90 protein-coding genes, 6 tRNA genes and 2 pseudogenes (1 of these 98 only partly in view) are annotated in these 100,142 nt (G+C 67.5%); 35 read left to right on the top strand and 63 right to left on the bottom strand.

Features of this window, described 5'->3' with window-relative positions; translation table 11 throughout:
• The first annotated feature begins 110 nt into the window (after positions 1-110).
• The 3 genes from KVT32_RS13455 to KVT32_RS13445 all read left to right on the top strand — a co-directional run bounded on the left by KVT32_RS13455 (position 111) and on the right by KVT32_RS13445 (position 2,382).
• Positions 111-899 carry a heme ABC transporter ATP-binding protein gene (locus tag KVT32_RS13455; protein ID WP_152382356.1) on the top strand — a complete coding sequence of 263 codons (789 nt, stop codon included), beginning with the start codon at positions 111-113 and terminating at the stop codon, positions 897-899.
• Positions 900-976: 77 nt separating this feature from the next.
• Positions 977-1,459, top strand: coding sequence for a YajQ family cyclic di-GMP-binding protein (locus KVT32_RS13450; RefSeq protein WP_056326426.1), 483 nt, complete (start codon positions 977-979; stop codon positions 1,457-1,459).
• Positions 1,460-1,476: 17 nt separating this feature from the next.
• Positions 1,477-2,382, top strand: a complete 906-nt coding sequence (locus tag KVT32_RS13445; RefSeq protein ID WP_056326428.1) for a LysR family transcriptional regulator — start codon at positions 1,477-1,479, stop codon at positions 2,380-2,382.
• A 22-nt stretch (positions 2,383-2,404) separates the two neighbouring features.
• Here the strand turns inward: KVT32_RS13445 and KVT32_RS13440 are convergent, their stop codons facing one another.
• Complete coding sequence (locus KVT32_RS13440) at positions 2,405-3,850, bottom strand: AlkA N-terminal domain-containing protein (protein WP_152382355.1); 1,446 nt, start codon at positions 3,848-3,850, stop codon at positions 2,405-2,407.
• 55 nt (positions 3,851-3,905) lie between these two features.
• Here KVT32_RS13440 and KVT32_RS13435 point away from each other — a divergent pair, with 55 nt between their 5' ends.
• From KVT32_RS13435 to KVT32_RS13425, 3 genes are all read left to right on the top strand, one after another.
• Positions 3,906-4,319 (top strand): methylated-DNA--[protein]-cysteine S-methyltransferase, encoded by a 414-nt coding sequence (locus KVT32_RS13435; protein WP_371825584.1) that lies wholly within the window; start codon positions 3,906-3,908, stop codon positions 4,317-4,319.
• 85 nt (positions 4,320-4,404) lie between these two features.
• Positions 4,405-5,490, top strand: a complete 1,086-nt coding sequence (locus tag KVT32_RS13430; RefSeq protein ID WP_217618364.1) for a tartrate dehydrogenase — start codon at positions 4,405-4,407, stop codon at positions 5,488-5,490.
• Between the two features lie 96 nt (positions 5,491-5,586).
• Positions 5,587-6,567: a tripartite tricarboxylate transporter substrate binding protein gene (locus KVT32_RS13425; protein ID WP_056326439.1), complete on the top strand. Its 981-nt coding sequence runs from the start codon at positions 5,587-5,589 to the stop codon at positions 6,565-6,567.
• A 36-nt stretch (positions 6,568-6,603) separates the two neighbouring features.
• Here KVT32_RS13425 and KVT32_RS13420 read toward each other — a convergent pair whose 3' ends face one another.
• From KVT32_RS13420 to urtA, 7 genes are all read right to left on the bottom strand, one after another.
• Positions 6,604-7,122, bottom strand: a complete 519-nt coding sequence (locus KVT32_RS13420) for an undecaprenyl-diphosphatase (RefSeq protein WP_254636870.1) — start codon at positions 7,120-7,122, stop codon at positions 6,604-6,606.
• A 178-nt stretch (positions 7,123-7,300) separates the two neighbouring features.
• Positions 7,301-7,729: an arsenate reductase (glutaredoxin) gene (gene arsC / locus KVT32_RS13415; protein WP_063952080.1), complete on the bottom strand. Its 429-nt coding sequence runs from the start codon at positions 7,727-7,729 to the stop codon at positions 7,301-7,303.
• Positions 7,730-7,853: 124 nt separating this feature from the next.
• Positions 7,854-8,552, bottom strand: coding sequence for an urea ABC transporter ATP-binding subunit UrtE (gene urtE, locus KVT32_RS13410; protein WP_152382350.1), 699 nt, complete (start codon positions 8,550-8,552; stop codon positions 7,854-7,856).
• A gap of 2 nt (positions 8,553-8,554) precedes the next feature.
• On the bottom strand, positions 8,555-9,394 hold the full coding sequence (gene urtD, locus KVT32_RS13405) for an urea ABC transporter ATP-binding protein UrtD (RefSeq protein ID WP_062838708.1): 840 nt from the start codon (positions 9,392-9,394) through the stop codon (positions 8,555-8,557).
• A complete protein-coding gene (urtC, locus tag KVT32_RS13400) occupies positions 9,391-10,518 on the bottom strand; it encodes an urea ABC transporter permease subunit UrtC (RefSeq protein WP_217618362.1) in 1,128 nt (375 codons plus the stop codon). The genes urtD and urtC overlap by 4 nt, the downstream gene beginning before the upstream one ends.
• Positions 10,515-12,146: an urea ABC transporter permease subunit UrtB gene (gene urtB / locus KVT32_RS13395; RefSeq protein ID WP_217618361.1), complete on the bottom strand. Its 1,632-nt coding sequence runs from the start codon at positions 12,144-12,146 to the stop codon at positions 10,515-10,517. Before urtB ends, urtC begins: the two co-directional genes overlap by 4 nt.
• A gap of 25 nt (positions 12,147-12,171) precedes the next feature.
• Positions 12,172-13,425, bottom strand: a complete 1,254-nt coding sequence (gene urtA, locus KVT32_RS13390; protein ID WP_217618360.1) for an urea ABC transporter substrate-binding protein — start codon at positions 13,423-13,425, stop codon at positions 12,172-12,174.
• A gap of 369 nt (positions 13,426-13,794) precedes the next feature.
• Here urtA and atzF point away from each other — a divergent pair, with 369 nt between their 5' ends.
• The 3 genes from atzF to KVT32_RS13375 are packed head-to-tail and all read left to right on the top strand — an operon-like array spanning position 13,795 to position 20,024.
• Complete coding sequence (atzF, locus tag KVT32_RS13385) at positions 13,795-15,633, top strand: allophanate hydrolase (protein WP_152382346.1); 1,839 nt, start codon at positions 13,795-13,797, stop codon at positions 15,631-15,633.
• Positions 15,634-15,660: 27 nt separating this feature from the next.
• Complete coding sequence (uca, locus tag KVT32_RS13380) at positions 15,661-19,299, top strand: urea carboxylase (RefSeq protein ID WP_217618359.1); 3,639 nt, start codon at positions 15,661-15,663, stop codon at positions 19,297-19,299.
• A complete protein-coding gene (locus KVT32_RS13375) occupies positions 19,296-20,024 on the top strand; it encodes a GntR family transcriptional regulator (RefSeq protein ID WP_152385322.1) in 729 nt (242 codons plus the stop codon). The genes uca and KVT32_RS13375 overlap by 4 nt, the downstream gene beginning before the upstream one ends.
• A gap of 44 nt (positions 20,025-20,068) precedes the next feature.
• Here the strand turns inward: KVT32_RS13375 and KVT32_RS13370 are convergent, their stop codons facing one another.
• From KVT32_RS13370 to KVT32_RS13315, 12 genes are all read right to left on the bottom strand, one after another.
• Positions 20,069-20,884 carry an anti-sigma factor gene (locus KVT32_RS13370; RefSeq protein WP_175155149.1) on the bottom strand — a complete coding sequence of 272 codons (816 nt, stop codon included), beginning with the start codon at positions 20,882-20,884 and terminating at the stop codon, positions 20,069-20,071.
• Positions 20,881-21,411, bottom strand: a complete 531-nt coding sequence (locus tag KVT32_RS13365) for an RNA polymerase sigma factor (protein ID WP_062838788.1) — start codon at positions 21,409-21,411, stop codon at positions 20,881-20,883. The genes KVT32_RS13370 and KVT32_RS13365 overlap by 4 nt, the downstream gene beginning before the upstream one ends.
• 24 nt (positions 21,412-21,435) lie before the next feature.
• On the bottom strand, positions 21,436-21,804 hold the full coding sequence (locus KVT32_RS13360) for a hypothetical protein (RefSeq protein ID WP_056326478.1): 369 nt from the start codon (positions 21,802-21,804) through the stop codon (positions 21,436-21,438).
• Between the two features lie 104 nt (positions 21,805-21,908).
• Positions 21,909-22,373, bottom strand: a complete 465-nt coding sequence (locus tag KVT32_RS13355; protein WP_217618358.1) for a GNAT family N-acetyltransferase — start codon at positions 22,371-22,373, stop codon at positions 21,909-21,911.
• 97 nt (positions 22,374-22,470) lie between these two features.
• Positions 22,471-23,847: a DUF1501 domain-containing protein gene (locus tag KVT32_RS13350; RefSeq protein WP_217618357.1), complete on the bottom strand. Its 1,377-nt coding sequence runs from the start codon at positions 23,845-23,847 to the stop codon at positions 22,471-22,473.
• The gene (locus tag KVT32_RS13345) at positions 23,844-25,394 is read right to left on the bottom strand and encodes a DUF1800 family protein (RefSeq protein WP_217618356.1); all 1,551 of its coding nucleotides are present in this window, start codon (positions 25,392-25,394) and stop codon (positions 23,844-23,846) included. Before KVT32_RS13345 ends, KVT32_RS13350 begins: the two co-directional genes overlap by 4 nt.
• Before the next feature lie 119 nt (positions 25,395-25,513).
• Positions 25,514-26,218, bottom strand: coding sequence for an SDR family oxidoreductase (locus KVT32_RS13340; RefSeq protein WP_062838720.1), 705 nt, complete (start codon positions 26,216-26,218; stop codon positions 25,514-25,516).
• An 80-nt stretch (positions 26,219-26,298) separates the two neighbouring features.
• Positions 26,299-27,615, bottom strand: coding sequence for a sorbosone dehydrogenase family protein (locus KVT32_RS13335; protein ID WP_217618355.1), 1,317 nt, complete (start codon positions 27,613-27,615; stop codon positions 26,299-26,301).
• A 48-nt stretch (positions 27,616-27,663) separates the two neighbouring features.
• Positions 27,664-28,092 (bottom strand): universal stress protein, encoded by a 429-nt coding sequence (locus KVT32_RS13330; RefSeq protein WP_142053724.1) that lies wholly within the window; start codon positions 28,090-28,092, stop codon positions 27,664-27,666.
• 9 nt (positions 28,093-28,101) lie between these two features.
• Positions 28,102-28,527, bottom strand: coding sequence for a universal stress protein (locus KVT32_RS13325; protein ID WP_152382338.1), 426 nt, complete (start codon positions 28,525-28,527; stop codon positions 28,102-28,104).
• Positions 28,528-28,610: 83 nt separating this feature from the next.
• Positions 28,611-29,429, bottom strand: a complete 819-nt coding sequence (gene murI, locus KVT32_RS13320) for a glutamate racemase (RefSeq protein ID WP_217618354.1) — start codon at positions 29,427-29,429, stop codon at positions 28,611-28,613.
• Positions 29,430-29,520: 91 nt separating this feature from the next.
• Entirely contained in the window at positions 29,521-30,453 is a 933-nt protein-coding gene (locus KVT32_RS13315) for a LysR family transcriptional regulator (RefSeq protein ID WP_217618353.1), read from the bottom strand.
• 136 nt (positions 30,454-30,589) lie between these two features.
• Here KVT32_RS13315 and KVT32_RS13310 point away from each other — a divergent pair, with 136 nt between their 5' ends.
• The 3 genes from KVT32_RS13310 (at position 30,590) to KVT32_RS13300 (ending at position 32,442) form a co-directional block, all read left to right on the top strand.
• Positions 30,590-31,168 (top strand): chromate transporter, encoded by a 579-nt coding sequence (locus KVT32_RS13310; protein ID WP_217618352.1) that lies wholly within the window; start codon positions 30,590-30,592, stop codon positions 31,166-31,168.
• Positions 31,165-31,689: a chromate transporter gene (locus tag KVT32_RS13305; protein WP_056326514.1), complete on the top strand. Its 525-nt coding sequence runs from the start codon at positions 31,165-31,167 to the stop codon at positions 31,687-31,689. Before KVT32_RS13310 ends, KVT32_RS13305 begins: the two co-directional genes overlap by 4 nt.
• Before the next feature lie 69 nt (positions 31,690-31,758).
• Entirely contained in the window at positions 31,759-32,442 is a 684-nt protein-coding gene (locus tag KVT32_RS13300) for a DUF1345 domain-containing protein (RefSeq protein WP_152382334.1), read from the top strand.
• On the opposite strand, the gene KVT32_RS13295 is transcribed toward KVT32_RS13300, so the two are convergent.
• The gene (locus KVT32_RS13295; RefSeq protein WP_217618351.1) at positions 32,411-33,691 is read right to left on the bottom strand and encodes an MFS transporter; all 1,281 of its coding nucleotides are present in this window, start codon (positions 33,689-33,691) and stop codon (positions 32,411-32,413) included. The two genes, KVT32_RS13300 and KVT32_RS13295, sit on opposite strands and share 32 nt — an antisense overlap.
• Positions 33,692-33,743: 52 nt before the next feature.
• Positions 33,744-34,502: an SDR family oxidoreductase gene (locus KVT32_RS13290; protein ID WP_175155141.1), complete on the bottom strand. Its 759-nt coding sequence runs from the start codon at positions 34,500-34,502 to the stop codon at positions 33,744-33,746.
• Positions 34,503-34,767: 265 nt separating this feature from the next.
• Here KVT32_RS13290 and KVT32_RS13285 point away from each other — a divergent pair, with 265 nt between their 5' ends.
• The 3 genes from KVT32_RS13285 to KVT32_RS13275 all read left to right on the top strand — a co-directional run bounded on the left by KVT32_RS13285 (position 34,768) and on the right by KVT32_RS13275 (position 38,346).
• On the top strand, positions 34,768-35,724 hold the full coding sequence (locus tag KVT32_RS13285; RefSeq protein ID WP_217618350.1) for a GlxA family transcriptional regulator: 957 nt from the start codon (positions 34,768-34,770) through the stop codon (positions 35,722-35,724).
• A gap of 174 nt (positions 35,725-35,898) precedes the next feature.
• Positions 35,899-37,086, top strand: a complete 1,188-nt coding sequence (locus KVT32_RS13280; protein WP_254607086.1) for an MFS transporter — start codon at positions 35,899-35,901, stop codon at positions 37,084-37,086.
• A gap of 15 nt (positions 37,087-37,101) precedes the next feature.
• Positions 37,102-38,346, top strand: coding sequence for an arsenic transporter (locus tag KVT32_RS13275; protein ID WP_217618349.1), 1,245 nt, complete (start codon positions 37,102-37,104; stop codon positions 38,344-38,346).
• A gap of 23 nt (positions 38,347-38,369) precedes the next feature.
• On the opposite strand, the gene KVT32_RS13270 is transcribed toward KVT32_RS13275, so the two are convergent.
• The 10 genes from KVT32_RS13270 to KVT32_RS13225 all read right to left on the bottom strand — a co-directional run bounded on the left by KVT32_RS13270 (position 38,370) and on the right by KVT32_RS13225 (position 51,878).
• A complete protein-coding gene (locus KVT32_RS13270) occupies positions 38,370-40,844 on the bottom strand; it encodes a TonB-dependent siderophore receptor (RefSeq protein WP_217618348.1) in 2,475 nt (824 codons plus the stop codon).
• A gap of 151 nt (positions 40,845-40,995) precedes the next feature.
• A complete protein-coding gene (locus tag KVT32_RS13265) occupies positions 40,996-41,979 on the bottom strand; it encodes a FecR domain-containing protein (RefSeq protein WP_217618347.1) in 984 nt (327 codons plus the stop codon).
• Complete coding sequence (locus tag KVT32_RS13260) at positions 41,976-42,488, bottom strand: sigma-70 family RNA polymerase sigma factor (RefSeq protein WP_217618346.1); 513 nt, start codon at positions 42,486-42,488, stop codon at positions 41,976-41,978. The genes KVT32_RS13265 and KVT32_RS13260 overlap by 4 nt, the downstream gene beginning before the upstream one ends.
• A 189-nt stretch (positions 42,489-42,677) precedes the next feature.
• Positions 42,678-43,796, bottom strand: coding sequence for a class I SAM-dependent methyltransferase (locus tag KVT32_RS13255; RefSeq protein ID WP_217618345.1), 1,119 nt, complete (start codon positions 43,794-43,796; stop codon positions 42,678-42,680).
• 141 nt (positions 43,797-43,937) lie between these two features.
• On the bottom strand, positions 43,938-45,605 hold the full coding sequence (locus tag KVT32_RS13250) for an OFA family MFS transporter (RefSeq protein ID WP_056326541.1): 1,668 nt from the start codon (positions 45,603-45,605) through the stop codon (positions 43,938-43,940).
• Between the two features lie 128 nt (positions 45,606-45,733).
• Positions 45,734-45,991, bottom strand: a complete 258-nt coding sequence (locus tag KVT32_RS13245; protein ID WP_056326544.1) for a formate dehydrogenase subunit delta — start codon at positions 45,989-45,991, stop codon at positions 45,734-45,736.
• 18 nt (positions 45,992-46,009) lie between these two features.
• On the bottom strand, positions 46,010-46,831 hold the full coding sequence (gene fdhD / locus KVT32_RS13240) for a formate dehydrogenase accessory sulfurtransferase FdhD (RefSeq protein WP_152382324.1): 822 nt from the start codon (positions 46,829-46,831) through the stop codon (positions 46,010-46,012).
• A gap of 22 nt (positions 46,832-46,853) precedes the next feature.
• Positions 46,854-49,730, bottom strand: coding sequence for a formate dehydrogenase subunit alpha (fdhF, locus tag KVT32_RS13235; protein WP_152382323.1), 2,877 nt, complete (start codon positions 49,728-49,730; stop codon positions 46,854-46,856).
• Between the two features lie 13 nt (positions 49,731-49,743).
• Entirely contained in the window at positions 49,744-51,324 is a 1,581-nt protein-coding gene (locus tag KVT32_RS13230) for an NADH-quinone oxidoreductase subunit NuoF (RefSeq protein ID WP_152382322.1), read from the bottom strand.
• Positions 51,321-51,878 carry a formate dehydrogenase subunit gamma gene (locus KVT32_RS13225; RefSeq protein WP_152382321.1) on the bottom strand — a complete coding sequence of 186 codons (558 nt, stop codon included), beginning with the start codon at positions 51,876-51,878 and terminating at the stop codon, positions 51,321-51,323. Before KVT32_RS13225 ends, KVT32_RS13230 begins: the two co-directional genes overlap by 4 nt.
• A gap of 158 nt (positions 51,879-52,036) precedes the next feature.
• Here KVT32_RS13225 and KVT32_RS13220 point away from each other — a divergent pair, with 158 nt between their 5' ends.
• From KVT32_RS13220 to mobA, 3 genes are read left to right on the top strand one after another with little or no spacing between them, the layout of a single operon-like run.
• Positions 52,037-53,146, top strand: coding sequence for a substrate-binding domain-containing protein (locus KVT32_RS13220; RefSeq protein WP_062838739.1), 1,110 nt, complete (start codon positions 52,037-52,039; stop codon positions 53,144-53,146).
• Between the two features lie 7 nt (positions 53,147-53,153).
• Positions 53,154-54,257 (top strand): GTP 3',8-cyclase MoaA, encoded by a 1,104-nt coding sequence (gene moaA, locus KVT32_RS13215; protein WP_217618344.1) that lies wholly within the window; start codon positions 53,154-53,156, stop codon positions 54,255-54,257.
• Positions 54,250-54,891, top strand: a complete 642-nt coding sequence (gene mobA, locus KVT32_RS13210; RefSeq protein ID WP_279990832.1) for a molybdenum cofactor guanylyltransferase MobA — start codon at positions 54,250-54,252, stop codon at positions 54,889-54,891. The genes moaA and mobA overlap by 8 nt, the downstream gene beginning before the upstream one ends.
• Here mobA and glp read toward each other — a convergent pair.
• The 5 genes from glp to moaC are packed head-to-tail and all read right to left on the bottom strand — an operon-like array spanning position 54,876 to position 57,810.
• Entirely contained in the window at positions 54,876-56,081 is a 1,206-nt protein-coding gene (gene glp, locus KVT32_RS13205; RefSeq protein WP_217618343.1) for a gephyrin-like molybdotransferase Glp, read from the bottom strand. The genes mobA and glp overlap by 16 nt on opposite strands.
• Before the next feature lie 3 nt (positions 56,082-56,084).
• Entirely contained in the window at positions 56,085-56,606 is a 522-nt protein-coding gene (gene moaB / locus KVT32_RS13200; protein ID WP_152382318.1) for a molybdenum cofactor biosynthesis protein B, read from the bottom strand.
• A complete protein-coding gene (locus tag KVT32_RS13195) occupies positions 56,603-57,085 on the bottom strand; it encodes a molybdenum cofactor biosynthesis protein MoaE (RefSeq protein WP_152382317.1) in 483 nt (160 codons plus the stop codon). Before KVT32_RS13195 ends, moaB begins: the two co-directional genes overlap by 4 nt.
• Positions 57,086-57,089: 4 nt before the next feature.
• On the bottom strand, positions 57,090-57,341 hold the full coding sequence (locus KVT32_RS13190; RefSeq protein ID WP_056326580.1) for a MoaD/ThiS family protein: 252 nt from the start codon (positions 57,339-57,341) through the stop codon (positions 57,090-57,092).
• Positions 57,322-57,810, bottom strand: a complete 489-nt coding sequence (gene moaC / locus KVT32_RS13185; protein WP_056326583.1) for a cyclic pyranopterin monophosphate synthase MoaC — start codon at positions 57,808-57,810, stop codon at positions 57,322-57,324. Before moaC ends, KVT32_RS13190 begins: the two co-directional genes overlap by 20 nt.
• Before the next feature lie 166 nt (positions 57,811-57,976).
• Between moaC and KVT32_RS13180 the strand changes: the two genes are divergently transcribed.
• Together KVT32_RS13180 and KVT32_RS13175 are read left to right on the top strand one after the other, a co-directional pair.
• Complete coding sequence (locus KVT32_RS13180; protein WP_217618342.1) at positions 57,977-61,591, top strand: DUF748 domain-containing protein; 3,615 nt, start codon at positions 57,977-57,979, stop codon at positions 61,589-61,591.
• Between the two features lie 69 nt (positions 61,592-61,660).
• Positions 61,661-62,539 carry a dienelactone hydrolase family protein gene (locus tag KVT32_RS13175; protein ID WP_217618341.1) on the top strand — a complete coding sequence of 293 codons (879 nt, stop codon included), beginning with the start codon at positions 61,661-61,663 and terminating at the stop codon, positions 62,537-62,539.
• A 30-nt stretch (positions 62,540-62,569) separates the two neighbouring features.
• Here KVT32_RS13175 and KVT32_RS13170 read toward each other — a convergent pair whose 3' ends face one another.
• Entirely contained in the window at positions 62,570-62,992 is a 423-nt protein-coding gene (locus tag KVT32_RS13170; RefSeq protein WP_217618340.1) for a hypothetical protein, read from the bottom strand.
• A 251-nt stretch (positions 62,993-63,243) separates the two neighbouring features.
• Here KVT32_RS13170 and KVT32_RS13165 point away from each other — a divergent pair, with 251 nt between their 5' ends.
• Together KVT32_RS13165 and KVT32_RS13160 are read left to right on the top strand one after the other, a co-directional pair.
• On the top strand, positions 63,244-63,747 hold the full coding sequence (locus tag KVT32_RS13165) for a peroxiredoxin (RefSeq protein ID WP_056326595.1): 504 nt from the start codon (positions 63,244-63,246) through the stop codon (positions 63,745-63,747).
• 65 nt (positions 63,748-63,812) lie between these two features.
• Positions 63,813-65,309, top strand: a pseudogene (locus KVT32_RS13160) (MFS transporter); the annotation flags it as partial.
• Between the two features lie 7 nt (positions 65,310-65,316).
• Here KVT32_RS13160 and KVT32_RS13155 read toward each other — a convergent pair.
• From KVT32_RS13155 to KVT32_RS13115, 9 genes are all read right to left on the bottom strand, one after another.
• A complete protein-coding gene (locus tag KVT32_RS13155; protein ID WP_217618367.1) occupies positions 65,317-66,192 on the bottom strand; it encodes a DMT family transporter in 876 nt (291 codons plus the stop codon).
• On the bottom strand, positions 66,189-67,208 hold the full coding sequence (bioB, locus tag KVT32_RS13150; protein ID WP_217618339.1) for a biotin synthase BioB: 1,020 nt from the start codon (positions 67,206-67,208) through the stop codon (positions 66,189-66,191). The genes KVT32_RS13155 and bioB overlap by 4 nt, the downstream gene beginning before the upstream one ends.
• Before the next feature lie 255 nt (positions 67,209-67,463).
• Positions 67,464-68,957: a helix-turn-helix transcriptional regulator gene (locus KVT32_RS13145; RefSeq protein ID WP_062838791.1), complete on the bottom strand. Its 1,494-nt coding sequence runs from the start codon at positions 68,955-68,957 to the stop codon at positions 67,464-67,466.
• A gap of 221 nt (positions 68,958-69,178) precedes the next feature.
• Positions 69,179-69,255, bottom strand: a tRNA-Asp gene (locus tag KVT32_RS13140).
• Between the two features lie 80 nt (positions 69,256-69,335).
• Positions 69,336-69,411: transfer RNA gene (locus KVT32_RS13135), tRNA-Glu, on the bottom strand.
• A 33-nt stretch (positions 69,412-69,444) separates the two neighbouring features.
• Positions 69,445-69,520 (bottom strand) — tRNA-Ala (locus tag KVT32_RS13130).
• A gap of 104 nt (positions 69,521-69,624) precedes the next feature.
• Positions 69,625-69,701 (bottom strand) — tRNA-Asp (locus KVT32_RS13125).
• A 64-nt stretch (positions 69,702-69,765) separates the two neighbouring features.
• Positions 69,766-69,841 (bottom strand) — tRNA-Glu (locus KVT32_RS13120).
• Positions 69,842-69,873: 32 nt separating this feature from the next.
• A tRNA-Ala gene (locus KVT32_RS13115) sits at positions 69,874-69,949 on the bottom strand.
• A 446-nt stretch (positions 69,950-70,395) separates the two neighbouring features.
• Between KVT32_RS13115 and KVT32_RS13110 the strand changes: the two genes are divergently transcribed.
• Positions 70,396-71,403, top strand: a complete 1,008-nt coding sequence (locus tag KVT32_RS13110) for an aldo/keto reductase (RefSeq protein WP_217618366.1) — start codon at positions 70,396-70,398, stop codon at positions 71,401-71,403.
• A 7-nt stretch (positions 71,404-71,410) separates the two neighbouring features.
• Here KVT32_RS13110 and lnt read toward each other — a convergent pair whose 3' ends face one another.
• The 5 genes from lnt to miaB all read right to left on the bottom strand — a co-directional run bounded on the left by lnt (position 71,411) and on the right by miaB (position 77,021).
• Entirely contained in the window at positions 71,411-73,039 is a 1,629-nt protein-coding gene (gene lnt / locus KVT32_RS13105) for an apolipoprotein N-acyltransferase (RefSeq protein ID WP_217618338.1), read from the bottom strand.
• A complete protein-coding gene (locus KVT32_RS13100; protein WP_056326602.1) occupies positions 73,036-73,926 on the bottom strand; it encodes an HlyC/CorC family transporter in 891 nt (296 codons plus the stop codon). The genes lnt and KVT32_RS13100 overlap by 4 nt, the downstream gene beginning before the upstream one ends.
• Positions 73,927-74,081: 155 nt before the next feature.
• Complete coding sequence (gene ybeY, locus KVT32_RS13095) at positions 74,082-74,555, bottom strand: rRNA maturation RNase YbeY (protein ID WP_217618337.1); 474 nt, start codon at positions 74,553-74,555, stop codon at positions 74,082-74,084.
• Complete coding sequence (locus KVT32_RS13090) at positions 74,545-75,570, bottom strand: PhoH family protein (RefSeq protein WP_142053768.1); 1,026 nt, start codon at positions 75,568-75,570, stop codon at positions 74,545-74,547. Before KVT32_RS13090 ends, ybeY begins: the two co-directional genes overlap by 11 nt.
• Positions 75,567-77,021 carry a tRNA (N6-isopentenyl adenosine(37)-C2)-methylthiotransferase MiaB gene (gene miaB, locus KVT32_RS13085; RefSeq protein WP_217618336.1) on the bottom strand — a complete coding sequence of 485 codons (1,455 nt, stop codon included), beginning with the start codon at positions 77,019-77,021 and terminating at the stop codon, positions 75,567-75,569. The genes KVT32_RS13090 and miaB overlap by 4 nt, the downstream gene beginning before the upstream one ends.
• Before the next feature lie 171 nt (positions 77,022-77,192).
• Between miaB and KVT32_RS13080 the strand changes: the two genes are divergently transcribed.
• Positions 77,193-77,960 (top strand): phosphatase PAP2 family protein, encoded by a 768-nt coding sequence (locus KVT32_RS13080; RefSeq protein WP_152382309.1) that lies wholly within the window; start codon positions 77,193-77,195, stop codon positions 77,958-77,960.
• A 109-nt stretch (positions 77,961-78,069) separates the two neighbouring features.
• Here the strand turns inward: KVT32_RS13080 and KVT32_RS13075 are convergent, their stop codons facing one another.
• From KVT32_RS13075 to queA, 8 genes are all read right to left on the bottom strand, one after another.
• Complete coding sequence (locus KVT32_RS13075; protein ID WP_152385318.1) at positions 78,070-78,747, bottom strand: VOC family protein; 678 nt, start codon at positions 78,745-78,747, stop codon at positions 78,070-78,072.
• A 50-nt stretch (positions 78,748-78,797) separates the two neighbouring features.
• Complete coding sequence (locus KVT32_RS13070; RefSeq protein ID WP_056326611.1) at positions 78,798-79,115, bottom strand: helix-turn-helix domain-containing protein; 318 nt, start codon at positions 79,113-79,115, stop codon at positions 78,798-78,800.
• Positions 79,112-79,480: a type II toxin-antitoxin system RelE/ParE family toxin gene (locus KVT32_RS13065; protein ID WP_152382308.1), complete on the bottom strand. Its 369-nt coding sequence runs from the start codon at positions 79,478-79,480 to the stop codon at positions 79,112-79,114. The genes KVT32_RS13070 and KVT32_RS13065 overlap by 4 nt, the downstream gene beginning before the upstream one ends.
• A gap of 160 nt (positions 79,481-79,640) precedes the next feature.
• On the bottom strand, positions 79,641-80,576 hold the full coding sequence (secF, locus tag KVT32_RS13060; RefSeq protein WP_056326612.1) for a protein translocase subunit SecF: 936 nt from the start codon (positions 80,574-80,576) through the stop codon (positions 79,641-79,643).
• A gap of 54 nt (positions 80,577-80,630) precedes the next feature.
• A complete protein-coding gene (gene secD, locus KVT32_RS13055; protein WP_152382307.1) occupies positions 80,631-82,511 on the bottom strand; it encodes a protein translocase subunit SecD in 1,881 nt (626 codons plus the stop codon).
• A gap of 108 nt (positions 82,512-82,619) precedes the next feature.
• Positions 82,620-82,964 (bottom strand): preprotein translocase subunit YajC, encoded by a 345-nt coding sequence (yajC, locus tag KVT32_RS13050; protein ID WP_042794815.1) that lies wholly within the window; start codon positions 82,962-82,964, stop codon positions 82,620-82,622.
• Between the two features lie 232 nt (positions 82,965-83,196).
• Positions 83,197-84,333, bottom strand: a complete 1,137-nt coding sequence (gene tgt / locus KVT32_RS13045) for a tRNA guanosine(34) transglycosylase Tgt (RefSeq protein ID WP_062838759.1) — start codon at positions 84,331-84,333, stop codon at positions 83,197-83,199.
• Positions 84,330-85,388: a tRNA preQ1(34) S-adenosylmethionine ribosyltransferase-isomerase QueA gene (gene queA / locus KVT32_RS13040; protein WP_193725317.1), complete on the bottom strand. Its 1,059-nt coding sequence runs from the start codon at positions 85,386-85,388 to the stop codon at positions 84,330-84,332. The genes tgt and queA overlap by 4 nt, the downstream gene beginning before the upstream one ends.
• A gap of 203 nt (positions 85,389-85,591) precedes the next feature.
• Here queA and dacB point away from each other — a divergent pair, with 203 nt between their 5' ends.
• Positions 85,592-87,040: a D-alanyl-D-alanine carboxypeptidase/D-alanyl-D-alanine-endopeptidase gene (dacB, locus tag KVT32_RS13035; RefSeq protein WP_217618335.1), complete on the top strand. Its 1,449-nt coding sequence runs from the start codon at positions 85,592-85,594 to the stop codon at positions 87,038-87,040.
• Positions 87,041-87,162: 122 nt separating this feature from the next.
• Entirely contained in the window at positions 87,163-87,798 is a 636-nt protein-coding gene (gene upp, locus KVT32_RS13030) for a uracil phosphoribosyltransferase (protein WP_056326620.1), read from the top strand.
• Between the two features lie 79 nt (positions 87,799-87,877).
• Here upp and cysG read toward each other — a convergent pair whose 3' ends face one another.
• Entirely contained in the window at positions 87,878-89,287 is a 1,410-nt protein-coding gene (gene cysG, locus KVT32_RS13025; protein ID WP_217618334.1) for a siroheme synthase CysG, read from the bottom strand.
• 115 nt (positions 89,288-89,402) lie between these two features.
• Entirely contained in the window at positions 89,403-89,984 is a 582-nt protein-coding gene (locus KVT32_RS13020) for an ANTAR domain-containing response regulator (RefSeq protein WP_056326624.1), read from the bottom strand.
• 405 nt (positions 89,985-90,389) lie between these two features.
• Between KVT32_RS13020 and KVT32_RS13015 the strand changes: the two genes are divergently transcribed.
• The 9 genes and pseudogenes from KVT32_RS13015 to KVT32_RS12975 all read left to right on the top strand — a co-directional run bounded on the left by KVT32_RS13015 (position 90,390) and on the right by KVT32_RS12975 (position 99,469).
• Positions 90,390-91,688, top strand: coding sequence for a CmpA/NrtA family ABC transporter substrate-binding protein (locus KVT32_RS13015; protein ID WP_217618333.1), 1,299 nt, complete (start codon positions 90,390-90,392; stop codon positions 91,686-91,688).
• A 26-nt stretch (positions 91,689-91,714) separates the two neighbouring features.
• Entirely contained in the window at positions 91,715-92,545 is an 831-nt protein-coding gene (ntrB, locus tag KVT32_RS13010) for a nitrate ABC transporter permease (protein ID WP_217618332.1), read from the top strand.
• A 4-nt stretch (positions 92,546-92,549) separates the two neighbouring features.
• Positions 92,550-93,431, top strand: coding sequence for an ABC transporter ATP-binding protein (locus KVT32_RS13005; RefSeq protein ID WP_217618331.1), 882 nt, complete (start codon positions 92,550-92,552; stop codon positions 93,429-93,431).
• A gap of 10 nt (positions 93,432-93,441) precedes the next feature.
• Positions 93,442-94,644: pseudogene (locus KVT32_RS13000) on the top strand (NAD(P)/FAD-dependent oxidoreductase); the annotation flags it as partial.
• A gap of 21 nt (positions 94,645-94,665) precedes the next feature.
• A complete protein-coding gene (locus KVT32_RS12995; RefSeq protein WP_217618329.1) occupies positions 94,666-97,383 on the top strand; it encodes a nitrate reductase in 2,718 nt (905 codons plus the stop codon).
• A gap of 108 nt (positions 97,384-97,491) precedes the next feature.
• Positions 97,492-98,217, top strand: coding sequence for a hypothetical protein (locus tag KVT32_RS12990; protein ID WP_175155314.1), 726 nt, complete (start codon positions 97,492-97,494; stop codon positions 98,215-98,217).
• A gap of 83 nt (positions 98,218-98,300) precedes the next feature.
• Entirely contained in the window at positions 98,301-98,618 is a 318-nt protein-coding gene (locus tag KVT32_RS12985; protein WP_056326638.1) for a YqjD family protein, read from the top strand.
• A gap of 68 nt (positions 98,619-98,686) precedes the next feature.
• On the top strand, positions 98,687-99,103 hold the full coding sequence (locus KVT32_RS12980) for a phage holin family protein (protein WP_217618328.1): 417 nt from the start codon (positions 98,687-98,689) through the stop codon (positions 99,101-99,103).
• A gap of 3 nt (positions 99,104-99,106) precedes the next feature.
• Positions 99,107-99,469, top strand: a complete 363-nt coding sequence (locus KVT32_RS12975) for a hypothetical protein (protein ID WP_217618327.1) — start codon at positions 99,107-99,109, stop codon at positions 99,467-99,469.
• Positions 99,470-99,536: 67 nt separating this feature from the next.
• Here KVT32_RS12975 and KVT32_RS12970 read toward each other — a convergent pair whose 3' ends face one another.
• Positions 99,537-100,142 carry the final stretch of a UbiD family decarboxylase gene (locus tag KVT32_RS12970; protein WP_217618326.1) on the bottom strand. It continues 939 nt past the right edge of the window, so only the last 606 of its 1,545 coding nucleotides appear in the window; its start codon lies off the right edge, out of view; its stop codon occupies positions 99,537-99,539.

The raw sequence follows: 100,142 nt of genomic DNA, 5'->3' as shown, positions 1-100,142 counted from the left end.
TCCGAATAGATTTGAGCAAAGCCCAATTTACGCCAACACAAACCCGCTTGCAAAAATCGGGCTGACCATAGATTTTTCTTGTGGCTGCTGGCGCGCGGCCGGAGGCATGGATGATGCTCGCGGCCGATGAGTTGGTGCTGACGCGCGGGGCCAGCCGCATCCTGGACAAGGTGTCGCTGGCGGTGCGGCCCGGCGAAGTGGTGGGCCTGCTGGGCGCCAACGGCGCGGGCAAGTCGACGCTGCTGGGGGCAATGTCGTCCGAACTGGCGCCCGATTCGGGCACGGTCCGGCTGGGCGATGCCGACGTGCGGCGGCTGGCGCACCGCCAGCAGGCCCGCTTGCGCGCGGTGCTGCCGCAAAAGCCCGGGCTCAGTTTCGATCTGGACGTGCGCGAGGTGGTGGGGATGGGCGCCTATCCGTTTCCGGAGCTGTCGCCCGCGCAGGTGGACGCGCTGGTGGAGCAGGCGCTGGGCTGGGCCGACGTGGCGCATCTGTGCGCGCGCCGTTACCCCGAGCTGTCCGGCGGCGAGCAGCAGCGCGTGCAATTCGCCCGGGTGCTGGTGCAGTGCAAGGCGGCGCGCGGGCAGGGCGAACCGCGCTATCTGCTGCTGGACGAGCCCACCGCCAGCCTGGACCCCAAGCACCAGGGCGATCTACTGCGCGTGGCGGCGGGTCTGGCCCACGATGGCGATACGGGGGTACTGGTGATCCTGCACGACATGAATCTGGCGGCGCGCTGGTGCGACCGCCTGTTGCTGCTGTGCGGCGGCCGCGCCATTGCGGCGGGCACGCCGGCGCAGGTGCTGACCCCGCGGAACCTGTTCCTGGCCTACGGTATCGACGCCCACGTCATGCCGCATCCCTTGCAACCCGAGCGCCTGCTGGTGGTGATGGCATGACGGCGTGACGCCGCGCGCGAGGCCGGTAAAATGGCGGGCATTGCATTTTTCCGCCAATTTTCACAGGATCCCGTGTCATGCCCACTTTTGACGTCGTCTCCGAAGTCGACAAACACGAACTGGCCAACGCCGTCGACCAGGCCAACCGCGAACTGGCCACGCGCTTCGATTTCAAGGGCACGGACGCCAAGTTCGAACTCGAAGGCTTCGTCGTGACCCAGGTCGCGTCCAGCGCGTTCCAGCTCAAGCAGATGCTGGACATCCTGCGCGGCCGCCTGTCTGCGCGCGGCATCGACGTGCGCTGCCTGGATGTGGCCGACCCGCTCGAAAACCTGGGCGGCGCCCGCCAGAAGGTCACGATCAAGCAGGGTATCGAGCAGCCCGTGGCCAAGAAGCTCATTGCCGCCATCAAGAACGCCAAGCTCAAGGTCGAATCGCAGATCAATGGCGACAAGCTGCGCATCTCCGGCAAGAAGCGTGACGACCTGCAGACCGCCATCGCGCTGCTGAAAAAGACCGACGTCGACCTGCCGCTGCAGTTCGAGAACTTCCGCGACTGAGCGGCCGGTCCACACCGATGGGCCATTCCGGCGAGCTGCTTCTTGTCGTGGAACTTGCGCGCGCGGGCGGCATGTCGGCCGCGGCGCGCGAGCTTGACGTCACGCCCGCCGCGGTCAGCAAGCGCCTCGCGCAGATCGAGGCGCGGCTGGGCGTGCGGCTGTTCAACCGCAGCACGCGGCGCCTGAGCCTTACCGCAGAGGGCGAGGTCTACCTGGAAAACGCCCGCCGCATCCTGGGCGAAATCGACGATCTGGATGCGCTCATCGCCAGCCGGCAGGCCGCGCCGCGCGGGCTGCTCAAGGTCAATGCGCCGCTCGGTTTCGGGCGCAGTTACATCGCGCCCGCCATCGCGGAATTCGCGCAGAAATACCCCGAAGTCTCGCTGCAATTGCAGCTGACCGACCGGCCCGCCGACTTTGTGCGCGAGGCCTTCGACGTTGCCGTGCGCTTCGGCGATCTACCCGACACCAGCCTGATCGCCCGCAAGATCGCGCCCAACCGCCGCCTGGTCTGCGCGTCGCCCGGCTACCTGAAAAAACACGGCACGCCGGCCACGCCGCACGACCTGGCGCGGCATCAGTGCATCGTGCTGCGCCAGAACGAGGCGGCCTATGGCCTGTGGCGGTTCACCCGCGGCCGGCGCAGCGAAACCGTGAAGGTGCGCGGCAATCTCAGCAGCAACGACGGCGAGGTCACGCTGACTTGGGGGCTGGCGGGCCTGGGCATCCTGCAACGCGCCGAATGGGATCTGGCCCGCTACCTGCGCAGCGGCCGTCTGGTGCAGGTGCTGGAAGACTATGCGCTGCCGCAGGCCGACATCTACGCGGTGTTCCCCGAACGGCATCACCTGTCCGCGAAGGTGCGCGTGTTCGTGGACTTTCTGGTGGCGTATTTTGGCGAAGGCTCGGAGGGGCGTTGGTGAAGGCCGGCCGCCCGAGCGGTGGTCAGGCCGTCCAAAGGTGCTGCGCCGCATAGGCGCGCCACGGCCGCCAGGCCTCGGACCGCGCCAGCAGCTGTGCGGGCGTGTAGGGCCGGGATTCCAGCTTTTCCAGTGCGCGGATCAGGCCGATGTCTGCATGCGGAAACGCATCCGGTTCGCGCAATTGCCGTAGCGCAATGTACTGCGCCGTCCATTCCCCCACGCCGCGTATGGTGCGCAGCCGCCGCACCGCGTCTTCCAGATCGACCGCGGCGTCAAAGAGATGCGGGTCCGCGACGGCGGCTGCGGCCACCGCCGACAATGTCGCCGCGCGGCTGCGCGGCATGCCCAGCGATGCCAGCTCGGCGGCGGCCACCGTTGCGGGCTCGGGGAACACATGGGTCAGCGCACTGTCCGGTTGCGTCAGCGGCGCGCCGTGCGCCGCCACCAGCTTGCCGGCCAGCCGGATGGCCGCGGCCACCGTGATCTGTTGGCCCAGCACCGCGCGCATGGCGAGTTCAAACCCGTCCCACGCGCCCGGCACGCGCAAGCCCGGCCGCGCGTGCATCAGCCCCGTCATGACCGGATCGGCGGCAAACTGCGCGGCAATGGCCGTGGGGTCGCTGGCCAGATCAAAGACGCGGCGCAGGCGCGCAATGATCGCGGGCAGCGATTGCAGGCGGGGAAAGCGCACCGTCACGTGCAGCGCGTCGCCGGCGCCCGGCCGGACCGTGACCGTGCCCTGCGCGCCGTCCAGGCTGATGGTGCGCGCATAGGTGTCGCCGGTCACGGATTCCACCCCGGGGATCGCGCGCAGCCGCAGGAAGGCCAGCATGGCGTCCCAGTCGTAGGGGGGGCGATAACGCAGCAACAGCTTGATTTCTCCGTCCCGTCCGGCAGGCACTTCCGGCTTGCCTGAACGCCGCAATTCGCCGGGCGCGCGGCCGAACAGGTCCAGGAACACCTCGTTGAAGCGGCGGATGCTGCCGAAACCGGCAGCGAACGCGATCTCGGCCATGGGAAGCTGCGTTTCGTGGATGAGCTGCTTGGCCAGCAGCACGCGGCGCGTCTGTGCGAACGCGACGGGCGAGGCCCCCAGATGCTGGCGGAATTGGCGGCGCAACTGCCGTTCGCCGATGCCCAGGCGCTGCGCCAGCACATCGACGCCGGCCTCGTCCAGCGCGCCCAGTTCGATGCGCTGCAGCGCGCGCGTCACGCTGGCCGGCAGTTCGTGGCCAGGGCCCAGTTCGGGCGCCGTTTCCGGACGGCAGCGCAGGCACGGGTGGAAACCCGCCTCTTGCGCGGCCGCGGCGGTCGAGAAGAACGTGACGTTCTTGGACAGGGGCGTGCGCGCCGGACAGACCGGCCGGCAGTAGATGCGCGTGGTTTTAACGGCCGTGAAGAAGCGGCCGTCGTAGCGGGCGTCGCGCACCTGGATGGCGCTGTAGCAGGCATCGTGGTTCAGGTTCATGAGGCGATGCTAACGCCGCCGGGCGGACAAGATCTAGCGGATTTCGGACGGGGATGTGAATGTCACACAGCTGTCCGAAAACCGCCAGCGCACGGTCCGCGCGTTGCGAGCGTATTTCGACGGCGATGTGGACGCCATCTCGGCGCTTCCGGTCGCCTTTGGCGGCACGCCGTTCCAGCAGCAGGTCTGGCACGCGCTGCGCGGCATCGACGGCGGCTGCACCATCAGCTACGGCACGCTTGCGGCGCGGATCGCGCGGCCCACGGCGGTGCGCGCGGTCGGGCTGGCCAATGGCGCCAATCCGGTGGACATCGTGATTCCGTGTCACCGCGTGATCGGCGCCAACGCCGCGCTGACCGGGTACGGCGGCGGCCTGGCCCGCAAGCGCTGGCTGCTGGCGCACGAGGCGGACTGGCGCAGCGCGCAGCCGCCGTCGTCGGCCCACCCCGCATTTTCAACTTCAGGTTGAAAATGTTGTGAATCTGGGCGCGTGCGCCTCGCGTCGCGCTCGGTACAGTGCCAGCAGCATTCACCCCGCACGGAGCGCTGGCACCATGAAGATCTATCGCATTGCAACCATCCCCGGCGACGGCATCGGCAAGGAAGTGATTCCTGCCGGCCAGCGCGTCATGCAGGAACTGGCGGCCCAGGGCGGGCTGCGTTTCGAGTTCCAGGATTTCGACTGGGGCGGAGACTATTACCGCAAGCATGGCGTCATGATGCCGGCCGATGGGCTGGACGCGCTGCGCGACAAAGACGCGATCCTGTTCGGCTCGGCGGGCGACCCCGACATCGCCGATCACATCACGCTGTGGGGCCTGCGCCTGAAGATCTGCCAGGGCTTTGACCAGTACGCGAACGTGCGTCCCACGCGCATCCTGCCGGGCATCGACGCGCCGCTCAAGCGCTGCACGCCCGAACAGCTGAACTGGGTGATCGTGCGCGAGAACTCCGAAGGCGAATACTCCGGCGTGGGCGGCCGCGTGCATCAGGGCCATCCCATCGAGGCTGCGACCGACGTGTCGATCATGACGCGCGCCGGCGTCGAGCGCATCCTGCGCTTTGCGTTCAAGCTGGCGCAGTCGCGCCCGCGCAAGCTGTTGACCGTCGTCACCAAGTCCAACGCGCAGCGCCATGCCATGGTGATGTGGGACGAGATCGCCGTGCAGGTCAGCCGCGAGTTTCCGGACGTGACCTGGGACAAGGAGCTGGTCGATGCGGCCACCGCGCGCATGGTCAACCGACCTGCGTCGCTGGACACCATCGTTGCCACCAACCTGCACGCCGACATCCTGAGCGACCTGGCGGCGGCGCTGGCCGGCAGCCTGGGCATCGCGCCCACGGGCAACATCGATCCCGAGCGGCGCTATCCGTCGATGTTCGAACCCATCCACGGCTCGGCCTTCGACATCATGGGCAAGGGCCTGGCCAATCCGGTCGGAACCTTCTGGTCGGTGGTGATGCTGCTGGAGCACCTGGGCGAAACCGAAGCGGCTGCACGGCTGATGCAGGCCATCGAAAGCGTCACCGCCGATCCCGCGCTGCACACCGGCGACCTGGGCGGCCGCGCGACGACCGAGCAGGTGACCAAGGCGGTCTGCAAAAAGCTGTCCGAATCGGCACAGGCCAAGGCGGCGTAGCGGGATTCCGGGTGCAGGTACGAGGACATCAGATCCGACGCCCGCACCGGGCAACACAACAACAAGCGAAGCTCATTCGTAGTCAGGAGACAACTCATGCAAAAGAAAGCGATGACGGCGCGCGCCTTGGCGTTCGCCTGCCTGATCGGCGTTTCATTCGCGGGCGGCGCGCAGGCGCAGTCCTATCCGACGCGCCCGGTGAACCTCGTCGTGCCGTTTCCGGCCGGCGGCACGACGGATGTGCTGGCGCGCGCACTGGGGCAGGAGCTAGCCAAAAGTCTGGGTCAGCCGGTGGTGGTGGAGAACAAGCCGGGGGCGGGGTCGACGCTGGGCGCCGACTACGTGGCCAAGGCCGCGCCGGACGGCTACACGCTGCTGATGGGCGCGGTGCATCACACCATCGCCACCAGCGTGTACAAGAACCTGAACTACGACTTCCAGAAGGACTTCGCACCGGTCACCACCGTGGCGCTCGTGCCGAATGTGCTGGTCGTCAATCCCAAACTGCCGGCCAAGGACGTGGCTTCGCTGCTGAAGCTGGCGCAGGCCTCGCCCGGCAAGCTGACCTACGGGTCCAACGGCATGGGCACGGGCCAGCACCTGATCGGCGCGCAATTCGAGCGCGCGGGCAACGTGCAGCTGTTGCATGTGCCGTACAAGGGCAGCGGGCCGCTGACGACCGACCTGCTGGGCGGACAGATCGACATGTCGTTCGACACCATCACCCCGGTACTTGCGCACATCCAGAGCGGCAAGCTGCGCGCGCTGGCCGTGACCACCAACCAGCGTTCGGCCGCCCTGCCGGACGTGCCGACAATGGAAGAGGCGGGCTTGAAGCCGTTCAACATGGGCACGTGGTTCGGCGTGCTGGCGCCCGCGGCGGCGCCCAAGGACGTGGTAGACCGGCTCAATGCCGAGATGGTGAAGATCATCCATTCGCCGGACTTCACGCGGCGCATGGCCGAGATCGGCGCGGTGCCGATCGGCGACACGCCCGCCGAAATGAAGGCGCGCATCGGCGCCGACACCACCAATTACGCGAAGCTGGTCAAGGAAGCCAAGGTCGCGATCAATTAAGCGGCAGGGGGGCCGCGACGGCTGTCGCGGCCCCCGTTACCCCCGGATCCATCCGCGCGCAATCGGCAGGGCCAGCACCTTGCGGTACACCACCTGCGCCACGCCCGTCAGCGGTTCGCCCGCGCGTTGCCACACCGGCACCGTGATGGCCGCCGCCAGGGGCGCCAGCAGCATCCCGCCCACGATATCCAGCGGGAAATGCACACCCAGATACACGCGCGACGTCCCCACCAGCAAGGCGCCCGCCAACGCGAGCCAGCCCCATCCCGCCCAGCGCCGGTCCAGGATCAGCGCGAAGGCGAAGGCGGCGATGATGATCGTGTGATTGCTGGGGAACGACGATGTGGGCTTGTGGGCGAAGAAGACGTGGCCCAGGCCGATCACGAAGGGACGCGGATGCGGCCATAGCGCGCCGCACACGTAGCTGAGCCCCAGGGCCACGGCGACGCTGGCCAGCGCCTTGAGCATCAGGCTGCGCTGGGCTTGTCTGCCCCACAGCCACACGGCGGCCATGACGCCCGGAACCAGCAGGATGAGCTTGTTTGCCAAAAGCATAGCGGCGTGGATCCGCCACGCGGGCGTGGCGGGGTCGGCATTGATCGAAAGAAAAAGGGACTGATTGAGGCTTTCCAGGAAGTCCATGACACGTCATCGCGGCGTAATAATTCGGTTGCCGCGATGGTAATGACCGTACCCGTCAGTTCCCTTGCAAAGCGCTTCGATGCGGCCGTTTTTACTTCTGGATGCGATTGCCTTGCGCGTCGATGACGGGCTCGCCGCTTTCCTTGGCGAACGCGCCTTGTTGCGGGGACGGAAGAATGTCCAACACCCCTTCGCACGGCCGGCACAGCTTGGCGCCCAGCGGCGTCGACACGAAGGGGCGGTTCAAAAGAATGGGATGCTGTTCGATCGCATCGAGCAGCGCGTCATCCGACAGCGACGTGTCGTCCAGACCCAGTTCCGCATACGGCGTGCCCTTTTCGCGCAGCGCATCTCGCACGCTGATGCCAGCCTGCTTGAACAGCGCCTTGAGCGTGTCGCGCGAAGGCGGCGTTTCCAGGTACAGCACGACCTGCGGCTCGATGCCTGCGTTGCGGATCAGGCCCAGCGTGTTGCGCGAGGTGCCGCACTTGGGGTTGTGGTAGATGGTGACGTCGGACATGAGAGCTCCTGTTCGGGTGTTGCGTAATGCCAATGCGCGATGCCAATGCGTGATGCAAATGCGCACTGGCAGACCCGGAGCATAGTCCATCCGCGGCGCCAAACGATGAGCGCCGCGACGCCCCTCAAACCGATAGATGCCGCCGCACGTCCTCGCCGTCGATCGTGTCGCGCCCGCCGCGGGCCACCACCTCGCCGCGCGACAGCACCACGAACTGGTCGGCCAATTCGCGCGCGAAGTCGAAATACTGTTCGCACAGCAGGATCGCGATGTCGCCGCGCTGGCGCAGCATGTGGATAACGCGCGCGATGTCCTTGATGATGGATGGCTGGATGCCTTCCGTGGGCTCGTCCAGGATGATGAGCTTGGGCTCGGCCACCAGCGCCCGCGCGATGGCCAGCTGCTGCTGTTGCCCGCCCGACAGGTCGCCGCCCCGCCGCGACAGCATGCTTTTCAGCACGGGAAACAGCTCGAAGATTTCTTCCTTGATGCGGCGGGCCCGGGCCGCGGGCTTGGTCGCCATGCCCATCAGGATGTTCTCTTCCACCGTCAGCCGCGCAAAGATGTCGCGGCCCTGCGGCACATACGCCATGCCGCGCGCGGCGCGCTGGTGCGGCGCCAGGCGGGTAATGTCGGCGCCGTCGAACGTGATGCCGCCGCGCGCCACGGGCAGCACGCCCATCACGCACTTGAGCAGTGTCGTCTTGCCCACGCCATTGCGGCCCAGCAGCGCCAGGCATTCGCCTTGGCGCACCGCCAGCGACACGCCGCGCAGGGTGTGGCTGCCGCCGTAGTATTGGTCGATCGTGCTTACGTCCAGCATTTTCAGCGCCCCAGATAGACTTCGATCACGCGCGGGTCGGCCTGCACGCGGCTCATCGGCCCCTCGGCCAGCACGGACCCTTCGTGCAGCACGGTGACCTTGCCGTCGCCGGCGATCTGGTTGACGAAGTCCATGTCGTGTTCCACCACCATCAGGGAATGGCGGCCCCGCAGTTCGTTCAAGAGTTCGCCGGTGCGTTCGGTTTCGGCGTCGGTCATGCCCGCCACGGGTTCGTCCAGCAGCAGCAGCTGCGGTTCCTGCATCAGCAGCATGCCGATCTCCAGCCACTGCTTCTGCCCGTGCGACAGCAGGCCCGCGGGGCGCCAGACCTCGGGCCGCAGCCGGATCAGGTCCAGTGTCTCGCCGATCCGGTCGGCCTGTTCGCTGGTCAGCCGCGAGAACAGGGTGGGGCGCACGCGCTTGTCCGTCTTCATGGCCAGCTCCAGGTTCTCGAACACGGTGTGCTGCTCGAACACCGTGGGGCGCTGGAACTTGCGGCCGATGCCGGCGTGCGCGATCTGCGCCTCGCTCAGCGTGGTCAGGTCGATGCTCTGGCCAAAATAGGCCGTGCCGGACGTGGGCCGGGTCTTGCCGGTGATCACGTCCATCATCGTGGTCTTGCCCGCGCCATTGGGACCGATGATGCAGCGCAGCTCGCCCACGCCGATGTCCAGCGTCAGGTCGTTCAGCGCCTTGAAGCCGTCGAAGCTGACCGTGATGCCTTCCAGGTACAGGATCGCGCCGTGGCTGGTGTCCAGGCCCTTGGGGCTGACGCGGCCGTAGCCGGCGTCGCCGCTGGGGCCGCCGTCCAGCATGGCCGATTCGGTGTGCGTGGTGGTCATGCCTTCTTCTCCTGGATGCGGGCCGCGATGCGGCGGGCAAGACCGACGATGCCGGTGGGCAGGAACAGGGTCACCAGCACGAAGATGAGACCCAGCGCGTACAACCAATATTCCGGCAGCACGCTGGTGAACCAGGTCTTCAGTCCGTTGACGGCGCCCGCGCCGATGATGGGACCGATCAGCGTGCCGCGTCCGCCCGTGGCCACCCAGATCACCATTTCGATGGAGTTCTCGGTGGACATTTCGCCCGGGTTGATGATGCCCACCTGCGGCACGTACAGCGCGCCCGCGATGCCGCACAGCACGGCCGACAGCGTCCACACGAACAGCTTGAAGCCCAGCGGGTCGTAGCCGATGAACCGCACGCGGCTCTCGGCGTCGCGCACGGCGGTCAGCACGCGCCCCAGCTTGCTTTGCGTGACCGCGCGCGCCAGGATCAGCGCGCCGGCCAGCGCGGCAAGCGTCACCCAGTAAAGCGTGGCGCGCGTGCCCGGCGCGGTGATGTCAAAGCCCAGGATGCGCTTGAAGTCGGTAAAGCCGTTGTTGCCGCCAAAGCCCGTGTCGTTGCGAAAGAACAGCAGCATCGCGGCAAAGGTCAGCGCCTGCGTGATGATCGAGAAGTACACGCCCTTGATGCGCGAACGGAACGCAAAGTAGCCGAACACGAACGCCAGCACGCCGGGCACCAGCACCACCAGCAGCATCGCGTACCAGAAGTGCTCGGTGAAGGACCAATACCAGGGGTAGGTCTTCCAGTCCAGGAACACCATGAAGTCGGGCAGGTCGCTCTGGTAGACGCCGTCGCGGCCGATGGCGCGCATCAGGTACATGCCGTGCGCATAGCCGCCCAGCGCGAAGAACAGGCCATGACCCAGCGACAGAATGCCCGCATAGCCCCACACCAGGTCCAGCGCCAGCGCCGCCATGGCGTAGCACATGAACTTGCCCAGCAACGCCACGGCATAGGCCGACACGTGCAGCGTATGGCCCGGCGGAAACCACAGATTCATCAGCGGCAGGAGGGCCAGCAGGACAACACCCGCAGCCAGCGCGGCCCACACCCGGCTCGAGAAGAGCGGGCGGCGCGCCAGCAGGTTCAGGTCGGTCAGCGCGGTCTGTTTCATTCGACGCTCCGGCCCTTGGGGGCGAACAGGCCTTGCGGCCGCTTTTGGACGAACAGCACGATGAGCACCAGGATGGTGATCTTGGCCATGACAGCTCCCGCGTAAGGCTCCAGGAATTTATTCACGCCGCCCAGGCCCAGCGCGGCGATGACCGTGCCGGCCAGCTGGCCCACGCCGCCCAGCACCACCACCATGAACGAGTCCACGATGTAGCCGCGGCCCAGGTCGGGCCCCACGTTGCCCAGCTGCGAGAGCGCCACGCCCGCCAGCCCGGCGATGCCCGAGCCCAGGCCGAAGGCCAGCATGTCGATGCGGCCGGTCGGCACGCCCACGCAGTCAGCCATCCGCCGGTTCTGCGTGATGGCGCGCACAAAGAGGCCCAGCCGCGTGTGGTTCAAGAGCGCCCACACCAGAAAGACCACAAAGAATGCGAAGCCGATGATGACGATCCGGTTGTACGTCAGCACCAGCCCGCCCAGCACGGTCACGCCGCCCGACATCCAGCTGGGATTGCCGACCTCCACGTTCTGCGCGCCGAAGAGCGACCGCACGCCCTGCATCAGCATCAGACTGATGCCCCAGGTGGCCAGCAGCGTCTCCAGCGGACGGCCATACAGCCAGCGGATCACGGTGCGCTCCAGCGCCATGCCAACCAGCGCCGTCACGACGAACGCGAGCGGCAGTGCGGCCACCACATACCAGTCCAGCCAGCCCGGCAGCCACGCGCGAAAGAGCGTCTGCACCACATACGTCACGTAGGCGCCGATCATCAGCAGCTCGCCGTGCGCCATGTTGATGACGCCCATCAGGCCGAAGGTGATGGCAAGACCCAGCGCCGCCAGCAGCAGCACGCTGCCCAGGCTGACGCCGTAAAACAGATTGCCCGCCCATTCGATCGTGGCCAGGTGCCGGTCGATCTGCTTGACCGCGTTGGCCGCCGCCTCGCGCACGCCGGCATCGGGTTCTGCGTACGTGCCATCGCGCTCCTGCGTCAGGGCGGCCAGCGTGGGCCGGAACGCGGCGTTCTGGGTGTCGCCCAGCACTTGCACGGCGTGGCGGCGCTTGGCGGGGTCTTCGCTTTTCTGTTCCAGATTGGCCTGCGCGATCAGCAGCGCAGCGCGCACGGCCTCGTTCTTTTCCGCCGCCAGCGCCTTTTCCAGCATGGGCAGGCGCGCGGGGTCACCCGTCTGCTGCAGCCGCCGGGCCGCGGCGAGCCGTTCGTTGGCGTCGTCGGAGAACAGACGCGATCCCGCCAACGCGGCCTCGATGGCGCGGCGCAGGCGATTATTGATGGAAATCGTGCCCGCATCCGCAGGCAGGTCCACGGCCGTGCCCGTGGACGGATCGGTGGCGCGCGTGCCGCTCGTGCCGATCAGCACGCGGCCGTCGGCGGTGGCGTAGAGCTGGTCGCTACCCAGCGCCTGCAGCACCGCCGCGGCGCCCGGATCGGGCAGTTGGCCCAGCGCGGCAATCGCTTGCAGCCTGGCGTCGGTGTCGTCGCCGGCCAGCGGCGCAAGCAGGGCGGGGTCCACGCCGGCGGCGGCCGCGGGTGCGGCCAGCGCCGGCACGGCCAGCAGCCATGCCAGAAGGAAACGACGCAAGAAGTGTGCGATTGCCGCGATGCGCATGGCTGCCTTTTCCTTGATGTTGAGACTACAGGCCTTGCTTGCCTTCGTTGCCCGGGATGTACGGGCTCCACGGCTGGGCACGGATCGGGCCCTTGCTCTTCCAGACCACGCTGAACTGGCCGTCCGCCTTGATCTCACCGATGTAGACGGGCTTGTGCAGGTGGTGGTTGGTCTTGTCCATCTCGATGGTGTAGCCGTCCGGCGCGTTGAACTTCTGGCCGCCCATCGCCGCGATCACCTTGTCGACGTCGGTCGTCTTGGCCTGTTCGACGGCCTGCTTCCACATGTGGATGCCGATGTAGGTGGCTTCCATCGGATCGTTCGTCACGACGGTGTTGGCGTTGGGCAGGTTCTTGGCCTTGGCGTAGGCCTTCCACTTGGCAATGAACGCGTCGTTGACGGGGTTCTTGACGGACTGGAAGTAGTTCCAGGCGGCCAGGTGGCCGACCAGCGGCTTGGTGTCCACGCCGCGCAATTCCTCTTCGCCCACCGAGAACGCGACGACCGGCACATCTGTGGCCTTCAGCCCCGCGTTGCCCAGTTCCTTGTAGAAGGGCACGTTCGAGTCGCCGTTGATCGTGGAGATGACCGCGGTCTTGCCGCCGGTGGCGAACTTCTTGATGTTGGCGACGATGGTCTGGTAGTCGGAATGGCCGAACGGGGTGTAGACCTCGTCGATGTCGCTGTCCTTCACGCCCTTGGAATGCAGGAAGGCGCGCAGGATCTTGTTGGTGGTGCGGGGGTAGACGTAGTCGGTGCCCAGCAGCACGAAGCGCTTGGCGCCGCCGCCGTCTTCGCTCATCACGTATTCGACGGCGGGAATGGCTTGCTGGTTGGGCGCGGCGCCCGTGTAGAACACGTTCTTTTCCAGCTCTTCGCCTTCGTATTGCACGGGGTAGAACAGCAGGCCGTTCAGTTCCTTGAACACCGGCAGCACCGACTTGCGCGATACCGAGGTCCAGCAGCCGAAGACCACGGCCACCTTGTCCTGCGACAGGAGCTGGCGCGACTTCTCGGCGAACAGCGGCCAGTTCGACGCGGGGTCGACGACCACGGCTTCGAGCTTCTTGCCCATCACGCCGCCGTTGGCGTTGATCTCGTCGATGGTCATCAGGGCCACGTCCTTGAGCGACGTTTCCGAGATGGCCATGGTGCCCGAGAGCGAATGCAGGATGCCGACCTTGATGGTGTCCTCGGCGGCGTGAACCTGCGGCATCCATCCGGTCATGGCCAACAGGCTCACGGCGGTCAGTTGCTTAAGGGCTAGTCTGCGTTTCATGGTGACTCCTGGATGGAATAGGCCGGCCGGGCCGGCGAGAACGTTCAGAAAAAGCAGTCGCACAGGAGTCAAAAGCAAAACGTGTGCCAAGTGCCGGCAACGCTGCACGCTGCTGTATGAAGGGGGTGGGTTTACGCGAAGGCGCGTGGCGGCCGGGGCGCGGCGCGCGTGCGTTCAGAACGGTGCCGTCTGCACAAAAGAGGTGCGCGATGCGCCCGATCCCGGTGCGGCGCACGGGCCGATGCGGGGACCGGCATCGGCGGCTTGCGTGCGGTCTGGCCGCGCGTCAGAGGGAAAGCGCCGCGCGCCGCCAACATGGCACGCAGATTGCTTGGGAATCCGTACTTGTATACAAGAAAGGATTCCAGCATGAATGCCGCAGCAACGCAGAAGCAACCCGCCGGTTGGACCATCGCGCAATGGCAGGCCGCCTATCGCGGCGGGGCGCAGCCCGAGGCGCTGTTGGCCAGCTACGCCGCCGAGCCCTGCGATAACACAGACAAGGACAACGCCTGGATCCGGCGCGTGGACCGCGTCCAGCTCGATGAGCAGCTCGACGGCCTGCGTCTCTTGCTGGCCGCGGCGGGCGGCGACATCTCGCGCCTGCCGCTGTATGGCGTGCCGTTTGCCATCAAGGACAACATCGATGCGGCGGGCTGGCCCACCACCGCGGCGTGCCCCGCGTTCGCCTACACGCCGCAAGAAGACGCGACCGTCGTGCGCCGCCTGCGCGCAGCCGGCGCCATCCTTATCGGCAAGACCAATCTGGACCAGTTTGCGACCGGCCTGGTGGGAACGCGCTCGCCGCACGGCGCCGTGGCCAACACGTTCAATCCCGATTACGTAAGCGGCGGCTCCAGTTCCGGCTCCGCGTCGGTGGTCGCGCGCGGCATCGCGGCGTTCTCGTTGGGCACGGATACGGCGGGCTCGGGCCGCGTGCCGGCGGGCTTCAACAATATCGTCGGGCTCAAGCCCACCAAGGGCTGGCTCAGCACCGCGGGCGTGGTGCCGGCGTGCCGCACGCTGGACTGCGTGTCGATCTTCGCGCTGACCGTGGACGACGCCGACAAGGTTGCGCAGGTGGCCGGCGGGTATGACGACGCCGATCCCTATTCGCGCAGCGTGCCGGCGGGCGCGGCGCGCCCGTGGCCCAAGGCGCCGCGGCTGGCCGTGCCGGCGTCGCTGGAATTCTTTGGCGACACGCAAGCCGCCGCCGTGTTCGACGACGCCGTGCGCGCGCTGCGCGCCGATGGCGCCCAGGTCGAAGCCATCGACTTCGCGCCGTTCAGCGAACTGGCGGCATTGCTGTACCAGGGACCGTGGGTGGCCGAGCGCTTTGCCGCGGTCCAGGCGTTGTGGAACGAGAACCCCGACGCCATCAATCCGGTCGTGCGCGGCATCGTCGAGCAGGCCGCGAACTACAGCGCGCTGGACGCGTTCAAGGCCGAGTACCGCCGCGCCGAGCTGACCCGCCAGATTCACCGCGCGCTCGAAGGCTTTGACGCGCTGGTCGTGCCGACCTCGCCTTCTATCTACACGATCGCCCAGCTGGAAGCGGACCCCGTCACGCTCAATTCCCGCCTGGGTGTCTATACCAACTTCGCCAACCTGGCCGACCTGTCCGCGCTGGCGGTGCCCGCCGGCATGCGCGCCGATGGCCTGCCCTCGGGCATCACGCTGATCGGATTGGCGTGGCAGGACCGCGCGCTGGCGCAGTTCGGCAGGCAATGGCAGGCGCGCCGCGGACTGCCGCTGGGCGCGACGGGCGCGCCGCTGCCCGCGCTGGCGGCCGATGGCGCGCCGTCCGCGGACACCGTGCGCGTCGCGGTGGTGGGCGCCCACCTGACCGGCATGCCGCTGAATCATCAGCTCACCTCGCGCCACGCGGTGTTCGTGGAGAAGACCGCAACGGCCGGCGACTACCGGCTCTTCGCGCTGGCCAACACCACGCCGCCCAAGCCGGGCCTGGTGAAGATGGACAGCGGCGCCGCCATCGAAGTCGAGCTGTGGGACGTGCCCGTGACGGCCTTCGGCGCGTTCGTGGCCGAGATTCCCGCGCCGCTGGGCATCGGCACGCTGGAGCTGGCCGACGGGCGCCTGGTCAAGGGCTTCATCTGCGAACCGCGCGGCCTGGACGGGGCGCGGGACATCACCGAATTCGGCGGCTGGCGTGCCTACCTGGCCAGCCTGAACGCCGCCACCCGATAACCCCGCCTCATCCCAGGGAGTCGCATCGTGTTCGATACCGTTCTGATTGCAAACCGCGGCGAGATCGCCGTCCGCGCCATCCGCACCCTCAAGCGGCTGGGCATCCGCAGCGTGGCCGTCTATTCCGACCCGGACCGCAATGCCGCGCATGTGCGCGAGGCCGACGTGGCCGTGGCGCTGGGCGGCGAGAAGGCCGCCGACAGCTACCTGCGCATGGACCTGTTGCTGGAAGCGGCGCGCGCGCACGGCGCGCAGGCGATCTACCCCGGCTACGGCTTTCTGTCCGAGAGCGCCGACTTCGCCGAAGCCTGCGAGGCCGCCGGCATTGCCTTTGTCGGCCCCACGCCGCTGCAGATTCGCGAGTTCGGCCTGAAACACCGATCGCGCGAACTGGCGGCTGACGCGGGCGTGCCGATGACGCCGGGCACCGGACTCCTGTCCAGCCTGGGCGAGGCGCTGTCGCAGGCCGAACGCATCGGCTATCCGGTCATGCTGAAAAGCACGGCGGGCGGCGGCGGCATCGGCCTGTCGCGCTGCGAGAACGAGGCGGAACTGACCGTCGCGTTCGACAGCGTGCAGCGCATGGGCGAACACTTCTTTCGCGACGGCGGCGCGTTCATCGAACGCTATGTGGACAACGCGCGGCATGTGGAGGTGCAGATCTTTGGCGACGGCGCGGGCCGCGTGCTGGCGCTGGGCGAACGCGACTGCTCGGTGCAGCGCCGCAACCAGAAGGTCATCGAGGAAACCCCGGCGCCGTTGCTGCCTGCCGCCACGCGCGCCGCGCTGCTGGATGCCGCCGTCAAGCTGGGTGAATCCGTGAACTACCGCTCCGCCGGCACGGTGGAGTTCATCTACGATCCGGCGCGCGACAGCTTCTACTTCCTGGAGGTCAACACGCGGCTGCAGGTCGAGCACCCGGTGACCGAGGCCGTGACCGGTCTGGACCTGGTGGAGTGCATGCTGCGCGTTGCCGCGGGCGAGCCGCTGGATTACGCCGCCATGTCGCGCGCCCCGCAAGGCGCGTCGATTGAAGTGCGCCTGTACGCCGAGGATCCGCTGCGCCAGTTCCAGCCATCGCCCGGCGTGCTGACCGACGTGTCGTTCCCGGACGGCGTGCGGGTCGATGGCTGGGTCGAGACCGGCACCGACGTGCCCGCGTTCTACGACCCGATGCTGGCCAAGCTGATCGTGCATGCGGAAACGCGCGAGGCCGCGCTGGACAAGCTGGCCGACGCGCTGGCGCGCACGCGCCTGCACGGCATTGCGACCAACCTGGATTACCTGCGCCAGATCGTGGCCGATGCGCGCTTTCGCGCCGGCCAGCTGTCCACGCGGTTTCTGGAAGGCTTTGCGTACCGCCCCGCGGCCATCGAGGTCCTGGAAGCCGGCACCTACACCAGCGTGCAGGACTATCCCGGCCGCGCGGGCTACTGGGACATCGGCGTGCCGCCCTCCGGTCCCATGGACGATTACGCGTTTCGCGTGGCCAACCGCATCGTCGGCAACGCGCCGGACGCAGCCGGCATCGAGACCACGCTGATCGGCCCGACGCTGCGCTTTCACGGCGATGCCGTCGTGGCGCTGACGGGCGCGGCGTGCGCGGCCACGCTGGATGGCGAGCCGGTGCCGATGTGGCAGCCCATCTTTGTCACTTCCGGACAGGTGCTGGCCACCGGCCGCGCGCTGTCCGGCTGCCGCAGCTACCTGGCGGTGCGCAACGGGCTGGACGTGCCGGTGTATTTGGGCAGCCGGTCCACCTTTGCGCTGGGCCAGTTTGGCGGCCATGCCGGCCGCACGCTGCGCGTGGGCGACATGCTGCCCGTCGTGCGTCCCGAACTGGCGGGCGCCACGGCCGCGCCGCCCGAGACGCTGCCGCAGGCCGCACCCGCCGCGCTGATCCCCGAATACGGCAACACCTGGGAGATCGGCGTGCTGTACGGCCCGCATGGCGCGCCCGACTTCTTTCAGCCCGACGCCATCGACGCCTTCTTTGCGGCCGACTGGGAGGTGCACTACAACTCCAATCGCCTGGGCGTGCGGCTGATCGGTCCCAAGCCCACGTGGGCGCGGGAAAACGGCGGCGAGGCCGGCCTGCATCCGTCCAACATCCACGATTGCGAGTACGCAATCGGCAGCATCAATTTCACCGGCGACAGTCCCGTCATCCTGACGCGCGACGGCCCCAGCCTGGGCGGCTTCGTGTGTCCCGTCACCATCGCGCGTGCCGAGCTGTGGAAGGTGGGGCAGGTCAAGCCCGGCGACCGCATCCGCTTCGTGCGCATCGATTACCCGCAGGCCGTGGCGCTGGAAGCCGCGCAGGACCGCCGCATCGCCGAACTGGCGCCCGCGGCGCCCGCCGCGACCGAGCCCGCGCCCGTGCCGGCGACGGTCTCGGAGACCATCATCGCCGCGCTGCCCGCCGACGGGGCGCGCCCGTCGGTGTCTTACCGGCAGGCCGGCGACGGCTATCTGCTGCTGGAGTACGGCGACAACGTGCTGGACCTGGCGCTTCGCATGCGCATCCACCTGCTGATGGAGGCGCTGAGTGCGGATCCGGTTGATGGCGTGCTGGAGCTGTCGCCCGGCGTGCGCTCGCTGCAGATCCGCTACGACAGCCGCGTCATCCTGCAGGGCGCGCTGATTGCGAAGCTGCTGGAGATCGAACAAGGGCTGGCCGACGTGGCGACCCTGAAGGTCCCCACGCGCGTCGTGTACCTGCCGATGGCCTTCGAGGATTCCGCCACGCTGGGCGCGGTGCAGCGCTATCAGGAAACGGTGCGCGCCAGCGCGCCCTGGCTGCCGAACAACGTCGATTTCATCCAGCGCATCAACGGGCTGGACGCGCGCGACGAGGTGCGCCGCATCGTCTTTGACGCCAGCTATCTGATCATGGGCCTGGGCGACGTGTATCTGGGCGCGCCGTGCGCGGTGCCCATCGACCCGCGTCACCGGCTGCTGACGTCCAAGTACAACCCCGCGCGCACCTTCACCGCCGAAGGCACGGTGGGCATCGGCGGGGTGTACATGTGCATCTACGGCATGGACTCGCCCGGGGGCTATCAACTCGTGGGCCGCACGCTGCCCATCTGGAACAAGTTCCTGAAGAACCCGGTGTTCCAGGACGGCAAGCCGTGGCTGCTGCGGTTCTTCGACCAGGTGCGCTTCTATCCCGTCACCGAGGCGGAACTGGATGTCCTGCGCGAGGACTTCCGTGAAGGCCGTGCCACCGTCCGCATCGAGGAGGAAGTGTTCGACTTCGCCGCGCACCGGCGCTTCCTGGCCGAGCAGGCGGACAGCATCGCCGCCTTCCAGGCGCGCCAGAAGACGGCGTTCGATGCCGAAGTTGCGCTCTGGAAGACCGAGGACGTGGCGGCCGAACCGCCTGCCGCCGAACCCGAGGCCGAGACCGTGCTGCGCGACGGCGAGCGGCTGGTCAGCGCCGACATGTGCGGCAACATCTGGAAGATTCCGGTCCAGGTGGGGCAGAGCGTGTCGGCCGGCGACACGCTGGTGGTGGTCGAGGCCATGAAGATGGAGCTGTCCGTCATCGCGCCGGCGTCGGGCACGGTGTCCGCCATCCGCTGCGTGCCCGGCAAGCCCGTCAACGCGGGCGATCCGCTGGTCGTGATCACCGAAGACGCCACGTGCGTCGTGACCGGATGATGCGGCTGGAAGCCGTCCAGGCCGGCCCAGCCCTCCGCCCCGCGCCGGCGCTTGCCGGCTCGCTGGCCGATCAGGTCTACCAGCGCATCAAGGACGACCTGTTCGGCTTTCGGATGCTGCCCGGCGAACGCTTCACCGAGGCCGACCTGGTGGCGCGCCTGGGCGTGAGCCGCACGCCGGTTCGGCTGGGCCTGGCGCGGCTGGAACGCGAAGGCTTCGTGCTGGCCCGGCCGCGCAGCGGGTGGCAGGTGCGGCCGTTCGACTTCGAACGTTTCGAGGCGCTGTACGACGTGCGCGTGGTGCTGGAGCAGGCGGCGGTGGAAAAGCTGTGCGCCCGCGAGCACATGGATCCGGCCGGCATCCTGGGCGCGCTGACGGACGTCTGGCTGGTGCCGCCGCCGCAGCGCATCCTGGACGGCCGGCTGGTGGCGCAGCTGGATGAAGCCTTCCACTGCTCGCTGGTGGCCGCGGCAGGCAATCCGGAGATGGCGCAGATCCACCGCGACGTCACGGAAAAGATCCGCATCGTCAGGCGGCTGGACTTCACCAAGGACTTCCGCGTGGACGCCACGTACGACGAACACGCGGCCATCCTGCGGGCGATCCTGGCGCGCCGGGCAGAGGAGGCCGCGCGCATGCTGCGGTCCCACATCGAGATGAGCAAGGCCGAGGTGCGCAAGATCACGCTGCACATGCTGCACGAGGCGCGCGCCAGCGCGGGCTGAGCGGCAGCCCGCAGGTCACCGCTCGCCGCTCGCAGCGGGTGTGCCTAGCCCTGCAGCTGGCGGTAGACCTCTTGCGACACGCGCTGCAGCTCGTCGCGGCTGACGGCGCCAGAGAGGGCGTAGCCGAACTCGCCTTCGACCCAATAGAACACCCGCACGGGGCCTTCCTGCGTGAACTGGAAGGCAGTCTGTCCGCCGGCGGCTTCGCGGGTGACGTACAGCGTCAGGCGCTGGCCATCGGCCGCGCCATACATGAACTGCGCCACCGGACCGGCGCCGCCCGGCAGCAGCCGCCCGCCGATGAGTTCATAACCCGTTTTCGACAGCGACGGCGCACGCATCGGCGCGCCCATGCGCTTGGTCAGCCACGTCACCAGCGCCTTCTCGTTTTCGCCGCTGACCTCGACGGGCCGGCCCATGTCGGGCGCATACACCGCGTGGGCGATGGCGGCGCGCTGGGCATAGCCGCCTGCAGCCCGCTCCGGGCTGGCGGTGGCCAGCACCGTCTGCAGATGGCGCGCATCCAGGGCGCCGCGCAGCATCCAGGCCGCGCTGGCGCTGACCACGGCAACGGCCACGCTGGCCGCCAACGCGCGCCAGGGCCAGGTCCGTGCCGGCGCGCGCAGGGGCAAGCGCAAGGGAAGGGGTTCGTCCAGCACGGGGTCCAGCAGGGCGTGCAGCGCGCGGCGCTGCGCCTGCCATTCGTCCACCCGGATCTGGTCCTGCGGATGCGCGGCCAGGAATGCGGCCACTTCCGCGCGGCGCGTGGCGGACAACTGGCCGTCGGCATAGCCATGCAGGTCGGCTTCCGTGATGGGCGTGCCCGCGGCGGGAACCGGATGGAGGCGTTTGTCGGTCATGGCATTTCACGCGGGGAGGGAACAGGCCGCAGCCGTCTGGCGGGTTCGCGGCCCTGCATCAGCGCGCCGAGCTTTTCGCGGGCGCGCGAGAGCCGCGACATGACGGTGCCGATCGGCACCGACAGGATGCGTGCGGTCTCCTGGTAGGACAGGTCTTCGACGGCGATCAGCAAGAGGACCTCGCGCTGCTCCGCCGGCAGGGCAAGCAGGCAGCGGTCCAGGTCCCGCACTTCGAGCTGGTCGGTCTGGGTGGCGCGCACTGGCGCATCGGGCAGGTCGCCGGGCGCCGTCTGGTCGCTACGCCGGCCCGCAGCGCGCACGCCGTCGATGAAATGGTTGTGCATGATGCCGAACATCCAGGCACGCAGCTCGCCGCGCTTCTGCCAGCGGGAATAGCGGCTCCATGCGCGCTCCAGCGTGTCCTGCACCAGATCGTCGGCGCGATCCGGGTCGCCCGTCAGCCCGCGCGCATAGCGGCGCAGGCTGGGGATGCAGGCCAGGATCTGGGCTTCGTCTTCGGCGCGCATGGGCTGATCAGGCAGGTGTCCGGATCAGGGTTTGACGACGTGCCAGATTTCCTTGAAGTTGTCGCCAGTCTTGTCGCCCGGCTTGGTGTCCTTGGCGAACAGATACAGCGGCTTGCCCTTGAAGGCCCATTGCTTGCTGCCGTCGTCGCGGGTGATAACCGTCAGGTCGCCCATCGGCTTGGCGTCGGCGGCGGCCATGGCGGGCGGCCAGGCCTTCGCGCATGCGTCGACGCAGACGCTCTTGCCCGCGGAGTCCTTGTCGAAGGTGTACAGCGTCATGCCGGCGCTATTGACCAGGATGCCGTCCTGGGTCTTGACGGCCTGGGCGTGGGCGCCGGCCGAGAACAGGGCGGCGCAGGCGAGAGCCAGGGCCGCGGCGGTGTGTTTGCGCATGGTGTGCCTCGTAGGTGGGGAGGATTGTGGGGGACTGCCCTCTACGGACGCCGGCCGGCGCAGCTTTATTCCGCGGTCCGGAAAAAAAATGTGCCGCAAAGGGCTCAACCACCCGGCCGGACGGCGCCGGGGTCATACCGCATTTCATGTTCCAGCTCGGTCTCCATGACAGGGGTAAAGCCCAACGCCTCGTACAGCCGCCGGGCGGGATTGCCTTTCAGGACGCTCAACGTGACGGGCGCCCCTTCCTGGTCCGCGCGGTCCAGCACGCCGGCCACCAGCCGGCGGCCCAGCCCCTGGCCCTGAAAATCCGGATCGATCTGGATCTGCACGATGCGCCAGCCGGCGGCATCGCGGTAATGCTTGAACAGCCCCGCGGGCCGCCCGCCCAGCCAGACGATCTGGGCGTCATCGAAGTGGTACTGGACGCGCGCCAGGTGCCCGGCATCGTCCAGCGACACGCCTGCACGCTCCAGATGTTCCGTCATGGTGCGCTTGCGCAGGGCCAGCAGGAACGGCACGTCGTCTTCGGTGGCGGGCTGGAGCGCTAGATCGGGAGGCAGGTTCATGTTGCGATGCGGAAAGGACCGTGGAAACGCGCGCGCCGCCGGATGGCGGAGCGGGGTGTCTGAGGTTATAGATCGGAAGTGGGGGGGACGCTAGTGCCTACCCCTTCAACATCCCCAACGGCTCCGGCCCGAAGTGCCGCAGGTTCGGAAACACCGTCCGCAGATCGTCCCGGCTGGCGCCGAACCAGGCGCCCAAATCCGCGCCCAGCTGATCCACCGCTGTCGTGGGCAGCAGGCGGCCGTTGTCGACGAATCCCGGGCCGTTGAGCGCGATCTCCGGGTGGGCGCCGTAGCAGCGCCCGCCGTTGACCGCGCCGCCCATCACGAAGTGGTGCCCGCCCCAGCCGTGGTCCGAGCCGTTGCCGTTGGATCCCAGCGTGCGGCCGAATTCGGAGGCCGTGAAGGTGGTGACCTGATCGGCCACGCCCATGTCCGACAGGGCGTTCTGGAATGCCGCCAGCGCCTGGCCCAGTTCCTTCAGCAACGCCGGGTGCGTGTCGGACAGGCCCGTGTGGTTGTCATAGCCGTTCTGCGAAACGAAGAACACCTGCCGCCGCGCGCCCAGCGTGTCGCGGGCCGCGATGATGCGCGACACGATACGCAACTGCTGCGCGAGCGGCGACGAAAAATCGCCGGGCACGGCGACGTCGGCCAAGGCGGCGCGCAGGCGCGTGTCGGCTGAGATGGACTGGGCGGCGATGCGCGACATCTCGCGTTCCATCAGGTGTTCGCGCGGCTCGGTGATCAGTTCGCGCAGCAGGGCGGTGCAGGCGCTGGAGCCATACATATCGCGGTGCAGCAGGTCGATCTGCGTGGAACCATTGATGCCCACGCGATAGCCCGCCACCTTGCGGCCGGCCAGCAGCACCGTGCTGCCGCCCGCCGTGATGCCGGTGAAGGTGCGGTGTGCGTTCGCGCCCGCGAAAAGATCGGTCAGCCGGCCCGCCCAGCCCGAGGACGCGCCCTCGGGCGCCAGCGCCTGCCAGACCGACTGCTGGTCGTTGTGCGAGAACAGCTTGGGCGGCAGCGGCACGCGCGCGCCGATGTATTCGGCCTTGGTGGTGGGCACGATCAGCGGACCGACGTTCAACAGCGCGGCCAGCTCGCCGCGTTCGTACAGCGGGGCCAGCGGCGCCAGCGCGGGGGCCAGGGCGAACTGCATGCCGCCCTGCGTGTCCGCCTTGCCGCGCAGCACGGTGGCGCGCAGCGCGTCGCGCGCGAGCGCGATGTCGCCGCGCGCGGCGGCGTAGGCGCGATACGACGACGGATCGTAGGGGACGAGCGTGTTGTACGGATCGTTGCCGCCGTACAGGAAGACGCAGACCAGCGCCTTGTATGCGGGCGGGGCGGATTGCGCCGCGGCGGCGCCGATCGCGGCCAGGTTCAGCGCCAGCGGAGCGGCGCCGCGGGTGGCGCCCAGCGCCATGGCGCGCAGGAGAAAGTTGCGGCGGTCGAGGCCTTGGCGGTCTGTCATTTCTGCACCAGGTATTCCGGGGTGGCGGCCACCAGCATGATGGCGGCGCGGACCCGGTCGCGCGGGCGGTCCGGCGGCAACGTGGCCACGGCCTTGGCGATGGCGGCCGCGGTGCGCGCGCTGAAGGCGTCGCCCGCCAGCAGCAGCACCACGCGCGCCACCAGCGCCTCCGGGTCCTTGGCCAGCGCGAGCTCGGGCGTGTAGGCGGTCTGCAGGTCCTCCCAACCGCGGTCCACGTAAATGGCCAGGAAATTCAAATAGCCCGCGATGCTGGTCTCGTCGGTGATCTGCAGCTCCGGCGCAACCAGGTGGCGGCGCGCAAGCTCGGTGACGGGCGGCACGTAGCGGGGCCGGAAGAAGTTGAACACCGACGGCGACCGCATCGGGCTCTGCGCCAGCCGGATCGTGTTGTCGGTGGTGTCGGGCATGGCCCATTCGCCGTTGGTCGAATCCGCCCCGAAGGCGCGGGCCCATCCCGAAAAGCGCAGGATCGGTTCGCGCACCTTGCCCCAATAGGGCGAGCTCAGGTCCGGCTGGCGCGCCTCCGGGTCCAGCAGGATCGCGCGCACCACGGCCTTCAGGTTGCCGCGCTGGCCCTTCCCGTCGTCATTGAACACGGCTGACACGCGGCCCACGTACGCCGGACTGGGATTGCTGGTCACCATGCGCTGGATGAGCTGCATGCCGATGAAGGGCCCCACGTTGGGATGGGCGCTGATGACCTCCATGGCGCGCTTGAGCGACAGGTGGCCATCCGTGCCGGGCGGGATGACCGCGCCCAGGAAGCGCTTCTCCGACATCGAGTGCAGCGCGTTGTTCAGCGCCATGGGGCGGCGGTGAAACTCCACGTCCGTTTCCGGGCCGTTGATATCCCAGCCCGTGAAGACCTTGGCTAGCCCCTGCACGTCGGCATTGGTGTAGGTTTCCACGGGCGCGCCGTTGACGAGCTTGACCGTGCCGTCCTGCTCCAGCGCCAGCAGGCCGATGCTGAACAGCTGCATCACCTCGCGCGCGTAATTTTCGTCGGGATGGCGGCCTGTCCTGGGGTCTTCCTTGCGGTTGCCGCGATGGGTCAGCATGCAGCCCATCGACAGGTTCTGCGTCACCGCGGTCAGCAGGTCCTGGTAATTGCCCAGGGCGTGCTTGGCCAGCAGATCCATGAAACCGGCCGCGCCGAAGAGCGGCCACGACGCCGTGATGGCGGACACGCCGACGACGAAGATCTCCGACAGCGAAAACGCGACCCGCGTGCGTACCTGATCGGGCGCGCTGATGAACTTGCGCCACAGCGTGGATTCCAGCGGCGCATTGATGCCGTTGCCCTTGAAAGCCTCGGTGTTGCGGTTCGTCTGGAGCAGCCAGTCGAAATGCGTCTGCGATGGCGGCATGTCGAGCTGGGCGTCCAGCCAGGCGGCATAGCCGACCCGCACGACGGCGTCGATGTCGGCCGGCGTGGGGCCGAAGGTGGCCTGCGCCAGAAAGCGCGAAGCCTGGCCGGGAGTCGGGGGGGCGGACTGCGGCGCAGCCGCTGACGATGTAGCGGACATGCGCCAAACACCTCGTCGAATGTGAAAACCTACGGTACTAAAAGCCCGCCGGGGCCTTCAATACCGTCATTCGGACGAGGGACTACGCCAAACGCATGAGGCCGGCGATCCCGCGCGCGTCACACGGAGCGCGTGATGCCGCCGTCGATGCGGATGTTCTGGCCGGTGATGTAGGACGATGCGCTCGACGCCAGGAACGCGATCAGGTCCGCCACTTCCTGCGCCGTACCGTAGCGGCCCATCGGGATGCGCACGCGGCGGTCTTCCTTTTCGGGCAGGCTGTCGATGAAGCCCGGGAGCACGTTGTTCATGCGCACGTTGTACTGCGCGTACTCGTCCGTGAACACCTTGGTGAAGGCGGCCAGCCCGGCGCGGAACACGCCCGACGTCGGAAACAGCGCTTCCGGCTCGAAGGTGGCATAGGTGGAGATATTGACGATGGCGCCGGATTGCTGCTGCTTCATCACCGGCGCCACCAGGCGCGTGATGCGCACCACGTTCAGCAGGTAGAACTCCATGCCCAGGTGCCAGTCGTCGTCGCTCAGTTCCAGCAGCGGGCCCTTGGGGCCGTGGCCGGCGCTATTGACCACCGCGTCGACGCGGCCCCACTTTTGCAGGGTGGCGTCCACCAGGCGCGACAGGTCTTCCGGCGAGCGGTTCGACCCGGTGACGCCCAGGCCGCCCAGTTCCTGCGCCAGCGCCGCGCCCTTGCCGGACGACGACAGGATGGCCACGCGGTATCCGTCCGCCGCCAGCTTGCGCGCCGCCGCCGCACCCATGCCGCTGCCGGCCGCCGTGAGGATCGCCACTTTTTCCGTGCTCATGCTCGCTCCAGTCTGGAATTCGGGATCGGCCATTGTAGGGGCGGGCAGGTGCTGCGCGCAGCACCTGCGCGGGGGCGCGTCTACGGTTTGGCGGCCACGCGCCAGACGACATTGCCAACGTCGTCCGCCACCAGCAGGCCGCCCTGCTTGTCGATCGCCACGCCCACCGGCCGGCCCTGCGCCTGGCCGTTCTCGTCCAGAAAGCCGGAGAGTACGTCCCTGGCCGGCCCGCCGGGCTGGTTCTGATCGAAGGGCACGAAGATCACCTTGTAGCCGCTGCGCGGATCGCGGTTCCACGAGCCGTGCTGGCCCACGAACATGCCGTGGTCATAGGGCTCGGGCAATGTGGTCCCGCCCGACCACGCCAGGCCGAGCGATGCGGTGTGCGGGCCCAGCGCGTAATCGGGCACGATGGCCTGCGCGACGAGATCGGGCCGCGGCGGCTGCACGCGCGTATCGACGTGCTGGCCGAAGTAGCTGTACGGCCAGCCATAGAAGCCGCCGTCGCGCACCGAGGTCATGTAGTCCGGCACGAGGTCGCTGCCCAGCTCGTCGCGCTCGTTGACGGCCGTCCACAGCGTCTTGCCGTCCGGCGCCCAGGCCATGCCGACCGGATTGCGCAGCCCCGTGGCGTACAGCCGCTTTTGCAAGCTGGCCACGTCCAGCTCCCAGATGGCGGCGCGGCCTTCCTCGATGTCCATGCCGTTCTCGCCCACGTTGCTGTTGGACCCCACGGACACATACAGGCGGGAACCGTCCGGGCTGGCGATGAGGTTCTTGGTCCAGTGGTGGTTCAGGCCGGCGGGCAGGTCGGTGACCTTGACGGCCGGCGCCGTGCTGCGCGTCTGGCCCGGTTCGAAGGGAAAGCGCACGACGGCGTCGGCATTCGCCACGTACAGCTGGTTGCCGACGAGCGCCATGCCGAACGGCGAATTCAATCCTTCCAGCAGCGTCGTGCGCGTTTCCGCCACGCCGTCGTGATCGGCGTCGCGCAGCAGCGTGATGCGGTTGGCGCTGTCGGTCTTGGCGCCCGCGCGTTTCATCACCAGGCCGGCGGCCCATTGCTTGATGCCGCCCGGCGCGTCTTCGGGCTTGGGCGGCGCGTTGGTCTCGGCGACCAGCACGTCGCCATTGGGCAGCACGTACAGCCAGCGCGGATGATCCAGCCCGGCGGCGAACGCCGTCACGGTCAGGCCGTCCGCGGGCTGCGGCTGCGCGCCCGGCTTCCAGCCCACGGCCTTGGCCGTGTTCACCGTGGGAATGAGCGTGGTGTTGGGGGGCGGCAGCTGAGGCGCGGGCCCCATGCCGGCTTCGACGGGCAGCTTGGCGACCTCGCCGCAGGCGCTGAGCAACGTCAGCGCCAGGGCGGCCGCCAGCGCGAAACGCAGGTTGACCATGATGGGGACTCCAGGGCTTGCAAGTCGCCCCATCATACCCAGGCGGGCTTACTTCACCAGCGTGACCGGCACCTGCGCCAGCTGCACCACCTGATTGGCCACCGAGCCGATCAGGATGTTGGTCAGCTTGCCGTTGCCGCGCGTGCCCATGACGATGCGGGCGCAGCGGTGGTCCTGCGCATAGCCGGCGATTTCGGCGGGCGCGTTGCCAAAGATCACGTGGCTGACGTAGTCCACGCCGGCCGTGTCCAGCAGCTTGCGCGCGGCTTCGGTGGCTTCGCGGCCTTCGCGGGCGTAAAAATCGTCGATCATGTCCTGCGTGATCAGGCGCGACAACCCGGCGCGCCCGCGCGGCGGCGTCTGGATGTTGATGAGGTGGATGCGCGCGGATGTTGCGCCCTGCGCCAGGCGGCGGGCATAGTCGACGGCGCGGTCCGCGTTGTCGGAGCCGTCGACGGGAACGAGAATGTTCAGCATGGAGGCTCCTTACTTGACCAGCGTGACGGGCAGTTCGGTCAGGGACAGCACGCCCGTGGCGACCGACCCCATGAAAAGCGCCGACACCGAACCCAGGCCGCGCGTCCCCATGAAGATCTCGTGGGCGCCGGTTTCATCGGCCACGCGCGTAATGGTCTCGGCAGCCGCGCCGGCCTCGATGTGTACGTCGAACGGCACGCCGGCCTGCGTCAGCAGCGCGCTGGCGGCCTGCACGGCGGCCTCGCCTTCCTCGTGGTGATAGGCATCGATCTCTTCCTGCGACAGGCCGCTGCCGAACGCGCCGGCTTTCAAGGGCATCTGGACCGTGAGCAGGTCCACGCGTTCGACCGGGTCGTAGCGGCGCGCATCGAGCAGCGCCTTGACCGCGTTCAGGGAAGTTTCCGAACCATCGACGGGGATCAGGATGCGTTTCATGGCGTCTCCTTGCGGGCCGTGGGGGCGTGCGTTCCACTGTATCTCACATTCGCCCCGCCGGCGCCTCCCGGCGCTGCGGCAGATCAAGCGGGGCGCAGTCCCCGCCACGCGTCGGGCACGGTGCCGGCCGGCATGGGCGTACCCAGCAGGCGGCTTGCCAGCTGCGCCAGCGCGTCGGCGTCCCCCGTGGTCTGCAACTGCAGGGCGCCCGGACCTTGGGTCGCCAGCAAGCCGCGTTCATGCAGCTGGTGGCGCAGCCAGCGCGCCACCGGGGCACCGGTCTCCAACAGCGGCACGCCGGAGCCGGCGGCATCCTGGATCACGTCGCGCAGGAAGGGAAAGTGCGTGCAGCCCAACACCAGCACGTCCGCCCCGGCCTCGCGCAGTTCGGCGACCGGCCCGCGCACGGCCTCGGCGGCTTCGGGGCCCGAGAGCACGCCTTGCTCGACCAGCCGCACCCATTGCGGGCAGGGCCGTAGCACGATGCGCACCTCGGGCGCCTCGCGTTGTACCAGCGCGGCGAATTTGGGGCTGGCCAGCGTCCCGGTCGTGGCGAAGACGCCCACCACGCCCGTGTGCGTCAGGTGCGCGGCGGGCTTGATGGCCGGTTCGACGCCGATGATGATGAGATCCGGATGGCGCTTGCGCAGCAGCGCGATGGCCGCGGCCGTGGCGGTGTTGCAGGCCACCACCATGGCGCGGGCGCGCTGCGACACGAAGTAGTCGGCGATGGCGCAGGCGCGTTGCTCGACGAAGGCCTGGGTCTTTTCCCCGTAGGGCACATGGGCGGAGTCCGCGACGTAGCGCAGCGGCTCGTGGGGCAGCAGGTCGCGGATGGCCCGGACGACGCTCAGCCCGCCGACGCCGGAGTCGTACACGCCGATGGGAGATTCGGAAAGCATGGAAAGCCGTGGGTCATTGCAGGATGCGGTGGCGGCAAGTGTAGCGCCGGGGCAGGGGTGGCCAAAGGGGCGGACCATAGGCGGCCCCGCGTCAGGGGCTCTCGCCCGCCCCGGGTTCGTCGCGCTGGCGCCGCGCTTCGTCGATCAGCTTGCGGGCGGCGCCGGACAGGGGCGCGTCGCGCCAGATCAGGTTCAGCGGCGCGCGCAGCGTCGCCGGATGGGTGACGCTGACATACACCACGCCCTCGATGTTCACGCGTCGCAGCGACGCGGGCACCAGCGACACGCCCAGTCCCGCGGCGACGAAACTCAGGGTGGACAGCATGCGTGGCGCTTCCTGCGTGACGCGGGGGCTGAAACCTTCGGCGCGGCATGCGCTGATGATGGCGTCGTACAGCCCCGGGCCGCTGTGACGCCGGTACAGGATCAGCGATTCGTCCGCCAGCTCCGACAGCGAGATGCGCTTGCGCGCGCGGCCCCTGACGGCCGGGTGGTCGGCCGGAAAGGCCGCCAGCACGGCTTCCTCGAGCACGGTTTCCATTTGCACGCCGGGGTCCGCGCCATGCGCGCCGCGGATGAACGCGACATCGATGCGCCCCTCGGCGACCGCCTCGCGCAGCTCGCCCGTGCTGCTTTCTTCGAGCACCAGATGCACGTGCGGCGCGCTTTCGCGGAAACGCCGGATGACCGACGGCACGAACGGATGAAACGCCGCCGAGCCCGTGAATCCCACCGTCAAGCGGCCCGCCTCGCCCTGCGACACGCGCCGCACGCCGTCCACGGCCTGGTCCACCAGGGCGATGATGTTGCGCGCGTCTTCCAGCAGCGCGCGCCCGCTTTCGGTGAGCTCCATGCCGCGCGGCAGCCGGTGAAAGAGCGTCACGCCCAGCTCCGCCTCCAGCACGCGGATCTGCTGGCTGAGCGGCGGCTGGCGGATGCCCAGCCGGGCCGCCGCCTTGGTCAGATGGGATTCCTCGGCGACGGCCAGGAAGTACCGCAACAGCCGCAAATCAACGCTTGCCATATTCTGTAGATATGAGTATTTGACGAGTCATATATTAGACATTATCTGACGCGAGGAGTAGCCTGCAATCTCGTGATCCACCCCTGGCGCGTTCCCCGCGCCAGCTCCCTTAGCCGGTTCCGCGCCGGCCACAACAATGACGAACGCAGCACTCTCCACCGACGAGGCCGATTTACGGCCTCCCCCCACTTGCGGCCAGCTGTTCCACGGTTTTCTGATGCTCGGCCTGACCGCCTTCGGCGGCGCCTTGCCCCTGGCGCGGCGCATGGTCGTCGAAAAGCACCGCTGGCTGACCGGCGCCGAGTTCACCGAACTGCTGGGCCTGTGCCAATTCTTGCCGGGCGGCAACATCATCAACCTGTCCGTCGCCCTGGGCATGAAATTCCGCGGCCCGCGCGGCGCGTTCGCCGCGCTGATGGGCCTGATCCTCGCGCCGTCCATCATCGTCGTCATGCTAGGCATGGTCTATGACCGTTTCCAGAACGATCCCGACATCCAGCATCTGTTCGCCGGCCTGGCGGCGGCCGCCGCCGGGCTGCTGATCTCCATGGCGGTCAAGATCGGCATGCCGGTCGTCAAGCGCCGCGACTGGCTTGCGGGTGTGGTCGCCACCGCCTGTTTCATCGCCATCGCCGTCCTGCGCATCCCGCTTCTGCCCATGATGCTGGTGCTGACGCCGCTCAGCATCCTGATGGTCTGGAGGCAACGCCGATGATCCATACCCTTGTCGCCCTTGTCCTCATTTTTTCCGAACTGTCCGTGCTGGCCTTCGGCGGAGGCAACACCATCCTGCCCGAGATGCAGCGCCAGGTCGTCGAGGTCCACGGCTGGATGACGGCCGCCGACTTCTCCGCGCTCTTTGCGCTGGGCCAGGCTGCGCCGGGGCCCAACCTGATGGTCGTCACGCTGGTCGGCTGGCACGTCGCCGGCCTGCCGGGCCTGCTGGCCACGACCATCGCCAAGTTCGGCCCGTCGTCGCTCATCACCGTCTTCGCGCTGGGCCTCTGGGAAAAATTCAAGGACCGCCCGTGGCGCGGCGTCATCCAGGCGGGCATCTTCCCCATGACCGTGGGGCTGGTCGCCGCCAGCGCCTCGCTCATCACCGAGGCGTCCGTGCACACCTGGCTGCTGGGCGCGATCACCGCCGTCGTCGCCATCCTGGGTAGCGGCACGCGCATACATCCGCTGTGGCTGCTGTTCGGCGGCGCGCTGGCCGGTTTGCTGGGTATCGGTTAGCGTAGGGACCTATCGCGGGACTGCCACGGGCAACACGCCCCGGCCCCGCGGCGCAGACAGGAGCCCGCCATGCAGCCGCTCAAAGATGACAGCGCCGGAAACGCCTCGAATGCCGACCGGCTGCCGTTCTTCCATGCCCATCGCCGGCTGATGCTGTGCGCCGGCCTGCTGCTCGCGGTCGCGGGCGGGCTGTACGCAGCCGGCCTGCCGCCCAGTCTAGCCATCCTGCTGGGCTTTGACGCCGGGGCGCTGATCTTCCTGATCCTGACCGCCCGTGTGTTCGGACGCACCAGCGCCGCCGCCATGCGCCGGCACGCCCGCCAGCACGACGTCGGGCGCGGCGGCGTCCTCTGGAGCAGCGTCGCGCTGTCCTGCATGGTGCTGGTCGCGTTGTGGGTGGAAATGCGCGCGCAAAACAATGTGGGCGCGGTGCTCGACATGCTGGCCGCGGCGGTGACCATCGTGCTGTCGTGGCTCTACATGAACATGATCTTCGCGCTGCACTATGCCCACGGGTACTACGGCCATGAGAACGCCATGCACAAGGGCCTGGATTTTCCGGGCACGGACGAGCCCGACTACTGGGACTTCGCGTATTTCTCGCTGGTGCTGGGCATGACCTTCCAGGTGTCGGACGTGCAGATCGTCAACCGCCGGCTTCGCCGCATGGCGATGACGCACGGCGTCATCGCGTTCTTCTTCAACGTGTTCATCATCGCGATCAGCGTGAACGTGGCGGCGGGGCGGGCGTAGGATCGAGGGGTGCTGCGTCCTGCCCCGGAATCTGGCGGCGCTTATCCCACACAAACGCCGCGGCCTGCGCCATCGCGGCCACCAGTCCAATTGCCCAAATTGCACCGGCGCCAAGGATGGCGGCGCCCAGCCCGCTGCCCACCGAAAAGCCGAAATACATCGTCGACGTATTCAACGCCAGTGCAACCGGCGCCTGTCCCGGGGCCCCCGCGCCGATAAGGCGTGCCATCTGCGCGGGAAAGAATGACCAGACTGTGAAGCCCCACAGGAACACGGCGATCAACACGGGGGCTCGCGCGGCGGACGCAGGCAGCGCCGTTGCCAGCGACAATCCCAGGAACGCCAGTCCCAGCATGGTCAGCGACACCTGTACCACGCGATTTGCGCCCAGCCTGTCGGTCAGCGCACCGCCCGTTGTCACGCCGAGCGCGGCCGCCACGCCCCAGAGCGATATCGTCGCGCTGATGGCGGCGTCTCGAAATCCCAGCACGCTTGCCAAGTACGGTGCGAGGAACGGGTATGCCGTGAACGCGCCAATCGCCCAGAAAAGGCTGACCGACAGCAATCGCAGTATCGACGGTTGGCGCACGACTGCAAGACGCTGCCGAAACGTTGCGACCGCAATACCTGTTCCTGCATCGGCGGCGATGCCCACCCCGATGCCGGCGATGGCCACCAGGCTCATCACCGCGACGATGGAGAATGTGGCGCGCCAGCCCAGAAAGTGACCGGCCACCGCGCCCAGCGGCAGGCCTAGCGCAATGGCCAACGTCATGCCGGCGCTGACGATGGCCAGCGCCTTGCCCCGCCTTTCAGGCGCTACGATTACGCCGGCCAGCGCATTTGCGCCGGGCACGTACAAGCCAGCTGCCACCGCCATGACGATCCGCGCCGTCATCAGCGTCCAGAAGGTGGGCGACCAGGCAGCAAGCACGTTGCCCAGAGCGAACAATCCCATGGCGAGCTGCAGGGCCGCGCGGCGATTCCAACGTGCGGTCAGGACGGTCATGATGGGCGAGCTGACCGCCAGCGTCAGCGTGAACACCACGATGAGCGACGCCATCTGCGGGACCGTCATACGGAAATCCGCCGCCATCGTCGGCAAAAGCGGTGCAATCATGAAACCTTCCGTGCCGATGGCGAAGGTGCCGAGCGCCAGAAAGCCGGCCGGCAGCAGTTCTGCGCTGCGGCTCGCTGCCGCGGCTGTGCCCGCCGGCCCGGAGCTTGCGATATCCAATTTTGTTGTCATGGGATCTTTCCAGAGGGGGCGGCGCCCACGGGGGCGCCGCGTGCCGGCCGCGTCAGACCGGAATCGGTTCGTCCACCAGGCTTTGGTTGAACGCATGCACGAAGGCGTGCTCATTCGACCCAGGGTTGTCGCGCAGCGGGCGAATGGCCTGGACCAGCACCTCCGGCGCGTCGGACCCCAGCCCTTGCATCGTCTCGGCGATGAACGCATCCAGCGGCATGGCGCGCGGATCGCCGCTTTTCTTGATGAGGTCCGTATCGACCCACGGCGGCGCAATTTCCTGCACCGTCACGCGGGTGTCGCGCAGCATGAACCGTTGCGACAGCGCGTAGGAATGCAGCGCAGCCTTGGAGGCGGAATACACCGCGTTCGAGGCGATCGGCACGTACGCGAGGATCGACGTGTTGTGGATGATCGTCGCGCGCGGCTGGGCCTTCAGATGCTCGATGAGGGCGGACGTGAGGCGGATCGGCCCCAGCAGGTTTGTGTCCAGGATCCGTTGCGACACGGCGTCGTCGATCGTGGACGAGGGGTCGTCGAACGGCATGATGCCGGCGTTGTTGATCAGTACGTTGAGCGTCGGGTATTTTGCGATCAGCGTCTTGGCGACGCGTTCGATGTCCTGGGCGTTGGAGATATCCAGGGCGATGCCTTCGATGCCCGGATGCGCTGCGGCGATGTCGTCCAGCAGCGCCTGCCGGCGGCCGGCGACGATGACCTTGTTGCCCAGGTCGTGAAGGGCGACGGCCAGTGCGCGGCCGATGCCGGAGGTGCCGCCGGTGATGAAGATGGTGTTTTGGGTCAGTTGCATGTGCGTGCCTCGGTGGAGTGGATGAGCGTCTGCAATCAGTGCAGATCGCGGTTCAGGCACTATGCGGCAGATCGTGAATGTCTCAAATGTCAATAAAGCGTCGATTTAAGACATAAGGTTCTGCGAGGCTTGGTCCAGCCTGGCGGCCGGACTGAAAAGCTTCCCGTGGAATGGGGCGGTTGTCGCCTTAGAAACGATTCGCTCATTGACGTCTGCCGATGGCTTTAATAGCCTATATCCGTCATTTCCTGTCACGGATACGCTCATGCGCCAGATCGGCCTCATTCTCGAAGACGGTTTCCAGGTGATGGGCCTGGCCGCGCTGGCGGCCTTCGAGTTCGCCAACATCGCGCTGGAGCGCGACGGGTACCGCGTGACCATCCTGTCGGAAGGCGGCGGCATCATCCGCTCGACCATGAACGCGGGCATCGAGACAGTTGCCCTGGGTGTCATGCCCGACACCCTGATCGTGGCGGGCGAACTGATGCCCCGGCCTGTCACGCCGGGCCTGGCGCGCTATGTGGCGCGCGCCGCCACCGAAGCGCGGCGTGTCGCGGGCGTGTGCACGGGCGCCTTTGTTCTGGCCGAGGCCGGTCTCTTGAACGGCCGCGCGGCCACCACCCATTGGGCGCATGCGCGCACTCTTCAGGACCGTTTTCCCGAGGTGCGCGTCGACCCCGACCGCATTTTCGTGCGTGACGGCAACATCTGGACGTCCGCCGGCATGTCGGCCGCCATCGATCTCGCCCTGGCGCTGATCGAAGACGACCACGGCGCGGCGCTAGCCCGCGATGTGGCACGGCGGCTGGTCGTCTATCACCGGCGCCCGGGCGGCCAATCCCAGTTTTCCGCCTTGCTGGAACTGGAACCGCGTTCCGACCGGATCCAACGGGCGCTGGTCTATGCCAAGGAACACCTGCGAAATCCCTTGACGGTGGACGAACTGGCCGAGGCGGCACGCCTGTCGCCGCGGCAGTTCAGCCGCGTGTTCCGCGAGGAGACCGGGCATTCCCCGGCCAAGGTGGTGGAGCTGCTGCGGCTGGAAGCGGCCCGCGCCATGCTCGAAGCCGGGCGGCATTCGCTGGACATCGTGGCGCGGGACACCGGCTTTGCCGACCGCAACCGCATGCGGCGGGCGTTCCTGCGAGCCTATGGCCAGCCGCCCAGCGGGGTGCGGCGCGCCGGACGCATCACCGCGCCTGAAGCCGCGCCGGCACTGTGAAACTGTCATTGCGTTGAATGCGCGAGCGCCGTAGCGCAATGTCGCTGACTCCCGGATCGTTGTGATCTAACATGCGCCATTCCCGCAAGCCGCGCATGCGGTATTCACGTTCACCCGGTTGCCTTGCACTCACCATCACCCACGACGCGTCCTCTCGATTGGCTGAATTTTTTCGTGGCCGATGTGCGGGATGGACTTGGGCCTTACCTGGCAATCTACCTGCTCGCCGTCCACCATTGGCGGCCTGACAGCATCGGGCTTGTCATGACGATCTCCGGGCTGGCCGCGCTGGCGGCGCAGACGCCGGCGGGCGCGCTGGTGGATCGTGCGTCGAACAAGCGTGCGCTGCTGATCGCCGCCGCCGTGCTGGTGACGGTGGCGTGCATGGCCGTCCTGGCCAGCCCGAACTTCGCCTGGGTCACGCTGACGCAGGCGGTCGCGGGCGTTGCGTCGTCGGTCTTCGCACCCGCCATCGCGGGCATCACGCTCGGCCTGACCACGGCCCACGCCTTCACGGCGCGCATCGCGCGCAACGAATCGTTCAATCACGCCGGCAACGGATTCGCGGCGCTGCTGGCGGGCGGACTGGCGTACGTCTGGGGGCCGGTCGCGGTGTTCTACCTGATGGCAGCGATGGCGCTGGCCAGCCTGGCGGCCACCCTGCGCATCCCCGCGCATATCGACCCGGACAAGGCGCGCGGGCTGGCCGAGCGCGCCAATGCGGGGGCGCATGCGCAGCCCGTGCCGCTGCGCCAGTTGCTGTCGAACCGGCCGCTCCTGCTGCTGGCCTTGAGCTGCGCGCTGTTTCACCTGGCCAATGCGGCCATGCTGCCGCTGGTCGGGCAAAAGCTCGCCCTGGCAAACCCGGCGCTCGCCACGCCGCTGACCGCCGTCTGCATCGTCGCGGCGCAGTTCGTGATGATTCCCGCCGCGATGGCCGTCGGGCGGTACGCAGACCAATGGGGACGCAAGCCGCTGCTGCTGATCGGGTTTCTCATCCTGCCGCTGCGTGGCGTGCTGTACACGTTTTCCGACGACACCGCGTGGCTGGTGGGCGTGCAGTTGCTCGACGGCATTGGCGCGGGCATCTTCGGCGCCGTCCTGCCCTTGATGGTGCTGGACCTGACGCAGGGCACGGGCCGCTTCAACGCCAGCCTGGGCGCCGTCACCACAGTGTTCGGCATCGGGGCCGCGCTGAGCAACGGGCTGGCTGGCGTGATCGTGCAGCACGCGGGTTACAGTGCAGCGTTTCTTGCGCTGGCCGGCATTGCCGCGCTGGCCTGCGTGACCCTGCTGGTCTTGCCGGAGACGCGCGCGTCCGCCGCATCGGCCCCCGCGCCGGCTTCCTCTTCCCTTCCTTGATGCATTCCTGAACGCATGTCGCTATCCAATGCCGTGATCTGGTTGATTGCCGCCGCGACCACCATGGCCATTCTCTTTCGTCCCTGGCGGCTGCCCGAGTACGTGTGGGCAACGGCCGGCGCGGTCGCCTTGGTGGTGCTAGGCTTGCTGCCCGCGCGGCAGGCCGGCGGCGCCATTCTGGAAGGCACCGACGTCTATCTGTTCCTGATCGGCATGATGCTGGTGGCGGAGGTCGCCCGGCAGGCAGGCCTGTTCGACTGGGTGGCTGTGCTGGCGGCCGACCACGCCGCCGGGTCGGCGCGGCGGCTGTTCGACCTGGTGTTCCTGGTGGGCACCGGGGTCACCGTGCTGCTGTCCAACGACGCCACGGCCGTCGTGCTGACGCCTGCCGTCTACGCGGTGACGCGTGTCGTCGGCGCGCCGCCGTTGCCGTATCTGTACGTCTGCGCCTTCATCGCCAACGCGGCCAGCTTCGTGCTGCCGATCTCGAATCCGGCCAACCTGGTCGTTTTCGGCGACCGCATGCCTGCGTTGGGGCCGTGGCTGGCGCACTTTGCCCTGCCGTCCGCCCTGGCCATCGGCGCCACCTACGTGACGTTGCGGCTGGTGTTTCGCCACGACCTGCGCCAGCCCTTGAAGCCGTCGCCGCCGCTGCCGCCCATGACCTTGCCGCTGCGCATGGCCGCGCTGGGCGTGGCCATCACCGCGGGCACGCTGCTCATCACCTCGGCGCTTGGCCAGCGTCTGGGCCTGCCCACGCTGATCGCCGGCTGCGTGTCGGCGGCGCTGGTGCTGGCGGTCACGCGATCCAGCCCGATTCGCCTCATCAAAGGGGTGGCGTGGGGCGTGCTGCCGTTGGTGGCGGGGCTTTTCGTGCTGGTCGAGGGCATGGCCGCGAGCGGCGTGCTGCAAGACCTGGCGAACCTGATGCGCAGCCTGTCCGCGGACGCGGCGCTATGGGCGGGCGGCGTGGGCGCCGCGCTGTCGGGCAACGTCATCAACAATCTGCCGGCCGGGCTGATGGCGGGCACGCTGGCGCGCATGGCCGACCTGCCCAGCACCGCCACCGCGGCGCTGCTGATCGGGATCGACCTGGGCCCCAACCTGTCCGTCAGCGGATCGCTTGCGACCCTGCTGTGGCTGCTGGCCGTGCGCCGCGAGGGCATGCACATCAGCGCGCTCAGTTTCCTGCGGCTGGGCATCGTGGTCATGCCGCCGGCGCTGATCCTGGCGCTGGGCGCGCTGCACGTGTTCAGCTGACACCGCGCAGGCGCGCGCCCATTTCAGAATGTCCCGCGCACCGTCAGGGTGGCGTTGCGCGGATCGCCGTAGAAGCTGCCCCAGCCCGGCGCGCCGATGGTCTGGTAGTAGGTCTTGTCGAAGATGTTGTTCACGTTCAACGCGGCCGACCAGTTCTTGTTGATCTGATACCCCACGCGCGCATTCCACACCGCGTAAGCCCCTTGCGAGACGCGCACCGAGCGCGTTTCCGTGTAGCTGCCCGTCTGGTAGTTCACGCCCGCGCCCAGCGACCACGCCGACAGTTCGCCCGGCAGCCGGTAGTCGGACCACAGGCGCAGGATGTGCTTGGGCGTGACCGTGCGGGCGAAGTTGGTGTTGGTGACCTGCGTGTCGTCCAGGAACTTCAGCGTATTGAAGGTGTAGCCCGCGAACAGCTGCCAGCCCGGCGCCACTTCGCCGCTGATCTCGGCGTCCAGGCCCTGGCTGCGCACCTTGCCGCTCGACAGGTAGCAGATGTCGCCCGTCGCGCACACGCTGGTCAGATCCTCTTGCGCGCGGTTCTTCTGATCGACGCGAAAGAGCGCGATGGACGTGTTTACGCGGCCGTCCATCAGCTCGCCCTTAAGGCCGATCTCGTAGTTCTTGCCCACAATGGGATCTAGCACCTTGCCGGATGCGTCCACCGCATTCTGAGGCTCGAAGATCTGCGCGTAGCTGACGTAGCCGGACCATTGGGGATTGAACGCGTAGATCAGGCCGCCGTAGGGGGTGACGACGCCGTTGTCCTTGTACGGATCGACGTATTGCTCGCCGCTGTCGCGATAGCGGCTGGTGTTTTCGTACCAGCTCACCCGCGCGCCCGCCACCAGCGTCAGCGGGTCGGCCAGGCTGAAGCGGCCGACGCCGTAGACGCCCGTCTGCTTCATCTTCACGATCGTGGCCGCGCTGCGGTAGGCGTTATCGCGCATCCAGTCATCGGTGGGCTCCGGCACATGATGATCCGGGTTCCACACGTTCACGGCGCGATTCAGGCGATTCAACGCAAAATCGTTCTTGCTGGTGAGCTCGTTGATGCTGGCGCCGACGCTCACCGAATGCTTGCGGCCCAGCGCGTCGAAGGCGCCGTCCACGTCCAGATTCAACGCCTTGTTGCGCGTGGACATGTCGAACAGGCCCGCGTACAGCATGGGACCCAGGCCCGTCTCCGGGTTCACGGCGCCTTCCGTGAACGCGTACTTCGAGTCGTTGGATTCCTGCGAGGACGTGCCCGTCAGCTTGAACGACCAGTCCTTGTTGAAGCGGTGCGCCAGTTCGGCAAAGACGGTGGTCTGCTTGCCATTCCAGCGGTTCCAGTCCTGGCCCAGCGAGGTCGACCGCTTCAGGCCGATGTCGTCGCCATTGCTGTAGTGGGGCAGGCCGTGGAAGAAGGGGGTGGAACGCAGTTCCTCGTAGCTGACGCCGCCGGTCAGCGTGGTGTCCGGGCTGAAGTCATAGTTGAGCACGCCGTACAGCACGCCGGTGCGGCTTTGCGCTTCGTCGTAGAAGTAGTCACGGTCGTTGTAGCTGGCCACGCCGCGGGCGCGCAGGGTGCCGGCCTCGTTCAGCGGCGCGCTGGCGTCGATGTCGGCGCGGTAGTTGTTCCACGAGCCGCCGCTGGCCAGCATCTGCACCTGGGGCTCGGCGAGCGGGCGCTTGCGCACCAGGTTGACGGCCGCGCTGGGCGAGCCGGCGCCTTGCAACAGGCCCGTGGCGCCGCGGATGATTTCCACGCGGTCCAGCGTCACGGTCTCGGTGGTGAAGCTGTTGGCCTGGGGGTAGTAGAACGCGCGGTTCACGCCGTCGAACTGATAGCTGTCCACGCGAAAACCGCGCGAATACACGTAGCTGCCGCCCATTGGGCTCTTGTAGAGCGTCATACCGGTGTTGTTGGCCAGCACGTCGTCCAGCGTGTTGGCGTTCTGGTCGTCCATGCGCTGGCGCGTGACCACGCTGACCGACTGCGGAATTTCCTTGAGCGTCTGGCGGCCCTTGCCGATGGTCACCACGCGGCTCGTGTAGCTGCCCGTGCCCTCGGTGACCGGATCGTCGGTCATGCCGGTCACGGTCACCGGCGCCAGCGTGGACACCCCCGGCGCGTCCTGCGGCACGCGCCGCAATTGATAGCCTTCGCCGTTGGCGTTGGCCACTGCCTGCAGGCCCGTGCCCGCAAGCAGCCGGGCGAGTCCCTGCTCGGGCGTGTACCGGCCCGTCAATCCCTGCGTCCGCACGCCGCGCGTCAGCGCTGGCGAGGCCGCCACCGTGACCTTGGCAGCAACGCCAAACTGACCCAGCGCCACGTCCAGCGTGGCGGGTGCGATGGCGAAGGCAATCTCGCCGGCGGGCGCGGCCTGCGCCCACGACGCGGCCGGGGCGGCCAGCGAGGCGGCTGCCGTCAGGGCAAGGTGGACGGCAAGGCGCAAACGCATGCGCGGTGACGATGACAAGGCAAGGGGAGAGCGGGACTGGCGTCGTGCCATGACTGGAGTTTCCTGATTCGTCGATTGAAAAGCGCGGCCCTCGGGCGCCTCGGGGCCTTCTCTTCGTCTAACGAACCAGAAATGAAAATCTGCGGCGCGGTTACAAAATAGTCGGAATGGGCGGGGTGGGGGCCTGCGGTGACCGGCTGGCTCACGCCCGGCCCACGGTGACCCAGTAGCGCGTGCGATAGCGCAGCCTCAGGTCCAGCACGCTGGCCAGCACCTCCAGCGCCTTGTCCGTGTCGTCGATACGGAATGCGCCCGTGACCTCCCGGTGTGCCACGTCGGCGTCGCAGCGCACGATGCCCGCGCGGTAGCGGCCCAGCTCTTGCACGAACCGGTCCAGCCGCATGCGGTTCGCCACCAGCATGCCTTCGGTCCAGGCCGGCGCCGCGCCGTCCACCGCGGTCACTGGCGACAGGGCGTTGCGGTCGAATTCGGCTTGCTCGCCCGCATGCACCACCCGGGGCGGCTGCACGCGCGAGTCCGGCTCCACGCGCACCGCGCCTTCAAAGACCGCGACGTGCGTGGCCCCTTGGCCATCGTCCTGTTGCCGCACCGAAAAGCGGGTGCCCAGCGGCGTCAGCAGGCCATTGGGTGTGCTGACGGCAAACGGCCGGCCCGCGTCGTCGTGGCCCGTGGCGATCAGAATTTCGCCGCTGCGCAGTGTGATCCGGCGTTGCCGCGCGTCGTAGCGCATCGCCACGGCGGAATCGGTGTTCAGCGTCAGCACGGTGCCGTCGGGCAAGCGCACGACGCGCTGCTCGCCCGTAGCGGTCCGGTACACGGTGCTGCCGTCCCACACGCCTTCGCGCGCGCCCAACCAGCCCATGGCGCCCAGACCGACGCCGGCCGCCATCCACTTCAGCGCGCCGCGGCGCGAACGCTGGTCGCAATAGCGCAAGATCGTCTGGCCCGCGGCGGCGCCGGCCAGGTTGGCGGAGGTGGCGGATTTCAGGTCCTGGCTGATGCCCTGCAGGCGCTGCCAGGCGAGTTCGTGGCGCGCGTCGGCCTCGCGCCATTGCGTACAGGCGGCTTGCGTGGCGGCGTCGGGCGCATCCCCGGTGCGCATCATCCACTGCGCCGCCTGCCGGATGATGTCCGGGTGCACCCGTTCGGCGGGGGCAGCGCTCATGCGTACAGCGCCGCGTAGCAGTGTTCCCACGCCTTGATCATGTCGCGCTGCACGGCCGCCACCGAAATGCCCAGCTCGCGGGCGACGTCCAGATAGGGCAGGCCTTCCACCTGCGCCAGCACGAAAACCCGGCGCACGCGCGCTGGCAACTGCTCCATCATGCGGCAGACGGCGTCCAGCGCCTCGACCACTAGCGCATGCGTCTCGGGGCTGGGCTCGACCGCTTCGCTGCGCGCGGCAAGCGTCTCAAGATAAGCCTGCTCGATCGCCCGCCGCCGCGACTGGTCGATCAACAGGCGCTTGGCCACCGTGGTCAAAAAACCGCGCGGCTCGGCAAACGCGGCGCGCGATTCGCTGCGCATGACGCGTTCGAACGTGTCGTGGGCCAGATCGGCGGCGTTGTCGGCATTGCCGGCAAGCCGTCGGCGCAGCATCTGCACGAGCCAGCCGTGGTGCTCGCGGTACAGGCTGACGAATTCGGCGGAGGACGCAAAGTGGGCGGGCGGCACGGGTCGGCTTGGCAGATGCTAATGGGAATGATTGCTAATTGTAGCCAATCAGCGGCGCGCGGCGAATACTTTTCACGCGCCGTTGCGGTCCCGCCCGCCGTGGTCCGCGATTGCGGGCCCATGCAGCCGCCAGGTTCATGCGGCGCCCGCTCCGGGGGCCGCAGACCTTTCATCGTTGTCCGTATGCCTTCAAATCGCGCCCAATCGCCACAGCGACGTCGTCTCCCGGGACCGCGCCGCATGCAGCGGATCGTTCGCGTCCCGCGCCTTGCCGTGGATCGGCCGCGTGTCCAGTTTTTCGATCACGCGCAGGCCGGCGGCCTCGATCATCGCGAGCAGTTGCTCGCGTGTGCGGAGCCCCAGATGTTCGGCCAGATCCGACAGGATCAGCCATCCTTCGCCGTTCGGCGTCAGATGGTCCTTCAATCCATTCAGGAAGCCACGCAGCATGCGGCTGTCCGGGTCGTACACGGCATGTTCCAGCGGCGAGCTGGGCCGCGCGGGCAGCCAGGGCGGGTTGCAGACGATGAGCGACACGCGGCCTTCGGGGAAGAGGTCGGTCTGTTCGACCTCGACCTGCCCGGACAATCCCAGGCGTTCCAGGTTCTCGCGCGCGCAGGCAATCGCGCGGGGATCCATGTCGGTGGCGATGACGCGTTTGCCACCGCGGCGGGCGATGACGGCGGCGAGCACGCCCGTGCCCGTGCCGATATCGAAGGCCACGCTGCCGCGCGGCATCGGCGTGTTGGCGACCAGGTCCACGTATTCGCCGCGCACCGGCGAGAACACGCCGTAGTGCGGGTGGATGCGGTTGTTCAGGGCGGGAATCTCCACGCCCTTCCTGCGCCACTCGTAGGCGCCGATCAGGCCCAGCAGTTCGCGCAGCGACGCGACGTAGGGCGTATCGCCCGGCACGTTCGCGGCTTCGCAGGCCAGATGCGCGTCGGGCGCGCGGCGCAGGGGGATGGTATGACCGGCGTCGAAGGGAATCAGCAGCATGCCCAGGATGCGGGCACGCTGCGATTGGACCTGACGATGCTGGTTGAAGGCCTCAAGTTGGGTTTCCACCGGTTTGCGCGGACGCTTGTCGACGCGGCGGGTGATGGCCTGCAACAGCTGGCGCGCGTTCTGGAAGTCGCCGCGCCACAGCAGGCCCACGCCTTCGCACGCGTGGCGGTAAGCCATGTCCGCGGTCAGGGTGTCGTCGGCGACGATGACACGCTTGGGCGGCGTGGCGCCGGTTTCCGAGTGCCAGCGCGCCGAGCGGGCGACGCCGTTTTCTTCCCAGTGCAGTTCGGGCGCGTTCAAGAGGTCGCTCCGGCGGGGAATGGGGGGAAGGGCAGGATCATGGGGAAAGGCACATAAAAGAGAAGGGCGCGGGCTGCCAATGTAGCAGCTTCGCGCCCTGGGGCCGTCGCGCGGCGCACCGGGCGCCGCGGCATGGCGGGGTCAGTGGAACAGCACGACGGCCTTTTGCAGCGTGATCCAGATGCCCCAGGCCAGCGGAATGCCGACGCAGGCCCACGCAAAGGCGATCAGCGCGGGCGGCGTGCGGAAGTTCGACCTGCCCACGCCGTGGGTTTCGGCGGCCACGGCGCGCTCGTGCGCCAACGCCTTTTCCTTGGCCAGTTCCTCGTCGGTCATGAAGTACTTGGCGTTGACCGGGCGGATGGCAAGGTTGCACAGGAAGCCCACGACCAACATGCCGGCCAGGATGTACATGGTGATGTCATACACCTGGGCGCGCGGCACGCCGATGGACAGCTGGTATTCGCGGATGTAGTTGACGAGAACCGGCCCGAAGATGCCCGCCGCGGACCACGCGGTCAGCAACCGGCCGTGAATGGCGCCGACCATCTGGGTGCCAAACAGGTCGGCCAGGTAGGCGGGTACCGTGGCAAAGCCGCCGCCGTACATTGACAGGATCACGCAGAACGCGGCCACAAAAAGCGCCAGGGCGCCCATGTGCGCGGTCCACGGAATGGCGGCGTACAGCACGAAGCCCAGGACGAAGAAGACGAAGTACGTCATCTTGCGGCCCAGCTTGTCGGACAGGCTGGCCCAGAAGAAGCGGCCGCCGATGTTGAACAGGCTGAGCAGGCCGGTAAAGCCGGCGGCAATCGCGGCGATGGCCGCGAGCTGGTCCTTGTCGAGCTGGCCAAAGCCCAGTTCGGGTTTGTCGATCAGGCCGCCGCCGAACACTTCCTGCAGCAGCGGCGAAGCCATCCCCAGGATGCCGATGCCCGCCGTGACGTTCAGGCACAGCGCCCACCACACCAGCCAGAACTGCGGCACGCCCCAGACGCGCTTCACGTGCACGTGTCGCTGGGTGATCATGACGTTGTTGACCTGCTTGGCGGGCGGCGTCCAGCCGGCGGGCTTCCAGCCGGTGGGCGGCACGCGGTAGCCCAGCGCGCCGGACATCATGAAGATGAAGTACACCAGCGCCATGGTCAGGAAGGTCTGCCAGACGCCCGGCGAGGTCGGGGTGGCAAAGTGGCGCATCAGCATGTCGGCCAGCGGCGCGCCGATCATGGCGCCGCCGCCAAAGCCCATGATGGCCATGCCCGTCGCCATGCCGCGGCGGTCCGGGAACCACTTGATCAGCGTGCTCACCGGCGAGATATACCCCAGGCCCAGCCCGATCCCGCCGATGACGCCAGAGCCCAGCCACAGCATCCACATCTGGTGCAGGTAGATGCCGATGGCCGAGATGACCAGGCCGCCGCACCAGCACAGCGCCGACACGACGCCGGCCTTGCGCGGGCCGGCCCGTTCCAGCCAGCCGCCCCACAAGGCGGCCGAACACCCCAGCAGCACGAAGAACAGGGTGTACATCCACCCCATGGTCGAGATCTTCCAGTCGCAGCTCGTGGTGAACAGTTCGGCCACGAGGCTCATGTCGGGCGGGCAGGCCAGCGGCTTGGCCCCGCCCACCACCTTGGACAGGGGCAGCCAGAACACCGAAAAGCCGTAGGCCATGCCGATGCAAAGGTGGATGGCCAGCGCGGCGGGGGGCACCAGCCAGCGCGAGAAGCCCGGTCCCGCGATGGTGCGTTCTTTGTCGAAAAATCCCGGCCGGGAGCCCGGCAGGTCCAGGGTGGCGCTACTTTCCATGATGTCTCCTCAGGGGTGCGGCTTTATAGCGTGCGTGGGCCGGAAGTGCCCGGTCCCGCCGCCTCTTTTATGGATCTGTTGCTGTCCTGCCACTGCGGGGGGACCGCCGCGCGGGCGGTCCGGGTGCGCTATGCGACGCGCGCGCGCGGCGTCAGCCGCTCGCGATGCTGGGTGACCGCCTGCAGCACCAGCGGGTGCAGCTGTTCCTCGCCGGCGTCGCCGTCCGGGCTGCGCGCCAGGAAATCCAGCAGCTCGGTGCGCATGCGCGGTTCCCAGAACTTCTGGATGTGGTTGGTGACGCCTTCCAGCGCCTCGGGCCGGTCCGGCATGGCGTCGAAGAACTGGCCGATGCGGTTGGCCATGCGGATCAGGTTGACGATTTCCATTGCTGTCTTGCGTCCGGTTCAGGTAAGGATGCGTTCGGGGTGGGTGTAGATGGCGGCGTCGCCATCGCGCGTGAAGCCCAGCAGGGTGACGTTGGCGTCGGTGGCCAGACGGATGGCCAGCGCGGTGGGCGCGGATACCGAAGCCAGCACCGCGACGCCGGCCGCGGCCGTCTTCTGCACCATCTCGAAGCTGGCGCGGCTGGACACCACGACGATGCCGTCGGCGCCGTTGACCGCCTGGCGCGCCAGCGCGCCGGCCAGCTTGTCCAGCGCGTTGTGGCGGCCCACGTCTTCGCGGACCAGCGCCACGGCGCCGTCGGCGCCCGACCAGCCCGCGGCGTGCGTGGCGCCCGTGATGTCGTGCAGCGTCTGGCGGGCGCGCATGTCGCGCATGGCGGCCAGCACCGACTTGATGCGCACCGGCGCCCCATTGGCGACCGGCGCCACGGGCCGCAGCACCTCGGGCAGGGTTTCCACGCCGCACAGGCCGCAGCCGGTGCGACCAGCCATGGCGCGGCGCCGCGTCTTCAGGCGCATTTCACAGGCGGACGAGATCTCCAGCTGCACGACGATGCCGCCGCATTGCGGCAGCAGATCGATGCCGCGCACGTCGCTCACGCTGCCGATGATGCCTTCGGACAGCGAGAACCCGACGGCAAAGTCCTCCAGGTCTGCGGGCGTGGCCAGCATGGTGGCGTGACTGATGCCGTTGAATTCCAGCGCCACCGGCGTTTCCTCGGCCACGTAATCGGTCTCGGCGTCGGTGGCGATGACCCCCGAGCGCACGCGGATGACCTGGGTCGGCGTGCAGTCGGGGCGGGCGGTGGTCGGCGTAGGCATGGGATCCCTGGCTGGCTGTCGGTTACTTCCCGGTCAGCGCCGCCTCGCTCTCGCGCGAGCGTTCGCGCAGGAGCTTTTGCTGGATGTCCGCAAATCGCGACCATTGCCGCTGCCATTCCGACGGTTGCGACACGCGCGTCACCTGCACGGCCGTGACCTTGTATTCGGGGCAGTTGGTCGCCCAGTCGGAGCTGTCGGTGGTGACGACGTTGGCGCCGGACTCGGGAAAGTGGAACGTGGTGTATACCACGCCCGGCTGCACGCGGTCGGTCAGCGTCGCGCGCAGCACGGTTTCCCCGGCGCGGCTCTGGATGCCCACCCAGTCGCCTTCGGCCACGCCGCGGTCCTCGGCGTCCTGCGGATGAATTTCCAGCACGTCCTCGCCGTGCCACATCACGTTGGGCGTGCGGCGGGTCTGCGCGCCCACGTTGTATTGCGACAGGATGCGGCCCGTGGTCAAGAGCAGCGGGAAGCGGCGCGTGCTGCGCTCGTCGGTGGGCACGTACTTGGTGATCATGAAGCGGCCCTTGCCACGCACGAACTGGTCGATGTGCATGATCGGCGTGCCTTCCGGCGCGTCGTCGTTGCACGGCCATTGCAGGCTGCCCAGCTTGTCGAGCTTGTCGTACGTGACGCCGGCAAACGTGGGCGTCAGCCGCGCGATCTCTTCCATGATTTCGCGCGGGTGCTTGTAGTTCATCGGGTAGCCCAGCGCGTTGGACAGCGCCACCGTCACTTCCCAGTCCGACTTGCCGTTCTTGGGTTCCATCACCTTGCGCACGCGCGAGATGCGGCGCTCGGCGTTGGTGAAGGTGCCGTCCTTTTCCAGGAACGAGGAACCCGGCAGGAACACGTGCGCGTACTTGGCGGTCTCGTTCAGGAACAGGTCCTGCACGACGATGCACTCCATGGCCGCCAGCGATGCCGCCACGTGCTGCGTGTTGGGATCGGACTGCACGATGTCTTCGCCCTGGCAGTACAGGCCCTTGAAGGACCCGCCCAGCGCGGCCTCGAACATGTTGGGGATGCGCAGGCCGGGCTCGGGCTGCAGCGTGACGCCCCAGTCCTTTTCAAACTGGGCGCGCACGGTGTTGTCCGAGATGTGGCGGTAGCCGGGCAGTTCGTGCGGGAACGAGCCCATGTCGCACGACCCCTGCACGTTGTTCTGGCCGCGCAGCGGATTCACCCCCACGCCTTCGCGGCCGATGTTGCCGGTGGCCATCGCCAGGTTGGCAATGGCCATGACGGTGGTCGAGCCCTGGCTGTGCTCGGTGACGCCCAGGCCGTAGTAGATGGAGCCATTGCCGCCGGTGGCAAACAGGCGCGCTGCGCCGCGCACCGCCTGCGCGGGCACGCCGGTGATTTCTTCCATGGCTTCCGGCGAGTTCTCGGGCAGCGACACGAAGTCGCGCCATTCCTTGAAGGCCTTTTCTTCGCAGCGCTCGGCCACGAAATCCTCGGCGATCAGGCCCTCGGTGGCGATGACATGCGCCAGCGAGGACAGCAGCGCCGTGTTGGTGCCCGGCCGCACCTGCAGGTGGAAGTCGGCCTTGATGTGCGGCGAGCTGACCAGTTCGATGCGGCGCGGGTCGATGACGATCAGCCGCGCGCCTTCGCGCAGCCGGCGCTTCAGGCGCGAAGCAAAGACGGGATGGCCGCTGCTGGGGTTGGCCCCCATCACGATGACCACGTCGGTGTGCATGACGGAGTCAAACGTCTGCGTGCCGGCCGATTCGCCCAGCGTCTGCTTCAGCCCGTAGCCGGTGGGCGAATGGCACACGCGCGCGCAGGTATCGACGTTGTTGGTGCCGAAGGCGGCGCGCACCAGCTTCTGCACCAGCCAGGTTTCTTCGTTGGTGCAGCGCGAGGACGTGATGCCGCCGACCGCATCGCGCCCGTACTGGCTCTGGATGCGGCGGAATTCGGAAGCCGCGTAGTTGATCGCCTCGTCCCAGGACACTTCCTTCCAGGAATCGGTGATGTGCTTGCGGATCATGGGCTTGAGCACGCGTTCCTTGTGCGTGGCGTAGCCCCAGGCAAAACGTCCCTTCACGCAGGAATGGCCGCGGTTGGCCTGGCCGTCCTTCCACGGCACCATGCGCACGACTTCCTGGCCCTTCATTTCGGCCTTGAAGCCGCAACCCACGCCGCAGTAGGCGCAGGTCGTCACGACCGAGTGCTCGGCCTGGCCCATCATGATGACGGTCTTTTCCTGCAGGGTGGACGTGGGGCAGGCCTGCACGCAGGCGCCGCAGGACACGCATTCGCTATCCAGGAAGGGCTGGTCCTGGCCGGCCGATACGTGCGAGTCGAAACCCTTGCCGGAGATCGTCAGGGCAAACGTGCCTTGCGTTTCCTCGCAGGCGCGCACGCAGCGGTTGCAGACGATGCACTTGGATGCGTCGAACGTGAAGTAGGGGTTGGACTCGTCCTTCTCGGCCTTCAGATGGTTGGCGCCGTCCTGGCCGTAGCGCACGTTGCGCAGGCCCACGACGCCGGCCATGTCTTGCAGCTCGCAATCGCCGTTGGCCGGGCAGGTCAGGCAATCGAGCGGATGGTCCGAGATGTACAGCTCCATCACGCCGCGGCGCAGGTCGTGCAGCTTTGGCGTTTCGGTAAAGACGACCATGCCGTTCTCGGCCGGCGTCGTACAGGACGCGGGATAGCCGCGGCGGCCTTCGATCTGCACAAGGCACAGGCGGCACGATCCGAACGGTTCAAGGCTGTCGGTGGCGCAGAGCTTGGGGATGTTGATGCCGGCGTCCGCGGCCGCGCGCATCAGCGACGTGCCTTCGGGAACGGTGACTTCCTGGCCGTCGATGGTCAGGGTGACGGTCTTTTCGGACACGCGCGCCGGCGTGCCCATGTCGCGATCGCGCTTGATGACGGTTTCTAGCATGGCGGTCTCGGGTTCAGGCCGCGTGGGCGGCAGACTGGGAGGACTCGATGCCGAAGTCCTGCGGAAAATGGTTCAGCGCGGACAGCACCGGGTAGGGCGCCATGCCCCCCAGCGCGCACAGCGAACCGCCAAGCATCGTGTCGCACAGGTCGCGCAGCAGATGCACATGCTGTTCGCGCTGTTCGCGGCTCTGGCTGCCGGCCGCGATCTTGTCGATGGTTTCCATGCCGCGCGTGGAGCCGATGCGGCACGGCGTGCACTTGCCACAGGACTCGATGGCGCAGAACTCCATGGCGTAACGCGCCATGCGCGCCATGTCCACGGTGTCGTCGAAGGCGACGAGTCCGCCGTGGCCGATCATGGCCGAGATCTGGACGTAGGCTTCGTAGTCCAGCGGCACGTCCCATTGCGATTCGGGCAGGTAGGCGCCCAGCGGTCCGCCCACCTGCACCGCGCGCAGCGGCCGGCCGGACGCGCTGCCGCCGCCGAATTCGTAGAGCAGGTCGCGCAGGCTGAGCCCAAAGGCCTTCTCCACCAGCCCGCCTTGCTTGAGATTGCCGGCCAGCTGGAAGGGCAGCGTGCCGTGCGAACGGCCCACGCCGTAGTCGCGGTAATACGCCGCGCCCTTGGCCAGGATGATCGGCACGGTGGCCAGCGAGATGACGTTGTTGATGACGGTCGGTTTGCCGAACAGGCCCGAGATGGCGGGCAGCGGCGGCTTGGCGCGCACCACGCCGCGCTTGCCCTCCAGGCTTTCCAGCAGCGAGGTTTCTTCGCCGCAGATGTAGGCGCCCGCGCCCTTGCGCACTTCCAGGTCGAAGCGGCGGCCGCTGCCGTGCACGTCGTCGCCCAGCCAGCCGACGCTGCGGGCACGCGCGATCGCGGCTTCAAGCGTGGCGATGGCGTGGGGGTATTCGGAGCGGACGTAGATGTAGCCGTAGGTCGCGCCGACCGCCAGGCCCGCGATCGTCATGCCTTCGATCAGGACGTACGGGTCGCCTTCCATCAGCAGGCGGTCGGCAAAGGTGCCCGAGTCGCCTTCGTCGGCGTTGCAGACGATGTATTTGGTGTCGCCGGGCGTGCCCGCCACGGTCTTCCATTTGATGCCGGTGGGAAACGCCGCGCCGCCGCGGCCGCGCAGGCCGGATTCCACCATTTCGTCGACGATCTGCGCCGGCGCCATGGCCAGCGCGCGCTTCAAGCCTTGCAACCCGCCATGCGCGGCGTAGTCCTGCAGGGACAGCGGATCGATCACGCCGACGCGGGCGAAGGTCAGGCGCTCCTGGTGCTTGAGGTAGGGGATTTCCTCGGTCAGGCCCAGGCGCAACGCGTGTTCGCCGCCCGTCAGCCAGCCGGCGTCGAACAGCGAGGCCACGTCTTCCGGCTGCACGGGCCCATAGGCGATGCGGCCTTGCGGCGTGGCGATCTCAACCAGGGGTTCCAGCCACAGCAGGCCGCGCGAACCATTGCGCACCACCTGCACGGACAGGCCGCGCTGATCGGCCATGCGCTCGATGTCGCGGGCAACGGTATCGGCGTCCATGGCCAGCGCCGCGGCGTCGCGCGGCACGTAGATGACGACGGGGGCGCTCATGGCGTGTCCTCCAGCGTGCGGGCCAGCAGGCGGTCCAGCTTGGCTTCGGTAACGCGGGCGTGGGGCTGGCCGTCGATCATGACAGCGGGCGACTGCGCGCACAGGCCCAGGCAATACACGGGCTCCAGCGTGAAGTTGCCGTCCGGGGTGCTGGCGTGGAAATCACAGCCCAGCGCGGCGCGCGCATGGGCGGCCAGGCGTTCGCCGCCCATGGATTGGCAGGCCTCGGCCCGGCAGACCTCCAGCGTGTGGCGCGCGGCCGGCTCGGTGCGGAAATGGGGGTAGAACGTGATGACGCCGTGGACTTCGGCGCGGGAGAGGTTCAGGGCCTCGGCGATGGTCTGCACCGCCTCGGCCGGAATACAGCCCAGTTCGTGCTGCACCGCATGCAGCACCGGCAGCAGCGGGCCGGGCTGGTCTTTCAGCCGGGCAAGGATGCGGGCCGTGGCCGCGATGGCCGGGGTGGCGGATGCCTGAGCGGCGTCCAGGGCCAGCTTGCCGCCCCGGGCGCCACCGCTGGATGCCAGATCGGATTTTGCCTCGCGCAGGTGCACGTCGGTCTCCTCCTGTGTTGCGTGACCCCATCAACGGGGGCTTATGTGGCGGGTGGATCACGGTCAATTAATATGTTTAAAAAAACATATAAACCGCGCGTCCGCCGCGTTATTTGTGTACTCTAACGAGGTACTTGAACGCCTTCAATAAGAAATAAATGACATATAAGTTCCGAATCGGCCTGCGGCCGCAATGGACATTGGGCGGAGACGACGAGGCGACGCCCGTGCCGTTGCAGGACATGCTTGCGCTCCTGGCGGCCATCGACGCCACCGGCAACATCGCGGGCGCCTGCCGCGCCTGCGGCCTGTCCTACCGGCACGCGTGGGGCGTGTTGCGGCGCTTCGAGTCCATCTTCGGCACGCAACTGCTCATCACCAACCGCCGCCAGGGCACGCAGTTGTCGCCCTTTGCGCAGCGGCTGCTATGGGCCAACCGCCGCATCGAGGCGCGGCTGATGCCCACGCTGGACAGCATGGCCTCCGAATTGCAGGAAGAGCTTGAACGCCTGCTGCCGGAAAGCGGCCCGCACCTGCGCCTGCACGCCAGCCACGGTTTTGCCGTGGAATCCCTGATGCAGCACATGGGCAACCGCACGCCCGGCCTGGAACTGCGCTATCGCACGGCAATCGAGGCCCTGGCGTCGCTGGAACGGCACGAATGCGACCTCGCGGGCTTTCAGGTGCCGCTGGGCGATTTCGAATCTCCCATCATGGAACGCTATGCGCAGTGGCTCAACGCCGACGAATACATGCTCATCCATCTGGCCGTGCGCAATACGGGATTGTTCGTCACGGCCGGCAATCCCAAGCAGATCCGCGGCATGGCGGACCTGGCCCGCAGCGACGTGCGCTTCGTGAACCGGCAGATCGGCTCCAGCACGCGTTATCTGGTCGGCCTGATGCTGCAGCGCGCCGGCGTGTCCATCGGCGAAGTGCAGGGCTACGAAACCAACGAATTCACCCACATGGCGATCGCGGCGCACATTGCCAGCGGCATGGCGGACACAGGGGTCGGCGTGGAGACGGCGGCCTGCCGCTTCGGGCTGGACTTCATTCCGCTGGTGCGCGAGCGCTATTTCTTTGCCATCCGCAAGGCGTCGCTGGACACGCCGGCCATGCAGGACCTGCTGTCCATCATGCGCGGCCCGGACTATGTCGGTTACGTGGGCCAGCTTGTCGGCTACGACGCCCGCGACACCGGCCGGCTGCAGACCCTGGAAGAGGCCTTTCCGCGGGAACGCGCGCCGCGATCCGCCGGGATATGATGTGCCAATGAGCAAAGTGATAATCCTTGCCGATCACCGGAGTCCGCCACGGCCTTTTGCCCAGCCTGGCGAACGTCCGCCGAACGGGCAGCCCGCGCTGGACCAGCGCGCGCGTCCGCTGCGCGACCTGCGCATTTCCGTCACTGACCGCTGCAACTTCCGCTGCACCTATTGCATGCCGCGCGAGGTCTTTGACAGCAGCTACAGCTTCATGCCGCATTCGGCGCTGCTGTCGTTCGAAGAAATCAGCCGGCTGGCCGGCATCTTCACGCAGTTGGGCGTCGAAAAGATCCGCCTGACCGGCGGCGAGCCGCTGCTGCGCAAGCACATCGAAAACCTGGTCGGCATGCTGGCCGAACTGCGCACGCCGCTGGGCCGGCCGCTGGACCTCACCCTCACCACCAACGGCAGCGTCCTCGCGCGCAAGGCCGCCGCGCTCAAAAGCGCCGGGCTCACGCGCGTGACGGTCAGCCTGGACGCGCTGGACGCCGCCATGTTCCAGGGCATGAGCGACAGCGGCTTCACGCCGGACGATGTGCTGCGCGGCATCGACGCCGCGGCGGACGCGGGCCTGGCGCCCGTCAAGGTCAACATGGTGGTGCGCAAGGGACTGAACGACGGGCAGATCCTGCCCATGGCCGAACGCTTTCGCCACAGCGGCCACGTCCTGCGCTTCATCGAATACATGGACGTGGGCAACAGCAACGGCTGGAATCTCGCCGAAGTGGTGCCATCGCGCGAAGTGCTGGATCGCATCGGCGCCGTGTATCCGCTGGAACCCGTGGAATCGGTCGAAATGGGGCGCGTCGCCGAGCGCTGGCGCTACGTGGACGGCGGCGGCGAGATCGGCGTCATCTCCAGCGTCACGCACGCCTTCTGCGGCGGCTGTACGCGGGCGCGCCTGTCGCCCGAAGGCAAGCTCTACCTGTGCCTTTTCGCCCACGAAGGCCACGACCTGCGCGCGCCGCTACGCGATGGCGCGACGGACGAGGAACTGGCGCGCATCCTGGCGGGCATCTGGTCTGCGCGCGGGGACAACTATTCCGAACTGCGCGGCCAGAACATGGCGGACCCATCGCGCAAGATCGAGATGAGCTACATCGGTGGCTGAATTTCAACGCGACGGGCTGGCCGGCCTGATCCTCGCCGGCGGGCAGGGTTCCCGCATGAATCATCAGGACAAGGGACTGGTCGCGCTGCACGGCGAACCCATGGTCGCGCACATCGTGCGCCGGCTTGCGCCGCAGGTCGGCCGCCTCATCATCAGCGCCAACCGGCACCCGGAACGTTACGCGCAGTATGGCGACGTCGTTGCCGATGGCGAACGCGAACTGGGCGCCTGGCAGGGTCCGCTGGTGGGTATCGCGACGGCGCTGCAGACGCTGCAGGCGTCGGCTGCTACGCCGCCCGAATCCGCCGCGCAGTGGCTGGTGGTGGTGCCCTGCGATACGCCCTTCCTGCCGGAAGATCTGGCCGCGCGCCTGATCGGCGCGGCTGCCGCGGCCGATGCGCCGCTGGCCTATGCCGCGGCCAACGGCCAGCGCCATTCGGCCTGCATGGCGCTGCGCACGTCGTTGCTGCCGAACCTGCGGGAATATCTGCGGTCAGGCGACCGCAAGGTGGGTCTCTGGCAGGCGAGGGCGGGCGCGGTCGAAGCGGTGTTCGACGATTGCCCGCCGCATGCCTTCATGAACGTCAATACGCCAGAAGACCTGGCGCTGGCCGAGCGCTACGCCAGCCAGTGACGCAGGTCGTAATACGCGACCGTGTCCCTGTCCTGCACCAGCACGTCGGCCGGCAGGCGCGCCAAGCCGGTGGACCACGGCAATGAACTGATCACGCCCGATCCCTGATGGCCGTACGGCACGAGTTCGCTGCCGCCTTCGTCGGCCACGCGGCATTGCACCCGCAGGAATTCCTCGCGGCTGTCCTGGCGCGGCTGCGCGGTGCGCAGCGGCAACTGACTGACCGGCGGGAAGATGTCTTCGCGGCCCTGCATGCGGCGCATCAGCGGCGTCACCAGCGTGGCGAACACGGCATAGGCCGACACCGGATTGCCAGGCAGGCTGACGACCGGCTTGCTATCGATCTGCGCCAGGGCCACCGGCTTGCCGGGCTTCATGCGCACCTTCCACAGCGACAATTCGCCGCCCAGCGCGGCCAGCGCCGGTTTGACGAGGTCACGTTCGCCCACCGACACGCCGCCCACGCTCAGCACGAGATCGCAATCGGCCAGCAGGGTCTTGAAGGCGTCCAGCAGATCGGCTTCGGTATCGCGGGCATGCAGCACGTGAACGGGCAGGGCGCCCATGCCGCGCACCATCGCGGCCAGCATTGGCCCGTTGGAGTTGTAGATCTGTTCCGTGGCGCGCGGCTGGCCCGGCAGGACGAGCTCGTCGCCCGTGGTCAGGATGCCGACGCGAAGCTGGCCGTAGACGGGAATCGTTGCCATGCCTTGCGAGGCCAGCAGGGCGACGTGCGCGGCCTGCAGCAGCGTGCCCGCCGGCAGCAGCGCGGCGCCCGCCATCGTGTCTTCGCCGCGGCGGCGAATGTGCTGGCCCAGCCGGGGTTCGCGCGAAATCTGGACGTGGTTGTCGGCTTCGGTGGTGTCTTCCTGCATGACGACCACATCTGCGCCCGCCGGGATCACGCTGCCCGTGAACAGGCGAATGGCGTGGCCGGGTTTTAAGGGTTCGGGCACGTCGCCCGCGTAGCAGCGCTGCTGGATCGGCAGGCGCGCTTGCGGGTTCCAGTCGGCCAGGCGCAGGGCATAGCCGTCCATGGCGCTGTTGTCGGCCGGTGGAATGTCCACGGTGGCGTCAAGGTGCGTGGCCAGAACGCGGCCGCTGGCCTGCGTCAGGTCGACGTGTTCGGTGCGTTGAAGGGGGGCGGCGGCGTTGGCCAGCAGGGTCTGGGCTTGATCGAAATCCAGCATGGGTCAGGCTTCTAGTTCGCGTTTCGAAAACTGCGAGGCGAAATTGCAGGGGCCGTGGCCGCTGTCGAGCTGCTCTCGCAGAATCTTGGTCCAGGCGGTCTCGCACGCGTTGTTCGAGCCCGGCAGGCAGAAGATCAGGGTCTGGTTGGCCGACCCCGCGAACGCGCGCGACTGGATCGTGGAGCTGCCGATCTCGGTGTAGGAAATCTGGCGGAAGAGTTCGCCGAAGCCCGGAATTTCGCGATCCAGCAGCGGCAGGATGGCCTGCGGCGTGTGGTCGCGATGCGAGAAGCCCGTGCCGCCGGTGGTCAGGATGACCTGCACCTCGGGGTCGGCGATCCAGTCGCTGATGACGCGGCGGATCTGGTAGATGTCGTCGCGCACGATGTCGCGGCGCACGCACTGATGGCCGGCATGCGCCAGGCTGTGCGCCAGCAGATTGCCGGACGTGTCGTCACCTGCGCTGCGGGTGTCGCTGATGGTCAGTACGCCGCAGCCCAGCGGGACCGGGGTGGCTTCGCTCATGGATTCTCCTTGTTGTCGGCAGTGTCTTCATTCCAGGCGTCCGTGCGGTCCTGGTCGGATTGGCGCTGTTCCACCCAGAAGCTGTCGCCGCCGGCGAGGGTCTCGCGCTTCCAGAAGGGCGCGCGCGTCTTGAGCGCGTCGATGATGTATTCGCAGCCGCGGAAGGCGTCGCCACGATGGGCGCTGGCCGCCGCCACGAAGACGATCTGCGCGTTGCGGTGCAGCGCGCCCACGCGGTGCACGATGACCGTGCCTGCCAGGTTCCAGCGCGCGCGGGCCGTGGCGGCGATTTCTTCGAGCTCACGCTCGCACATGCCCGGATAGTGTTCGAGAAAAAGCGTGTCGGTGGGGGTATCGGGCGCGTAGTCGCGCACGTAGCCCACGAACGTCACGATGCCGCCCACGCCGGGGCCGGCGGATTCCCGCAGCGCGGCGGTCAGCGCCGCGCCGTCGAAGTCGGCTTCCTGGACGCGGATCATGGCGTCAGCCTCCGGTGACCGGTTCGAACACCGCGACCTCGTCGCCCGCGCGGATCGGGGCGGTGGGCTTGGCGTGCGTCTGGTTGATGGCCAGCTTCAGGCGCGTGGCCGGTTCCAATTGGGGATAGCGTTCGCCCAACGCGGCCAGCAACTGCGCGCCGGTGGATTCGCCCGCGAGGGGCCAGGTTTCGGTGCGCTTGCCGACCAGTTCGGCAACGCGCGCGAAGTACAGAAGATTAATCGTTGCGCCATTCACCGCTTTTACCTCCCGCCTTGTACTTGAGGCGAACTTGTTCGATCACGATACCTTTGTCGGCAGCTTTGCACATGTCGTAGATGGTCAGTGCGGCCACGCTGCACGCCATCATGGCTTCCATTTCGACGCCCGTCTTGTAGCTGGTGCGGCAGGTGGCCAGGATGTCGATGCGATGCTCGGCGTCGTTCAAGGCGAATTCCACGCCGACGAACGCGAGCGGCAGGCTGTGGCACAGGGGGATCATGTCGGCGCAGCGCTTGGCGGCCAGGATCGCGGCCACGCGCGCCGTGTTGAGCACCTCTCCCTTGCCCTGGCCGGGTTGGGTCAAGAGGCCATAGGCGACGGCGTTCATGCGGATGCTGCCGGCGGCAACCGCCACGCGCTCGGTGTCCGTCTTGGCGATGACGTCGACCATGCGGACCTGGCCGGCTTCGTCCAGGTGACTCAAGGTGGGGGTGGTCTCGGACATGGAAATCGGGATCAAGAATTGTTAATGAATGAAAAGAGCGGGGCCGGGCTGGCCGGCGGGGTCCGCTGTTCCGCCTATGATAGACGAGCAGTTAAGGGGGCGCGATAATCGCGCCAGCAGTCAGAGGAAGGTTGGATCGCCTTCAATGTGTATCAGGAGACTTTCAATGCCCGTGCGGATGCCCAAGCTACGGTTCACCCGACGCGCCGGCAAGATTCTCCTGGGTATTGTGGCGTTCGTGCTGATTCTGTTTGGCGTGGCAGCGTGGCAGGTGCCGAAAGTGCTGCACGGCGTGCTGACCGATGACGTCGCAAAGATGATCGGGCGCGACGTTTCCGTCGGCAAGATCACCTTCAATCCGTTCACGCTGACCGTCCGCGCGCAAGACCTGACCGTGGCGCAGCCTGGCTCGCAGACGCCGCTGTTGACCTTGGCTGAACTGGATGCCAGCGCGTCGTGGACATCGCTGTTCTGGTTCGCGCCGGTGGTCGACCGTCTGACGCTTCGGCAGCCTAACATCGCCATCGTCCGCGAAGACGTCCTGCGCTTCAATTTCTCTGACATAGAACAACGCGTGGCCGAATTGGCCGCCGCCAAGCCCCAAGAGCCGCCCAAGCCGGACGAAGGATTGCCGCGCTTTTCGCTCAACAACATGGTGATCGAGGACGGCGCCATCACGCTGGACGACAAGGTCACCGGCCGCAAGCAGGTCGTGGACGAGTTCACCATCGGGGTGCCGTTCATCTCGACCTTCGGCTACGCCACCGATATCGACGTGCAGCCGCGCCTGCACCTGCGCATCAACGGCAGCCCTTTCGACCTGACCGGCGTGGCGCGGCCGTTCGATGTGGTCCCCTCGTCCACGCTGCGCGTGGCCTTCGACGGCCTGCAGCTCGAGAAGTGGGCCGACGTCTGGCCCATGCCGCTTCCCTTCAAGGTCGAGCGCGCGCTGCTCGACTCGAATCTGCAGGTCGTCTTCGAGCAGCCCAAGGACGCGCCGCCCAAGATCCGCATCGTCGGCGACCTGGGGTTGCGCCGCCTGGACGTGCGCGACCCGTCCGGCGGCAATCTGGCCGCCTGGAGCGCATTGACCGTCAGCCGGCTGGAACTGGAGCCGATTGCGCGGCAGGTGTATATCGGCGAGGTCGGCCTCTGGGCGCCGCAAATCCATGTGCGTCGTCACGCCAACGAACACCTGAACTGGCAGGACGTCGTCGCGGGATTGAAGGCGCTGGGCGGCGTGGAACCGACGGCCACGCCCGTGCGGGACGAGATGCGCAAGGCCAGCGGCCTGAAGCCGCTTTCCCCAAGCGGGCCGCAGGTTGCGCCGGGCGCGGCCGGCGCGCCTGCGCCGGTTCCTGCGCCGGCCGGTCACGCGCCCGCCGCGCCGGCCGCTCAAGCTCCGGCACCGCGCCCAGACCAAGCAGCCACGGCGCCCGCCGGTCAAGCGCCCGCCACGCCGGCCCCCGCGCCCGCCACGCCGGCCCCCGCGCCCGCCGAATGGAAGGTCGTGCTCGATGCCTTCAACCTGCATGAAGGCGAGGTCTACGTCACCGATGCGGTCAGCAAGCTGGACTATGTGATGACCGGCCTGGCCGCCACCGTCGAAGGCGTGGCGCTGCCGCAGCCGCCGGACCAGCCCATCAACCTGTGGCTGACCATGGACAACAGCACCGACGGCGGCTGGCTGCGCGCCAAGGGGCCGCTGGTCATCAAGCCGCTGTCGCTCGACATGAACGTGCGTCTGGGCAACATCGCGCTGGCGCCCTTGGCGCCGGCCGTGCGCTCCGCCGCGCCCATCACCCTGCTCGACGGCCGGCTGGGCGCCACCGCGCAACTGCACGTGCGCGAGAAGGGCGGTGCGATCGATGCGTCCGCCACCGCCGTGCAGGCCGACCTGACGCAGTTCAAGGCCCGCGACGAATCGCTCAAGCCGGTGCTGGACATCGCCATGCAGTCCCTTCGCATCACGGCCGACCGTCTAGCCCTGGGACCGGGCCCCAGCAACTTCACGGTGGCCGCAGCCGGCGTCCAGGGCGACGGCAAGCTGGACCTCAAAGGGGTCTTCACGCCGCAGCCGCTCACGCTCAAGACCGCGGTCGACCTGTCCAACCTGAACGTCGCCAGCTTCGCGCCGTACTTCGCCTCCAGCCTGAACGCCACCGTCCGCGCCGTCACGCTAAGCGCCAAGGGCAACGCCGAATTCACCGCCGCCGCCGGCAATGCGCCGATGAAGGCCGGCTGGAAGGGCGGCGTCGACATCACCGACCTGGACCTGCAGGACCGCGTCAACAAGGACGACTTCCTGAACTGGAAGCGCCTGGGCTTTACCGGCATGGACATCTCCGTGGCGGGCGACAAGATCGGCGCGCGGTTGGGCGATATCGCCCTTGAAGATTTCTACGGCCGCATCCTGCTCAACGCGCAGGGCCGGCTCAACGTCATGGATCTGGTGGCCGCGCCCGGGCAGGCCGGCGGCTCGATCACGCAAGACACCCAGACACCCGGCCGCAGCGCCGAGCCCCCGGCCCCGCCGCCCGCGCCGCCCGCGGCCACTGCGCCGGCCAAGGGCAGCGGCGCGGCCGCCATGCCGGACATTTCGGTCAACAGCGTCACGCTGACCCGCGGCCGCATGACCTTCACCGACCGTTTCGTCAAGCCGAACTACGTCGCTGAACTGTCCAGCATCGAGGGCGACATCACCGCCGTTTCGTCCACCAATCCCCAGCCCGCCAAGGTCAAGGTCACGGGCCGCGTCTACACGACCGCGCCGCTCTCGATCAGCGGCATCGTGCAGCCTTTCGCCAAGTACCTGACGCTGGACCTGAAGGCCTCGGCCAAGGGCGTCGACCTGCCGCGCTTCAACACCTATTCGGCCAAGTACGTGGGCTATCCGATCAAACGCGGCAAGCTGTCGGTCGACCTGGAATACAAGATCAAGAACCGGGCCTTGCAGGCGACCAATCACGTCGTGCTCAACCAGCTCACCTTCGGCGACAAGACCAACAGCCCGGACGCCACCAAGCTGCCCGTGCTGCTGGCCGTTGCGCTGCTGAAGGACTCGCGCGGCAACATCGACATCAACCTGCCGATCTCCGGCTCGCTGGACGACCCCGAGTTCTCGGTCGGCGGCATCGTCGTGCGCGTGCTGATGAACCTGGTGGTCAAGGCGGTGACCTCGCCCTTCAGCCTGCTCGCGTCCGCGTTCGGCGGCGGCGAAGAGCTGTCCTATGTCGAATTCGCGCCGGGCAGCGCCGTGCTGACCGAAGACTCGCTCCAGCGCATCGAGACCCTTACCAAGGCGCTTGCCGACCGTCCGGCCCTGAAGCTGGACATCAGCGGCCGCGCCGATCCCAAGACCGACACGGAAGGCCTGCGCCAGGCCTGGGTCGACGCCAAGATCCGCGCCGCCAAGGCCGCGGACGTCGCGCCGCGCGGCAAGAAGCCCGATCCCAAGGGCGTTGAGGTCTCCGGGACGGAACGTGCCAAATACCTCGAAGCCGTCTACGATGACACCGACCTCAAGGACAAGCCGCGCAATTTCATCGGCATGGCCAAATCCATTCCGGCCGCGCAGATGGAAGCGATGCTGCGCGCGGCGGCCCCCGTCGGCGAGGATCAGCTGCGCCAATTGGCCGATGCCCGCGCGCAGGCGGTTTATGAGAAGTTGCAAGCCCAGGAAGGACTCGCGGATCGCGTGTTCATCGTCGCGTCGCAGCTGGACGCCGATGGCATCAAGGACGAGGGGCAACCCTCGCGCGTGGACTTCTCCCTGAAGTGAACTTGGCAGGCCCCGGCAGGGACGCGAGGCGCGTCCCGCCGTGCCCGTCTTTTACCCGGAGATTTTTCGATGAAAGACCAGGACGCGCACTTCGACAGCCTGCTCCCGCCCTTGCGGCTGGACCGCCGAGGCTTTCTCGCTACCTCCGCGGCGGCGGGTTTCTCGCTGGCGGCAGGCCCGGTGGCGGCACAGACTGCCATCGCCACGGACGCCAAGGGCCTCGTGGCCGGCAAGGTCGAGATCCCCACTTCCGACGGCAAGATCCCCGCTTACCGCGCCGCGCCGGAAGGCAAGAAGAACCTGCCCACGATCCTCGTCGTCCAGGAAATCTTCGGCGTGCACGAATACATCCAGGACGTCTGCCGGCGCCTGGCGCACCTGGGCTACCTCGCCGTCGCGCCGGAACTCTACGTGCGCCAGGGCGACCCGTCCAAGTACACCGAAATCCCCAAACTGCAGGCCGAGGTCGTCAGCAAGGTCCCGGATAAACAGGTCACCGCCGACCTGGACGCCACCGCCGCCTGGGCGGCGGCGCATGGCGGCAACCCGGACCGCTTGGGCATCGTCGGCTTCTGCTGGGGCGGCCGCCAGGTCTGGCTCTACGCCGCCCACAACCCCAAACTCAAGGCCGGCGCCGCCTGGTACGGCCAACTGGCGGGCGACCCCTCCGAACTCAAACCCAAGTCGGCCCTGGCTATCGTCAATGACCTGAAGGCCCCGGTCCTGGGCGCCTACGGCGGCAAGGACGCCGGCATCTCGCAAACCGACGTCGACCGCATGCGCGTGGAACTGGCCAAGGGCTCCGCCGCCGCCAAGGCCTCCCGCATCGACATCTACCCCGAAGCGGGCCACGCCTTTCACGCCGACTACCGCCCGTCCTATCGCAAGGCAGAAGCGGAGCAGGCGTGGACGCGGATGCTGGATTGGTTCAAGCAGAACGGGTTGTAAGGGAAGAGCGGCGCGGGCTGCGCCTACGGGCTACCGCGCCTTCTCCCCCGGCAGCCCGTCGCTGACCTCTGCCAGCGCGCGCTTCATATCCTCGTACTTCATCACCCGTTCGGTCTGAAACCCGCCCAGCACGCCCCGGCAGCCATCGACGCCGGACCGCTTCATGTCTTCCATCATTGTCTTGCCCTCGGCTTGCCCCTTGGCAAACTCGGCGTCATACCCGCTGGCGGCAAACCCATACTCCTCGGCATAGCGCGTGAGGTTCTTGCGTGCCGTGTCCTGGTGCTGCGCCAGGTCGGGTTCGGACGCGCCGCACGCGCGCGCGGCGCCGTTTGATGCGCCGGCGGCCACGACAAACGAATCGTATTGGGCCTGCTCGGCGGCGTCGGGGGCCGCCATCACGGGGGCGGCGGCCGTCAGGGTCAAGGTCAGGGCGGTCAGGAATCTGCGCATCGAAATCTCCCTGTAAGGCCCGATTCGCGGCGCAGTGCCTCTCATGGCCGCGGCGGGCAATGTCTTTACCACGGCATTATGGCAAGCGCGCGTTTCCTCTCCGTGAGGCTGCCGTGTGGAGTCGTTTCGAACTGTTCATCTTCTTTTCGTGCTTACGCCAAAGGCAGCAAGCCGGCCGCGCACGAACTATGATGGGGGCTGTGAGGCGATCCTGCCTCAATGCATTGCCCCCTTTCATCCTGGAGATCTACATGACGATCAAAGTCGGCGACCGCGTGCCCGATGGCACGTTGACCGAATTCATCGAAACCGAAACCGCCGGCTGCTCGCTCGGCCCCAACGCGTTCCAGGTCGCCGACCTGACCCGCGGCAAGACCATCGCGCTGTTTGCCGTGCCGGGCGCCTTCACGCCCACCTGCTCGGCCAAGCACCTGCCGGGCTACGTCGAACAGGCCGCCGCCCTCAAGGCCAAGGGCATCGATGAGATCTGGTGCGTGTCCGTCAACGACGCCTTCGTCATGGGCGCCTGGGGCCGCGAACAGAAGACCGACGGCAAGGTCCGCATGCTGGCCGACGGCTCCGCGCTGTGGACCAAGGAACTCGGCCTCGAACTGGACCTGGTCCAGCGCGGCATGGGCGTGCGCTCGCAGCGCTACTCCGCCCTGATCGTCGACGGCGTCGTGAAGCAACTGAACGTGGAAGCGCCTGGCAAGTTCGAAGTCAGCGACGCGGCCACCATGCTCTCGCAAGCCTGATCCCCGCAGGTTCCTGTTTTACCGCCAGTGTTGCGGGCCGCCCCGGCGGCCCGCGGCGCTGAAAGCCAGCAGCGGTTGTCCACGCCATGCTCTCCACGATCTCATCGTTCTCGTCGCTCTATTTCGCGACCTTGCTGATGCTCATCGGCACGGGTCTGTTCAATACCTACATGGGTCTGCGCCTGACTGCGCAGTCCGTCAGCGAGGTGTGGATCGGCACCTTGATCGCCGGCTACTACCTGGGTCTTGTCTGCGGCGCGCGGCTGGGACACAAGCTCATCATCCGCGTCGGGCACATCCGCGCCTTCGTTGCCTGTGCCGCCATCGCCACCAGCATGATCCTGGCGCAGACGCTGGTCGATTCCATGCCGCTGTGGCTGGTGTTCCGTGTCATCTCCGGCATCGTGATGGTGACCGAGTTCATGGTGATCGAGAGCTGGCTCAATGAGCAGACCGAAAACCACCAGCGCGGCCGCGTGTTCTCCGTGTATATGGTCGTTTCCGGCCTGGGCACCGTGCTCGGCCAATTGGCGCTCACCGCCTACGCCACGCTCGACCTGCGTCCGCTCACCCTGGTTGCGATGTGCCTGGTGCTGTGCCTGGTGCCGCTCGCGGTGACGGCGCGCTCGCACCCGCCCACGCCGCTGCCTGCGCCGCTGGACGTGCGGTTCTTCATGCGGCGCGTGCCGCTGTCCATGACTGTCCTTTTCGTGGCGGGCAACCTGTCCGGCGCGTTCTATGGCCTGGCGGCGGTCTACGGCGCCAAGAACGGCCTGTCCACCTCGCAGGCCGCCATCTTCGTTGCCGCCGCCGTCACGGCGGGCCTCTTGTCGCAATGGCCGATGGGCTGGCTGTCCGACCGCATCAATCGCGCCGGTCTCATCCGGTTTAACGCCTTGCTGCTGGTCCTGCTGCCCGCCGTCATGTGGGGCTGGATCGCGTTGCCGTTCTGGGCGCTGGTCGCCATGTCCTGCATCTTCGGGATCCTGCAGTTCACGCTGTATCCGCTGGGCGCGGCGTTTGCCAACGACCACGTGGAGTCCGAGCGCCGCGTCAGCCTGTCGGCGGTGCTGCTCATGACGTACGGCCTGGGCGCCTGCGTCGGGCCCATGATCGCCGGCTGGATGATGTCGCTGGGCGGCCCCGCCATGTATTACGTGTTCATCTCGGCGTGCGCCGTGATTCTGGTCTGGCAGGTGCGGCCGACGCGCGTCACGGGCGCGCACCAGGTCGACGAGGCGCCGACGCATTTCGTGCCGATGCCCGACACCCTGCAAAGCTCGCCGGCGGCGGCGGTGCTGGATCCGCGGGTGGACCCCGAGAACGACATCGCCATGGAAATGGTGCAGCCCGATCCGTCCGCGGCGCCGGCGCCGCCCGAGGCCGCGGCGGAACCCGCCCCAGCCGACCCCCTTGCTGCCGACGCGCCAATGGGCGCCTTTGCAGATCCGGTGGCGGGACCGGACGCCGGGGCGAATGCCGGGCAGGATTCGGCAGTAGATTCCGCCCCGGATGTCACCCCTGAGGCCGAGCCCGAACGCCAGCGGCGCACGGGCACCTGAATCCCGCCTACCAGGGCGTCATCAGCACGATGGCGGACAACGCCAGCGCGATGCCCAGCAGGTTCAGACGGGTGAGCGGTTCGCGAAACGCCAGGGCGCCCACCAGGGTGCCCAGCGTGATCACCCCCATGTTCATGGACGCGAACACCAGCGCGGGATGCTCGGGCAGCGACTGGTGTGCGCGCACGTAGGTCAGGATGTTGCCGAAGTTGGCCATCCCCAGCGCCACGCCCGCGGCCAGATGCCGCGCCTGCCAGCGCACGCGGCGCCACAGCAGATACGCCAGCATCAGCGCGCCCGCCATCAGGAAGGCGAGCAGCAGGCCGCCTGCAAACGCGGTGCCGGTGCGCGCAACCTGCTTGAACAGGATGTCGATCACGCCATAGCCCGCCCACACCACCAGCGGCCAGAGCCACATGGCGCGGGCGTCGCCCGCAGCCGTCTCCTCGGACAGGCGGATGCGCGGCGGCTGGCGCAACAGGCAGAAGAGGGCGGTGAACGCCAGCAGGATCGCGGCCAGCTTGCGGCCCGTGACTGGCTCGCCAAACAGCACGAACGCGGCCAGCAGCGGAATGAAGAGTGACAGGCGCTGCGCGGCATCGCTGCGCACGATGCCCGCATGCCGCAACGCCGCGGCCATTGCCAGAAAGACACTGGGCAACAGCACGCCCAGCGCCGCCAGCACCAGCCACGGTGTTTGCGGCGCCAGCAGGCGCGCCGGGTCGGGGCGCAGCACCAGCGAGCAGAGCAGGGCGGCCACGGCGTAGTTCATGGCGATTGCCTGGCGCACGTCCACCTGCCAACGCCGTGCAAGCTTCAGCATGACGGCCACGGTGACACTGCAGGCGACGCTGGCCGCGAGATAGAGAAGGCCTGGGGTCAGGGGCATGCCGGCACCTCTTGGTGGGCGTGCGCGTCCGCGTCGACCCGCATGCCCAGGCGATCGAGCAGGCACTGATCGGCGGCCATCTGCGGATTGGCGGTGGTCAGCAGCGCGTCGCCGTAGAACATGGAATTGGCGCCTGCCAGAAAACACAGCGCCTGCAGCGCGTCGTCCATGGCCTCGCGTCCGGCCGACAGACGGACCGCGGCGCGCGGCATTGCAATGCGCGCCACCGCGATGGTGCGGACGAACTCGAACGGGTCCAGCGCCTCGACGGCGGACAGCGGCGTGCCTTCGACCTGAACCAGGTTATTGATCGGCACGGACTCGGGGTAGGGCTCCATGCTGGCGAGCTGGGCGATCAGGCCGGCGCGCTCGCGGCGCGATTCGCCCATGCCGACGATGCCGCCGCAGCATACGCTGATGCCGGCGTCGCGAACGCGGTCCAGCGTGTCCAGGCGGTCCTGGTAGGTGCGCGTGGAGATGATCTTGCCGTAGAACGCCGGCGAGGTATCCAGGTTGTGGTTGTAGTAGTCCAGGCCGGCGTCCTTCAACTGCTCGGCCTGGCCATCTTTCAACATGCCCAGCGTCACGCAGGTCTCCAGGCCCAGCGCCTTGACGGCGCTGACCATCTCGGCCACGGCATCCAGGTGATGCGGCTTGGGACTGCGCCACGCGGCGCCCATGCAGAATCGTTGGGCGCCGCCCGCCTGCGCCGCGCGCGCCGCGGCGACCACGTCCTCAAGGGGCATCAGCTTGTCGGCGTCCACGCCGGTGTCGTAGTGCGAGGACTGCGGGCAATACGCGCAATCCTCGGGACAGCCGCCGGTCTTGATCGACAGCAGACTGGACAGCTGGATGACGTTCGGATCGAAATGGGCGCGGTGCGTCTGCTGCGCCCGGTGCATCAAATCCATGAACGGCAGCTCGTAGAGCGCCATGATGGCGTCGGTGCTCCATGCCGAGGCGGGCGGGCGCTTGGGCACCGTTGGAACGGGAATGGTCGCAGTCTGCATGATCGGGGGCTCCTTCGTTCGTGGCCGGATCTCGCCCCGGTGGCCAGTGGGCCAGGGGCTGGATCGGCGGATCGTAAGAAGGGGCGGCCGATTTGCGCAATGCGGGTGATAAGCGCGGATTTAGGGGTGGGTTGGCAGGGCGATCAATGAAAATGGCCGCTTTTGGGCGGCCACGAGTTCTAAAGCGATGGCATCTTCGGGGACGCCGAGGGGGTGAATATTTTGATTCAAATTGTAAATCCAATCCCGCCGGTCTCAGGACTTCGTCTGCTTATCGCGGTTGCGAGCGCTTTCGTGGCCGGTGATGCCGCGGTCGCGTGCCCAGACAATGGCGGCGCTGCGCCGATGCACGCCGATCTTGCTGTAGATCGTGGCGACGTGATTGCGTACCGTGTTGCGCGACAGCTTGAGCGCCTTGGCGATGCCGTCGTCGTCATGCCCCTGGCATAACAGCCCAAGGACTTCGCGCTCGCGCGAGGTGAGCTGCGCCAGTTCGGCCACGTCGCGCGTCGCGGGGGCGGGCTGGCGTAGTTGCGCCAGTTTCTCGATGATGCCGCGGCTGAACCAGGAAGTGTCCTGCATCACCGCCTCGATCGCGGTCAGCAGTTCGGTCTCGGATCGCTTGCGCTCGGTGATGTCCTGCATGACGATCAGCACGCGGCGCAGTCCGCCGATCATGACCGGTTCGGCCGACACCAGGCAGTCCAGCTCGCCGCCGTCGCGCGCAATCATCACGGCTTCGCGGTTCCGGACGCTTTCCCCGCGCTTCAGGCCGGCCAGCATGCCTTCGTACGGACGCAGTCCCAGTTCGACGAGGTCCTGTTCCGCCTTGTCGTCCAGCGACAGGCCGGTGGCCGCCGCAAAGGCGTCATTCAGGTTCAGCACGTTCAGGGTGTCGCCGTCACAGACCGCCATCGGCACGGGCGCCAGCTGGAACGCCTTGGAAAAGCGCTCTTCGCTTTCCCGCAAGGCTTCTTCGGTACGCTTGCGGCCTTCCAGGTCGATGAAGGTGAACAGCATGCACGGTTCGTCGTGCATGTCGATGGGCTGGCCCGCCACCACGACGAACTTGCTGGTGCCATCCGGCAGTTTCAGCACGCCTTCGCGCTGCGGAATGGTCTGGCCTTCGTTAAGCCGCGCCACGGCGGTTTCCTTGTCGTCGCTGCCGTCCAGCACGTCCAGTTCGTAAGCCGATTTGCCCAGCACCGTGTCGCGCGAATAGCCCGTCATCTCCAGGAACCCCTGGTTCACCTTGACGTAGCGCAGATCGGAAAGCCGGCAGATCAGCGCAGGCGCCGGATTGGCGGAGAAGGCGCGCTCGAAGCGTTCCTCGGCATTGACCTGGGCCGTCTGGTCGTGAAGGATAAGCACGCGGTACGGAATGGGACCGCCATCGTCCAGGTCCAGCCCGCGCGCCATCAGGTTGCGCGTGAATTCGTCGTCGTCCTTGCGGCCCAGATCCAGCAGCAGGTCTTCGAACTCTTCACCCGCAGAAAGCCGGTCCATTGGATACTGGCGGGCCGGCACGCGGTGATGATTGCGGTAGGTAAGCGTATACCGCTTGCGGTAGCCGGCGGGCGTGCCGCCCAGCTCTTCGATGGCGTTGGCGCCGTGCAGCGCGAGTGCGCTGGCGTTGGCCCAGGCGATCGAGCCGTCGGCCTCAAGCAGGATGATGCCCTCGTTCAGGCCCGCGATGATGCTTTGCAGGTGTTGGCGATGTGCTTGGGGTGCGGCGTCGTTGGGGGTCACGTAGGCCTCTTTTCTCTTCGCATGGCGTGTACGCGCAAGCATGAAGCCGCGCGCCGGTACTGTCCAGAGGTCAAAACGGACGAGTCTCGCGGAAGGGGTACAGCGGGAGGGGATTGCACCGCGAACGCGTCGCCTTGAGGCAGATCCGCAAAAGCAAAAAGCTCCGGAATCCGGAGCTTTCGATGCGTGCTGCGAGCAGCGTTTGGTAAGCGCAATGTGCTTGGCGGAGCGGACGGGGCTCGAACCCGCGACCCCCGGCGTGACAGGCCGGTATTCTAACCAACTGAACTACCGCTCCGCAGCGGCTTACTGATGTCTTCAAACTTCTTTACTGCGGCTGTGGTGTCAAGACAGCTTGTACTGCTTGCCAGCGGAAGCTGGCGTCCCCTAGGGGATTCGAACCCCTGTACTCACCGTGAAAGGGTGATGTCCTAGGCCTCTAGACGAAGGGGACCCGGAACTAACAACTTTACTACCGTACTGCGACTGGTGGAGGTAAGCGGGATCGAACCGCTGACCTCTTGCATGCCATGCAAGCGCTCTCCCAGCTGAGCTATACCCCCAGGGCGTCCTGCTGTCCCAAACTTCAAACAACAAGGTCTCACACTTATAAAACAAAAAAGCCCCGAAAACGGAGCTCTTGAAAGACTCTGAGCGAGAGAGCTTTTGGCGGAGCGGACGGGGCTCGAACCCGCGACCCCCGGCGTGACAGGCCGGTATTCTAACCAACTGAACTACCGCTCCGCAGCGGCTTAACTCAACTACATTGTCACTTCAACTGCATCACTTCTACTGCATGCCAGAAGACTGGCGTCCCCTAGGGGATTCGAACCCCTGTACTCACCGTGAAAGGGTGATGTCCTAGGCCTCTAGACGAAGGGGACTTGGACTTGCTGTACTACTCTTCGCTTTGGACTGGTGGAGGTAAGCGGGATCGAACCGCTGACCTCTTGCATGCCATGCAAGCGCTCTCCCAGCTGAGCTATACCCCCGTTCCGCTAATCAATCCGTTCAACGTTTTTGCTAGAAACTTGCTGTTTAAAGCGCGTTTTTTGCTGTTTCGTTGCCGGTTTTGTTTAGTGCCGTTGGCGAAGAAACGAGATTATGCACGAACTAAATTTGGTGTGCAAGTCGCTTCATGGCAAAAAACAAAAAAGTTGCGAAAAAAGAGGGATGGATAGCCGTGGGAAGGGCATTGTTTTGCGCGAAAACCACGCGGCAAGCCGTGGTCGATTGAGGCAGAAATCAATAAAATCAACGGCTTGTGCAAGGGCTATCGTACACGGCTGATTTTTTTGCGAGGCGCGCGTTTTTTACACGTGATCGCCCTATGGCGAGCCGCACGGAAAGCTGCCGCAGACCGGCAAGGACATCGACACATGAGCACTTCTCCATGAGCAGCACCGCCTTTCCCACCGTCGCGCTGGGCCGCACGGACATGGAGATCACGCGCATCGGCCTGGGCGCCTGGGCGATGGGCGGCAATGGATGGGCGGTGGGCTGGGGGCCGCAGGAAGACGCCGAATCCATCAAGGCGATCCGGCATGCGGTCGACCGCGGTATCAACTGGATCGATACCGCTGCGGTGTATGGGCTGGGCCATTCCGAGGACATCGTGCGCCGGGCGCTGGCCCAGATGCCGGCCGCCGAGCGCCCTTATGTCTTCACGAAGTGCGGCCTGACGTGGTCGGCGGCGCAGCCGCAGGCCATGCCGCGGCGCACGGGCGCGCCGTCCAGTATCCGGCGCGAGCTGGAGGGGTCGCTGCGGCGGCTGGGCGTCGAGCGCATCGACCTCTACCAGATGCACTGGCCTGCGGGCGACGGCACACCGCTGGAGGCGTACTGGCAGGAGTTGCTGGACCTCAAGCAGGCGGGCAAGGTCCGTGCGGTCGGTCTATCGAATCACAATCTGGCGCAGTTGCGCGCCGCCGAATACCTGGGCCACGTGGACACGCTGCAACCCCCGTTTTCGGCGATCCAGCGTACTGCGGCCAGCGACCTGATTCCCTGGTGCGCGTCACACGGCACGGGAGTGATCGTGTACAGCCCCATGCATTCGGGTCTGCTGACCGGCAAGTTCAGCGCCGAGCGTGCACGGGCCTTGCCGCCGGACGATTGGCGGTCGCGCCACGCGGATTTCCGCTCGCCGGACCTGGAACGCAATCTGGCGCTGGCCGATGCCTTCAAGCCGATTGCGGAACGGCATGGCGCCACCGTCGCTGCCGCGGCGGCGGCCTGGACGTTGGCGTGGCCGGGTGTGACAGGCGCCATTGTGGGGGCGCGCAGCGCGTCGCAGGTGGATGGCGTGATCGGCGCGGCCGAGCTGGAACTGGACGCCGAGGACATGCAGGCCATTGCCGAGGCGATCGAAAACACGGGAGCGGGAAGCGGACCGTTGGCGCCGCCCGACGAAACAGGCTCGCTGCCCGCGAACCTGTTTGCGTGAGCCGGGATCAGCCGCGGCGCGGGCGGCGGGCGCTGCCGACGGCGGCGATGAGCGCCAGGCCGATCAGCGCGAGCGCGGTCTTGTCCCCAAAACGCGCGTAGGGTGTCAGCCCCGTCATGCCTTGGACGGAGACGGGCAGCACGCCGGCCTGCAGCGGCGCAAGCTGGGCGGCAACATGGCCCTTCGCATCGATGGCCGCGGTGATGCCCGTATTGGTGGCGGTCAGCATCGGCCGCGCGGTTTCGATGGTGCGCAGCCGGCCGATCTGCAAGTGCTGACGCAGCGCCCAGCTGTCGCCGAACCAGCCCAGGTTGCTGACGTTAACCAGGATGGTCGCACCCGGCTCGCCGTTGGGGCCGGGCTGCAAGGCGGGTAGCAGGTCGGGGCCGAAGAGGTCTTCGTAGCAGATGTTGAAGGCGATGTGCTGGCCGCCGACGGCAAAGGGCGTCTGGCGTTCGCCGCCCCGGTCGAAGTCGCCCAGCGGAATGTTGAGCATCTCGACGAACCAGTGAAAGCCGGGCGGCACGTACTCGCCCCACGGCACGAGATGACGTTTGTCGTAGCGCATGGCGGTATTGCCGCCCAGCAGCTGTTCGACCGGCGTGGCGCCGTCAAAGCCGATGACGCTGTTGGTGTAGCGTTCGCGGCCGTCCACGCGATCGTGCAGCGGCACGCCCATCGCGATGACGGTGTTGCGCTGGCGGGCCAGGTCGCGCCAGACCTCCCAGACCCGCGGATCGAGCTGATCCTGGAAGATGGGCAGCACGGTCTCGGGCAGGATGATCAGTTGCGGCGCGGGCACGCCGGGCGCGGGCGGCATGGCCGTCAGATCAAGGTGGCGCCGCACGCTCTGCTCGAGAAGCGCCGGATCGAATTTCTGGGATTGTCCGATGTTGCCCTGCACGAGGCGCACGTTCAGCGGGTCGCCCACGGGCGCCGACCAGTCGATGCGCGACAGCGGCCAGCCCGCCCCGGCCAGCGCCAGTGCGATGCCGGCGGCCAGCGCGTGGCGCGGGGCCACGCCGGCCTTGCGCGAGGGCTGCCAGAGGCTCGCGGCGGCGGCTGCGACAAACGCGGCCAGGAACGCCATGCCGTGCACGCCGACGAGCGGCGCCCAGCCCGCGATGGGGCTGTCGACCTGCGCGTAGCCGATGTTCAGCCACGGAAAGCCGGTCAGGAACACCGCGCGCAGCCATTCGAACGCGGCCCACATCGCGGCCCAGACCAGTGTGGCGGTCAGGATGCGGGACGGCGTGGCATCCGGGGCCAGCGGCGCGTAGCGGCGCGCCAGCGCGTTGGCGGTGGCGGGAAACAGGGCCAGGAAGGCCGACAGCGCCAGCACGGCGGCAACGGCCAGCGGCGCGGCCAGATCGCCGTAGCGGTGCAGGCTGATGAAGATCCAGTACAGCCCCAGCGCATAGCTGGCGAAGCTGAACAGCCAGCCGCGCAGCCAAGCCTGACGGGCAGACGGGGCGTACAGCGTGACGCGGGCCAGCACCGCCAGCGCGGCGATCTGGGTGAACGCCAACGCCCATCCGGGCAGCGGGCCGGGGGCAAAGGCCAGGGCGTGGACGGCGCCCGCCAGCACGAGGCCGGCGGCGCCGCGCAGGAGTCGGCTGCGCGCAGTGCTGGTCATGCGTCGTTGGCGGGTGCTGCGGACTGCGGAGCGGCAAGGCGCTTGACGCGCAGCCAGATGGCCCGGCGGGCATCGCCGCGCGCCACTTCCAGGCGCAGGCCTTCGATGTCGGCGTGGTCGCCGCGGCGCGGGATGCGGCCAAGCTGACCGCCCATCCAGCCGCCGACGCTGTCGTACTCGTCGTCGGGTAACTGGCAGCCGAATACTTCATTGAAGTGCGAGATGTCGGTGGCCGCGAGCACGCGCCACTGGTTTTCGCCTTCAGGGAAGATGGAGTCTTCCTCGGTTTCGTCGAACTCGTCTTCGATGTCGCCGACGATCTGTTCCAGCACGTCTTCCATCGTGACCAGCCCGGAAATGCCGCCGTGCTCGTCGATGACGATGGCCTGGTGGTTGCGGCTGGCGCGGAACTCATGCAGCAGCACGTTCAGGCGCTTGGATTCCGGAATGAACACGGCCGGGCGGACCAGCGAGCGCACGTCGATGTTGGGTTCCAGCATGCAGCGCAGCAGATCCTTGGCGAGCAGGATGCCGATGATGTTGTCGCGATCGCCCTCGTAGACGGGGAACCGCGAATGCGCGGTTTCGATCACCGAGGCCACCAGGTAGGGAATGGGCTGCGTGACATCGAGCAGATCCATGCGCGAGCGCGGGACCATGATGTCGCCGACAGTGCCCTCGGACACGGCTAGCGCGCCCTTGATCATCTTGTACGACTCCGCGTCGAGCAGATCGCGCTCGTGCGCGGCTTCGAGGACGGCCTTGATGCCTTCGCGGTCCTCGGGCTCTCGGCGCACAAGGGAAAGCAGGCGGTCTAGGAGGGATTTGGTGGCGGGTTTGGCAGAGCGAGCGGAAGTCGCTTCGGGAGCAGGGTAAGGGTCAGACATCGTCCGGGAGGACAAGTTATGGAGGAGCCAGCATAACCGATACTGGCCCATCGTTTGTAACGCCAACCGGGAAAATGGGTGCATTGGACGCGATCTGCGCCTTGCTGCACGCCATTTTCCGGCAATTTCTCAGGGTTGACCCGGAGCCGCCGCGCTCAGGCCGCGACGTAGGGGTCGGCAATGCCCATTTGCGCAAGGGTGGCGGTTTCCAGGGCTTCCATGCGCTTGGCCTCGCGCGCCTTGATGTGGTCGTAGCCCAGCGAATGCAGCACCCCGTGGATGGTGAGGTGGGCGGCGTGGTCCAGCAAGGGCTTGCCCTGTTCGCGGGCCTCGCGCACCAGCACGGGCACGCACATGACGATGTCGCCGCGGGCCACGCCCAGCGGGTCGACGCCGTATTCGAAGGTCAGCACGTTGGTGGCGTAGTCGCGGCCGCGGAAATCGCGGTTCAGGCGGCGGCCCTCGGCCGCGCCGACCAGCCGCAGGCTGAGTTCGGCGGCCGAGAACGCGACCAGGCCGTCTTCATGGGCGGCGCCCAGCGCGCGTTCTGCCCAGCGGCGCAGGCGCCAGCGGGGCAGGCGGGCTTCCTCGACCCCGTACTGCACGGACAGGGACAGCTCAGGCTTCATCTTCGGCGGCGCGGTCGTAGGCGTCGACGATGCGGGCGACCAGGGGGTGGCGCACGACATCGCGGCTGGTGAACTTGGTGGTGGCGATGCCCTGGACGTCATGCAGCACTTTCACCGCATGCGCCAGCCCGCTGACCTGACCGCGCGGCAGGTCGACCTGCGAGGGATCGCCGGTGATGACCGCCTTGCTGCCAAAGCCGATGCGCGTAAGGAACATCTTCATCTGCTCGGGCGTCGTGTTCTGCGCCTCGTCCAGGATCACGAAGGCGTGGTTCAGCGTGCGCCCGCGCATGTAGGCCAGCGGCGCGATCTCGATGGTCTGCTTCTCGAACAGGCGCTGCACCTTTTCGAAGCCCATCAGGTCGTACAGCGCGTCATACAGCGGGCGCAGGTACGGGTCGACCTTCTGCGCCAGGTCGCCGGGCAGAAAGCCCAGGCGTTCGCCGGCTTCGACGGCGGGGCGGGTCAGCACCAGGCGCTGCACCGTGTCGCGCTCCATGGCGTCGATGGCGCAGGCCACGGCCAGCCAGGTCTTGCCCGTGCCGGCGGGGCCGACGCCGAACGTGATGTCGTGCTTGAGGATGTTGTTCAGGTAGTCGCGCTGGCGCGGCGTGCGCGGACGCAGGTCGCTGCGCTTGGTGCGCAGTGCGATGCCGTCGCTTTCGTCGTCCAGGGCGGGCAGGGCATCGAGTTCCTGGGCCTGCTCTTCCTTGAGCTTGTCTTCCTGGCGGCCCACGCCGATCTCGACCAATCCCAGCTGGATGTCGTCGATGGACAGGGCGCGGTGCACGGCCTGTTCGTGGAACCGGCGCAGGATGCGGCCGGCCAGTTCGGCCCGCTCGCCTTCGATGGTGACGCGGCTGCCGCGGCGCGACAGCTTGACCGTCATGCCGTCGGCAAGCTGCCGCAGGTTTTCGTCCAGGGGGCCGCAGAGGTTGGCCAGGTGGGTGTTGTCGCCGTCCAGGGTGACGATGACGGGCATGCTGCGACGCGCGCGGGAGCGGGGAGTGGTCATTCAGCCTCTTGCGATGTGCGGTCCACGTCGGCAACCCGGGCGCGCAGGGAGTTCGTGTGCGCCTCGGTGATGATGACGTCGACCATTTGTCCGATGAGCCGCGCGGGCGCGGGGAAATTGACGATGCGGTTGTTTTCGGTGCGGCCCATGAGTTCGTTCGGGTCGCGGCGCGAGGGACCTTCCACCAGCAGGCGCTGGCGCGTGCCCACCATGTTGCGGGCAATCGTTGCCGCCTGTTCGTTGATGAGCGACTGCAGGCGCTGCAGGCGGCGCAGCTTCACGTCCTGGGGCGTGTCGTCCGTCAGGTCGGCGGCGGGCGTGCCCGGACGGCGCGAATACACGAACGAGAACGACGTATCGAAGCCGACGTCCTCGATCAGCTTGAGCGTCTTTTCGAAGTCTTCCTCGGTCTCGCCGGGAAAGCCCACGATGAAGTCGGAGGACAGCGTGAGATTCGGGCGGGCGGCGCGCAGGCGGCGCACGACGGACTTGAATTCCAGCGTGGTGTAGCCGCGCTTCATGCTGGCCAGCACGCGGTCGCTGCCGGCTTGCACTGGCAGGTGCAGGAACGAGACCAGCTTGGGCAGGCGGGCGTAGGCGTCAACCATGCGCTGGGTCATTTCCTTGGGGTGAGAGGTCGTGTAGCGGATGCGCTCGATGCCGGGGATCTCGTGCACGTATTCCAGCAGCATCGCAAAGTCCGCGATCTCGTCGGAATCGGTCATGCGGCCGCGGTAGGCGTTCACGTTCTGGCCCAGCAACGTCACTTCCTTGACGCCCTGGTCGGCCAGGTCGGCCACTTCGATCAGCACGTCGTCGAACGGACGCGAGACCTCTTCGCCGCGCGTGTAAGGCACGACGCAGAAGCTGCAGTACTTGCTACAGCCTTCCATGATGGACACGAACGCCGTGGCGCCGTCGACGCGCGGCGGCGGCATGTTGTCGAATTTCTCGATCTCGGGAAAGCTGATGTCGACCTGCGAGCGGCCTTCGTCGCGGCGGCGCTTGATCAGGTCGGGCAGACGGTGCAGCGTCTGCGGGCCGAACACCACGTCGACGTACGGCGCGCGCTTGACGATGGCTTCGCCCTCCTGGCTGGCCACGCAGCCGCCCACGCCGATGACCAGGTTCGGATTGGTCTTCTTCAGGTGCTGCACGCGGCCCAGGTCCGAAAACACCTTTTCCTGCGCCTTTTCGCGCACCGAACAGGTGTTGAACAGGATGACGTCCGCCTCTTCGGGGTTGTCGGTCAGTTCGAGCCCGCCCTGGTCCTCGCGCAGCACGTCTGCCATCTTGTCCGAGTCGTACTCGTTCATCTGGCAGCCGAAGGTGCGGATGTACAGCTTGCGGGGGGAGCCGGCGCCGGGAACGGCCGAAGGCAGGACGGGGGAGCCGCCGTCGCGGGTTTCGCCGGGGACATTGCCCGCGCGCTTGAGAGAAGTTTCTTGCATGATGATCGCCGTGACGGGTGTAGATCCCGGGGGCTGGAAAGAGGGGAAAGGCGGAATTTTAACCCTTGCCCAAAAATTGTTTCTTGGTCGGGCGCGCGTTGGCCGTTACGATAGCGGTCCGAGCGCCGGGTGGCGCCGGCAATATCTCCTTTTTATGCTCGTGCGGAACCGATGAATTCCAATCGCCTCACGCCTGCGGCAGCCACTCCGTCCCTCGATGGCGGCGCCGGTTCCCCCGTCCAGGACGAATACCGAAATCCCTATCCCGCGTCCGTGTGGGCGCTGCTGGCAAGCGCACTGGCGCTGGCCGCGGCTGCCTGCGCGCTGTGGGTTGACCTGCCGCTCGCGATCTGGATCCAGCAATCGGTATCGGCTGGCGTGGACCAGTCGTTTGAATGGGTGGGCGAGCTGGGCGAGAGCGGCCATTACATCGCGATGGCGCTGGCGTTCTATGTGATCGGCCTGGTGGGACTGTCGCGCGGGTGGCGCAATCCGCTGCGCGTCAGCTATGCCGCCATGGCGCGTGGCAGCCTGCTGATGCTGTCGACGATGGCGGTGGGCGGGCTGGTGGTGCTGGTGCTCAAGCGCACCGTGGCCCGTGCGCGCCCCGAGCTGTATTTCGAACAGGGCATCTACGGCCTGGGCGAATCGTTTTCCCGCGCCCAGCAGTTCAATTCCTTTCCTTCCAGCCACACCTACGCCGCCTTTGCCGTGGCAGTGGTGCTGGGCATCCTGGCGCCCCGCTGGCGCTGGATTTTTCTGCTGCTGGCGGCGCTGGTGGCGATCAGCCGGCTGGTGAACCTGGATCACTATCTGTCGGACGTGATGACGGCCGCTGGCATCGCCGTGCTGGTCGGCCACTATCTGGCCCCCCGGGTGCTCGGCAGCAAATACCAATGGCCGCTGCGCGCCCCGTGGCGCTGGTGGAAGAAGACCTGAGGCAGGGCTTGTGAAGCAGACAAGGCCGCGGAATCCGCGGCCTTTTTTCCGTCCGGTGACGGGGTCCAGTGACGGAATGCCGGTTTAAAACGGCGCCGGCGCGTGCGTGTCAGGCCAGCACTTTGACCCCGGACGGCGTTTCGATCTGCGCACGCAGGCGGGGCGGGCCGTCGGCCTGCTCGACCTCGATCAGGCTGTCCGCGCCCATCCAGGCCAACCCCTGGCGCAGCAGCGAGGCGCGGGGATGGCAGCCGGTCAGGCGGAGCAAGCGCAGCGGCTGGCGCGGCAGGGTCGCGCCGGGCGGATTCTCGACGTCCCATTGGATCAGCGTGGGCAGCAGGCCTTCGCCAGCTTCGTAGCCGGCCTCGCGCCACGCCGGCAGGCTGCCGTCTTCCGGCACGGTCAGGCGCCAGCGCAGGTCGCCGCGCGTCATGGCGATCGCGGGCGGCAGCCGGTCGGGGTGCTCGGCCTGCATGCACGTCAGGTCCAGCGGCGCCTCGACACGCGCGGCCCAGTGCGCCAGGAACGGTCCCTGTTCGAGACGCGCGCGCACGTCGCCCTGGTCCAGCCCGAACCAGCGGGGGCGCTCGGGCGCCGGCGCGTCGGGATCGATCGCGATGACTTCCAGATACACGCCGTCCGCCATGCCCAGCACCCGGTTATGGGTGCCCATGCGCGGATGCGCGCCGCCGCCCTGCGGCGTGATGCCCAGCAGTCCGGCGACATATTCGGTACCGCTGGCGAGGTCCGCGGCGGCGATGACGAGGTGGTCGATGGTGAGTTTCATGAGGGGCATGGTAACGAATGGGCGCTCGTTCGTCCGGTTCGGTGTTGGTGTCAAGCCGCGACGGAGATGCCGGCCGCGTCAGACCGGCGGGCTTTGCGCACACGGATTTCAACATGCTGATCCAGCGATACCAGCGCCTGCATCACCCGTTCCAAGGAAATGTTCTGGAGCTTGTACCGCCGCATTTGAGAGATTTTGGGTTGCGTCATTCCGGTCAGCGCAGCGACCTCCCGCTGGCTCAGGGCACGCTGATCGATCAAATCGTTGAACCTGATGGCCAGTTGGACCTTTGCGGTCAACTCGGCCGCGTCGTCAAAGCCAAGGTCATAGAGCACATTTTGCGTGCCGGGATGGGGCGTGCGGGTCATGGAGCGCTCCGGTGGGGATGTTGCCGAACCATTGCACGCTTCAGCCGGCTTGATATGAGATCAAGGTCGGCCTGGGGCGTGCTGATGCCCGACTTGGATTTTTTCTGAAATGCATGCAGTACATGGATGGCGGTGTCGATCTTCATTGCGTAGGCAGTCCGATACGCATTGCCTCGCTCGGTTTCGGCAAGCTGATAAACGCCCGGCCCCAGCCCTTTCATGGCTTTTGCAGCATCGGGCCAACGGCCGCATTGCAGGGTGTACAGCGACATTCCCATTCGCTTTTGCACGGGGAGCGGGAACGCCTTGAAGTCCTTTCTGGAAGATCCTTCCCAGTAGAGAAGCTTGGGTTTTTCTGTCCACACGATATACCTGTTCGGATATATAAATCAACCGCCGTGGCGGGGGATCGGACAAACTAACCAAAAACGGTGGGGTGGACTATTCGTGCTCGCCGCACCTGCCCGTGCCCCAAAAGAAAAACCCGTCGCAAGCGACGGGTTCTTGGTGTCAGGGCCGTGGCAATCAGGCGACTTCGCCTTCCTCGCCTTCCTTCTTGACCGGCTTGATCAGGTCTTCGCGCTTGACGCCCATCCACATGGCCAGCGCGGCGGCGACGAACACCGACGAGTAGATGCCGAACCAGATGCCGATGGTCAGGGCCATGGCGAAGTAGTGCAGGGTGGGGCCGCCGAAGAACAGCATGGCCAGCACCATCATCTGGGTCGAACCGTGGGTGATGATGGTCCGCGAGATGGTCTGGGTGATGGCGCTGTTGATGACTTCGTGCACGTCCGCCTTGCGGTACTTGCGGAAGTTTTCGCGGATCCGGTCCATGATGACCACGGATTCGTTCACGGAGTAGCCCAGCACGGCCAGCACGCCGGCCAGCACCGCCAGCGAGAACTCCCACTGGAAGAACGCGAAGAAGCCCAGGATGATGACCACGTCGTGCAGGTTGGCGATCACGCCGGCCACCGCGAACTTCCATTCGAAGCGGAAGCCCAGGTAGACCATGATGCCGATCACCACGACCAGCAGCGCCATGAGGCCGTTGTGCAGCAGTTCCTGGCCGACCTGCGGGCCCACGAATTCGACACGGCGCAATTCCACGCCCGAATCGGCGGCCTTCAGCGCGGCCATGACGGTTTCGCTTTGCGTGGCGGACGTCTGGCCTTCCTGCAGGGGCAGGCGGATCATGACGTCATGCGACGTGCCGAAGTTCTGGACCTGGAAGTCGGTGTAGCCCAGCTTGGACACCACGCCGCGCACGTTTTCAAGCTGCGCCGTCTGGGCGTAGTTGACTTCCATGACCGTGCCGCCGGTGAACTCGATCGACAGGTGAAAGCCGCGGGTGACGATGAAAAAGACCGCCAGCAGGAAGGTGACGAGACTGATGATGTTCAGCACCAGGGCATGGCGCATGAACGGGATGGTGCGGTGAATCCGGAAAAATTCCATTTTTCGCCTTCGGTTCTTTTCTGTGGCGGACGGCCGGGGCCGTCCTCCTTATTTTCAGTTTGCCTTCGGCTTCCAGACTTCGCCGATGGAGATCGAGGTGAGCTTCTTCTTGCGGCCGTAGTACAGATTGGCCAGCGCGCGCACGCCCACGACCGACGAGAACATCGAGGTCAGGATGCCCAGGCAGTGAACCACCGCGAAGCCCCGGATCGGGCCCGAACCGAACGCCAGCAGCGCCAGGCCCACGATCAGCGTGGTCAGGTTCGAGTCGAGAATGGTGCCCCACGCGCGTTCGAAACCGTGATGGATGGCCTGCTGGGGTGTGGCCCCCGCACGCAGTTCTTCGCGTATGCGCTCGTTGATCAGCACGTTCGAGTCAATGGCCATGCCCAGTGTCAGCGCAATGGCCGCGATGCCGGGGAGCGTCAGCGTGGCCTGCAGCATGGACAGGAGCGCCAGCAGCAGCAGCACGTTGAGCGTCAGGCCGATCGTGGAGAACACGCCGAACAGGTGGTAGTAGATGATGATGAACGCGGCGATCGCCAGGAAGCCGTACAGCGTCGAGTAAAAGCCCTTGGAAATGTTGTCGGCGCCAAGGCTCGGGCCGATGGTGCGTTCCTCGATGATGGACATCGGCGCGGCCAGCGCGCCGGCGCGCAGCAGCAGGGCCGTGTCGGCGGCTTCCTCGGAGGTCATGCTGCCCGAGATCTGCACCTGGCCGCCCGCGATTTCGCCGCGGATGACGGGCGCGGTGACCACTTCGCCCTTGCCGTTTTCGAACAGCAGGATGGCCATGCGCTTGTTGATGTTGTCGCGGGTGACATCGCGGAAGATGCGGGCGCCCTTGGAGTCCAGCGTGAGGTGGACGGCGGCCTGCTGGGTCTGCGAATCGCGGCCGGGCTGGGCGTCCTGCAGGTTTTCACCGGTCAGGATGACCTGGCGGCGGACCAGGATGGGACGGCCGTCACGGTCGTTGTAGCGCTCAAGACCGAACGGGACGCTGCCGCCCAGCAGCGCGGCCTGCGCGGCGGGGGAGTCGTCGACCATGCGGATTTCCAGCGTGGCGGTGCGGCCCAGCAGTTCCTTGGCCTTGGCCACGTCCTGCACGCCGGGCAACTGCACCACGATGCGGTCTGAACCCTGCTGCTGGATGACCGGTTCGGCCACGCCCAGCTCGTTGATGCGGTTGTGCAGCGTGTTGATGTTCTGCTTGAGCGCGGAATCCTGCACGCGGGTGACGGCGGCCGGGTTCAGGGCGGCCATCAGCAGCTGCTTGCCGTTTTCTTCGCGTTCGGTGAATTCCAGGTCGGGCAGGCGCGAGCGCAGCGTCGAGATGGCGCGGTCGCGGTCGTCGGAATTGGCGAAGGTGGCGGCAATGCCCATGCCGGAGCGTTCGACGCCGGCCACGGGGATCTTCTGATCGCGCAGCACCGAGCGCACGTCGGCGGCCAGGGAATCATAGCGGGCGGTCAGGGCGCCTTGCATGTCGACCTGCAGCAGGAAGTGCACGCCGCCGCGCAGGTCCAGGCCCAGGTACATGGGCTTGGGCGCGAACCAGCCCATCGCACGCATCCACGGCGGCGAGGCGGGCAAGAGGTTCAGCGCCACGGTGTATTGCGGGTCGCCGGGAACGGTGTTGAGCGATTTTTCGATCAGGTCGCGGGCCTGCAGCTGCACGTCGGTCGACGGGAAGCGGGCGCGAACCGTGCCGAGCGTGCCGTTCAGTTCGAAATAGGCGCCGTCGTTGGGAATCTTGGCGTCGGCCAGGATCTGTTCCACGCGCGCCAACACGGTGGTGTCGACCTTGACCGTGGCCTTGGCGCTGGACACCTGGACGGCGGGGGACTCGCCGTAGAAATTGGGCAGCGTGTACAGCAGGCCAATGAGGACCGCGACCAGGACCGTAATGTACTTCCAGAGGGGATAGCGGTTCATTGCCGGCTACTTCATTGAAAGAGATGAAAGGGCCGCCCGGGCGAGACGCGGCGGGCGGCGGTAGGCGCCTTCTAGGACAAGAGCCCCGATGGGGCTCTTTTGGGACGCTTACAGGGCCTTGATGGTTCCCTTGGGCAGGACGGTCGACACCGACGACTTCTGCATGATGACTTCGACGGGCTTGTCGGCCAGTTCGGAGACTTCGACGGTGACGTAGCTGTCGTTGACCTTGGTGACCTTGCCGAGCAGGCCGCCGGCGGTGACGACTTCGTCGCCCTTGGCCAGGGCCGCGATCAGGTTGCGGTGTTCCTTCTGGCGCTTCATCTGCGGACGGATCATCAGGAAGTAGAGGATCACGAACATCAGGATGATGGGCAGCATGCCCATCAGCGCATTGCCTTCGGGAGCGGCGGCCTGGGCCACGACGAGGCTGGCGGTATCGATAACGGACATTGAATTCTCCTGCGTTTGAGTCTGTTTGGGTTTATCGCTATGTTTTTGATGCGCCCATCCCCGCGCGAGCCATGGATAGGGCAAGCCGACTATTGTATATAGGTTATCGCCAGCCTTTAACTAGGGCGTCATCCCAGGCGCCAGGCGGCGGTCGCCTGCAACGGCGGCGTGCCTGGTCAAATGGGGGCGAAACCCGCCGGAAAAAGCCCCCGGCGGCGGCTTTTTTACCGGACTACTCCACGCCGCGGGCACGGTCCGCGGCGAACTGGGCGCGCCAGGCGTCAAAACGGCCTTCTGCAATGGCCTCGCGCATTTCCTTCATGATAGTCAGATAGAAGTGCAGGTTGTGCAGCGTGTTCAGGCGCGCGCCGGTGATTTCGTTGGCGCGCTGCAGATGGTGCAGGTACGCGCGCGAGAAATTGCCGCAGGTGTGGCAGCTGCAGCTCGGGTCCAGCGGCCGGGTGTCGTCGCGGTACTTGGCATTGCGGATCTTCACGTCGCCAAAGCGCGTGAACAGCCAGCCGTTGCGCGCATTGCGGGTCGGCATCACGCAGTCGAACATGTCGACGCCGCGGCTCACGCCCTCGACGAGGTCTTCGGGGGTGCCGACGCCCATCAGGTAACGCGGCGCCTGCGCGGGCAGCTTGGGCGTGACATGCGCCAGGATGCGCATCATGTCTTCCTTGGGCTCGCCTACCGACAGCCCGCCGATCGCGTAGCCGTGAAAGCCGATGTCCTGCAGTCCGGCCAGGGATTCGTCGCGCAGCGACTCGTACATGCCGCCTTGCACGATGCCAAAGAGCGCGTTCGGGTTGCCCAGGCGGTCGAATTCGTCGCGCGAGCGGCGGGCCCAGCGCAGCGACATGCGCATCGAGCGGGCCGCCTCTTCGACGGTGGCGGGGCGGCCGTCGATTTCATAGGGCGTGCACTCGTCGAACACCATGACGATGTCGGAGTTGAGCGAACGCTGGATGCGCATCGATTCTTCAGGCGTGAGGAACAGGCGCGCGCCGTCGATGGGAGAGGCGAACTTGACGCCTTCCTCGGTGATCTTGCGCATGCCCTGCAGGCTGAACACCTGGAAGCCGCCCGAATCGGTCAGGATGGGCTTGTCCCACTGCATGAAGCCATGCAGGCCGCCATGCTTTTCCATGATTTCGGTGCCCGGGCGCAGCCACAGGTGGAAGGTATTGCCCAGCACGATCTGCGAGCCGATTTCCTTGAGCTCGTGCGGCATCATCGCCTTGACGCTGCCGTAGGTGCCCACCGGCATGAAGATGGGGGTCTCGACCACGCCGTGGTTCAGCGTGATGCGGCCGCGGCGGGCGCCGCCGTCGGTGGCGAGCAGTTCGAAGTTGAGTCCGGTCATTGGGCAGGGGTTTCGATGAACATGGCGTCGCCATAGCTGAAGAAGCGGTAGCGCGCGGCGACGGCGTGGGCGTAGGCGCGGCGGATGGGCTCGACGCCGGCCAGCGCCGACACCAGCATCAGCAGGGTCGACTGGGGCAGATGGAAGTTGGTGACCAGCGCGTCCACCACACGGTACGCGTAGCCCGGGGTGATGAACAGGCGCGTGTCGCCCTGGGCGGTGGCCAGCGGGACGCCGGGGGCGGTGTGGCCCTCGGTCTGCGCGGCGGCCGATTCCAGGGCGCGCACGCTGGTGGTACCGACGGCGATCACGCGTCCGCCCTGGGCGCGGGCCGCGGCAATGGCGTCCACGGTGGCCTGGGGCACCGTGAACCATTCCGCGTGCATGACGTGGTCGGCCAGGTTGTCCACGCGCACTGGCTGGAAGGTGCCGGCGCCCACGTGCAGCGTGACGAAGGCGCGGGCCACGCCCAGCCCGGCCAGGCGATCCAGCGTGGGCTGGTCAAAGTGCAGGCCGGCCGTGGGCGCGGCGACCGCGCCGGGTTCGCGCGCGTAGACCGTCTGGTAGCGGTCGTCGTCGCCCGCGTCCGCCGCATGCGTGATGTAGGGCGGCAGCGGCGTGGCGCCGTGCGCGTCCAGCAGGTCGAGCACGGGGCCCGGAAAGCGGATGTCGAAGAGTTCGCCCTCGCGGCCCAGCACGGTGGCCTCGAAGGCGTCGGCCAGGCGCAGGACCATGCCGGGGCCCGGCGACTTGCTGGCGCGCACGTGCGCCAGGACGCGGTCGGGCTCGGTGATGCGTTCGACCAGCACCTCGATCTTGCCGCCGGTGATCTTGTGGCCGGGCAGGCGCGCCTTGATGACGCGGGTGTCGTTGAACACCAGCAGGTCGTTCGGACGCAGCAGGGAGATGAGGTCGGCGAACTGGCGGTCATGGAGCTGGCTGGCGGCATCCAGGTGCAGCAGGCGGCTGCCCGTGCGCTGGGCGGCGGGCGTCTGCGCAATGAGCTCGGGCGGCAGTTCGTAGTCGAAATCGGAAACGGTGAAGGACTGGGTCACGCGGATATCGGGATGAGTGGGGCCCGCCTGGCGGGCTTGGGGCAACCCGCTATTGTAAAGGGGACGGTTAATAGGGGCGGAACGGCGGCTTGCGCAGTTAAATGCGTCTGCTCCAGCCTTCGGGGCGGCCTCGCGCCGCCCGCAATCCGTCCAGGTTTTGTATGCTCTCGGTTTTGCTGGACGAGCAACCGGGTGGGCGTGCAATGACGGGACAAGTGATCAGGCGGGTGGGCGGACTGAAGCAATGGCTGGCCGGCGGTGTCCTGGCCCTGGCCGCGCACGCCGCCCTTGCGCAGGTTCCAGGATTGCCCCCCGACGTGGTCAAGGCCTGGAAGGCGAGCAAGCTGCCGGAAAGTTCGCTGTCGCTGGTGGTCCAGGAGGTCGGCGGCCCGCGGCTCGTGGCGCTCAACGCGAAGGAAGCCCGCAATCCGGCCTCGGTGATGAAACTGGTCACGACCTGGGCAGCGCTGTCCGAGCTGGGCCCCAATTACGTTTGGCGCACCGAATTCATGACGGCGCCCGGCGCGCGTCCCGACGCCAAGGGCGTGCTGGCCGGGCCGCTGTATCTGCGGGCCGGCGGCGATCCCCAATTCTTGATGCAGGACCTGTGGACGCTGCTGCGCGAACTGCGGCTGCGCGGGGTCAAGCAGATCAACGATCTCGTGATCGACCGCAGCATCTTCGGCCAGGTCACGACCGACCCGGGCGCGTTCGACGGCGCGCCCGACCGGGCTTACAACGCCAGCCCGGACGCGCTGATGGTGGGCTTTGGCGCGCTGCGGCTGCTGTTCACGCCGGATCCGGTCGCCAACAAATGGGTGCCGCTGATCGATCCGCCGCTGCCCGGCCTGAAGATCGAAGGCCAGGTCGAATGGAGCGACGTGCGCTGTCCGGGCCCGCCGGTGGTCACGACCGACCCCCTCATTACCCAGCAGGGCGTCACCATCCGTGTCAACGGCAAGGTGGCCGGTTCCTGCGGCGAGTTCAGCCTGTATCGCCTGGCGCTGTCCCAGCCCGAATACGCCACCGAAGTCTTCCGCATGCTCTGGAAGGAGCTGGGCGGCACGTTCAAGGGACAGGTCCGGTCCGGCATGGTGCCGGCCGACGCCGTTGTGCTGGCCTCGCACGACTCGCCCACGCTGGCCGAGGCGATCCGCCAGATCAACAAGCGCAGCAACAACGTCATGGCGCGCACCCTGCTGCTGACGCTGGGCGCCGAGCGGGGCCGCCGTCCGGCCACCGTCGGCAGCAGCGAAGAAGTGGCCAAGCAGCTCCTGGCCAAGCAGGGGCTGGACATGCCGGAACTGGTCATCGACAACGGCGCCGGCCTGTCGCGCGACGCCCGCGTGTCGGCGGACAGCCTGGCGTCGATGCTGACCGTGGCCTGGAATTCGCCGGTGATGCCGGAATACATTTCGTCCTTCGCCATCGCCGGCGTGGACGGCACCGTGCGCCGCCGCCTGAAGGGCAACGGCACGCTGGGCATGGCCCACCTGAAGACCGGCTCGCTGCGCGACGTGCGCTCGATCGCCGGTTACGTGCTGGGCGCCAGCGGCAAGCGCTACGTGGTCGTCAGCATCGTGAACCACGAGCAGGCAGGCGCCGTCCGCGCCTTTGACGACGCCTTGATCTCCTGGCTCGCCGAACAATAGCCAAAACGATTACGATCCTCTCGTGTGGCTCGCGAGCGGGCGGCGCAGGTGCGCTGCGCCGCGCCGGGTCCCCCTGAGGCCAAAAGCATTCTGACCAACAAATACTCTGGAGAGTTACGCACATGCCCGTGCACGAAATCCGCCATCCGCTGATCCGCCACAAGCTCGGGATCATGCGGCGCGCCGACCTCAGTACCAAGAGCTTCCGTGAACTGTCGCAGGAAGTGGGCGCGCTGCTGACGTACGAAGCGTCCAAGGACCTGCCGCTGGCGCCCGCCACGGTCGAGGGCTGGTGCGGGCAGGTCGAAGTCGAGAAGATCGCCGGCAAGAAAGTCACCGTGGTGCCCATCCTGCGCGCCGGCATCGGCATGCTGGACGGTGTGCTGAGCCTGATTCCGGGCGCCAAGGTCAGCGTCGTGGGCGTGGCTCGCAACGAAGAGACGCTGGAAGCGCACACCTATCTGGAACGCCTGGTGGGCGAACTCGACCAGCGCCTGGCGCTGATCGTCGATCCCATGCTGGCCACGGGCGGTTCGATGGTTGCCGCCATTGATCTGCTCAAGCGCGCCGGCTGCAAGGAGATCCGCGCGCTGGTGCTGGTGGCGGCACCCGTGGGCATCGACGCGGTGCTCAACAAGCACCCGGACGTGCATATCTACACGGCGTCCATCGACGAGGGTCTGAATGAGCACGGCTACATCATGCCGGGCCTGGGCGACGCCGGCGACCGCATCTTCGGCACGCAGCAAAAGGGCTGAATACCCATCCGGCCGTGCCCGCCAGGGATATCGGCCGTGAAGAACCGGCGCCGCGCCGATGCCGCGCCGGACAGCGGTTCTAGGCCGTCAGCGCCGGCTGCCCCAGATGCTGGCCGAACCAGTGCAATTGGGGCGCCAGGCCCGCGACCTCGCCCACGATCAGCAGGGCGGGAGAGCGGACGGCATGGTCGCGGGCCAGTTCCGGCAGTTGCGCGAGCCGTCCCGACACCACGCGCTGTTCGGGCCGGCTGCCGTTCTCGACCAGCGCGAACGGCGTGTCTGGCGAGCGGCCGTGGCGCAGCAGGCGCTGCGTCAGCAGATCAAGCTGGCCTACCCCCATGTAGAACGCCAAGGTCTGCTTTTCGCGCGCCAGCGCGGGCCAATCCAGGTTGTCTTCGTCTTCGCGGCAATGCGCGGTGATGAGGCGCACCGATTGGGCGTGTTCGCGGTGCGTCAGCGGAATGCCGGCATAGGCCGCACAGGCCAGCGCCGCGGTGATGCCGGGCACCACCTCATAGCGCACGCCATGCGCGCGCAAAAACTCCAGTTCCTCGCCGCCGCGGCCAAAAATGAAGGCGTCGCCGCCCTTGAGCCGCACCACGCGGCGGCCCGCCTGCGCGTATTCCACCAGCAGGCCATGGATGCGCGCCTGCGTGGCGTGATGGTTTTCGCCCGGCAGCTTGCCCACGGGCACGCGGTCGGCGTCGCGCCGGGCCAGCGACATGACTTCGTCGCTGACCAGGCGGTCGTAAAGAATGACATCGGCTTCGTTCAGCGCGCGCAAGGCCTTGAGCGTCAAGAGGCCCGGATCGCCCGGCCCCGCGCCCACCAGCACGACGCTGCCCTCGGCGGGCGCAATCGGCGCGGCCAACGCGTCGGCCAGCGCGGCCTCGGCCTGCGCCGGCTGCTGCTGGCGCAGAAAGCCCGCCACCGGGCCGTCCAGCAGCCAGTCGTAGAAGCGTCGGCGCGCGCCCAGGTCGGGGTGGCTGGCGCGAATGCGCTTGCGGTAGACGGCGGCCAGGCCGGCCAGCTGGCCCAGCGTGTGGTCGAACAGCGACTCGATGCGTTCGCGGACGCGGCGCGCCAGCACGGGCGCCACGCCCGACGACGAAATGGCGACGATGACGGGGGAGCGGTCGACGATGGACGGCACCTGGAAGGACGACAGTTCGGGGTCGTCCACCACGTTGCTGAAAATACGGCGCGCCTCGGCGGCCTGGGACACCGCGGCGTTGACCGTCCGATCGTCGGTGGCGGCGACCACCAGCCAGACGTCTTGCAGCCAATCGGGGTTGAACGTCCCGGGCAGGTGGCGCACGCGGCCCTCGGACACAAGCGCAGCCAGCGCGGACGTCAGTGCCGGCGCGCCCACGACCACGTTTGCGCTGGCTTCCAGCAGGGCCAGGGTTTTGCGCTCGGCGACCGCGCCGCCGCCAACAACGAGTACCAGCCGGTCTGTCAGATCGGCAAAAATCGGGAAAAGCTTCATGTATGCCAGCCTCGGGCGCACCCGGCTCAATGTGGGTCGATGATAGGGACGGGCTCTCATCCCCACAACTTTTGATTTCTTTAATTCATATAGCCATAACTTATTTAACGGCCCGTCAGGCGCTGCCCAGCCATTGGCTCATCTCGACGACCTCGCGGGCGACCTCGCCCAGCCGCTTCTGGCTCTGCATGGCGCGCTCGCGCAGCAGCCGGTGGGCCTCGTCCTCGGTCACGGCGCGCGTTTTCATGAGGATACCCTTGGCTTTTTCCACCCACTGCCGGTCCGCCAGCCGCAGTTGGGCCTCGCGCAATTCCTCGCGCCGGGTTTTCTCCATGGCGAAGCGCTCGATCGCCACGGTCAGCAGGGGCTCGATGCGGGCGGCCGGCACGTCCCCGACCACGTAGGCGGCAACGCCTGCGCGCAAGGCCGTGCGGATGGTCTCGCGGTTGCCGTCGTCGGTGAACATCACGACCGGCCGGTCGCTGTGCGAACTGGCCACGCAAATGTTCTCCAGCGTGTCGCGGCCGGGGGCGTCGCTGTCGATCAGCACCACGTCGGCGGCGGACTGCGCGATGCTGGCGGCCAGGTCCGTGCCGGGCGCGACCTCGGCCACGACGTGCACGCCCGCCGCGGCAAGCGTTTGCCGCAGCGACGCCGCGCGTCCCTCGCCATCGTTGAGCAGCATCACCTTCAACATGAAACACCCCCTGTGCGATGACTGATGCAAGTTCCATGCCATCGTCGCCGCGCGCGGCGCGGGGCGCGCGCGCACGATGGCGGGGCGCGCGCCGCACAGCGATGGTGCGGTGCGGCATCGTACTGCGCACCAAGTTGGCTCCGCCCCTGATTCAGCCCGGCGACGCCAGACCGGCGCGGGTTGGGCGCATCGCAAGCGCTGGCGCGGGCTGCGGCGCGGTTTGCGCAGACCGCCAGAAATCTGGCACGGCGATTGCTTGAGTGAAGTCGGGGCGGCCAACGGCGGTCGCCCGACGCAACGCGCCGCATCACGCGGCCAGGGACAACGACGTTCCGCTGCGCCACTGGATAGAGATCCGTGGCGCGCGGAACGTTTTTTTTTGCCGCCACCCGCAAGGAGCCTCGCATGACGCCTATGACCCGCAGTCCCTCGACCGACGCCGCCCGCGCCGACATGACCGCCAATGCCGGCCGCCGCAAATGGCTCAGCGGCACGGCGCGCGCGGTGGCTGGCGCCGGTCTGCTTTCATTGGTCGACCCGCTGGTGCGCGCCGGCGCGTGGGCGGCGGGCACCGACGCGCCGGAAAAGACCGAGGTGAAGATCGGCTTCATCCCGCTGACCGACTGCGCATCGGTGGTGATGGCGTCGGTGCTGGGTATCGACAAGAAATACGGCGTCAAGATCACGCCCTCCAAGGAAGCCTCGTGGGCCGCCGTGCGCGACAAGCTCATGAACGGCGAGCTGGACATGGCGCACGTGCTGTATGGCCTGGTCTACGGCGTGCACCTGGGCATCGGCGGACCGAAGAAGGACATGGCCGTGCTGATGAGCCTGAACCAGAACGGACAGGCCATCACCCTATCGAACAAGCTGCTGGAAGCCGGGGCGCGCGACGGCGAATCGCTCGCCAAGCTGATGGCCGCGGACAAGCGCGAATACACGTTCGCGCAGACCTTTCCGACCGGCACGCACGCGATGTGGCTGTATTACTGGCTGGCGGCACATGGCATCAATCCCATGAAGGACGCCAAGGTGATCACCGTGCCGCCGCCGCAGATGGTGGCCAACATGCGGGTGGGCAACATGGATGGCTACTGCGTGGGCGAGCCGTGGGGCGCGCGCGCCATCATGGACAAGATCGGCTTCACCACGGTGACGTCGCAGGGCATCTGGACGGACCATCCCGAGAAGGTCCTGGGCGCCAGCGCCGATTTCGTGAACCGCAACCCGAACACCGCGCGCGCCGTCACGGCCGCGATCCTGGAAGCCGGCAAGTGGATCGACGCGTCGCCCGAAAACCGCCGCAAGACGGCCGAGACCATCGCCGCCAAGTCCTACGTCAACACGGACGCCAGCGGCATCGTGGACCGCATGCTGGGGCAGTACGACGACGGCCTGGGCAAGAAATGGTCGGACGCGCACGCCATGCGCTTTTACGCCGACGGCGCCGCCAACTTTCCGTACCTGAGCGACGGCATGTGGTTCCTGACGCAGCACAAGCGCTGGGGCTTGCTCAAGGAACACCCGGACTACCAGGCGATTGCCACGCAGATCAATCGCATCGACCTCTACAAGCAGGCGGCGCAGGCCGCGGGCGTGGCGCTGCCTGCCAGTGAAACGCGCACGTCCACGCTGATCGACGGTGTGGTCTGGGACGGCAGCAATCCCGCGGCCTATGCCGACGGTTTCAAGGTCAAGGCCTGACGGCCGCTACGAGAAGGGGACTGGCGATGTCTACCGTAACGATGACAAGCCGCGGCAGCGAATTTGCCGCGCTATGGCGGGAACGTTTGGAATCGGCGTTGAAGGCCGTGGTGGGGCCGGTTGCCGGCTTTGCGCTCTTTGTGCTGGTCTGGCAGGTGGTGGCGATGCGCATCCCGGAGATTCCGACGCCCGGGGGCACGTGGCATGCGGCCGTGGAACTGTTCGCCGATCCGTTCTATGACAACGGTCCGAACGACAAGGGCATCGGCTGGAACCTGCTGGCTTCGCTGGAACGCGTGGCGGCGGGATTCGGGCTGGCGGCGCTGGTCGGCATCCCCGTGGGCTTTGCGATCGGCCGCTACGCCGCGGTGCGCGCGATGTTCTCGCCCATCGTCAGCCTGTTGCGGCCGGTGTCGCCGCTGGCGTGGCTGCCGCTTGGGCTTCTGCTGTTCAAGGCGGCCAATCCGGCCGCGATCTGGGCCATCTTCATCTGTTCGATCTGGCCGATGATCATCAACACCGCGGTGGGCGTGTCGCGCGTGCCGCAGGATTACCTGAACGTGGCGCGCGTGCTGAACCTGTCCGAATGGAAAGTCACGACCAAGGTGCTTTTGCCCGCGGTGCTGCCCTACATGCTGACCGGCGTGCGGCTGTCCATCGGCACGGCATGGCTGGTGATCGTGGCCGCCGAGATGCTGACGGGCGGCACCGGGATCGGCTTCTGGTTGTGGGACGAGTGGAACAACCTGAAGGTCGAGCACATCGTCATCGCCATTTTCGTGATCGGCATCGTGGGGCTGCTGCTGGAGACCCTGCTGGTCGCGCTGGCCCGCCGTTTCACCTACACCGAGGAATAGCGCCATGAAGAAATTCGTACGCATCGAGCGCGTGGGACAGACCTTTGACACCCGCAAGGGCGCCTTCGTGGCGCTGCGCGACATCGACCTGACGGTCGAGCAGGGCGAGTTCATCACGCTGATCGGCCATTCCGGCTGCGGCAAGTCCACCTTGCTGAACCTGATCGCCGGCCTGACCCGGCCCACGAGCGGCGTGCTGCTGTGCGCCGAACGCGAGATCACCGGCCCCGGTCCGGACCGCGCGGTGGTATTCCAGAACCATTCGCTGCTGCCGTGGCTGACGTGTTTCCAGAACGTGCACCTGGCGGTCGAGCGGGTGTTCGGCGCCACGGAAAAGCGCGCCCAGTTGGCCGAGCGCACGCGCGCCGCCCTGGACCTGGTGGGCTTGTTGCCGGCGCAGAACAAGCTGCCGCGCGAGATATCGGGCGGCATGAAGCAGCGCGTGGGCATCGCGCGCGCGCTGGCGATCGAGCCCGGCGTGCTGCTGATGGACGAGCCGTTCGGCGCGCTGGATGCGCTGACGCGCGCGCACCTGCAGGACGAGCTGCTCAAGATCGTGGCCAAGACCCGCACGACCACCATCATGGTTACCCACGACGTGGACGAGGCCGTGCTGCTGTCGGACCGCATCGTCATGCTGACCAATGGACCGGCCGCGACCATTGGCGAGATCCTGCCGGTGCCGCTGCCCCGGCCGCGCGACCGCGTGCGGCTGGCCAACGATCCGACATACCTGGCGTGCCGCGCGGGCGTGGTGGACTTCCTGCATCGCCAGCACGGCAATCCCGAGCGTTCCCAGGCGGCGGTCCAGGCCAACGCCGCGCTTGCCGTCGTGCCCGCGCCGTTGCAGGAAGCCGGCGCAGCAGCGGCGCGCGCCGCCGCGTAAGGGGGCGGTCATGCAAGCCAGACAGAAGCTGGTCGTGGTCGGCAACGGCATGGCCGGCATCCGGACCGTGGAGGAGCTGCTCAAGCTCGCGCCCGATCTTTACGACATCACGGTGTTCGGCGCCGAGCCCCACACCAACTACAACCGCATCCTGCTGTCGCCGGTGCTGACCGGCGAGCGCACGCTGCAGGACATCGTGCTGAACGACGAGGCTTGGTATGCCAGCCACGGCATCCGCCTGCGGCGCCAGTGCACGGTGACCGGCATCGACCGCGCGCGGCGGATGGTCGTGGCCGACGACGGCACGCGCGCGCCTTACGACCGGCTGTTGCTGGCGACCGGATCCAAGCCTTTCATCCTGCCGGTGCCGGGTCACGACCTGGCGGGCGTGGTGGCGTTTCGCGACATTGGCGACGTCAACCTGATGATCGACGCCGCCTCGCGTTACCGCCACGCCGTGGTGATCGGGGGCGGATTGCTGGGGCTTGAGGCCGCCAACGGCCTGGCGGCGCGTGGCATGGCCGTGTCGGTGGTGCATCTGGGCGCGGCGTTGCTGGACCGGCAACTGGACGGCGAGGCCGCCGCGCTGCTGCGCGAAAGCCTGGAGGCCCGCGGCCTGACGTTCCTGCTTCAACACCAGACCGAGGCGATCCTCGGCGGGCCGGACGGGCGCGTGCGCGCGGTGCGCTTCGCGGACGCCTCCGAAGTCCCCGCCGACCTGGTGGTGATGGCGGCGGGCGTGCGGCCCAACACCGAGCTGGCGCAACGCTGCGGCCTGCATGTGGATCGCGGCGTTGTGGTCAGCGACACCTTGCAGACGTTCGACCCCCGCATCTACGCGGTGGGCGAATGCGTCAGCCATCGCGGCACGGCATACGGCCTGGTGGCGCCGCTTTTCGAGCAGGCCAAGGTCGCGGCCAATCACCTTGCGCAGCATGGCATCGGCCGATACGAAGGCAGTGTCACGTCGACCAAGCTCAAGGTCACCGGCATCGACCTGTTTTCCGCAGGCGACTTCGCGGGCGGCTCGCAGACCGAGACCATCACGCTGGCCGACATGCCGGGCGGCGTCTACAAGAAACTGGTGATCCAGGGCGACCGGCTGGTGGGCGCCTGCCTGTACGGCGATACGGCGGACAGCGCGTGGTACATGCGGCTCATCCGTGAAGGAGCCGGCATCGGCGTGCTGCGCGAGCAGCTCATGCTTGGCGAAGGCGCGGCAAGGGAGTAGGACATGGACATGCCGATGGCGCGACGGATTGAGATCGTCAGTGAGGCGGCGCATGAGATCGCGTCCATCTGCTGCTATTGCGGCACGGGCTGCGGGGTGCGCGTGCAGGTGCGCGGCGGCGCGGTGGCGGGCGTGAGCGGCGATGACTCGCATCCGGCGAATCGCGGGCGCCTCTGCAGCAAGGGCCTGGCGCTTGGCGACACCGTGCGGCGCGATGGCGCGCGCGTGCTGTCGGCGCAATGGCGCGAGGCCCGTGGCGAGCCGCTGCGGGAAATCGGGCTGACGCCCGCGCTGGACATGGCCGCGGACCGGCTGGCAGAAGCGATCGCCAAGCATGGGCCCGATTCGGTGGGCTTTTATCTGTCGGGCCAGTTGCTGACGGAAGACTACGCGGTCTTCAACAAGCTGGCGCGCGCGCTGGCGGGCACCAACAACATCGACACCAATTCCCGGCTCTGCATGTCGAGCGCGGTGTCGGGCTACAAGCGCACGCTGGGCGCGGATGCGCCGCCCGCCTGCTATGAAGACCTGGAGCTGGCCGACACGGTGCTGATCGCCGGGTCCAACATGGCCTACGCGCATCCGGTGCTGTTCCGGCGGCTGGAAGCCGCACGCGCGCAGCGTCCGGACATGAAGGTGATCGTGGCCGATCCGCGCCGCACGGACACGGCCGCGTTTGCCGACCTGCATCTGCCGATCGCGCCGGGGTCGGACGTGGCGCTCTTCAATGCCATGCTGCACGTGATGTTGCGCGAAGGCTTGGCCGACGAGGACTACATTGCGCGCCATACGGAGGGCTTCGAGGCGTTGCGGGCGCGCGTGCAGACGGTCACGCCCGAGGCGGCGCAACGCCTCTGCGGGGTGCCGGCAGACGACATCGTCCAGGCCGCGCGCTGGTTCGGCAAGGCGGGCGCGGCGTTGTCGCTGTACACGATGGGCTTGAACCAGTCGGTCGCGGGCACCGACAAGAACGCGGCGCTGATTCACCTGCATCTGGCCACGGGGCAGATCGGGCGTCCCGGCGCGGGGCCGTTTTCGCTCACCGGACAGCCCAATGCCATGGGCGGCCGAGAGGCCGGCGGCATGGCGACGCTGCTGCCGGGCCACCGTGATCCGGCGTCCGCCGCGCACCGCGCCGAGGTCGCGCGGCTGTGGGGCGTGGACAGTCTGCCCGACGCGCCGGGCGCCACGGCGCTCGATATGTTCGACGCGGTGGCGGACGGGCGCATCAAGGTCCTGTGGATTGCCGCGACCAACCCGGCGCAGTCGCTGCCCGACCAGGCGCGCGTGCGGGCCGCGTTGGCGCGCGCCGAGTTCGTGATCGTGCAGGAGGCATACGCCGGCACCGAGACGCTGGCCCATGCCGACCTGGTGTTGCCGGCGGCGACCTGGCCCGAGAAGTCCGGCACCGTGACCAATTCCGAGCGGCGCATCAGCCGGGTCCGCGCGGCGATCGCGCCGCCCGGCGACGCGCAGCCGGACTGGCGGCTGGCGCAGGCGGTCGGCGTCCGGCTGGCCGCGCGCATCGCGCCGCACAAGACGGTCCTCTTCGATTATCGCGATGAAAGCGAGGTCTTTGCCGAGCACGCGCGCATGACGGCCGGCCGGGACTTGGACTACAGCGCGCTGGGCTACGCCGCGCTGGAAGCGGGCGGACCGCAGCAGTGGCCGTATCGCGCCGGGCAGGGCACGCCGCGGCTCTATGCCGACGGCGTCTTTCCCACGGCGAGCGGCCGGGCCCGATTCTGCGATGTGTCGTGGCGGCCGACGGCCGAAGCGGTCTCGGAAGACTATCCGCTGCAGCTCACCACCGGCCGGTTGCGCGATCACTGGCACACCATGGCGCGCACCTCGCTTGCCCGGGCGCTGATCCAGCACGTCGAGGAGCCCTGGGTGTCGCTGCATCCGGACGACATGCGCCGCCTTGGCCTTGCGGCCGGCGACCTGGCCCGGCTGGACTCGCGCCGCGGCGGTCTGGTGCTGCCGGTGCAGGCGGACGACACGCTGCGGCCGGGGCACGCTTTTGTGCCGATGCACTGGGGCAGCGCCTTCATGGCCGGGTTGGGCGTGAACGCCCTGACCAACCCGGCGTCCGATCCGGTCTCGCGCCAGCCGGAGCTCAAGTTCACCGCATTGCGCGCGACGCCGGCCGGGTTTGCGTGGCAGGCCGCGGCCTGGCGGCAGGGCGACGCCGTGGCGTTGCGGGCCCGGCTTGCGCCCTGGCTGCGCCGTTTCGACTACGCCGTCGTGCTGCCGGCGGGCGCCGGGGGCGTGCGGCTGCGGCTGGCGAGCCGCGTCGCGCCCGATGCCGCCGTGCTGCACGAGCTGGCCGACGCGCTGGACCTGCGGCGCCCGGAGGTCGCGTACGACGATCCCGCGCGCGGCTGCCTGCGCCGGGTCGCGGCCGGGCAGGGCGTGTTGCGCGCCTTTTTGTTGACGGGCGACCTGCGCGCGCAGGAGGCGTTGCTGGCCTGGGCGGCAGGCGGTGAGGCGCCGGCAAGCGCCGCGGCGCTGCTGATGGGACGCGTCGCGGGCGCGGCGCGCTCCCGGCCGGTTTGCGTCTGCAACGGCGTGAGCGAAGCGGCCATCCTGAAGGGCATCGAGCAGGGTTGCGATCTGGCGGCGCTGAAGGACACGCTGGGCTGCGGCACCGGTTGCGGCTCGTGTGTGCCGGAGATCAGGTCGCTGATGACGCGCGCCCCGGCGGCGGCGCTTGCGTGACGACACGTTCGGACATACGCCGCGCGCGGCAACCGGTGTAGTATCAAGCCAGCCGTCCCTCAAGGCGGGGACGGCATTTTCCGTTTTCTGGAGTGGCTTGTGACGACGATGCGAAAAATGGCATCCCTGGTTCTAGCGGCCGGCGCGTTGGGCGCGGCCGCCTCGGTGCAGGCTGGCGTGTGCGACGCGCAATTCATGCACGACGGCGGCTCGGTCCAACTGACCGGCACGGGCAATCTGGCGCTGGGCGCCGACCTGACTTTTGCCGAGGTTACAAAAAGCAATGGCGACAACTGCCGCGCGCGCGTGCAGGGCCTGGCCACGTTCAGCTACGCAGGCCTGCCGCCCGGCAAATCCAAGCTCGATTACCTGATGACGGTCAAGGGCGGCCAGGCCACCTTCCTGCGCTACGCCACCGCCGGCGAAGCGCCCAAACCCGCCGAAGGCCAGTTCGACCTGCGCATGCTCGGCCTCTTTGCCTACGACGGCAAACTGGCTTCGGGTCAGAAGCTGCCCGGCTCGTCGTTTCGCCTGAAGATCGGCAAGGAAGCGCCCGTTGGCGGCCAGCCCAGCACCACGGTGCGCATCGGCGAAAAAACCGTCGGCCAAAAGACTGCGCTGACCACGGCGCTGGGCAAGCAGTCCTGCCACCCGATCACCTATACCCGCAATTCGGATCCCACGATGGCCACGTTCCAGGGCCTGACCATTCCCATTCCCGGCATGAACACGACGGTCACGGACTGGTATTGCCCGGCCGTGAATCTGGTGATGAAGCAGGACATCGACCAGGGCGGCGTGAAGTCCGCCGTTGAGATTACGCAGATCAAGTAGCACCCGGTAGCAAGCGGGCGTTTGCGCCCGCTTGGCCGCTGGTATCATCGTCTCGTCATGGACACACAACAGGAGCTCAGAAAATGGCAACGAGAAAATCCGAAGACGTCGCAAAAGAAAAACTGATCGACAGTGTCAAGACCAGCCTGAACGACGCCGAAAGCCTGCTGCGCGAAGCCGCCAGCAGCACCGGCGACAAGGCCAACGAACTGCGCGACCGCGCCCTGACGTCGCTGCGGCGCACGCGTGAGGCGCTGTACGAAGCGCAGGATGCCGTTCTCGAACGCGGCCGCAAGGCTGCCCGCGCGACGGATGACTACGTGCACGACAATCCCTGGCAAGCCATCGGGGTGGCAGGCGTGACCGGCCTGCTGCTCGGCTTGCTGATCAGCCGCCGCTGACAGGGCAGGATGTCCGGGCGGCAGGCACGGCGACACGCCGCTGCCTGCCGCCCGGCGTTCTTTCAGCCATGGGTCTAAGAAAAACTGTATTCGGTGTTGCCTCCAGCCTGGTCGGGCTGATGCGCACGCGGTTGGAGCTGCTGGCTCTTGAAGCCGCGGACGAAAAGGCGCGCCTGCTCAAGCTGCTGGGCCTGGCGTTTGCGGCCCTGCTATTTCTGACGCTGGCGGTGCTGGTGGCCACCATCACCATCGCCGTGGCGTTCTGGCCCACGGAAGACCGCTATCTGGCCCTTGGCCTGCTGGCGGGGTTCTATGGTGTTGCTGGCGTGGTGCTGCTGCTGGTGGTGCGCCACGGACTCGTCTACGGACCGGCGCCGTTTTCGGCCACGCTCGAAGAGCTGAGCCGCGATGCGGAGCTGCTGGACAGGGTGCGCGAAGCCCAAGCCGATGACGAGACGGCGGTGCGCCGGCGCGAGGGGTTCTGAGTCATGCACAAACGATCTCCCACCGTCGACCGCGCCGTGCGCATCGAACTCTTGCGCGCCCGCGCGGCAATCGAGCGCGAGTCGCTGGCGCAGAACATCGTGTCGGCCGGGCGCAGGCTGGAACCCAGCGCGCTCATCCGCGGCATGTTGCCGGGCCTGGCATCGGGCGGCGCGTCCCGCTGGGCCTTGCAGGCCATCACGCTGGCGCGGCGCTATCCCATCATCAGTTCGTCGCTGTCCGCCATGTTCATGCGGGGCGGCAATCGGGGCAAACTCCTCAAACTTGCCGGCGGCGCGTTCGTGGGCTGGCAGATCCTGAAGGCCGCGCGCGGCATGCGCCAGGATGATGATCCGGAACGCGATTGAACTGACGCCAGCTGAAAAGACAAAGCCCCGTTGACGGGGCTTTGTTATTTGCGCGCGGTGCAGCCGGCTACAGCCCCAACTGCCCCCACATGTCGTCCACGCGTTTCTTGACGTCGGCGTCCATCGTGATGGGCGTGCCCCATTCCCGGTTGGTTTCGCCCGGCCACTTGTTGGTGGCGTCCAGACCCATCTTGCCGCCCAGGCCGGACACCGGCGAGGCGAAATCCAGATAGTCGATCGGGGTGTTCTCCACCAGCAGCGTGTCGCGCACCGGGTCCATGCGGGTGGTCATCGCCCAGACCACTTCCTTCCAGTCGCGCGGGTTGATGTCTTCGTCCACGACCACGATGAACTTGGTGTACATGAACTGGCGCAGGATGCTCCACAGGCCGAACATGACGCGCTTGGCGTGGCCCGCGTACTGCTTGCGGATCGACACCACGGCCAGGCGGTAGCTGCAGCCTTCGGGCGGCAGGTAGAAGTCCACGATTTCCGGCAGCTGGCGGCGCAGCAGCGGCACGAAGACCTCGTTCAACGCCACGCCCAGCACGGCGGGCTCGTCGGGCGGCTTGCCGGTGTAGGTGGAGTGATAGATGGGATTGCGGCGCATCGTGATGCGCTCGACCGTGAAGACCGGGAACCAGTCCTGTTCGTTGTAGTAACCGGTGTGGTC

The sequence above is a fragment of the Achromobacter sp. GbtcB20 genome (genome assembly GCF_019091095.1).
GTDB classification, from domain to species: Bacteria; Pseudomonadota; Gammaproteobacteria; order Burkholderiales; family Burkholderiaceae_B; genus Achromobacter; species Achromobacter mucicolens.
Note: the sequence above shows the minus strand (reverse complement) of the source record. Positions and strands in the feature narration are given on the sequence as shown.

What these genes read in the sequence shown, in the direction of transcription:
- KVT32_RS12990 (WP_175155314.1), top strand. Translation starts at nt 97,492, where the DNA reads ATGCGAAAAATGGCATCCCTGGTTCTAGCGGCCGGCGCGTTGGGCGCG.
- atzF (WP_152382346.1), top strand. Translation starts at nt 13,795, where the DNA reads ATGAATGCCGCAGCAACGCAGAAGCAACCCGCCGGTTGGACCATCGCG.
- KVT32_RS13375 (WP_152385322.1), top strand. Translation starts at nt 19,296, where the DNA reads ATGATGCGGCTGGAAGCCGTCCAGGCCGGCCCAGCCCTCCGCCCCGCG.
- KVT32_RS13230 (WP_152382322.1), bottom strand. Translation starts at nt 51,324, where the DNA reads ATGAGCGCCCCCGTCGTCATCTACGTGCCGCGCGACGCCGCGGCGCTG.
- KVT32_RS13305 (WP_056326514.1), top strand. Translation starts at nt 31,165, where the DNA reads ATGATCCATACCCTTGTCGCCCTTGTCCTCATTTTTTCCGAACTGTCC.
- KVT32_RS13450 (WP_056326426.1), top strand. Translation starts at nt 977, where the DNA reads ATGCCCACTTTTGACGTCGTCTCCGAAGTCGACAAACACGAACTGGCC.
- KVT32_RS13110 (WP_217618366.1), top strand. Translation starts at nt 70,396, where the DNA reads ATGGAGATCACGCGCATCGGCCTGGGCGCCTGGGCGATGGGCGGCAAT.
- KVT32_RS13425 (WP_056326439.1), top strand. Translation starts at nt 5,587, where the DNA reads ATGCAAAAGAAAGCGATGACGGCGCGCGCCTTGGCGTTCGCCTGCCTG.
- KVT32_RS13440 (WP_152382355.1), bottom strand. Translation starts at nt 3,850, where the DNA reads ATGAACCTGAACCACGATGCCTGCTACAGCGCCATCCAGGTGCGCGAC.
- KVT32_RS13265 (WP_217618347.1), bottom strand. Translation starts at nt 41,979, where the DNA reads ATGAGCGCTGCCCCCGCCGAACGGGTGCACCCGGACATCATCCGGCAG.
- miaB (WP_217618336.1), bottom strand. Translation starts at nt 77,021, where the DNA reads ATGCAAGAAACTTCTCTCAAGCGCGCGGGCAATGTCCCCGGCGAAACC.
- KVT32_RS13315 (WP_217618353.1), bottom strand. Translation starts at nt 30,453, where the DNA reads ATGGCAAGCGTTGATTTGCGGCTGTTGCGGTACTTCCTGGCCGTCGCC.
- KVT32_RS13195 (WP_152382317.1), bottom strand. Translation starts at nt 57,085, where the DNA reads ATGATCCGCGTCCAGGAAGCCGACTTCGACGGCGCGGCGCTGACCGCC.
- KVT32_RS13350 (WP_217618357.1), bottom strand. Translation starts at nt 23,847, where the DNA reads ATGACAGACCGCCAAGGCCTCGACCGCCGCAACTTTCTCCTGCGCGCC.
- moaC (WP_056326583.1), bottom strand. Translation starts at nt 57,810, where the DNA reads ATGTCCGAGACCACCCCCACCTTGAGTCACCTGGACGAAGCCGGCCAG.
- yajC (WP_042794815.1), bottom strand. Translation starts at nt 82,964, where the DNA reads ATGTCCGTTATCGATACCGCCAGCCTCGTCGTGGCCCAGGCCGCCGCT.
- KVT32_RS13090 (WP_142053768.1), bottom strand. Translation starts at nt 75,570, where the DNA reads ATGACCACTCCCCGCTCCCGCGCGCGTCGCAGCATGCCCGTCATCGTC.
- KVT32_RS13340 (WP_062838720.1), bottom strand. Translation starts at nt 26,218, where the DNA reads ATGAGCACGGAAAAAGTGGCGATCCTCACGGCGGCCGGCAGCGGCATG.
- lnt (WP_217618338.1), bottom strand. Translation starts at nt 73,039, where the DNA reads ATGACCAGCACTGCGCGCAGCCGACTCCTGCGCGGCGCCGCCGGCCTC.
- moaA (WP_217618344.1), top strand. Translation starts at nt 53,154, where the DNA reads ATGAGCAAAGTGATAATCCTTGCCGATCACCGGAGTCCGCCACGGCCT.
- KVT32_RS13180 (WP_217618342.1), top strand. Translation starts at nt 57,977, where the DNA reads ATGCCCGTGCGGATGCCCAAGCTACGGTTCACCCGACGCGCCGGCAAG.
- KVT32_RS13020 (WP_056326624.1), bottom strand. Translation starts at nt 89,984, where the DNA reads ATGTTGAAGGTGATGCTGCTCAACGATGGCGAGGGACGCGCGGCGTCG.
- KVT32_RS13335 (WP_217618355.1), bottom strand. Translation starts at nt 27,615, where the DNA reads ATGGTCAACCTGCGTTTCGCGCTGGCGGCCGCCCTGGCGCTGACGTTG.
- KVT32_RS13220 (WP_062838739.1), top strand. Translation starts at nt 52,037, where the DNA reads ATGACATATAAGTTCCGAATCGGCCTGCGGCCGCAATGGACATTGGGC.
- KVT32_RS12980 (WP_217618328.1), top strand. Translation starts at nt 98,687, where the DNA reads ATGGGTCTAAGAAAAACTGTATTCGGTGTTGCCTCCAGCCTGGTCGGG.
- KVT32_RS13325 (WP_152382338.1), bottom strand. Translation starts at nt 28,527, where the DNA reads ATGAAACGCATCCTGATCCCCGTCGATGGTTCGGAAACTTCCCTGAAC.
- KVT32_RS13285 (WP_217618350.1), top strand. Translation starts at nt 34,768, where the DNA reads ATGCGCCAGATCGGCCTCATTCTCGAAGACGGTTTCCAGGTGATGGGC.
- cysG (WP_217618334.1), bottom strand. Translation starts at nt 89,287, where the DNA reads ATGAAGCTTTTCCCGATTTTTGCCGATCTGACAGACCGGCTGGTACTC.
- KVT32_RS13005 (WP_217618331.1), top strand. Translation starts at nt 92,550, where the DNA reads ATGAAGAAATTCGTACGCATCGAGCGCGTGGGACAGACCTTTGACACC.
- glp (WP_217618343.1), bottom strand. Translation starts at nt 56,081, where the DNA reads ATGCTGGATTTCGATCAAGCCCAGACCCTGCTGGCCAACGCCGCCGCC.
- urtB (WP_217618361.1), bottom strand. Translation starts at nt 12,146, where the DNA reads ATGCGCATCGCGGCAATCGCACACTTCTTGCGTCGTTTCCTTCTGGCA.
- murI (WP_217618354.1), bottom strand. Translation starts at nt 29,429, where the DNA reads ATGCTTTCCGAATCTCCCATCGGCGTGTACGACTCCGGCGTCGGCGGG.
- KVT32_RS13430 (WP_217618364.1), top strand. Translation starts at nt 4,405, where the DNA reads ATGAAGATCTATCGCATTGCAACCATCCCCGGCGACGGCATCGGCAAG.
- KVT32_RS13165 (WP_056326595.1), top strand. Translation starts at nt 63,244, where the DNA reads ATGACGATCAAAGTCGGCGACCGCGTGCCCGATGGCACGTTGACCGAA.
- secF (WP_056326612.1), bottom strand. Translation starts at nt 80,576, where the DNA reads ATGGAATTTTTCCGGATTCACCGCACCATCCCGTTCATGCGCCATGCC.
- KVT32_RS13345 (WP_217618356.1), bottom strand. Translation starts at nt 25,394, where the DNA reads ATGTCCGCTACATCGTCAGCGGCTGCGCCGCAGTCCGCCCCCCCGACT.
- KVT32_RS12995 (WP_217618329.1), top strand. Translation starts at nt 94,666, where the DNA reads ATGGACATGCCGATGGCGCGACGGATTGAGATCGTCAGTGAGGCGGCG.
- KVT32_RS12985 (WP_056326638.1), top strand. Translation starts at nt 98,301, where the DNA reads ATGGCAACGAGAAAATCCGAAGACGTCGCAAAAGAAAAACTGATCGAC.
- KVT32_RS13270 (WP_217618348.1), bottom strand. Translation starts at nt 40,844, where the DNA reads ATGGCACGACGCCAGTCCCGCTCTCCCCTTGCCTTGTCATCGTCACCG.
- arsC (WP_063952080.1), bottom strand. Translation starts at nt 7,729, where the DNA reads ATGTCCGACGTCACCATCTACCACAACCCCAAGTGCGGCACCTCGCGC.
- fdhF (WP_152382323.1), bottom strand. Translation starts at nt 49,730, where the DNA reads ATGCTAGAAACCGTCATCAAGCGCGATCGCGACATGGGCACGCCGGCG.
- KVT32_RS13075 (WP_152385318.1), bottom strand. Translation starts at nt 78,747, where the DNA reads ATGAAACTCACCATCGACCACCTCGTCATCGCCGCCGCGGACCTCGCC.
- KVT32_RS13100 (WP_056326602.1), bottom strand. Translation starts at nt 73,926, where the DNA reads ATGTCTGACCCTTACCCTGCTCCCGAAGCGACTTCCGCTCGCTCTGCC.
- urtD (WP_062838708.1), bottom strand. Translation starts at nt 9,394, where the DNA reads ATGACCACCACGCACACCGAATCGGCCATGCTGGACGGCGGCCCCAGC.
- KVT32_RS13250 (WP_056326541.1), bottom strand. Translation starts at nt 45,605, where the DNA reads ATGGAAAGTAGCGCCACCCTGGACCTGCCGGGCTCCCGGCCGGGATTT.
- tgt (WP_062838759.1), bottom strand. Translation starts at nt 84,333, where the DNA reads ATGACCGGACTCAACTTCGAACTGCTCGCCACCGACGGCGGCGCCCGC.
- KVT32_RS13300 (WP_152382334.1), top strand. Translation starts at nt 31,759, where the DNA reads ATGCAGCCGCTCAAAGATGACAGCGCCGGAAACGCCTCGAATGCCGAC.
- bioB (WP_217618339.1), bottom strand. Translation starts at nt 67,208, where the DNA reads ATGCAGACTGCGACCATTCCCGTTCCAACGGTGCCCAAGCGCCCGCCC.
- moaB (WP_152382318.1), bottom strand. Translation starts at nt 56,606, where the DNA reads ATGAGCGAAGCCACCCCGGTCCCGCTGGGCTGCGGCGTACTGACCATC.
- KVT32_RS13310 (WP_217618352.1), top strand. Translation starts at nt 30,590, where the DNA reads ATGACGAACGCAGCACTCTCCACCGACGAGGCCGATTTACGGCCTCCC.
- KVT32_RS13330 (WP_142053724.1), bottom strand. Translation starts at nt 28,092, where the DNA reads ATGCTGAACATTCTCGTTCCCGTCGACGGCTCCGACAACGCGGACCGC.
- dacB (WP_217618335.1), top strand. Translation starts at nt 85,592, where the DNA reads ATGACGGGACAAGTGATCAGGCGGGTGGGCGGACTGAAGCAATGGCTG.
- urtA (WP_217618360.1), bottom strand. Translation starts at nt 13,425, where the DNA reads ATGAAACGCAGACTAGCCCTTAAGCAACTGACCGCCGTGAGCCTGTTG.
- upp (WP_056326620.1), top strand. Translation starts at nt 87,163, where the DNA reads ATGCCCGTGCACGAAATCCGCCATCCGCTGATCCGCCACAAGCTCGGG.
- KVT32_RS13370 (WP_175155149.1), bottom strand. Translation starts at nt 20,884, where the DNA reads ATGACCGACAAACGCCTCCATCCGGTTCCCGCCGCGGGCACGCCCATC.
- KVT32_RS13275 (WP_217618349.1), top strand. Translation starts at nt 37,102, where the DNA reads ATGTCGCTATCCAATGCCGTGATCTGGTTGATTGCCGCCGCGACCACC.
- ybeY (WP_217618337.1), bottom strand. Translation starts at nt 74,555, where the DNA reads ATGAAGCCTGAGCTGTCCCTGTCCGTGCAGTACGGGGTCGAGGAAGCC.
- urtC (WP_217618362.1), bottom strand. Translation starts at nt 10,518, where the DNA reads ATGAAACAGACCGCGCTGACCGACCTGAACCTGCTGGCGCGCCGCCCG.
- KVT32_RS13070 (WP_056326611.1), bottom strand. Translation starts at nt 79,115, where the DNA reads ATGACCCGCACGCCCCATCCCGGCACGCAAAATGTGCTCTATGACCTT.
- KVT32_RS13365 (WP_062838788.1), bottom strand. Translation starts at nt 21,411, where the DNA reads ATGCGCGCCGAAGACGAAGCCCAGATCCTGGCCTGCATCCCCAGCCTG.
- KVT32_RS13175 (WP_217618341.1), top strand. Translation starts at nt 61,661, where the DNA reads ATGAAAGACCAGGACGCGCACTTCGACAGCCTGCTCCCGCCCTTGCGG.
- KVT32_RS13015 (WP_217618333.1), top strand. Translation starts at nt 90,390, where the DNA reads ATGACGCCTATGACCCGCAGTCCCTCGACCGACGCCGCCCGCGCCGAC.
- ntrB (WP_217618332.1), top strand. Translation starts at nt 91,715, where the DNA reads ATGTCTACCGTAACGATGACAAGCCGCGGCAGCGAATTTGCCGCGCTA.
- KVT32_RS13420 (WP_254636870.1), bottom strand. Translation starts at nt 7,122, where the DNA reads ATGCTTTTGGCAAACAAGCTCATCCTGCTGGTTCCGGGCGTCATGGCC.
- KVT32_RS13080 (WP_152382309.1), top strand. Translation starts at nt 77,193, where the DNA reads ATGAATTCCAATCGCCTCACGCCTGCGGCAGCCACTCCGTCCCTCGAT.
- KVT32_RS13295 (WP_217618351.1), bottom strand. Translation starts at nt 33,691, where the DNA reads ATGACAACAAAATTGGATATCGCAAGCTCCGGGCCGGCGGGCACAGCC.
- KVT32_RS12975 (WP_217618327.1), top strand. Translation starts at nt 99,107, where the DNA reads ATGCACAAACGATCTCCCACCGTCGACCGCGCCGTGCGCATCGAACTC.
- KVT32_RS13355 (WP_217618358.1), bottom strand. Translation starts at nt 22,373, where the DNA reads ATGAACCTGCCTCCCGATCTAGCGCTCCAGCCCGCCACCGAAGACGAC.
- KVT32_RS13245 (WP_056326544.1), bottom strand. Translation starts at nt 45,991, where the DNA reads ATGGAAATCGTCAACCTGATCCGCATGGCCAACCGCATCGGCCAGTTC.
- KVT32_RS13170 (WP_217618340.1), bottom strand. Translation starts at nt 62,992, where the DNA reads ATGCGCAGATTCCTGACCGCCCTGACCTTGACCCTGACGGCCGCCGCC.
- KVT32_RS13455 (WP_152382356.1), top strand. Translation starts at nt 111, where the DNA reads ATGATGCTCGCGGCCGATGAGTTGGTGCTGACGCGCGGGGCCAGCCGC.
- urtE (WP_152382350.1), bottom strand. Translation starts at nt 8,552, where the DNA reads ATGCTGGACGTAAGCACGATCGACCAATACTACGGCGGCAGCCACACC.
- KVT32_RS13445 (WP_056326428.1), top strand. Translation starts at nt 1,477, where the DNA reads ATGGGCCATTCCGGCGAGCTGCTTCTTGTCGTGGAACTTGCGCGCGCG.
- KVT32_RS13290 (WP_175155141.1), bottom strand. Translation starts at nt 34,502, where the DNA reads ATGCAACTGACCCAAAACACCATCTTCATCACCGGCGGCACCTCCGGC.
- secD (WP_152382307.1), bottom strand. Translation starts at nt 82,511, where the DNA reads ATGAACCGCTATCCCCTCTGGAAGTACATTACGGTCCTGGTCGCGGTC.
- fdhD (WP_152382324.1), bottom strand. Translation starts at nt 46,831, where the DNA reads ATGCCTACGCCGACCACCGCCCGCCCCGACTGCACGCCGACCCAGGTC.
- KVT32_RS13360 (WP_056326478.1), bottom strand. Translation starts at nt 21,804, where the DNA reads ATGCGCAAACACACCGCCGCGGCCCTGGCTCTCGCCTGCGCCGCCCTG.